The organism is Polyangium jinanense, assembly GCF_028435365.1.
Genome location: NZ_JAGTJJ010000036.1, coordinates 1 through 110,226, shown reverse-complemented (window position 1 = coordinate 110,226; position 110,226 = coordinate 1). Strand labels below are relative to the sequence as shown.

82 protein-coding genes and 1 riboswitch are annotated in these 110,226 nt (G+C 67.9%); of the genes, 34 read left to right on the top strand and 48 right to left on the bottom strand.

Going from position 1 to position 110,226, the window contains the following annotated elements; all coding sequences use genetic code 11:
- Positions 1-144 precede the first annotated feature (144 nt).
- From KEG57_RS37665 to KEG57_RS37650, 4 genes are all read right to left on the bottom strand, one after another.
- Complete coding sequence (locus KEG57_RS37665; protein WP_272425668.1) at positions 145-1,245, bottom strand: amino acid adenylation domain-containing protein; 1,101 nt, start codon at positions 1,243-1,245, stop codon at positions 145-147.
- A 99-nt stretch (positions 1,246-1,344) separates the two neighbouring features.
- Positions 1,345-2,376 carry a carboxypeptidase-like regulatory domain-containing protein gene (locus KEG57_RS37660; RefSeq protein ID WP_272425667.1) on the bottom strand — a complete coding sequence of 344 codons (1,032 nt, stop codon included), beginning with the start codon at positions 2,374-2,376 and terminating at the stop codon, positions 1,345-1,347.
- A gap of 12 nt (positions 2,377-2,388) precedes the next feature.
- Entirely contained in the window at positions 2,389-3,828 is a 1,440-nt protein-coding gene (locus KEG57_RS37655) for a serine/threonine-protein kinase (RefSeq protein WP_272425666.1), read from the bottom strand.
- A 131-nt stretch (positions 3,829-3,959) separates the two neighbouring features.
- Positions 3,960-4,607, bottom strand: coding sequence for a DUF2267 domain-containing protein (locus KEG57_RS37650; RefSeq protein WP_272425665.1), 648 nt, complete (start codon positions 4,605-4,607; stop codon positions 3,960-3,962).
- A gap of 107 nt (positions 4,608-4,714) precedes the next feature.
- On the opposite strand from KEG57_RS37650, the gene KEG57_RS37645 reads away from it, so the two are divergent.
- Positions 4,715-5,752 carry a Glu/Leu/Phe/Val dehydrogenase dimerization domain-containing protein gene (locus tag KEG57_RS37645; RefSeq protein WP_272425664.1) on the top strand — a complete coding sequence of 346 codons (1,038 nt, stop codon included), beginning with the start codon at positions 4,715-4,717 and terminating at the stop codon, positions 5,750-5,752.
- A gap of 156 nt (positions 5,753-5,908) precedes the next feature.
- Here KEG57_RS37645 and KEG57_RS37640 read toward each other — a convergent pair whose 3' ends face one another.
- From KEG57_RS37640 to KEG57_RS37625, 4 genes are read right to left on the bottom strand one after another with little or no spacing between them, the layout of a single operon-like run.
- Entirely contained in the window at positions 5,909-6,376 is a 468-nt protein-coding gene (locus KEG57_RS37640) for a DUF6968 family protein (RefSeq protein ID WP_272425663.1), read from the bottom strand.
- 34 nt (positions 6,377-6,410) lie between these two features.
- Positions 6,411-6,884, bottom strand: coding sequence for a DUF6968 family protein (locus tag KEG57_RS37635; protein WP_272425662.1), 474 nt, complete (start codon positions 6,882-6,884; stop codon positions 6,411-6,413).
- Between the two features lie 34 nt (positions 6,885-6,918).
- Positions 6,919-7,392 carry a DUF6968 family protein gene (locus KEG57_RS37630; RefSeq protein WP_272425661.1) on the bottom strand — a complete coding sequence of 158 codons (474 nt, stop codon included), beginning with the start codon at positions 7,390-7,392 and terminating at the stop codon, positions 6,919-6,921.
- A complete protein-coding gene (locus KEG57_RS37625; protein WP_272459400.1) occupies positions 7,389-8,093 on the bottom strand; it encodes a hypothetical protein in 705 nt (234 codons plus the stop codon). Before KEG57_RS37625 ends, KEG57_RS37630 begins: the two co-directional genes overlap by 4 nt.
- 634 nt (positions 8,094-8,727) lie before the next feature.
- On the opposite strand from KEG57_RS37625, the gene KEG57_RS37620 reads away from it, so the two are divergent.
- The gene (locus KEG57_RS37620) at positions 8,728-9,249 is read left to right on the top strand and encodes a hypothetical protein (RefSeq protein ID WP_272425659.1); all 522 of its coding nucleotides are present in this window, start codon (positions 8,728-8,730) and stop codon (positions 9,247-9,249) included.
- A 387-nt stretch (positions 9,250-9,636) separates the two neighbouring features.
- Here KEG57_RS37620 and KEG57_RS37615 read toward each other — a convergent pair whose 3' ends face one another.
- Positions 9,637-10,458: a hypothetical protein gene (locus KEG57_RS37615; protein WP_272425658.1), complete on the bottom strand. Its 822-nt coding sequence runs from the start codon at positions 10,456-10,458 to the stop codon at positions 9,637-9,639.
- Positions 10,459-10,870: 412 nt separating this feature from the next.
- Between KEG57_RS37615 and KEG57_RS37610 the strand changes: the two genes are divergently transcribed.
- Together KEG57_RS37610 and KEG57_RS37605 are read left to right on the top strand one after the other, a co-directional pair.
- Positions 10,871-11,629: a hypothetical protein gene (locus tag KEG57_RS37610; protein ID WP_272459399.1), complete on the top strand. Its 759-nt coding sequence runs from the start codon at positions 10,871-10,873 to the stop codon at positions 11,627-11,629.
- Positions 11,630-11,683: 54 nt separating this feature from the next.
- Positions 11,684-12,688, top strand: coding sequence for an NAD-dependent epimerase/dehydratase family protein (locus tag KEG57_RS37605; RefSeq protein ID WP_272425656.1), 1,005 nt, complete (start codon positions 11,684-11,686; stop codon positions 12,686-12,688).
- Here the strand turns inward: KEG57_RS37605 and KEG57_RS37600 are convergent.
- From KEG57_RS37600 to KEG57_RS37585, 4 genes are all read right to left on the bottom strand, one after another.
- A complete protein-coding gene (locus KEG57_RS37600) occupies positions 12,675-13,967 on the bottom strand; it encodes a pyridoxal phosphate-dependent aminotransferase (protein WP_272425655.1) in 1,293 nt (430 codons plus the stop codon). The genes KEG57_RS37605 and KEG57_RS37600 overlap by 14 nt on opposite strands.
- 312 nt (positions 13,968-14,279) lie before the next feature.
- Positions 14,280-14,657: a hypothetical protein gene (locus tag KEG57_RS37595; protein WP_272425654.1), complete on the bottom strand. Its 378-nt coding sequence runs from the start codon at positions 14,655-14,657 to the stop codon at positions 14,280-14,282.
- Positions 14,658-15,007: 350 nt separating this feature from the next.
- On the bottom strand, positions 15,008-16,441 hold the full coding sequence (locus KEG57_RS37590; protein WP_272425653.1) for a hypothetical protein: 1,434 nt from the start codon (positions 16,439-16,441) through the stop codon (positions 15,008-15,010).
- A gap of 12 nt (positions 16,442-16,453) precedes the next feature.
- Positions 16,454-16,852, bottom strand: a complete 399-nt coding sequence (locus KEG57_RS37585) for a hypothetical protein (RefSeq protein ID WP_272459398.1) — start codon at positions 16,850-16,852, stop codon at positions 16,454-16,456.
- Between the two features lie 150 nt (positions 16,853-17,002).
- Here KEG57_RS37585 and KEG57_RS56250 point away from each other — a divergent pair, with 150 nt between their 5' ends.
- A complete protein-coding gene (locus tag KEG57_RS56250) occupies positions 17,003-17,398 on the top strand; it encodes a PAAR domain-containing protein (protein ID WP_372518222.1) in 396 nt (131 codons plus the stop codon).
- On the opposite strand, the gene KEG57_RS37575 is transcribed toward KEG57_RS56250, so the two are convergent.
- The 5 genes from KEG57_RS37575 to KEG57_RS37555 all read right to left on the bottom strand — a co-directional run bounded on the left by KEG57_RS37575 (position 17,385) and on the right by KEG57_RS37555 (position 26,354).
- Complete coding sequence (locus tag KEG57_RS37575) at positions 17,385-18,959, bottom strand: hypothetical protein (protein ID WP_272459397.1); 1,575 nt, start codon at positions 18,957-18,959, stop codon at positions 17,385-17,387. The genes KEG57_RS56250 and KEG57_RS37575 overlap by 14 nt on opposite strands.
- A gap of 31 nt (positions 18,960-18,990) precedes the next feature.
- Complete coding sequence (locus KEG57_RS37570) at positions 18,991-19,635, bottom strand: peptidoglycan-binding domain-containing protein (RefSeq protein WP_272425649.1); 645 nt, start codon at positions 19,633-19,635, stop codon at positions 18,991-18,993.
- Entirely contained in the window at positions 19,635-22,445 is a 2,811-nt protein-coding gene (locus KEG57_RS37565; RefSeq protein ID WP_272459396.1) for a type VI secretion system Vgr family protein, read from the bottom strand. Before KEG57_RS37565 ends, KEG57_RS37570 begins: the two co-directional genes overlap by 1 nt.
- Before the next feature lie 391 nt (positions 22,446-22,836).
- Positions 22,837-23,859, bottom strand: coding sequence for a ribonucleotide-diphosphate reductase subunit beta (locus tag KEG57_RS37560; RefSeq protein ID WP_272459395.1), 1,023 nt, complete (start codon positions 23,857-23,859; stop codon positions 22,837-22,839).
- Entirely contained in the window at positions 23,856-26,354 is a 2,499-nt protein-coding gene (locus KEG57_RS37555) for a ribonucleoside-diphosphate reductase subunit alpha (RefSeq protein ID WP_272425646.1), read from the bottom strand. The genes KEG57_RS37560 and KEG57_RS37555 overlap by 4 nt, the downstream gene beginning before the upstream one ends.
- Before the next feature lie 255 nt (positions 26,355-26,609).
- Positions 26,610-26,820, bottom strand: a riboswitch (cobalamin riboswitch).
- Between the two features lie 535 nt (positions 26,821-27,355).
- Here KEG57_RS37555 and KEG57_RS37550 point away from each other — a divergent pair.
- Together KEG57_RS37550 and KEG57_RS37545 are read left to right on the top strand one after the other, a co-directional pair.
- Positions 27,356-28,267, top strand: coding sequence for an STAS domain-containing protein (locus KEG57_RS37550; protein WP_272459394.1), 912 nt, complete (start codon positions 27,356-27,358; stop codon positions 28,265-28,267).
- On the top strand, positions 28,264-29,451 hold the full coding sequence (locus tag KEG57_RS37545; RefSeq protein ID WP_272425644.1) for a hypothetical protein: 1,188 nt from the start codon (positions 28,264-28,266) through the stop codon (positions 29,449-29,451). Before KEG57_RS37550 ends, KEG57_RS37545 begins: the two co-directional genes overlap by 4 nt.
- A 267-nt stretch (positions 29,452-29,718) precedes the next feature.
- Here KEG57_RS37545 and ycaC read toward each other — a convergent pair whose 3' ends face one another.
- The 7 genes from ycaC to KEG57_RS37510 all read right to left on the bottom strand — a co-directional run bounded on the left by ycaC (position 29,719) and on the right by KEG57_RS37510 (position 37,243).
- Positions 29,719-30,438, bottom strand: a complete 720-nt coding sequence (gene ycaC / locus KEG57_RS37540; protein WP_272425643.1) for an isochorismate family cysteine hydrolase YcaC — start codon at positions 30,436-30,438, stop codon at positions 29,719-29,721.
- Positions 30,398-31,306 carry a pirin family protein gene (locus KEG57_RS37535; RefSeq protein ID WP_272425642.1) on the bottom strand — a complete coding sequence of 303 codons (909 nt, stop codon included), beginning with the start codon at positions 31,304-31,306 and terminating at the stop codon, positions 30,398-30,400. Before KEG57_RS37535 ends, ycaC begins: the two co-directional genes overlap by 41 nt.
- A 112-nt stretch (positions 31,307-31,418) precedes the next feature.
- Positions 31,419-32,330, bottom strand: a complete 912-nt coding sequence (locus tag KEG57_RS37530) for a LysR family transcriptional regulator (protein ID WP_272425641.1) — start codon at positions 32,328-32,330, stop codon at positions 31,419-31,421.
- 34 nt (positions 32,331-32,364) lie between these two features.
- Positions 32,365-33,891, bottom strand: coding sequence for a GMC family oxidoreductase (locus tag KEG57_RS37525; RefSeq protein WP_272425640.1), 1,527 nt, complete (start codon positions 33,889-33,891; stop codon positions 32,365-32,367).
- Between the two features lie 61 nt (positions 33,892-33,952).
- Positions 33,953-34,363: a hypothetical protein gene (locus tag KEG57_RS37520; RefSeq protein ID WP_272425639.1), complete on the bottom strand. Its 411-nt coding sequence runs from the start codon at positions 34,361-34,363 to the stop codon at positions 33,953-33,955.
- Between the two features lie 206 nt (positions 34,364-34,569).
- Complete coding sequence (locus KEG57_RS37515) at positions 34,570-35,463, bottom strand: alpha/beta hydrolase (RefSeq protein ID WP_272425638.1); 894 nt, start codon at positions 35,461-35,463, stop codon at positions 34,570-34,572.
- 142 nt (positions 35,464-35,605) lie between these two features.
- Positions 35,606-37,243: a flavin monoamine oxidase family protein gene (locus tag KEG57_RS37510; protein ID WP_272425637.1), complete on the bottom strand. Its 1,638-nt coding sequence runs from the start codon at positions 37,241-37,243 to the stop codon at positions 35,606-35,608.
- A 433-nt stretch (positions 37,244-37,676) separates the two neighbouring features.
- On the opposite strand from KEG57_RS37510, the gene KEG57_RS37505 reads away from it, so the two are divergent.
- The 4 genes from KEG57_RS37505 to KEG57_RS37490 all read left to right on the top strand — a co-directional run bounded on the left by KEG57_RS37505 (position 37,677) and on the right by KEG57_RS37490 (position 43,688).
- Entirely contained in the window at positions 37,677-38,861 is a 1,185-nt protein-coding gene (locus tag KEG57_RS37505) for an RCC1 domain-containing protein (RefSeq protein ID WP_272425636.1), read from the top strand.
- 8 nt (positions 38,862-38,869) lie between these two features.
- Positions 38,870-39,547, top strand: coding sequence for a hypothetical protein (locus KEG57_RS37500; protein ID WP_272459393.1), 678 nt, complete (start codon positions 38,870-38,872; stop codon positions 39,545-39,547).
- A 596-nt stretch (positions 39,548-40,143) separates the two neighbouring features.
- Positions 40,144-40,878 carry a hypothetical protein gene (locus KEG57_RS37495; protein WP_272425634.1) on the top strand — a complete coding sequence of 245 codons (735 nt, stop codon included), beginning with the start codon at positions 40,144-40,146 and terminating at the stop codon, positions 40,876-40,878.
- A 143-nt stretch (positions 40,879-41,021) separates the two neighbouring features.
- Positions 41,022-43,688 (top strand): protein kinase domain-containing protein, encoded by a 2,667-nt coding sequence (locus KEG57_RS37490; protein ID WP_272425633.1) that lies wholly within the window; start codon positions 41,022-41,024, stop codon positions 43,686-43,688.
- A 5-nt stretch (positions 43,689-43,693) separates the two neighbouring features.
- Here KEG57_RS37490 and KEG57_RS37485 read toward each other — a convergent pair whose 3' ends face one another.
- Entirely contained in the window at positions 43,694-43,966 is a 273-nt protein-coding gene (locus KEG57_RS37485; protein ID WP_272425632.1) for a hypothetical protein, read from the bottom strand.
- A gap of 215 nt (positions 43,967-44,181) precedes the next feature.
- Entirely contained in the window at positions 44,182-46,722 is a 2,541-nt protein-coding gene (locus tag KEG57_RS37480; protein WP_272425631.1) for a C-type lectin domain-containing protein, read from the bottom strand.
- 228 nt (positions 46,723-46,950) lie between these two features.
- On the opposite strand from KEG57_RS37480, the gene KEG57_RS37475 reads away from it, so the two are divergent.
- Complete coding sequence (locus tag KEG57_RS37475; RefSeq protein WP_272425630.1) at positions 46,951-49,575, top strand: serine/threonine-protein kinase; 2,625 nt, start codon at positions 46,951-46,953, stop codon at positions 49,573-49,575.
- Between the two features lie 16 nt (positions 49,576-49,591).
- Here KEG57_RS37475 and KEG57_RS37470 read toward each other — a convergent pair whose 3' ends face one another.
- Positions 49,592-49,789: a hypothetical protein gene (locus KEG57_RS37470; RefSeq protein ID WP_272425629.1), complete on the bottom strand. Its 198-nt coding sequence runs from the start codon at positions 49,787-49,789 to the stop codon at positions 49,592-49,594.
- 278 nt (positions 49,790-50,067) lie between these two features.
- Between KEG57_RS37470 and KEG57_RS37465 the strand changes: the two genes are divergently transcribed.
- On the top strand, positions 50,068-50,865 hold the full coding sequence (locus KEG57_RS37465) for a hypothetical protein (protein WP_272425628.1): 798 nt from the start codon (positions 50,068-50,070) through the stop codon (positions 50,863-50,865).
- A 7-nt stretch (positions 50,866-50,872) separates the two neighbouring features.
- On the opposite strand, the gene KEG57_RS37460 is transcribed toward KEG57_RS37465, so the two are convergent.
- From KEG57_RS37460 to KEG57_RS37450, 3 genes are all read right to left on the bottom strand, one after another.
- Positions 50,873-52,699, bottom strand: a complete 1,827-nt coding sequence (locus tag KEG57_RS37460; protein ID WP_272425627.1) for a sigma 54-interacting transcriptional regulator — start codon at positions 52,697-52,699, stop codon at positions 50,873-50,875.
- A 99-nt stretch (positions 52,700-52,798) separates the two neighbouring features.
- A complete protein-coding gene (locus KEG57_RS37455) occupies positions 52,799-53,185 on the bottom strand; it encodes a hypothetical protein (RefSeq protein WP_272425626.1) in 387 nt (128 codons plus the stop codon).
- 15 nt (positions 53,186-53,200) lie between these two features.
- Positions 53,201-54,193, bottom strand: a complete 993-nt coding sequence (locus KEG57_RS37450) for a LysR family transcriptional regulator (protein WP_272425625.1) — start codon at positions 54,191-54,193, stop codon at positions 53,201-53,203.
- A 218-nt stretch (positions 54,194-54,411) separates the two neighbouring features.
- Between KEG57_RS37450 and KEG57_RS37445 the strand changes: the two genes are divergently transcribed.
- Positions 54,412-55,539 (top strand): alpha/beta hydrolase, encoded by a 1,128-nt coding sequence (locus KEG57_RS37445; protein WP_272425624.1) that lies wholly within the window; start codon positions 54,412-54,414, stop codon positions 55,537-55,539.
- 57 nt (positions 55,540-55,596) lie between these two features.
- Positions 55,597-58,641 (top strand): serine/threonine-protein kinase, encoded by a 3,045-nt coding sequence (locus KEG57_RS37440; RefSeq protein WP_272425623.1) that lies wholly within the window; start codon positions 55,597-55,599, stop codon positions 58,639-58,641.
- 371 nt (positions 58,642-59,012) lie between these two features.
- Here KEG57_RS37440 and KEG57_RS37435 read toward each other — a convergent pair whose 3' ends face one another.
- The 5 genes from KEG57_RS37435 to KEG57_RS37415 all read right to left on the bottom strand — a co-directional run bounded on the left by KEG57_RS37435 (position 59,013) and on the right by KEG57_RS37415 (position 62,198).
- Positions 59,013-59,813, bottom strand: a complete 801-nt coding sequence (locus tag KEG57_RS37435) for a sigma-70 family RNA polymerase sigma factor (RefSeq protein WP_272459392.1) — start codon at positions 59,811-59,813, stop codon at positions 59,013-59,015.
- 40 nt (positions 59,814-59,853) lie between these two features.
- Positions 59,854-60,423 carry a hypothetical protein gene (locus tag KEG57_RS37430; RefSeq protein ID WP_272425621.1) on the bottom strand — a complete coding sequence of 190 codons (570 nt, stop codon included), beginning with the start codon at positions 60,421-60,423 and terminating at the stop codon, positions 59,854-59,856.
- Between the two features lie 142 nt (positions 60,424-60,565).
- Complete coding sequence (locus tag KEG57_RS37425) at positions 60,566-61,210, bottom strand: SRPBCC family protein (protein WP_272425620.1); 645 nt, start codon at positions 61,208-61,210, stop codon at positions 60,566-60,568.
- Entirely contained in the window at positions 61,207-61,596 is a 390-nt protein-coding gene (locus KEG57_RS37420; protein WP_272425619.1) for an ArsR/SmtB family transcription factor, read from the bottom strand. Before KEG57_RS37420 ends, KEG57_RS37425 begins: the two co-directional genes overlap by 4 nt.
- 32 nt (positions 61,597-61,628) lie before the next feature.
- Positions 61,629-62,198, bottom strand: coding sequence for a YkgJ family cysteine cluster protein (locus KEG57_RS37415; RefSeq protein WP_272425618.1), 570 nt, complete (start codon positions 62,196-62,198; stop codon positions 61,629-61,631).
- 96 nt (positions 62,199-62,294) lie between these two features.
- Between KEG57_RS37415 and KEG57_RS37410 the strand changes: the two genes are divergently transcribed.
- From KEG57_RS37410 to KEG57_RS37395, 4 genes are all read left to right on the top strand, one after another.
- On the top strand, positions 62,295-64,085 hold the full coding sequence (locus KEG57_RS37410) for a S53 family peptidase (RefSeq protein ID WP_272425617.1): 1,791 nt from the start codon (positions 62,295-62,297) through the stop codon (positions 64,083-64,085).
- Positions 64,086-65,000: 915 nt separating this feature from the next.
- The gene (locus tag KEG57_RS37405) at positions 65,001-65,324 is read left to right on the top strand and encodes a hypothetical protein (RefSeq protein ID WP_272459391.1); all 324 of its coding nucleotides are present in this window, start codon (positions 65,001-65,003) and stop codon (positions 65,322-65,324) included.
- The gene (locus KEG57_RS37400) at positions 65,321-65,584 is read left to right on the top strand and encodes a hypothetical protein (RefSeq protein ID WP_272459390.1); all 264 of its coding nucleotides are present in this window, start codon (positions 65,321-65,323) and stop codon (positions 65,582-65,584) included. Before KEG57_RS37405 ends, KEG57_RS37400 begins: the two co-directional genes overlap by 4 nt.
- Positions 65,581-66,174, top strand: a complete 594-nt coding sequence (locus KEG57_RS37395) for a sigma-70 family RNA polymerase sigma factor (RefSeq protein ID WP_272459389.1) — start codon at positions 65,581-65,583, stop codon at positions 66,172-66,174. Before KEG57_RS37400 ends, KEG57_RS37395 begins: the two co-directional genes overlap by 4 nt.
- A gap of 89 nt (positions 66,175-66,263) precedes the next feature.
- Here KEG57_RS37395 and KEG57_RS37390 read toward each other — a convergent pair whose 3' ends face one another.
- On the bottom strand, positions 66,264-66,509 hold the full coding sequence (locus KEG57_RS37390; protein WP_272459388.1) for a hypothetical protein: 246 nt from the start codon (positions 66,507-66,509) through the stop codon (positions 66,264-66,266).
- Positions 66,510-67,007: 498 nt separating this feature from the next.
- Between KEG57_RS37390 and KEG57_RS37385 the strand changes: the two genes are divergently transcribed.
- Positions 67,008-67,445: a hypothetical protein gene (locus tag KEG57_RS37385; protein WP_272459387.1), complete on the top strand. Its 438-nt coding sequence runs from the start codon at positions 67,008-67,010 to the stop codon at positions 67,443-67,445.
- Positions 67,446-68,098: 653 nt separating this feature from the next.
- Here the strand turns inward: KEG57_RS37385 and KEG57_RS37380 are convergent.
- Positions 68,099-68,281, bottom strand: a complete 183-nt coding sequence (locus KEG57_RS37380) for a hypothetical protein (protein ID WP_272459386.1) — start codon at positions 68,279-68,281, stop codon at positions 68,099-68,101.
- A 2,221-nt stretch (positions 68,282-70,502) separates the two neighbouring features.
- The gene (locus KEG57_RS37370) at positions 70,503-71,579 is read right to left on the bottom strand and encodes a phosphodiester glycosidase family protein (protein WP_272459385.1); all 1,077 of its coding nucleotides are present in this window, start codon (positions 71,577-71,579) and stop codon (positions 70,503-70,505) included.
- 271 nt (positions 71,580-71,850) lie between these two features.
- On the opposite strand from KEG57_RS37370, the gene KEG57_RS37365 reads away from it, so the two are divergent.
- Complete coding sequence (locus tag KEG57_RS37365; RefSeq protein WP_272425691.1) at positions 71,851-75,864, top strand: M36 family metallopeptidase; 4,014 nt, start codon at positions 71,851-71,853, stop codon at positions 75,862-75,864.
- A 4-nt stretch (positions 75,865-75,868) separates the two neighbouring features.
- On the opposite strand, the gene KEG57_RS37360 is transcribed toward KEG57_RS37365, so the two are convergent.
- Entirely contained in the window at positions 75,869-76,669 is an 801-nt protein-coding gene (locus KEG57_RS37360; protein ID WP_272425690.1) for an alpha/beta hydrolase, read from the bottom strand.
- Positions 76,666-80,121, bottom strand: a complete 3,456-nt coding sequence (locus tag KEG57_RS37355; RefSeq protein WP_272425689.1) for a hypothetical protein — start codon at positions 80,119-80,121, stop codon at positions 76,666-76,668. Before KEG57_RS37355 ends, KEG57_RS37360 begins: the two co-directional genes overlap by 4 nt.
- A gap of 233 nt (positions 80,122-80,354) precedes the next feature.
- Between KEG57_RS37355 and KEG57_RS37350 the strand changes: the two genes are divergently transcribed.
- The 8 genes from KEG57_RS37350 to KEG57_RS37315 all read left to right on the top strand — a co-directional run bounded on the left by KEG57_RS37350 (position 80,355) and on the right by KEG57_RS37315 (position 91,620).
- Complete coding sequence (locus KEG57_RS37350) at positions 80,355-80,957, top strand: DUF4142 domain-containing protein (protein WP_272425688.1); 603 nt, start codon at positions 80,355-80,357, stop codon at positions 80,955-80,957.
- 309 nt (positions 80,958-81,266) lie between these two features.
- Positions 81,267-82,115: an HAD hydrolase family protein gene (locus KEG57_RS37345; protein ID WP_272425687.1), complete on the top strand. Its 849-nt coding sequence runs from the start codon at positions 81,267-81,269 to the stop codon at positions 82,113-82,115.
- Positions 82,116-82,266: 151 nt separating this feature from the next.
- A complete protein-coding gene (locus KEG57_RS37340) occupies positions 82,267-83,841 on the top strand; it encodes a hypothetical protein (RefSeq protein WP_272425686.1) in 1,575 nt (524 codons plus the stop codon).
- Between the two features lie 18 nt (positions 83,842-83,859).
- Positions 83,860-85,422, top strand: a complete 1,563-nt coding sequence (locus KEG57_RS37335; RefSeq protein ID WP_272425685.1) for a vWA domain-containing protein — start codon at positions 83,860-83,862, stop codon at positions 85,420-85,422.
- Positions 85,423-85,644: 222 nt separating this feature from the next.
- The gene (locus KEG57_RS37330) at positions 85,645-86,331 is read left to right on the top strand and encodes a hypothetical protein (RefSeq protein ID WP_272425684.1); all 687 of its coding nucleotides are present in this window, start codon (positions 85,645-85,647) and stop codon (positions 86,329-86,331) included.
- A gap of 707 nt (positions 86,332-87,038) precedes the next feature.
- Complete coding sequence (locus KEG57_RS37325) at positions 87,039-88,334, top strand: hypothetical protein (RefSeq protein ID WP_272425683.1); 1,296 nt, start codon at positions 87,039-87,041, stop codon at positions 88,332-88,334.
- The gene (locus KEG57_RS37320; protein ID WP_272425682.1) at positions 88,331-90,526 is read left to right on the top strand and encodes a hypothetical protein; all 2,196 of its coding nucleotides are present in this window, start codon (positions 88,331-88,333) and stop codon (positions 90,524-90,526) included. Before KEG57_RS37325 ends, KEG57_RS37320 begins: the two co-directional genes overlap by 4 nt.
- A gap of 158 nt (positions 90,527-90,684) precedes the next feature.
- Positions 90,685-91,620 (top strand): hypothetical protein, encoded by a 936-nt coding sequence (locus tag KEG57_RS37315; protein ID WP_272459384.1) that lies wholly within the window; start codon positions 90,685-90,687, stop codon positions 91,618-91,620.
- Between the two features lie 211 nt (positions 91,621-91,831).
- On the opposite strand, the gene KEG57_RS37310 is transcribed toward KEG57_RS37315, so the two are convergent.
- The gene (locus KEG57_RS37310) at positions 91,832-92,422 is read right to left on the bottom strand and encodes an RNA ligase family protein (protein ID WP_272425680.1); all 591 of its coding nucleotides are present in this window, start codon (positions 92,420-92,422) and stop codon (positions 91,832-91,834) included.
- Between the two features lie 440 nt (positions 92,423-92,862).
- Here KEG57_RS37310 and KEG57_RS37305 point away from each other — a divergent pair, with 440 nt between their 5' ends.
- The 3 genes from KEG57_RS37305 (at position 92,863) to KEG57_RS37295 (ending at position 97,554) form a co-directional block, all read left to right on the top strand.
- Entirely contained in the window at positions 92,863-95,391 is a 2,529-nt protein-coding gene (locus KEG57_RS37305) for a serine/threonine-protein kinase (protein ID WP_272425679.1), read from the top strand.
- 168 nt (positions 95,392-95,559) lie between these two features.
- Positions 95,560-95,892, top strand: coding sequence for a DUF2325 domain-containing protein (locus KEG57_RS37300; protein WP_272425678.1), 333 nt, complete (start codon positions 95,560-95,562; stop codon positions 95,890-95,892).
- An 18-nt stretch (positions 95,893-95,910) separates the two neighbouring features.
- Complete coding sequence (locus KEG57_RS37295; protein WP_272425677.1) at positions 95,911-97,554, top strand: acyl-CoA synthetase; 1,644 nt, start codon at positions 95,911-95,913, stop codon at positions 97,552-97,554.
- A gap of 7 nt (positions 97,555-97,561) precedes the next feature.
- On the opposite strand, the gene KEG57_RS37290 is transcribed toward KEG57_RS37295, so the two are convergent.
- From KEG57_RS37290 to KEG57_RS37275, 4 genes are read right to left on the bottom strand one after another with little or no spacing between them, the layout of a single operon-like run.
- Positions 97,562-98,245, bottom strand: coding sequence for an STAS domain-containing protein (locus KEG57_RS37290; RefSeq protein ID WP_272425676.1), 684 nt, complete (start codon positions 98,243-98,245; stop codon positions 97,562-97,564).
- Positions 98,246-98,289: 44 nt separating this feature from the next.
- Positions 98,290-99,456, bottom strand: a complete 1,167-nt coding sequence (locus KEG57_RS37285) for an FIST signal transduction protein (RefSeq protein WP_272425675.1) — start codon at positions 99,454-99,456, stop codon at positions 98,290-98,292.
- A 58-nt stretch (positions 99,457-99,514) separates the two neighbouring features.
- Positions 99,515-100,543: a threonine ammonia-lyase gene (locus tag KEG57_RS37280; RefSeq protein WP_272425674.1), complete on the bottom strand. Its 1,029-nt coding sequence runs from the start codon at positions 100,541-100,543 to the stop codon at positions 99,515-99,517.
- A gap of 17 nt (positions 100,544-100,560) precedes the next feature.
- Entirely contained in the window at positions 100,561-102,888 is a 2,328-nt protein-coding gene (locus KEG57_RS37275; RefSeq protein WP_272425673.1) for a GH92 family glycosyl hydrolase, read from the bottom strand.
- Positions 102,889-102,978: 90 nt separating this feature from the next.
- On the opposite strand from KEG57_RS37275, the gene KEG57_RS37270 reads away from it, so the two are divergent.
- Positions 102,979-104,499, top strand: a complete 1,521-nt coding sequence (locus tag KEG57_RS37270; RefSeq protein WP_272425672.1) for a serine/threonine-protein kinase — start codon at positions 102,979-102,981, stop codon at positions 104,497-104,499.
- Positions 104,500-104,511: 12 nt separating this feature from the next.
- Complete coding sequence (locus KEG57_RS37265) at positions 104,512-107,385, top strand: TonB-dependent receptor domain-containing protein (protein WP_272425671.1); 2,874 nt, start codon at positions 104,512-104,514, stop codon at positions 107,383-107,385.
- A gap of 67 nt (positions 107,386-107,452) precedes the next feature.
- Here KEG57_RS37265 and KEG57_RS37260 read toward each other — a convergent pair whose 3' ends face one another.
- Positions 107,453-108,439: an NAD(P)H-quinone oxidoreductase gene (locus KEG57_RS37260; RefSeq protein WP_272425670.1), complete on the bottom strand. Its 987-nt coding sequence runs from the start codon at positions 108,437-108,439 to the stop codon at positions 107,453-107,455.
- A 52-nt stretch (positions 108,440-108,491) separates the two neighbouring features.
- Entirely contained in the window at positions 108,492-110,063 is a 1,572-nt protein-coding gene (locus KEG57_RS37255) for a type 1 periplasmic-binding domain-containing protein (protein ID WP_272425669.1), read from the bottom strand.
- Between the last annotated feature and the right edge of the window lie 163 nt (positions 110,064-110,226).

Genomic DNA, 110,226 nt, shown 5'->3' with positions numbered 1-110,226 from the left:
GTCTTGCCTCGGCCTGTTCGATGAACTGCGCATCGCGCAGTTCATCGACCCCGGGTCCAGCGCTTGCGCTGGTCCGGGTCCAGGGGTGGACAACCCCTGGTGGGGCCTGGGGCAACGCCCCAGCGCAGCGGCCTCAAGCCGAGACTAATGCAAAACCGCGTCCTCGCCCTCGTGGAGCTCGATGGCTGCGGCGCCGGGCAGACGGCGCAAGGCGATGATCTCGCCGGGGGCGCAGCCGAGTGCCACGTCGGGGGAGCTCGACGTCAGGATCCACTGCACGCGCGGCAAGGCGCGGCGGAGGCGCGGGACGAGGGTGCGCAGACGATGGGCGGGCTGCTCGATCTCGACGTCGTCGATGAGCACGACGCCCTCGGCCTCGCGGGGATCGCGGTCTGGGAAGGCGGCGAATAGCGAGCGCACGGCTTGCGCGCCGAAGGCGACGAGGTGGCGCAGACTGCGGGGCAGGTCGTCGAACTCGATCAGGCGATCGTCGGCGTCGCGGAACAGGGGTTCCAGGCGCACGGGATCGACGCCGACAAAGGTCACACCGTCCTCTTCGAGCAGCGCGGCGAGCACGTTGACGAGCGCCGTCTCCAGCCGGGCTGCGGCGGCCGGCGCGCTGTCCGATTTGCGGGACAGGGCGGCTGTGATGCAGGCGAACGAGAGGACCTGCTTGGTCTCGCGGGCGATGTCGGTGCGGCTTGCGTCGTCGAAGCTCGCGGAGGCGCGGACGTCGTAGCGGAGCAGGGTGCGCTCGGGCGTCGTGAGGAGCACGGGCGTGCGCGAGAACCAGCGGGCGCCCGAGAGGGAGATCAGGACGAACCCCCGCTCGCTGGCGCGGCGATCGAAGAGGGCCTGCTCGCGGCGGCGGAGGAGCGCTTCGTCGTCGCGCTCGTCGAGGCGCGCGTTCGGGCTTGCGATGCAGAGCGGATGCGGCCGGGCCGGGTCGTCGTCGCCGAGGAGCCAGTCGGCCACGACGAACGGCGGCGCCTCGGGGCGAGGTTCGCGCTGGGCTTCGGGGCGGAAGGCGCCGGTTGGCGACCCGGATGCCCGAGCGTTGACGAGCTGCGCGACGGCGTGGCCTGGGCGGGTCGTGGCGATGGCGGCGAGCACCGCCGTCTTGCCTACCCCTTCGCCGCCGAAGATGACGCAGAGACGCCGGGGGGAGCCATCCGCGTCGCAGAAGGGCAGCGTGATGTCGCCGAAGGGGCCGAGGCCGACGAGGCGGATGCGAGCAAGCAGCACGATGGCGTCGTTTGTACCACAAGGGCGCGGCCAAGGCGCGGCGCGCGCGGGCTTCCATACGGGACATCCGCACGCGTGCGCGACGGACTGCGCGCGTGGTCAGAAATGGCCGAACGCGGAAGCGCCGACGCCGGACGGACCGATCCACGGGACGAACCCCGTGGACGGCGCGGGTGCGCCCTTTTTCGGCGCTGTCACGATGCCGAAGATCGCCGCTCCAATCCCCGCGGCGCCGACGACGCTGCCTGCCACGGTGAGCCCGAGCGAGCGGTTCCACCTCGCTTGCAGGGCCTGCGCTTCCGCGGGCGTATAGTTCTCGTTGCAGGCGTTGCCCGGGCAATCGCGGCTCACGGTCTTTTGCGCGTCGCTGAAGTCGATTCCGAAGCCCACGGCCACGCCGGCCCCGACGAGCCCGACGCCGCCCGTGATCCATGCCCACACCGGGATTTGCCGCCCGCCTCCCTCGTCGGCTGGGGACTCCGGTTTGCCGAATGGATCCACGACGTCCCCGCCGCCCCCCGAGGCCGGGCTCAGCGTGACGTCGACGGCGCGGGTTTGTCCGGCTGCGACCTGCACTTTTTCTGCCCGCTGGCCGAAGCCTGCGGCCGAGACGACGACGGTGTGCTCGCCTGGGTTCACCTTGTACGGGAGCGACACGGCCGCTTGCGGGATGACCTCGGCGTCGACCTTCACGGTGATCTCGGCGCCGGAGGGCGGGCCGTTCACGTTGATCACGAGCGAGGGGATCTTTGGCTCGAGGCTTTGCGCGAGGGCCTCGGCCTCGGTCATGGCCGTGTCGAAGGCGGCGTTGCCGGCGGAGTTGTCGAAGCGCGTCACCTCGAGGGCGATCTCGCGGGCCTCGACGAGGTGGCCCATGGCCTCTTGCACGCGCGCGAGATCGAGCCCGGTCGAGGGCACGCCCATGATCGCGTGCGCGCCCTGGCAATCCTTCAGCGCCTCGGGGAGCTTCTTCGCGGCGAGTTTTTCACGACAATTGACGAGGAGCTCCCGCGCCGTCTGCTTGGCGGCGGCCGAAGGCTGTTTTCCCTGGGCTGCTGCCGCTCCAGAGAGCGAGAGGCCGAGCGCGACGATCGTCGCTGTGGCACCGAGTCGAGCTTGCGTATGGCGCATGGAAGCCGTGGTTCAGAAGCCGATGTTGTCCTTGCCACCCTTGGGCGGCTTGGGCGCGGTCTTCGTGGTCGTGGCGGGCGGGGGTGGGGCCGTCGTCGCGGGCGCGGTCGCCGTCTTGCGGGTCGTGGGGTTGTCCTCGGCCGTCTTCGCAGTCGCGGCGGACGCGGCCGGTTCGGCGAGCGCGCTCGTGGTGGGCGGGGGCGCCGGCGCGACGACGGGCGTGGGGGACGGGGAAGGCGTGGGCGCTGCGGTGAGAGCGCTGGTGGAGGCCTCGCCGGGTGCGGCGGAGACGGGCGTGGTGTCGTTGCTTCGGCCGACGGCGAGGAACAGGCCCACGGCGCCGAGGACGAGCACGGCCACGCCGGCGGCGATGATTGCGGGCTTCTTGCCGCCGCCCGCGCGCGCGGCCGTGGTCGAGGTCCCGATGAGCGTCTGCGGCGCGCTCGCGGGGCTTTGCGGCGCGCTGTACGGCGAGGAGGTGTAGCCGTGCATGGAACTCGGGGCCGGCGTCGCGGCCATCGGCCCGCCCGAGTACGGCGCGGGCGTCGGCTCGGGGTGCGTGTGCAGCGACCCGCGCGTGACGCCGCCGGTCACCGCGTAGGGCGACGGTGCGCCGAGGATGGCTTGCTCGAGCGCCTCGGCCATCTCCTTCGCCGTGCCGAACCGCTCGGCTGGATCACGCCGCAGCATGCGCTGGAACCACGCGTCGACGGCCGGCGGCACGTCGGGCCGGAGCGTGCTCGGGAGATGGAAGGCGCCCGTGTGCACGGCGACCCCGAGCGAGCCGACGGTCTCGCCGTGGAAGGGCACGCGGCCCGTGATCGCGTGGTAGGCGACGACCGCGATCGACCAGAGATCCGAGCGGTGATCGACGCGCTTGGCGCTGAGGAGCTGCTCGGGGCTCATGTAGAGCGGCGTGCCCATCATCGAGCCCGTGGTCGTGGCGCCGAGGGCGCTATCGGGGCCCATCTTGGCGATGCCGAAGTCGAGCAGCTTGACGAAGGTCTCGCCGTCGATGTTGCAGAGGAAGATGTTGTCCGGCTTGATGTCGCGATGGACGATCCCGAGCGCGTGCGCGCGGGAGAGCGCCTTCGAGGCTTGCGACACGACGAGCGCCACGTCCTTGAGCGGCAGCGGTCCTTCGCGACGGATGCGGCGCTTGAGGTCTTCGCCTTCGAGCAGCTCCATCACGATGTAGGGCGTGCCGTCGGCGGTGAAGCCGTGATCGAAGACCTGCGCGACGTGTGGGCTCTTGATCTGCGCCGCGGCCATGGCCTCCGTGCGGAACCGCTGCACGAGCGAGGCGTTCTCGACGTAGGCCGGGGACATGAACTTGACGGCGACCTGGGTCCCGAGCGCGAGATGGTCGGCGACCCACACGCTGCCCATGCCTCCCTTCCCGAGAAGGCCCTGGAGCCGAAGCGTCGGCGTGATTTGCTGGCCAGCCTGCATCCGCCCGTGCCTTTCCGCACGACCCGCCCCCGGGTCTGCATCGGCGAGGGCGGCTCGGTCGGAAGGTACACGATTTCGGATCCGGATCGTAGCTTCCTGCCAGATTCCAACGACCCGCGGAGGCCTCGCTTCTAGCGGCCTTTTTCGCTCACGGGTCTCCGCGGCCCGGGTTCGCCCTCGGCGAGGGTTTCGTGCTCGCGCTCCTGCGTGAGCCCGCAGCTCGACGAGAGTTTTGTCTCCTGGTGGGGGTTTTCGGCGCGGACGACCGATTCCGCATGAGCACGCTCGGGCCGAGCCTCGCTGAGCGGCTTCTGGCTGCCGGGGCGACCGGTGGCGAGGGTGTTTCCTTTGCCAAGCTTGGGCTCGTGCGGCCGGCGGAGGTGGACCGGAGGCGGCGGAAGGGGCTCGCGCGGTGCGAGGAGCTCGCCGAGCTCGGGCGTGAGGTGGCGGCGCAAGCGGAGGCGGGTGGTCTCGGGGAGCTTTTCGCCGAGGACGCCGAGGACGAGCCGGGTGTGCTCGATGGCGAAGCCGAGGAGCGTGCCCTCGCGGTCGGCGACGCGGCGGTAGAGCGCCTCTTCGGAGAGGTTTCCAAGGTGCGGGCCGTCGAGGAGAAAGGCCGCGAGCGGCTCCGGGAGCGCGTGCGCGAGGGCGCGGGCCTCGTCGGGGACGAGCGTCTCGGCGAACGCCCGGAGGACGGCTTCGGACATCGCTCGCACGAGCGACGTCTCTCCGAGCCCACCACGCCACGCGACCTCGTCCAGGAAGGATGATTCGTCCATGCCCGCACCTCCGCTCCGCGCGCGAGGGGCATGCGAGGCCCGCGCCACGCGCGACCGAGAGGAGCACGCGCTTGCGTCGCGGGGCGATCGGTGCGTCTTTGCGATCCATGGAGGAACTCTTCGCAACTTTGGCCGCGGCGGGCGGCCCGCGGTGCATGTTCGTCGCGGATCCTCGCTCGGGTCTGCGCGCGATCGTGGCCCTCGACGACACGACGCTCGGGCCCGCCGTGGGCGGCGTGCGCACGATGCGATATCCGTCGTCGGACGCGGCGCTCGCGGACGTGCTCGCGCTTGCGCGGGCCATGACGCGCAAGTGCTCTCTCGCCGGGCTCGACGCGGGCGGCGGGAAGGCGGTCGTGCTTCTCGCCGACGGGCTCGATCGGAAGGCCGCGTTCGCGCGGCTCGGGCAGGTGGTCGAGGAGCTCGGCGGCGTGTTCCGTACGGCCGGCGATCTCGGGACGACGGCCGCGGATCTCGCGGTGATGGCCGAGCACACGCGGCACGTGCACACGGACGAGCGAGGCCTCGCGGCGGCGGTGGCGCGGGGGCTCGTTCGGTGCATCGAGGCATGCGCGGCGGTGCGGGGCGTGCCGCTCGAAGGGCTCTCGGTGGCGGTGCAGGGCGCGGGCGCGATCGGCGCGCGCGCGGCCGAGGTGCTGGCCGAGGCGGGCCTCCGGATCGTGCTCGCGGATGTGGATGCGCGCCGCGCCGAGGAGGTCGCTCGGAAGATCCCCGGCGCGCGGGTCACCTCGGCGGATCGGATCCTCGTCGAGGATGTCGACATCGTCGCGCCGTGCGCCGTCGGGGGCGTCGTCACGGCCGAGGTCGTCCACGCGATGCGCGCCTGGGCCGTGTGCGGCGCGGCGAACAACGCGCTCGCTTCGCCCGAGATCGCGGGCCTTCTCGCCGCGCGTGGCGTCCTCCACGTGCCGGATCCGATCGCCTCGGCGGGCGCGGTGATCGATGGGATCGGCCTCTCCGTGATGGGCCTTCCGGACCGCACGCCGCTCATCGATCGGCTCGGCGAAACCGCGCGCCTCGTGCTCGACGAGGCGAAGGCGACCGGGCGGACGCCGATGGAGGTGGCCGAGGCGCGTGCGCTCGCGCGGATCGCGGCGGCGAAGGGAGAAGGACCGTCAGGTTGAGCGACATTCTTCGCCTGGCGGCTTCGGGCAATCGGATTCGGGCACGTAGATGCGCCCGTTGGTGCCGAGCCCCAAGAACGAAGTTTCGGCCCAGGTCAAGAGGTTTTCGCGCTAGCAGGCATGTTCTCCCTCGCTACGGCAGGATCCCCAGCAGGATCATTCCGTTCGCGGCTTCGCCCGCGCCTTGCGCCGAGCCTCGCGGCGCTCATGGCGCTCGCGAATGGGCCGGACGAGCTTCTCTTCTTCGTCGAGGATCATTTGTTCGATGCGTTGTTGAAACGCGAGCCCATAGCCTCTGTCCGCCTCCATGGAAAAACCAGTGTCATCTTCGTCAAGTCCCTCCCACCGAAGCGGAATACCACTCTGCACGAGCTTGCTGCGAATGCCCCGCAGGGCATTTTGGAGCGCAGCCATCGAATCGATGCTTTTGCCAAATTGAATCGAGTCATCACCCAGTCCCAGGATGACGAAGGGGCATCTCCACACCTCGTCGCCAGGGGGTAATTCAGGAGAACCGATGCGGACCACGACGATGCCCCCGACGGCGTCACGTCGCTCAAGACGGCGCTCGGCGATCCAGCGAGGTCGTTTAATTTTCGAGGTGGTTTTCGCGCTAGCAGGCATGTTCTCCCTCGCTACGTCAGGATCCCCAGCAGGATCATTCCTTTCGCGGCTTTACCCTCGCCTTGCGGCGCGCCTTTCGACGCTCGATGAGCTCGCGGAAGAGACGGGCGCGCTCCTCGATCTCTGCTTCAATCATTTTTTCAAGGTGTTGTTGAAAACCGAGGCCATATGCGAAGGGTACAGCCATCTGAAACCCAGTGTCATTTTCCTCAGCCCCCTCCAACTCCCATCGAAGCGGAATCCCGCTCTGCACGAGCATGCTGCGAATGCCACTCAAGGCATTCTGGATGGCCCCCATCGAATCTTCGCTGTAACCAAATTGAATCGATTCGTCGCCGAGCCCCAAGATGATGAACGGGCATTTCCAGGGCCCGGCGCCAGAGGGCCATACAGGAACACCGATGCGGACCACCACGATGCCCCCGACGGCATCACGCCGCTCGAGACGGCGCTCGGCGATCCAGCGAGGTCGTTTGGTTTTCGAGGTGGTTTTCGCGCTAGCAGGCATGTTCTCCCTCGCTACGGCAGGATCCCCAGCAGAATCATTCCGTTCGCGGCTTCGCCCGCGCCTTGCGCCGAGCCTCTCGACGCTCGTGGCGCTCGCTGATGGGCCGGACGAGCTCCTCGATCTCCGCTTGGATCATTTTTTCCATACGCTGTTGGAACGCGAGGCCGAATGCCGAGGGCACATAAACGAGAAAACCCGGGTCACCTTCTTCACCGCCCTCCCATCGAAGGGGAATTCCGCTCTGCACGAGCTTGCATCGAATACCTGTGAGGGCGTTTTGGAGCGCAGCCATCGAATCGATGCTTTTGCTAAATTGAATCGAGTCATCACCCAGTCCCAGGATGACGAAGGGGCATCTCCACACCTCGTCGCCAGGGGGTAATTCAGGAGAACCGATGCGGACCACGACGATGCCCCCGACGGCGTCACGTCGCTCAAGACGGCGCTCGGCGATCCAGCGAGGTCGTTTGGTTTTCGAGGTGGTCTTTCGAGGCTTGGACGTCGTCACTTTCCGAATCTCCATTTACACCAATTTCTCTTCATCTCTTCGCTTTCCAATTTTAGCTCCCAGCAATCCTGGGCATGAATTTTGTTCGTTATCGAGTTGCACAGATTGTCCCACAGCACACCGCCACCCGCGGCGGCGTCGAGGCATCGGTTCAAGTTCGGCTTGGGCCGCTTCCGAGCCGCCTCCGCAATCTCCGACTTGCCAATCTCCACCGACGCGGCGATCACGATGATGATGGCGGGCCCCGCCTCGATGACGAGGTCCGCGAGCGCGATCCCCACGGCCACGAGCACTCCGGGGTGCCCGACGAGCCCACGCTCGGCCGCCGCCTGCCCGTTCGTGGAAGCGGGCGACGCGGGCAGGCGCAGCTCGCGCAGCCTGACGAGCTCCTCCGGGACGGTCATGCCTCGCAGCGCGATCCGCATGCATATCGCGAGCTCTTCATGGGGCACGCCTTTGCTCTTGACATCCACGACCTGTCCATCTTCGTCGACCGTCAACGCGACATCGAACGTGAATTCCCCCCGGGGCAGGTCACCGCCGAACTCATCGACGCACGCTCGCAGCCGCTCCGCGGTGGCGTCCGGCACGCGCGGGCGGTCGTCCTGCTGCACGGGGTAACGAATCTTGGCCGCGCAGCCGAGCGGCACGAGCGCCATCGTCGCGCAGGCCACGAGCCCAACGGAGAGGAGGGAACGCACGCGCGGAGAGGTCATCGCCTGAAGGCGATCAGAAGTCTCGGCCTTCTGTCAACCGTCAGTGGTCCCCACGACGCATCAGCCTCCCATGAATTGGCCGCGCACGTGGAGAGGTGACAAAGATTCTTGCGGAGGGTTCGTCCGCGCTGTCCGCGGCTGGGACCACGCAATCGGAAGACGAGATGGCACTCCCCTGAGCTGCGACGTCTCCTGCGAAGGTTGGGACGTGTCCTCCCAAGAATCACAGGACGCATCTCCAGGATGAGACATGGCATCCACGAACCAAGACGTCCCATCCCGGCGGATGCGATCGCATGTGCGAAGCGCGGATGTCTCATTCGAAGAACAAGACCACACGCCCTCGGAAGGTGACCTCGCAATACACGACCGAGACATCCCATCTTCGAGGCTGCGAGATCTCCCGAGCGGGATGCGCTCCCATGCCCCCAAACCGACCCTCGCATGACGCAACATGAGACCGCGCATGACGCAGACGGGATGTCGCCTGACGCGGAGGGCGACCTCAGGGCCCCGATCTGGTACCCCGCTCGTTTTGTATCTGTCCTCTGTGTTAATTGACACTTCGTATCCAGATCGGTAACGTGCTCCATCCGCCTAGTACGGAAATGGAGGCCTCATGGCAGACGATTCGGTGGGGAAGTACACGGGGGAAGGCATCTTCGACGTGACGTCTTACAAGGACAAGCTCGTCGACGTGAAGAGCGGGGAGCTCAACAAGTTTCGCCGGTCCAAGCCTGGCCTCGCGCGCGTGCTCAACGAGCTGGCCAAGGCGATCCCCGAGCACGGCGATGAAGCCCGGATCCACGCCAAGACCTACCAGGAGATCCTCGAGATCGTCGTCATCCTCGCGCTCATCCGGAAAGACGCGCCAGGCGTCGCCAAGCTGTCCGAGATCCTGCGCGAGAGCGAGGTGTACTACGAGGACAAGCTCGAAACGCTCATCAGCCGGCTCGGCAAATCCGTGATCGACACAGCACAAGACGACAAGAAGCCAGGGCTACTCGCCATCTTCGAGGAGACGCTCGCCTATCGCTCAATGTACGCAGACAAGGCCGCCGCCACGCGAAAGAAGAACGAGGCGGCAGCGCAGGAAGGCAAGCCGACGACGTCCGACGGCCAAGAGCCAGCAGGCTCCTGAGCATGGGTCTCATCTGGAGGCGCTGAGCTGGGGCGTTGCCCCAGGCCCCACCAGGGGTTGTCCACCCCTGGACCCGGACCAGCGCAAGCGCTGGACCCGGGGTCGATGAACTGCGCGATGCGCAGTTCATCGAACAGGCCAGGTCAAGACCAACGACGACCCTGCCCACCAAGACAGCGGCGTTGAGGATTCAACGGGCAACGTGCCCGCTGCCAGCGTGCAACGCACCCTCATGGTCTTGCCACCGGCCTGTGGGAAGAACTGCGCATCGCGCAGTTCTTCCACCCCGAGTCCAGGGCTTGCCCTGGTCCGGGTCGAGGGGCGGATAGCCCCCGCGGGGTCCGGGGCAGCGCCCCGGCGCGGCGGCCCCAAGCGTGGAACACCCTCTCAGAGCCACGATCGCACGAACTCCACGATCGCGATCGCTGCCGCGGCGAACATGCTCGTGCGCGACAGCCGCTGCACCACGCCTGGTCGCGCCCAGATGGGCGGCGGCGCCGGGATCGCCTCGAAATGCTCGCCCCAGAGCACGCGCCTCACCTCCGGCGCGCTGCGGTAGTTTGCCTGCGCCGCTTGTGGCTGCGTCTCGCGCGAGGCGCGCACCGTCACGAGCAACGCGGGCGAACCGGACGCACGCTGGGCTGCTTCGAGCGACGCGCGCGCCGGACCCGAGAGCACGAGCTGGGCAACGTTCTCCTCCGGCGTGTCCTCCTCGACCAGCACGCTCGTCTCCGTCGTCGAGACGACCCGCGCGCGGACGAGCCCCTCGTCGCGTGCCCCCGACGTGAGCTCTCCGAGCGGCACCGTTTGCGGCGGAGCTTCCTCGGCCGCTGCGGGCATCCGGCGCTTCACGAGATGCGCGGCGACGAGCTGCACGCCGGCCCAGAGCAGCGCGACGAACACGCTTTGCCCCACGTTCACGTAGGCGAATGCGCGCGCGCCGAGCCCGTTCACGCCGGCGAACGTGAAGAGCCCGAGCCCGTTGATCAGCGCGATCGCAGCCGTGCCGACCGCGTTCATCCCGAGCCCGAGCAGGATGCCCACGGCGTTGATCCCGATCGCGATCGGCCCGACGGCCACGCTCGCGCCGATGGCGATGAAGCCGACCGCGACGTTGCCGATGGCGATGAAGCCGACCGCGACGTTGCCGAACGCGACGAGCCGGGGGCGTACGTCGTGCAAAGGGCCCAGCCGCGGATGCAGGACCATCGGGAGAAAGGCTAGGCGAGGAGGCGCGGCGTGGTCAACGCGTGCCTCGGTTCGGTCCACGAGGAATCTGCAAAGCTCGAAATTTTCCCGGAACGTCCGCCGTCCGCCCAAGGGGACCTGCGCATGGGCCGCGCACCCCCCTGCGGATACCCTGCCGCATGCGGAGCACGTGTCGCACGCGTGCGTACCGTCCGACGCACCTCGCGCCGGTGTCGACGCTGCTCCGATCCGCCCTCGCGTGCTCGCGACCGCCCGGTTTGGTCACCTTCTCGACCGAATCCCGACGCTCCCGCGTCACGGGCCGCGAAAAACCATTTGCGCGCGCCGCGTCATTTCGCAGCGAAATCGCGTCGTGGGCGTTTGTCCGTGCCGGGTACGCCGTTTGCCCTTGGCGCCCAGCATGCCCGCCCGCGTGATCCTCCCTCGATTCCTCGCCTTGCCGTTTCTCGCGACACTCGCCCTCGGATCTTCAGGCTGCGCCCTCTTTGATCTGTTCGAGTCCGAGACCACCCTCGCTGACCTCGACCCTACCCGCGCGCGGGTCGAGGTGGAGTTTGGCGAGTCGCCGCGCGTCTCGCTCGCGCTCGTGGCCAAGGAGGGGACGTGCGAGGCGATCACCGACAGCATCGAGGCCAAGGTGGATGAGCGGCCGATGGATCTCTTCATCCGCGGCGGCGAGACGCCCTCGAAAGACGGCTGGGTCTGCGGCGCGCCCACCTTCCGCAAGGCCCTCGCCGAGGAGAACCTCGGCAAAGACAAGACGCACTTCGTGGTCTCGGACGATACGGCCCGCATCGCGCTCGACTTCGAGGACCTGCTCGCCGAGCGCACGATCACCCCGAGCCATCCGCAGAACAAGATCGATCCCGGCATCGACCTCGCGCTCGCGTGGTCCGCGCCCGGCGATGAGCTCGCCGAGGAGGACATCGACGTCGTGTTCACGTACGACGACGAGACGCTCGAGCTGCCGGCGCCGCCGCAGGTGAGCGTCGTGGACAGGGAGATCGTCGTGCGGATCCCGGAGGGCTCGCCGGCGGGGCACGCGACGCTCCGCGTGGACGCGAAGGTCCAGGTCGCCGCCACGTCCTGCGAGGGCACGGAGAGCTGCGAGGCCACCGTAAAAGTGTCGCCGGAGGTCGCGCTCGAGGTGACGAGCGGCATCGTGCCCTGAAGCGAGCGAGCAGCGCTCCCCAGGCGCCGCGCGGGGCAGTAGACTCGCGCCCCGATGAGTGACGTGTCGTTGACGGAGGTTCCGGTCCTCGTGACCGGCGCGAGCGGGTTCATCGGAGGACGCCTGGCCGAGCGCCTCGCGGCCGAGGACAAGGCGAGCGTGGTCGGCGCCGGGCGATCCTTTTCGGAGGAGGCGCGGCTTCGAGACGCGGGCGTGACGATCCACCGGGCCGACGTACGCGACGCCGGCGCGATGGAGCGGCTCTGCGAGGGCAAACGCGTGGTCTTCCACCTCGCCGCGTGGGTCGAGCGTGGCAAGGGCGGCGAGGCGGACGCGTACGCGGTCAACGTGGACGCGACGCGCGCGCTCGTCACGGCTGCGGCGCGCGCGGGGTGCGAGCGGTTCGTCCTCGTGAGCACGATCTCTGCGTACGGGCTCCCGTCGACGGACCACATCGACGAGTCGGTGCCGATCGACGTCGCGCAGGCGGATCTCTACGGCCGCACGAAGGCGCTCGGCGAGGAGGCGGCGCGCGAGGCGGCGGCGAAGACGAACCTCGCGATCTCGATCGTGCGGCCGGCGATGGTGTACGGGCCGCGATCGGGCGGGTGGACGGTGGGCATGCTCCGGCTCGTGCAGAAGGGCGTGCCCGTGATCTTCGGGAACGGCCAGGGCTATGCGTATCCCGTCTACGTGGACGACGTCGTCGACATGGTGCGCCTCGCCGCGACGCGGCCCGAGGCGCGGGGCGAGGCGTTCAACGCGAGCGATGCGGCCATCACGTGGGAGCGCTTCTTCAGCTTCTACGGCGCGATGAGCGGCAAGCGCCCGCGCCGCGTGCCCATGCCCATCGCGTACCTCATCGCCCGCGCGAACGAGCTCCTCAAGCTCGGGATCCCGCTCACGGCGGAGCGGCTCGAACGGTACGTGCGGAAGCTCCAGTATCCGACGGAGAAGGCCGAGCGATTGCTTGGCTGGCAGGTGCGCGTGCCGCTCGACGAGGGCATGCGGCGGAGCGAGGCGTGGCTCCGCGAGACGGGGAAACTCAACCAGACATGAGTGCACGGAGGCGCGGGAACGCGGCCTGAATGTCGTCCATCGACACCGCGCCCACGCTCAGCCGGAACCAGCCGTTCTCCTCGCGTAGCCCGAACGCCTGGAACGGCACGACCGCGAGGCCCGCTTCTTCCAGCAGCACCTTGCGGATCTCGTCGTTCGTCTGGATCGTACGACCCCGGATCGTCTTGCCCATCCAGTCGAACCGCGCCGACAGGTAGATCGCCCCTTGCGGCGCGATCGCGTCCACGGGCAAACCCTCGCGCTTCATCGCCGAGAACCCGGCGAAGAGCGCGTCGAGCCGCTCCTTCACCTTCGCCTTCGCGCCCGAGAGGAACGTGTGCATCGCGTCGGGCGCGTCGAGCAGCGCCGCTGTCGCCACCTGCTCGGCCTTCGGCGCCCAGGCGCCCACGTGCCCGAGGATGTCCGCCATGCGTCGCCGCACCGCCGGCGGCATGAACCCCCAGCCGACGCGCATGCCCGTCGCGCAGAACGACTTCGACAGCGCGTCGAGCAGGATCGCGTACGGCGCGATCTCGGGCACGAGCGAGACGGGCGTTTCGTGGCGCGCCTCGCCGTGCGTGAGCATCCAGTAAACCTGGTCGTACACGAGGAACACCGGGCGCAGGTTCTCCGCCTGGCGCCGGCGGTTCTCTTCGAGGACGAGCTCGGCGATGCGGCGGAGCTCGTCCTTGGCGATGACGGTGCCGGTCGGGTTCAGCGGCGAGTTGATGAGGAGGAGGCGCGCTGTGCTGATGTGCGGCCGGAAGTCGTCGGCGGTCGGGAAGAAGTTCGACGCGGCCGAGACGGGGATCTCCACGGCCCTCGCGCCGGAGAGGTAGGCGTAGTGGTTGTTGTTCCAGGACGGCACGGGGTAGACGGCGACGTCGCCGGGATCGATGAGCGTGCGGTAAGCGCCGTAGAGGAGCGGGCGGGCGCCGCCGGCGACGAGCACGGACTCGAGCGGGTACTTGAGGCCGAGCTCGCGCTCGTAAAAGCGCACGAGCGCCTCGCGCAGGACGAGCACGCCGTCGGAGGGCGGGTAGTTCGTGTGGCCCTCGGCCAGCGCGGCGCGCGTGCCCTCGCAGAGCTCGGCAGGGATGGGGAAGTAGGCGGGATCGAAGTCGCCGACCGTGAGGTTGCAGATCTGGGCGCCCTTGGCCTTCATCGCCCGGATCTCGCTGGCAATCTTCAGGATCTCGGAGCCGATGACGCCGCGCGCGAGCGCGGAGAGGCCGGCGTCACCGACCTCGAGCGGAGGAAATTCGAGGGCCGTTACCATGGGGGACGCGGAGCATACTCTCGGATCCGAGGTCGGGGAATGGATGTCGTCGGTGCTTTTTGGGGGCGCAATCCGTCCGGGGCAGGGAATGGAAGCGGGAACGCAAGCGGGAGCGGCAATCAGGGAATCCTGCTCGGGGAGGGCGAGCGTACCGTCGTGCTCGCGCTCTTCAGGGCCAAGCCATGCTCGTCGTCCTCGCGCTTCGCGCTGCAGGCGGCTGCGCGCGGTGCTTACAGCCCGAGAATGGGTCGAGTCTCGAACAGGTGAACGGGGGACGTCTGAAAGCGGCCAGCAGCGGCAAGGCTCAGCCGCTCACCGTACTTGCACGAATCGTCCCTTCGAGAAGACGTGTCGCCCCACGTTCCTGCACGCCTTTTCCAGGAAGCGCCGGTCGGCCGCGTTGCGCTTCGCGTCTGAAGGGTCATAGTCCTCGCGCTTCGCGAGCGCTCGGGCGCAATTCGCTTCGGGACGCTCCTCCACCACGACCGCGGCGCCCTCGTCTTCTACGCGCACGTCGAACCGGAGCATGACGCCGGTGTTACGCGAGGGCGCATCCATGAGCAGCACCCCATCGATTACGTCGAAGACTTTGCGAAGATTCTTGCCAGACACCGCTAGCACGACGGTGTGTCCGACCGAGTACCAGTAGGCCGTCTCAAGATCAGGCCCCACGTGGGCCTGGTCGGCCATGCGGCACAGGAGCATGTCTGGTCGGTCGGGCGCGCTTGGAAATGGCTGTCTACAGGAATGGTTCTCGGGAATGGGTGCGGTGACGCCCCGTTGCGCGAGCCATGCTGCCGGATCGAAGGGCGGTGGAGGCGGCTCCAGGTCGACCGCGTGGGGAATGTCATCGACGTCCTCCTCGGGCGGAGGCGGAGTGGACGCAATGGGCGGAGGCACAGGAGACGGAGCAGGCGCAGACGGAGGGGGCGGGGGAATCAACTGGGATGCATGCGGCTCGCAACCCAGTAGATGTAGAGTTATAAGACATGCACCGATTCGGTTCGCCACGTGGACGGTTGTCACGACGAACGACTCCTTCAAAATCCGCTCCGCCGAAGCGCATCCGTGAGCATGGATCCACAGATGAGCTGGTGGACGATTTGCCCCTCGTCGTTCGCGCTCAGTTCCGCCACAGCACGACGCCACGATGACTCTGGCAGCACGGCGATGGTCCTCATTGGATGAGTGGACACATAGGGTGCCACCGCAGGACCAGGCTTGGAGAAGAAAGCCTGGTGGACCGGCGCATACGCCCCCGGGTTCGTACCATACATCCGGATCATCTTTCCCGTATGCTCCTTGCCAGTGCTGGCCCAGCGCAGCGCTGCGTCGGCCCATCCAGTCACCAGCGGACTCTTCGTGTCGAAGCAGTACACCTCCCGCAGAGCATCCGAGCGGAATCGGTGTGAAGCATTGCGATGCCGGCTCAAGAATCGCGGAATGTGGTTGTTGCCAGAGCTGAATGCACCGAGCGCCACACGCCCGATGTACGGATTCGGCGATCGGAAGAGCCCAGCCTCCTTGAAGAAGAACGATTGGATCTCGAGGAGAAACGCCTCCATCATGCCGGCATCGAGGGCATCGCCGAGCTCCGCGTCTTTGTCGTTCGCGTTCGGCACCGGGAGCACCAGCACGAGATTCTTTCCGGAAGCAGCGATCTGCGGTAGCAGCCCCCGGGTGTACGGCCCGTCGCTCGCAGCGTCGAGTGGGTTGCCCATGAAATTGAGGTATCGATATAATGATGTATAGAGATAATCCCAGCCGTCGGGATACTGCTTAAGGTACGGCAGCACATTGATGTTCTGGGCGAGCTGGTGCGTGAAGAACACCAGGAACGGCGTAGGATTCGCCCCCTCGTCACGCGGCAGCGCGCGCGGCCACGCCACGGCGAAGTATTTCGGAACGACCTGATCCCCCTTTCGCTCCAGGACGCGGACGTCGAACCCCGGAGCATACGCAAACTCCGCGAACGCCACGCTATCGCCGGAGACGACCTGCTCGGTCACGATGGGGACCAACCCAGGCTCCGAGGAGACCCAGGACTGCCCCCAGGTCGGCTCGGCCATGATCGGCTCCCACCGATCGGGGGGTGGATTCCGCAGCTTCTCGAGCAGCCTCTCGGACGCATCCCGGAAGATCGAGAGGTGGAAGTGCACGACGGTGACCGTGTCGCGCCCCGATCGGAGGGTGCCCATTGTGGAGAAAAACTCACGTGGGCTATCGGGACAGGCGACGGCGCCGTCCGGGAGCACCTCGAACACCGCCGACTCTGGCCAGTACCGCGGGTCGTCCGGAATGGCGTATACCGTCACGCGCGCCAGCTCATCGAGGGGTATACTGGCGTAAGCGTGCCCTGCGCTCGCCTGCTGGGCAGGTGTGAACGTTTGCCCTTCGTCGGTCGAGATCATGAACTTGCACGCAGGGGAAAACGCGCCACGACGATCGACTGCGCGGAAGACCAACGTGTTCATCGCTCGTTCCCTTCAGGGAGTCTCATCATGGGGCGGAGGCTCGATGATCTCGATGCACTCGAGCCATACCTGCCCTTCGTCCGCTTTCGCCTCTTCATGAATCTTCTGCGACGCGCGGAGCAGCTCGGCCGGGCGAAAGCGGATGCGCGGGCCGGTGAACTCCGGCTGCGGAGTCGCTCCCGCGAGCGCATACCCGATCTCGTGCCGCCCGTCCGGCTCGAGTCGGCGTAGATCGATGTCGAACATGGCGCCGGGCGTCGACACCTTGGATAGCGAGGAGCTCGTACCTTGCTCATCACGCGCGAGCACGAACATGCTCGGAGCTCCGGCTGGCAGAGCGCCAATCCAGCGGATCGTCCGCACGAGGCGGATGGTATTACGCGTGCCCCCGAAGGAGGGTGCTACGTGCACGCGATACCTCTCGACCGGGAAGCGGAAGCTCGGATCACGCATGGTGGACGGGCCGAGAGGATTTCAAGTCATGGGACGGTCGTCAAGCTCTGTGTGAAGGACACTCAGCCTTGCCATGACCAGCCTCCGGCTGTTACCTTGGCAGTCGCCATGGGTTCCCCCGGCGCAAAAGAGGGCGATTGCATCAGCGGCATCGACACGCACGTCGTCCTCGTTCCCTCCCCAGGCGGCCCTGTCCCGACGCCGACACTCATGCCTTTCGCTGGAACGCTTGCGGGAGGGCTCGCCAGCGACGTTTTCCTGGACGACAAGCCCGCGGCCACTGAGGGAAGTACGGCACGGAATCAGCCCGCGCACGTCCCCGTCGGTGGGTCGTTTCAAACGCCTCCGTCCAACGAGGCCAGGGTGCAAAAGGGGAGCGGCAGCGTTTTCATCGAGAACAAGCCGGCCGCCCGGATGGGTGATCCGGCAACGACCTGCAACGACCCGGCCGACGCGCCGAACGGCAGGGTGATCGCCTCGGGGACCGTGTTCATCGGCGGTTGAGGATTGACGCGATCCGCGCGTAATGCGCTTTGTAGGCATCGTGCCATGCTCCGCGCTTTCGCTCGTCTGCGCTCACGATCGCCTGGTAGAGCCGATCAAGCGCTTCTCGATCCGCCTGCGTGATACGGTAACGCGCGAGCACCTCCGCCGTGCGCTCCGGCGACATGGCGAGCTCCACCGTGAGCGCGGCGTGCTCCTCGAGCGTGAGCTTTGGCGGAAGCTCCGGCGGCGCGGGGGCGGAGGACGGCAGGGGCCGGCGAACGAGCTCTCGCGGTATCTCGAGGAGGAGCTGCGTCGATGCAAGCTCCTTCGAATTCTTTCTATCATCGAACGGCATGTCGGTGCCACGAGGGACATCGAGCGCAAGCGCCGTCCCCGAAATCGCCGCGCGCGGCGATTGGGAAAGCTCGATGGCCGACGTTGGCGACGGCTGGGCCGCCGGCTCTTGCGTCTCCACGAACGGCAGCGCAGGGCCTCGCGGGACATCGAGGGCAAGTGCAGTTCCCGATAGCTCGACAGGGGCGCGCACCACTGCCGGGTGACTTGCCTTCGACGTTGCATCCGTCCCGACGAATGGCATTTCCGAACTGCGCGGGACGTCGAGCGCAAGCGCCGTCCCCGAAATCGCCACGCGCGGCGATTGGGGAAGCTCGATGGCCGACGTTGGCGGTGGCTGGGCCGCCGGCTCTTGCGTCTCCACGAACGGAAGCGCGGGGCCTCGCGGGACATCCAGGGCAAGCGCGGTTCCCGACAGCTCGACAGGGACGCGCGCCGCGGTTCGTTTGTTCACGAATGACAATAGGTCCGCATCGACGAACGGCAGACCAGGGCCGCGAGGCACGTCGAGCGAAAGCGTGGTGCCTGATAGCGCGGCACGCGGCGGAGCGTCCACAGGGAGCCGGAGCGGCTCGGGCGGGCCCACGTCTGGCCCTTCCACGAATGGCAAGGCCGGACCGCGGGGCACGTCGAGCGAAAGCGCAGTACCCGAGATCGCGGGGGGCACGTCACGGACCTTGGAGCGTATGGACAATGCGGGCGCATTCGGTGACGGCGGCACGGGCTTCGGGCGAGCATGGGGAGAAGGAACGAGCTTCGCAGGCTCGATGCGCAGCACCGGCAAAGCGACCTTCCGGTCACCCGCGCGCGCGAGCTTTTCGGCGCGTCGAGCGAGCTCGCGATCGGCCTCGAAACGTTGCTTCCACGCCCGACCCAGCCGGGCAAGATCGGGCAGCGTCAGACCCAGATCCTGGAGTATCGAGCGTGGATCTTCGCTGGCCGCATACATCGCAAGAAAATGGACCCATGCGCCGAGATCCTCGTCGAGAGGCTGGACGCGACGCGTGAGGAGCTCCTCGGCCTGCTTTTGGGCCGACGCGTACGCGGCGAAGAGCCGAGGCCCGGCCTCCGGATTGCAGAGCATTTCCTTGCAGGCCACGTCGGCTGCGCGAAGCTCCTCCACCGCGAGGCCCTCGACGGCGAGGATCTCCGCGAGCGAAAACCCTTCGGCCTGCGCAGCCGCCACGTGGGCGAGCTGCGAGAGGGGGACACCAGCAAATGACATGACCGAGTCACCCACGTCGTCCCCGGGGGCCTCAAGCCCCATGCGCCTCGATGAGCGCCTTTCTCGTATCCGCGTCGAGCTTTCCCGTCACCGGCAAACCACGCGAACGCTGGAAGGCCACCAGGGCTCCGCGGAGCGCCTCCTCACGATCGACGGTGAGATCCGGGCCCGCGATCAAGAAGCCCAGGTTTTCCAGGCGCTTGCGGATGCCGCTCTCCTCGGAGCCTGGATCCATGTCCCCCACGAGGCCGGTGTATGCCACGTTTCGTCGAGGAAACAGGATCTCGATCTCCCGCACCGTGACCGGCACGTCGAAATGCACGCGCCCATCCGCGTCCGTCTGTCCATTCAATGGCTCCCCGTCCGCGCCCCGGAGTCCACGGACCTCGTAGGGCTCCTCGGCCATCGGTCCTTCCTCGTCCTCGAACACCAGGTCGACCGCTACGCGTGACACCGACGCCCGGTATCGATTCGCCGTCCCCGCCGTGAAAGGAAGTCCCTCCTTCGTCTGGACCGGGATGTGTATCACGTCTCCCGGCGCCAAGAGCTCCGGGTTCGGCCGCATTGCACGCAGCTCGTCGTTCTTCGGGTGTCCCCACACCTCGTCCGCGTCGAATCCGTGTACATGAGCGAGCTTCGTCAGGTAATCGCCCTGCTTCACCACGTAGGGTCGCATCACGCCATCTCCACCTTGGAAAGGTCCGGAAAGACGATCCTCCCTGACGCCTTCGCGCTCACCTCTGCTCTCCCGTCCTTGTCGAGGATCCCGCTCTGCTCAGAGCCGTCGTCCAGGATGATGAGATATCGCTGGTATGCGAGCGGATGGCCGTCCTGATCCACGAGCGAGAGGGTCGTCGTCGGCTCCGGCTCTCGCGGCGGGGAATCCTTGGCCTGCTCGGGCGAATTCAGGAGAATCCTCGCTCCGTCGAGCTTCACCTCGCTGCCCATGGCGATCGAGGCGCCGCCCTGCGTCTTCAGCACGACCTTGCCGCCGAGGAGCTGCGCCAGCGCATTCTCCGTGTTCATCTGGACGCCCTCGTCTGCCATCGACAGACCGCTGGTGCCGCCCTTCACCCGCAGCGACGGCGTGGAGAGCTCGATGCCGTCGGCCGTGATCCGCACCGAGCTCTTTCCGCAGCGCAAGACAAGCTCTTTATCGGTGGTTATCTCCATCGCCCCCGTGCTCCCGAACTTGGCCACTCCCTCCACGTGCAGCAGATACGAACGCTCCGCATCGTGGCGTCCCACCACCTTGGTCTCGCAGCCATGGATCTTGGTGGTCAAATCGTCGCCATACGTGAGATCCGCATTCCCGGTCACCTGCCGCCGCTCGCGCCCTTCGAGCCGCGTGGTCAGATCGCCCGACACGCGCCGATCTTCGTGCCCGCTCGTGACGTCGATACGATTTCCTCTGACCTGCGAGGCGCTGTCACCCTCCACGGTGACCTCACGACGCCCACCGATCCGCGACGTGGCGTCACCGAGAATCTCTTCGCGCCGGTCTCCATTCACTCGGGTCGATTCGTCGCCTTGCACGGCCAGCGTATGATTGCGCTCCACCACCTCGTCGAGATCCCGCTGGGCGTGCACGTAAATTTGCTCGCTGCCGACCTTGTCCTCGAAGCTCAGCTCGTTGAACCCATTTGCGCCCGGCGAAGACTGCGTCCGGATACCACTCCGCGTCTTGTCCGCGGGCAATCGGAACGACGGCGGGTGGGTGCCATTGAAGAGGCATCCCAGAACCATGGGTTTGTCTGGGTCTCCGCCCTCGAACGTGACCACCACCTCCATCCCGACCCGCGGGATGAACTGCGTCCCCCATCCTGCGCCGCCCCAGGCTTGCATCGTCCGCACCCAGCACGAGCTGTCGGCGCTCCCCTGTCCCTCGCGGTCCCAGTGGAAATGCACCTTGATCTGCCCCAGCGGATCCGTGTGAATCTCCTCGCTCGCGGGTCCGACCACCGTCGCGGTCAACGCCACGAGCACACTCCTTCGCTTCGGGCGCGGCGGGCACATCGTCACGTCCTCCGGCGCTGCGCTGAAGGTATTGCGGAAAATCTCCTTGTGCGCAGCCTGCGGAGTTGCCCATCCCTCGTGCTTCACGGATGTCACCACGTAGCCACGGTTCAGGTGGTGCGCCGGATGGTCCTCCAGCCGAAATCGGTGGCCCACGGCGAGAGCCTGGCACGTGCTCTCGCCCTCGGCGGTGTGCGCGCGGCGGCGCTTCTGGCGCAGGATGAGCGCTGGTTCGTGCTCGGCGTGGCGCCACTTCGGGAACAGAAAAGGCGCGTGGTGCTCGTAATGCTCGAGCTCGGGAGCAGCGATCAGCGACGAGATGGCTTCCGTCGGCACGTTCACCGAGGCGCTCGCGCGGAAGGCCCCGTCGGAGCCGGAGGAGGCGCTTGCAGACACCTGGAGCACGGCTCCCTCGTCACGCTCGTGGACGGCGCGCGTCGTGATCAGAGCGAGGGGCCGCTCGGGATCGTAGTCCCGGTAGACGGCCGTGTTGGTACGCACGCGGCTCACCGGCTCGAAGCGCGTCACTTTGTCGAATGCCGCGGTGCTCGTGCCCTCGATCGAGAGATAATGCAACACCGGGGCCTCGAGGCCAATACTCATGGAAACGCCGCCGACCTCGGTGGAGGCGGACGTGGGCACGCCCAGAGCGCTGACGACCGCGCCGATCCGGTCGCCGTCGTCGATCGGTGGATACGCCGATGCGTCGTCCGCGAAAACCACCGTCTCCCCGGTAAACACCTTGGCAGCCATCGCGCTCGCGGCATAGCCGAGCAGCCCTGCGGCAGCGCCACCGATCGCATCGCTCGCAGCAGCGAGGGCTTCTTCCACAATCGCCGAGGGCTGGGCGTAATGGAAGAAGATTCCCGCCTCGGCCGTGATCCTCCGGACGAACTGGTAGTCCGTCTCCTCGTATTGCGTGCAATACTCGCGTATCGGGTGCTCCCCGCGGAGCAGGAAGCGGGCATCGATGTTCGCCTCGCCGAGCACCTGCGCGAGGATCCGATCGATGCGCTGGTTCTGAAAAATCCGCGAGCGACGTCGGTGCTTGAGCAGCCATAACCTGGATACGAGGCGCATTCGAACCTGTGAAGCTCCGTGCGCCCCGCGCAGCCCCTCGTGACGCACCGAGGCTACGATCCCGTGAAAGACGCGCGGCGCCTTCCCGGCCCGCAGCACGAGGAGCGCACGTTGCCCGAGCGAGAGCCGCTCCACCGTGCCCTCACCGATATCGGGCCCCGTGACAACGACATCGAAGGAGTAGATGCCGGACAGCTCCTCTCTGCCTCGGAACGAGCGCACAGTGAAATGGTTGAAGGGGAAAGGAAAGACGAGGAGCTGGAAGGGCTCCCCGCTCGGGCGCGAGGCGCCGCCTTCGACGCCGAAGGTTGCCGACAGGCTCATGATGTCTGTTCGGACGATAACAGAGGTATGGGGGTCAAGGCCAGGGTCTTTCGCGTGTATGTTCACGCGACCATCGTTCGCGGATCCGGAGCCGTACGAACGTGCGTCCATGCCGAGGCCGGCGCCCGCATCCGCTCTCTTCGAGGTCTCGAAGGTTCACCTGTCGAGCATCGAGAACGCCGACCGTTGACCATCGCGACATGCCGAGCCCCTCCGCGGGGCTCGTTGTTCTTCTTTCGCTGGCCTGGGGCTCGCTCGGGAGCGCGCGGGTTGCGACAATGTGTCGCATCCGCGGACGCACGGAATCACCTAAACTCCGGTTTCTGAGGTGTGTCATGGATCGAATCTCGATCCGCCGGGCCGGCGGGGCCCTGAGATGAAGCAGGGGTACGCGACCCTTGACTGACCCGGATCACGTCATCGCCGTGACCACGTAGCGGCTTCGATCGTCTCGATGTCAGAACGCGGCGTCGAGCACGACCTCCCCGGATACGCCGACCTGGTAGGCCGAGACGCGCCGCTCGAAGAAATTGGTGACCTCTTGCACGTCCTGGAGGTCCATGAATGAAAACGGGTTCTGCGTCCTGAAACGCTTCGGGAGCTCGAGCGTCGCGAGGCGTTGATCCGCGCAGAACTCGAGGTAGCGGCGGACATCACGCGTCGACATGCCGGCGATGCCGTCGCCAAGCAGGTCCTCGGCGAACTGCATCTCGCAATCGATTGCCTCGTCGAGCATGTCGATGACCGCACTGGAAAGCGCGTTGTCGAAGAGCTCCGGTTCCTCGCGCCTCACCGTCTTCACCACCTCGAAGGCGAACGCCATGTGCGCGCTCTCGTCGCGGAACACCCAGTTGGTCCCCGCCGCGAGCCCGTGGAGCAACCCACGGGAGCGAAGGAAATACACGTACGCAAACGCGCCGAAGAAGAAGAGGCCCTCGATGCAAGCAGCGAAGCAGATGAGGTTCAAGAGGAAGGCTCGCCGCTGCGCACGCGAATCGAGCCGCTCGAGCGACCGCGTGGAGTCGAGCCATTTCATGCAAAACGCAGCCTTCTTCCTGATGGATGGAATGTTCTCGACCGCGGCGAACGCACGGTGGCGGTCCTCCGGGTCGGGGACGTACGTGTCGAGGAGCGTCAGATAGAATTGCACGTGGAGCGCTTCCTCGTAGAGCTGCCGCGACAGATACATCCGCGCCTCGGGTGCATTGATGTGCTTGTACAGGTTCAAGACCACGTTGTTCGCGACGATGGAATCGCCGGTCGCGAAGAAGGCGACGAGGCGCTGCACGAGGTGTCGCTCGGCGTCGCTCATCTTCTTCTTGAGGTCGCCGACGTCGGTCGAGAAATCGACCTCCTCGACGGTCCATGTGTTCTTGATGGCCGCGCGGTACATCTCGAAGAATTTCGGGTACGTCATTGGCCGGAGCGTCAAGCAAAGGCCCGGGTCGAGCAGGCGGGCGGGACGGGCGGCGGCGCTCATTGGCATGCCTCGCAGCTCTCGGGGTTTTCGAGGGAGCACGCCACCGCGGCGGCGTCCGTGGTCGCGGCGCGGGGGGGCGGCGGCGTCCATCCGGGCGTGCCGCCGGGATTGCTCTCTCCGCTCGATGTCGATTTCGGCTCCTCGACCGTGGCCTTCGCGATGCGCGTCGCAGGGCGGGACCGCAGATAGTAGGTCGTCTTCAGGCCCTTCTTCCAGGCATAGAAATACATCGACGAGAGCTGGCCGATGTTGGGGCTCTCCATGAAGAGGTTGAGCGACTGACTCTGGTCGATGAAGGCCCCACGATCGGCGGCCATGTCGATGAGCGAGCGCATCGGGATCTCCCACGCCGTGCGGTAGACGGCGCGCAGCTCCTCCGGCAGTTCATCGACCCTTTGCACGGAGCCCTCCGCGAGCTTGAGGCGCGAACGCATCGTCTCGGTCCACAGCCCGAGCGCCTTGAGCTCTCGGGCGAGGTATCGATTGACCTGGAGGAAGTCGCCGGAGAGCGTTTCCCGCTTGAAGAGGTTGCTCACCTGCGGCTCGATGCACTCGTAGCAGCCGGCGATGGAGGCGATCGTCGCGGTCGGCGCAATGGCGCAGAGCAGCGAGTTGCGCATGCCATGCTCGGCAATCCGGGCGCGAAGGTGCTCCCAACGCTCCGGGTCGTCAGGCGTCACGCCCCACGCGTCGAACTGGAGCTCTCCCCGCGCGGCGCGCGTCTCCTCGAATGCCGGATGACGCCCCTTCTCGTTCGCGAGCTCGACGGACGCCGCGAGCGCGTGATAATACACTTCCTCCGAGATTCGCTTCGAAAGAGCGCGGGCCTCGGGCGCGTCGAATGGGAGACGCATCTGAAAAAAGACATCCTGAAGCCCCATGAGACCGAGCCCGATCGGTCGCCAGCGCAGGTTCGACGCGCGCGTCGTAGCGATGGGGTAATAGTTGAGGTCGATGACGCGGTCGAGCTGCCGGACCGCGGTCCTCACGGTACGCCCAAGCTTGTCGAAATCGAACGCAACGACGTGGCCGTCGATGACCCGCGTGTGTCGAGCGAGGTTGATCGAGCCGAGGTTGCAGACTGCCGCCTCGTCCTTCGATGTCACCTCCAGGATCTCCGTGCAAAGGTTCGAGAGGTGCACGACGCGTCCCGGAAGGGCCGTCTGGTTGCAGGCGCGGTTCGACTTGTCCTTGAACGTCATCCAGCCGTTCCCCGTTTGCGCGAGCGTGCGCATCATCCGCGCATAAAGGTGACGCGCCTTGATGGTCTCGAGCGCTAAGCCCGCTCGTTCTGCCTCCTCGTATCGGCGCTCGAACGCCTCGCCGTAGAGATCGGGAAGATCCGGCACGGTCTTCGGGTCGAAGAGGCTCCAGAGCGCGTCGGCCTCGACGCGTTTCATGAACAGGTCCGGGATCCAGTTGGCGAGGTTCAAGTTGTGCGTGCGGCTCGCCTCGTCGCCGGTGTTGTCGCGCAGCTCGAGGAACTCCTCGACGTCGGCGTGCCACGGTTCGAGATACACGCAGCACGCGCCCTTGCGCTTGCCACCCTGGTTGACGGCCGCGACGGAGGCGTCGAGGGTCTTCAGCCAGGGCACGATCCCATTGGAATGGCCATTCGTGCTCTCGATGAGGGAGCCGCGCGAGCGGACGCGGTGGTAGGCGAGCCCGATTCCACCGGAGAACTTCGACAGCATCGCGACGTCCGTATAACTCCGATAGATGTTCTCGAGGTGATCCTCGGGGGAGTCGAGGAGGAAGCAGCTCGAGAGCTGCTCGTGGCGCGTCCCCGCATTGAAGAGCGTCGGCGAGCTCGGCAGGTATTCGAGGGACGAGAACAGGTGGTACAGCCCGAGCGCGTCCTGCACCGTCTCCGAGAGGGCGCACGCGATGCGCAGGAAAAACTGCTGCGGCGTCTCGATGACGAGACGCGAGGTCGGGTGCTTGAGCAGGTACCGATCGTATACCGTCCGGAGGCCGAAGTATTCGAACTCGCAATCCCGCTCCGGGACGAGCGCGTCGTTGAGCTTGCGGGCGTTTCCCGCGACGAACGTTTGCAGGCGATCGTTGACGAGGCCGAGGCGATGCCCCGCGGCGATCGACTGCGAGAAGGCGTGGATTTCCTGATTGCGAACTTCCTTCTCGATGTACGTCGAAAGAAGCCGGGCCGCGAGGCGAGCGTATTGCGGCTCCTCGACGATCAGCCCAGCCGCCGTCTGGATCGAGAGCTGGTCGAGCTCGCGGGTCGTCGCGCCATCGTAAAGGCCGCTGATGGTCTTGGTCGCGATGCGCAGAGCATCGACGTCCGAAAGTCCCGTGCAGCATCGGCCCACGGCGCGTACGATCTTGTTGACGTCGACCGGCTCACTCGACCCATTGCGTTTCTTCACGCGCATGGTCGTCTGCGTATAGATCTCACCAGCCGTCGAGCTCGTCGTCCGCGTGGTCGCGTAGAACGGCGCCGCGCCGTTGCTGTTCGGGGTCGTCTCGTTTTGCATCAGGCTGCCTCCTCTCCGGTCCCGTATCCGAGCGGGACAAGACCGCTCGGGTTGAAACCCGCGAGAGAGGAAGCCGGCCGATGCGCGCGCCCGCGCTGGACCCTTGGGGAGCCCTCGGACCGACCTTCGCCCCCGCGGGCGACTGGAACACCACAGCGAGGGACAGGTCGATACCGAGACGGGCACACGAGAGTGTGCCGCTCGGACCTTCCTGCCTTCCCACGAGGCTCCCAGGTCGAACCGACTCCGGATATCTCCCGGGGTCGGGTGCGGGCAGGTCTTCGGACTCACGAGCGCTTCGGCGATTGCCGGATTCCTACTTTCCGCCGCTTCCCAGGTCCCGAAGGTCCCAGTGCATGTGGCGAATTTCGTTCTCGCTTACCGCTGCGGGGCAGTCCCGGAGTTTCACCGGGTTCCCTTTTTAAGGCCGGGCCGAAGCCCAGCCACCAGCACGGGACGCACCCTATGGTCGTGTCGGGTACGATGTCAACCGAGATGTTCCGATGACGTGTAAAGGTTTGAATTTACATCTGTTCTTCGACCAGGTGGCCCCGATCTCGCGTGGCGAAGGATCGGCCCTAGCACCGGTGGTCGTATGTACGTTCTCATGGTCGAGCCTCTCCTTGTGGAGCCGTATCGCGCTGTCCCCGCAGCGACGAGATCGGTGCCTCGGGCAAAAGGGGCAGCAGCGCGCGCAGCCCGCGCAGGTCGATCGATGAGGGCCGCGTCCCCGATACGGTAAGAGCGGAAGTTTGCTGCAAAGTTCAAACGAGTCTTCCGCGGCGGGTGCACATGGCTCCCTTGCAGCCTTGCATCAGCGCTCATGGCCGCCAAAGCACCGTGTTGATGGCCTCACACCTCGCCTGGCCTCCAGGGATCCTTTCGCATCGTCCACAGTAATTCATCTCACGACATACCAGATTTTAGTCACGGTCTTGCTCTGGGCTGGCTTGATAACGGAACTTGTGGTCGTCCTGTCTCATGGAGGGCTCATTCGCACCATGGCCAGGTATCCCTCTCCTGTAGCAGTCCCCACTGATGCGGACGTCCACTCATTGCGGCAACGCGTCAAGGATCTGGAGAAACAGCTCGAGGTTCGGGCCGACGAGATCGCAGCGGCCCAAGAGGATGCACTTCGTTACCGCCGCTATTTCAATTTCGCTCAGATCGGAATGACGGTAACGTCGCTCGGAACCGGCTGGATAGACTTCAATCAGCAGCTGTGCGAACAGTTGGGCTACACGCCGGAGGAGTTGAGGGGTACGAATTGGGTAGACCTCACGCACCCCGACGACGTCTCGCTCGACAAAGATCTGTTCGAGAAGCTCGTCCGAGGCGAGATTCAGCGATACAGTCTCGACAAACGTTTTTTGCGCAAGGACGGCAGCATCATGTATGGAAACATTCTCATTCAGGGTGTCTACCGCCCCGACGGTTCGTTCGACCATATCTTCGGTTTCCTGCACGACGTCACCGAACGCTTGCAGAACGAAAGGGAGCGCTTGGGGCTCAAGCAGGAGATCATCGACACACAGAAGAAGGCGCTGCGCGAACTGTCGACCCCACTGATCCCCGTCGCCAAGCACGTCCTCGTGATGCCGCTCGTGGGCACGATTGACAGTGTGCGCGCGCAGGCGGTGCTCGAAACATTACTCGAAGGCGTCACGAGGTATCAGGCGAGAATGACCATCCTCGATATCACCGGCGTGCAGGTCATGGATAGTGAAGTCACCAGTGCATTGGTCAAAGCCGCCCAAGCCGTGGAGTTGCTCGGCGCACAGGCGATCCTGACGGGCATCCAGCCGGGCATCGCCAAGACGCTGGTGGAACTCGATGCCGAGCTGAGCAACGTCATGACCCTCAGCACCGTCCGAGAAGGCATCTCCTACGCACTGGGGAGGCTTCATCGATGACGAGTTTTCAGGGGCTCGATGATTGGTTCGACTATTCGACGGCAAGCTGGCGGGCGGCGGGTGGCCATGCTCCGCTCGATCCGCGCGACATCCCCAGGGACCCGACATCGTACAATCGCGAAACCTACCGATGGCTCGCCGCGCGGTATCGGCACATTTACCTTGACTTCTACGAGGCCATTCGGGCTGATGGAACGCTGATACGTCAGCAGCCCGCCCATTTTGCGCGGCAGTGGGCGGCACATTACGAGTCCATCACGATCTGGAAGCAGGTCTGCCCGCTCTTCGTATTCGGTCAGGCGCTCGGCGGGCTCGATGCGCGCCATCGAGACCTCGCCCGTGCCTACGTGCTGGGGTACGGCATTCCGGTGATGGCCATCGATCGGATGATGGACGCGCTACCGGGGACGCCGTCCTCGAAAAACACATGGCTCTTCGTCCTGGCATCCTATGCGCTTGGACTCGAGCAGCTCCGAAAGGTCGATGCGAAGGCCTCCGTCGAAAGCTGCTTCCTTCGCCATACCCAGGAGATGTATCACTTTTTCTGGGGAGAGGAACGGGAGCGGTATCGGTTGCCCGAAGCGGTCTCGGCGGCCACCCTGAACGAGTATCTCGAGGGCCATAGCCGGCTTCTGTCGTCCATCTTCTTTGCCGTGACGATCGAATGGGCTTTCGTGCTCGCCAAGGGAGCGTTACCTCCCGAGTTCGCGCCAGCGCTCGTTGCATTGCGGAAGATGCGGCAGCTCAATGACGAGTTGGTGGACGCCGACGAGGACATTCGCTACGGTATCGTCACATTCCCCTACTTGCACGGCCTCGCCTCACCCCACGGCGCCGTGCTCGCCCAGAATATCATCTCGACCTGGCAGCTCGATCGCGACGAGCCCGGCTCGCCGAAGATGGCCCTGCTCACGGCGCAGCGCCGCGCCATCTTGCAGGAAGCCGGGAGCTTGGAGGCGGCCGCACAGGCCTCGATGCGTTTCTTGCGGACGGTCATGCAGGCTGTGATGAGCCATTTCCCAGCCGAGAACGCGTTCGACGTCACGCTGCTGGTCAATCAACGCGTGTCGCACTTGTTCAGGTTGTTGCAACACGGGTGGAACGAAATACCCAACGTATATCAACCAGAGCCGTTCTCTGAAGCGAGCGAACCTGCCGCTCCCTTGCGCGTGCCATGGAAGTGATCTCACGCGAAACTCACGCTGGCGGCTGGCACGTTGCCAGTTGAATCGCCAGCGCCGCGATCGTGATGGGCGGGGTCGTCGTTGGTCTTGACCTGGCCCGTTCGATGAACTGCGCTTCCGCGCAGTTCATCGACCCCGGGTCCAGCGCTTGCGCTGGTCCGGGTCCAGGGGCGGATAGCCCCGGTGGGGTCTGGGGCAAAGCCCCAGCGAAGCGCCTCCCAAGCTGATACCAATGCTCAGGCGCGCCCGGCCGGGGCCCGAATCGTGCTACTTCCTCGCTTTGAGCGTGGTGTAGGAGGTGATCAGATTCCGGTAGTCCGGGATGTGGTTCGAGAACAGCGTTCCCAGGCCCTCCACGTCGTTGCGCCAATCGCGGTGCAACTCGCACGCAACGCCGAACCAGCTCATGAGCTGCGCGCCGGCTGCGGCCATGCGGCTCCACGCGGCATCGCGGGTCACTTCGTTGAACGTGCCCGAGGCGTCGGTCACGACGAAGACCTGATAACCTTCCTCCAGGGCCGAGAGCGCCGGGAATGCCACGCAGACCTCGGTGACGACGCCGGCGATGAGGAGCTGCTTCTTTCCGGTCGCCTTGACGGCCTTGACGAAGTCTTCGTTGTCCCAGGCGTTGATCTGCCCCGGACGCGGAATGAACGGTGCGTCGGGGAACATCTGCTTGAGCTCAGGCACGAGCGGACCGTTTGGGCCGTCCTCGAAGCTGGTGGTCAGGATCGTCGGCAGGTTGAAGTACTTCGCGAGGTCGGCCAGGGCGAGCACGTTGTTCTTGAACCTGTCGGGATCGAAGTCGCGGACCAGCGACAGGAGTCCGGCCTGGTGGTCGACGAGCAGGACGGCGGCGTTGTTCTTGTCGAGTCGGGTATAGGGCGTGCTCATGACGGTCATTTTCTCCTTGGTGGTTCTCCGGTTCGAGGAACCGGTTTCGGGTTCAATCCAGGTAGCCGAACTTTCCGCTGTCGAAATCAGCAAGAGCCTGCGCAATTTCGCGCTCGCTGTTCATGACGAACGGGCCGTATTGCACCACGGGCTCGTGGATGGGCTCGCCGTTCAGGACGAGCAGGTGCGCTTTTTCACGGGCTTCGATGACGACGCGTTCTCCGATGTTCGCGAACACGACGAAGTCGTGCGCTGTCGCTTTGGTTTCGTCGTTGATGGTGATGTCACCCTCCATCACGAGAAGGCTCGTGTTTTGATGTGCCGGAAACGTGAACTCGACGTTGCCTCTGGCGTTCAGGCGGACATCGAACACGTTGATCGGCGTGTACGTCCTCGCTGGCCCCTTCACGCCTTGGAACTCGCCCGCTACGATCCGCACGACTCCCGCGTCATTCGGCAGTGTCACGAGACCCATCTGGTCCGCGACGAGGGCCTGATACCGAGGACGGGCCATCTTGTGCGCCCTGGGTAGATTCACCCAGAGCTGCGCCATCTGAAATGGGCCGCCCTGACGTGCATAGGTCGCCTCATGGTACTCCTTGTGGAGGATCCCCGAAGCGGCCGTCATCCACTGGACGTCGCCTGGACCGATCACGCCTCCGCCCCCGGAGCTGTCGTGATGCGCGACGCGCCCCTGCCAGGCGAGCGTGACGGTCTCGAACCCGCGGTGCGGATGCACCCCAACGCCCCGCGCGTGCTTCGTGGGCGCATAGTCGTACGCGGGGTGGTAGTCCAGGAGCAGGAACGGATTCAGCTTTCGTACTGCATCTGGAATCGCCCGGAAGTAACCGGCGACGCGAAAGCCGTCGCCCACCCAGTGCAGTCCCGGCGCCCGGTAGATCCCGTCGAGCTCACGTGGCTCGCCACGTCGCCCGTGATCGGTGGTCGTGGCAGTGGTCATGGTTCTTCTCCTCGTCGTTCTCCCGACGCCGAGTAGAATGTACACCCCGGACCAATGGAACAATACTGAGCTTCGGCAAATCACTGTTCCAAAACCGAGAACAATCTTTGGTCTAGGTCCGAGCTGGTCCGTCAGCCAACACGAGGCGGTTGCGGAGCAGATCCAGGAGCGCGATCACCTTGGGGGACAGGTGGCGCGTGCTTGGATAGAGTGCGAACACGGGCACCTCGGCAGCCGCCCACGCGTCGAGGACGCGACGCAGGCGGCCTGCCTTCAGCTCCTCGGCGCACTGGTACTCGGGCAAAAGCGCGACGCCGAAGCCCGCGAGCACGACCGCACGGAGCATGTCGTAGTCGTTGACGGCGAGGCGCGGGCGCACCGTCATTTCCAATGACTTTCCACCGGACACGAGTCTCCATGTGTTCCCATCCGGCGCGAACACGAGCGACGGAATACGCTGGAGATCGGCGGGCTCCTTCAGCGGCCCGAGCCGCTCGATCGCCTCCGGTGCCGCAACAAGGAAGCGGCGCACCGTCCCGAGCCGACGAGCCACCCATGCTGAATCCCGCGGTCGACCTGCGCGAATTGCCAGATCAAAACGCTCCTCGACGAGGTCGACCCTGCGATCGGTGCAAAGCAGGTCGAGCCTGACATCGGGGTACAGCGCCATGTATTCGGCCAGGATCGGCCCCAGAACGGAGAACGTGAGGGGGGTGGTGACGCGAAGCAGCCCGCGGGGCGTGGACTGGAGCTGCGTCACCGCGAGGTGCGCTTCCTCGAGCTCTGCAACGATTCGAGAACAGTGCTCGTAGTACACGCGCCCGACGTCGGTGAGGCTCAGCTTCCGGGTCGTACGCTGAAGCAATCGCGCGCCGACGCGCGCTTCGAGATCGGAGATCCGGCGGCTCGCGGTCGATTTGGGTATCCCGAGTCTGGCAGACGCGGCGGAGAAGCTGCCCAGCTCGACGATCGTCGTGAAAACAATGATTTCGTCGAGGTCGACGTTGAGCGCTCGGTGTTCCATCGTGATGCCTGCTTTGCCTCTGGGCGGCGGGGGCTCAGGTGCTGCGACGGCTGGCGAGCACGAGATCAGCGCCCTTGGCCGCTATCATCATGGTGGCCGCGGCCGTGTTTCCGGAGACCGTGGTGGGTATGATGGAGGCGTCGACGACACGCAGGCGCTCTGTGCCTCTGACCTCGAGGTTGGGCGTCACCACGGCCATGTCATCCACGCCCATCTTGCACGTGCCCGCATAGTGGTAGCAGGTGTCGGCAGTCTGGCGAATGTAGGCTTCGATCTCGGCATCCGTTTGCACGCGGGGTCCAGGTAGGATCTCTTCGGCGAACCAGTCGGCCAGGCCTCGGTTGTGGCCAATATCGCGGGCAAGCTTGACGCCGAAGATACAGCGCTGGATATCCTCGGGTGCATTGAGATAGCGAGGATCGATGATGGGGTGCTCGGCGGGGTTGGTGCTCGCCAGCTTGATCGTGCCACGGCTCCTGAGGAGCTGGAGGTTCGGGTAGATGAAGTAGCTTTGCCGCTTGTCTGGAGGCAACTCCAACCCCTCCATGGTGCCGCTGGCCAGGGAGCATTCCACGTCGGTGAGGTAGGGGAGGGTGGAGGGATCCGTGGACGTGAAGATCACCGCACCCATGAGACCGTAAGGTTGTGGTGGCATGGGCTTTCTGCTCAGGAACATGGCCGTGACGAAGAGGTCGTCTTGGAAGTTCTCGCCAACTCCGGGGAGCGCTGATACCACGGGGATACCCAGATCCCGGAGCTGATTCTCCGGGCCCACCCCGGAGAGCAGCAGGAGATGCGGGCTGCCGATGGCACCCGCTGCGATCAGGATCTCTCGGCTGGCGTGAATCTCCACCTGGCGCTGGGTGCGCAAGTCGGTGGCCGCCACGGCCACGGCACGCCGCTCGCCGTCGAAGACGATGCGATCGAAGCGGACTCCGCTCGCGATGTGGAGGTTCTTGTGCCTCCCGGTGCCCAGGAAGTTGCTGAACGTGGTCTCCCGCTGCCCCCCTTGGCTGATCAGGAACTGGAATGGGGAGACACCGAATGCATGAGGGGATGTGTTGTAGTTGGGGGTGTAGGGGATGCCCATAGGATTGCAGGCGACCACCAGATCCTCGATGAAAGGATCCACCGCTGCCTGGGTGATGTGCATCCGCTCTTCCACCCGCTCAAAATAGGGGAGGATGTTATCGTAATTCCAGCCCACGCACCCCTCTTGGGCCCACCGATCAAAGCCGTACGCGCCACCGCGCACGTACACCATGGCATTGTGTACGCTGCAGCCGCCCAGCGCCTTGGCCCGGCGGAGTTGGATCTCGCGGCCATGGAGTCCCGTCTGGGCGACCGAGCGGTAGCCCCATTCCAGCGTTCGATCACGCGAAACCAGTACCCACCTGGTGGGGTCCCAGACGGTCTCGTGATGGGGAGGAATGTCGTCGCCGGCTTCCAGCAAGAGAATCCGGTCGTCGGGGAGAGCCTCCGCGAGCGTGGCGGCAAGGATACAGCCGGCAGAGCCGGCCCCGAGAATGATGTAGTCGAATGCTCCTTCGAATGGGCTCATGTGTGCTTCCTTTGAACGCGTCCCGAAAGGGGAAGCGGTCCCTCGGATTCGGGGCGCCCGATCAGTTCTGTGTTTTCCGAGAGGTCACGATTTGCCATTCATCGAATCGCATGCCGATCTCCGGGCCTATTCCGAAGATGATGTCGGAGAGGCTGGCCATTCCCTGGATGCCCGCATAGAACGGCCCATAGAACTTTGCGCCCACCGCTACCTGAACCCCATACCGCGTGCCTTCACCGAACATGAACTGCGGGCCGACGCGTGCGTAAAGGAGTGAACCATCGACGCGGACGGCGGGCGTCATCGCGAGGCGAAAACCTGGATGGCCCCACGCATCTTTGATCGGAATCATCCCCGAGATCGCGAGCTCGATCGCGACAGACCTCCATACCCGAATCGCAGGCGCAATGTCGATGGGTACCCAGCCGCCATGGCCCAACGTGTGAACGTCGCCGTACCCGAGCGTGACCATGCTGTATCCGACGACGGGCGTGACGCCGACTCCGATACGAAATGGGAAGGGGATGCCAGGGGGCGAAAGAGGCTCAGGTGGCGGCGTCGAAGCACGCACCGGCACGAGAGGCGTTTCCGGCGCCTGCGCCGCCGCGCGTCCTGAACTGAGGAGGACGAGCGTAGGCGTCAACATACACACGAAAAGGGTCGGTCGTATGCGCATGCTCAGAGCCTCGTCGACAGCCAGTCAATTGCACGGTTGCTCGCCTCGATGGCGTCGAGACCGTGGCCGACGTCTTCCAGGTACTCGATCGAGACGTCTTGGTCAGCCCCCTCTGCGGCAGCCATGAACCCGCGCTGCGTCTGCGGCGGGACGATCGTGTCGGCGGTTCCTTGGAGGATGAGCGATGGGATCTTCGGCCCCGTCCGCAGGTAGCTCAGCGGGTTTGCATCTGCGAACTGCGCTGCGTAGTCCGTCACGCTGGCGCCGTCCGGCAAGTCGAGCCAGCGGGTCATGTACACCCGGACCCACCACTCCTCTGTCGTGTCGTAAACAGCAGCAAGGTCGTTCGCGCCGTAGAACGACACGACCGCTCGAACAGCAACGCTTTCTTCGTGCGGACACCAGGTGGGCTCGAACTTGGGATCGGTCTGCGCATACCCCGCCATCATCGCAAGGTGCCCACCGGCAGAATCGCCCGCCGTGGCGACGCGGCCCGTGTCGATTTTGAAGGGAACAGCGTTGGCCGAAAGCCACCGAAGCGCGCAACGCACGTCTTGAATCTGGGCGGGCCAGGGTGACAACGCGTCGCCCTCGTCGTTGGATTCGTTCGCGAGTCGGTAATTGATCGTGACTCCGACGAAACCACGGTTCGCCACGTTCTGGATGGCGTCTCTGAACGTGCTCAGGTCACCGAACATCCAGCCGCCGCCGTGGATGAAGACGACGGTGGGGAACGGTCCCGGCCCTTCCGGGACGCGAATGTCGAGCGTCAATCGATGCTTGCCCTTGGGCGTCGGGGCCTCGGCGTACGTAATCGCCCCTTCCACGGGGGCTTGCGCGCAACTCATCAGCGCAATTGCCACCAGGCTCAGAGCTCCCTGAATTGCGCGTGCCATGTCGACTCTCCTTCTCCGGGACCGGTCCTGAAGGGAACGCCGACCCTTACCAAGGCTCAAGGGCCTGGGGCAAGGCAGCACGAAATCGTCGCCCCCTTCACGCGCCACCCTGGGATGGAGCCAGACGACGCCGACTCCGCCCTCACCACATGAGCCGCGCGAGCTCCTCCGCCGCGCGTGCGCCCTGGGAGGCGGCGCCCTCCATGTGCCCCTGGAAATCGAGCGAAGTGTGCTCGCCGCAGAAGAGCACCCCGCCTTGGCGAGCCGCCTCGTGGCCGCCGAACAGGACCCGCTGACCCACGCGATAATAAGAATACGACGCCTCGTAGAGCGGGTTCAAGTGCGGCATCGATTGCGTCGCTCTCCCGTTCCAATGCGCAAAACCTCCTTTCAGGACCCTCTCCAGCGAGCCGAGCCCCGCACGCGCGTCCGCGAGGACGCCCGCGTCCTTGACGATCGCGAAGGGCTTTCGTGTCGACATCGCGTCCGTCACGGCCCCGCCGGTGTACAGGACGAGGATCCCGGGCTCGCCCGGCTGGGCGCGGCTGACCTCCCAGGTGTTCTGGTAGCCGGTATCGGCATAGGTGGATCCATTGCTTCGGCCTGGCCAGGGGCCCTCCTCGCGCCAGTAGCGGCGCGAAAACTGGAGGTGAAGCTTGCCGTTGTGCGCCCGACCGAGCTCCTCGATCGCGAGGCGCTTGCGCGCGTCAAAATTGGCGTCCCGCAAGTCGATGGTGCGCAATACGGCGAACGGGATAGCGAGGACGACCCAGTCGGCCACGACGTCGATCGCGCCCGGCCCTCGCTGAAAGGTGAGGATCTGCCTCCCCGCCGGGCTCTCGCGTAGGCGGAGGAGTCGGTGCCCGCGCTTGATGGCGTCCGGACCGAGCGCCTCGGCGATGGCCATGGGGATCTGCTGGTTGCCGCCCTTGATATGATGAGCCTCGTCGGATTCGCCGAACATGGAGAAATGGTCGGGATCGGGCTGGTGGCCGAGCAGGTAAACGAGGTTCAGGGCGGATTGATCCCGCGAATCGGCGCCCCACTCGATGACGTAGGCCACGTCGAGGAGCTGCCCGAGCGGCGAGGCGTGCCCGCCCGGGACCCGCGAGGCGATCCAGTCGAATACGCTCATTTGATCGAGCGCGCGCCCCGCGGGCGTCGCGCGGTGATGGGTGGTGGTCTCGCCCGCGGCGAGCAGATCCGAAAGGAGAGCGGGGTAAACACGTGCGAAATCGCGTTCGGCCTCGGCGACGGGGTAATAACGGCCGTCGAAGAAATACGTATCCTCCAGGCCGGACGACTTTTCGCTCTCCAGGCTGTCCATGGTCAGGCCGAATCGGTGGGCGAGGGCGAACAGGGTGCGGTGATTGCTATCGATGAGCTCACCACACCACTCGCTGACTTGACCGGCAGCCCAGGAGGTGGTGTTGGAGAACATGCGCCCGCCGATGCGGCCGGAGGCTTCATACACCGTGGCCGAGAGGCCGCGATCGCGCAGTGCGAGGGCGCAGGTCAGGCCAGCGATGCCGGCGCCGACGATAGCGATGGTTGGATGGTCTGCGGCGCGGAGCGCGCGCGGGAACGCGAGGGTCAAGGCCCCCGTGGCCGCGGCGCCGAGGAAGCGGCGGCGATCGAGGGAAATTCCACGGCGGGCCTCCCGTTCGCGAGCGGCCGCGCGCTCCTCGCGCAGCGCGGCGAGGGTGAGCCCTCGCTCGCGCGCCGCGCGGTGCTCCGAGGCCAGCTTCTCCAGTGATCGCAAGAGTGGTGTCCGTGCCATGCGCGCCCTCCCAGCGGCATAGCTGGCGCCCGGGCGGGGCCATGTCACGGGCTTGCGCGCGACGGCGTGGAGGCTCTAGGAACGAGCACGCGCCGCCTATCGATACGCGTCCCAAACAGCCAATTCCAATGGGTTATAGGGGGCACCCCGGCTCACGTGTCGCGAAGGACCCTGCGCGCGTGTGGAAACTCCCTTCGCGCGGCCACTGCGTAGCCGTCTACTCCCCGAATCGGGTCGATCGACCTGCCGTCACGTTCCTCCCGGGGGCGCCATCATCCGCAGTGACGGAGATTCGACACCATAGCTCCCCAAGGGTCGCGCGCCATCTGGACCAATCCTTGCAATCTCACCGCGCTCCTTCCCCAGACCACGATACAGGATGACATTCATGCGGGAAAAACCCCACACCGTTTGGCTCGGCTTGGCTTCGTTCGTGTTCGCGACGAGCACCGTTGCCTGTTCCACCAATGGTTCCTCCACCCCGACGCTCATCGACGTGGCCCCGGCGGCGCAGCTCAGCGCGGGACGTTCGCATACCTGCGCTACACTTCGTAATGGTAACTTGGCTTGCTGGGGCAAGGGCGACCGGGGGGAGCTCGGCAAAGTCCTCGCGGACGGCGCCGATTCTTCCGCAGCGCCCCAGCCGGTGCCCATCCTCGACAAGGTGATCCACGTGGGGGCCGGGGCCGCTGGTTCGTGTGCGGTGCTCGAGGATCGGACCGTCCGTTGCTGGGGCAATAACGCCGACGGTCAGCTCGGTGTGACGGCGACCTGTAACCCAGGCCTAACGTTCTGTATGATCGAACCAGAGACGGTCGATGCGCTCGAGAACATCGTTACCGTCGTCGCGGGAAGGTCCCTCGCCGAGGAGGCGGTCGACGCCCCACGGAACCATGTTGCCTGCGCGCTGGACGATGGAGGCCTGGTGCGCTGCTGGGGGGGAGCTGACCAGCAAATGCTCGGGCGCGGGAGCATTGCAACGTTGAGCACGACACCCATGGTAGTGGTGGACGCCCAGAACTTTCCTTTGCGGGACATCACGCAAGTGGCGGCGGGAGCGTATCGGATATGCGCGCTCGACATCGAAGGCGTTGTGTGGTGCTGGGGCGCTGACGACACGTATCATCAGCCCGGTGGTCTGTCCGCCGAGCCGGTCGCGTTGCCCATTCCCGCGAAGACCATCGCGGTGGGCGAGGGGCATGCCTGCGCGGTCCTCGACGACGGAAGCGTCTCGTGCTGGGGCCGCAATCAAAACGGCGAGTGTGGTGTCTCCTCGGGCGGCAACGATTGCTGCAACGGGGAGGAGGGGTTCTGCATACCCGGTTGTCGTCACGAGCCGGTGACCGTCCCGGGGGTGGTCGGCGCCGTGGGTGTCGCCGCAGGCGGATTTCACACCTGCGCGTGGTTGGCCGACGGAGGTGCCCTCTGCTGGGGCAGCAACCAGTCTCTCCAGCTCGGAAACGACACCCGGTCCCTGGAGAGACCGCCGAGCGCCGTCACGTCGGTCCCCGGACGTATCGTCGAAATGGTGTGCGGCAACCTGCACACCTGCGCGCGGACCGACAAGGACGAGATTCATTGCTGGGGAACCAGTGAGCGCGGGGAGTCGGGGCAATGAGCAGACGCATGGGCTGGGGGCTCGCGATCTTGCTGCTCTCGGCTCCGGCCGAGGCGCAAACCGAGCCGAACGAAGCGCAAGCCGAGCCGGACGAAGCGCAAACCGAGCCGGGCGGAGCGCAAACCAAGCTGGGCTTCCGTTATTGGCACGGCGACATTGCTTTTGGCGTGCGGGGAGGCGGTGGAACGCGCACGGTGGATGCGCAGCTTTACGCCGGTGCCTTCTTGGCGCGCGCCGTGAAGGTCCCGGGCTGGGCGCCCTTCCTGGGCGCCGGCATGCACCTGAGCGGCGGAGAGGTGACCGTCGATGATCCTCGCGGCATCGATGGGGAGGTCGACGTCGCACGTTTCGCCGTCGGCCCCGAGCTTCGCCTGGGCGTCGCGCGAGGCAAGAAGGTCGAGCTCTTCTCGCGCGCTTGGCCCCATGTTCAGTTCTACGTCAGCTCGGCATTGACGATGGTCTTCGCGAGCGCCTTGACCGACAGGTTGCCGGAGGCAGGACATGGCTGGGACTACAAGTTCGGCGTTGGAGCATCCTTCCCTGCGTTCTGGTCGGTCATCAATGAAGACAAGGGGGCCTCGTGGCTCGTGTTCCTGTGTCCCAATACGTACGCTTTCGATATGGAGGTGCCGCTGGATGAACCATCCAGGCGCCGTTACGGGATACGTATAGGATACGGTTTCTAGCACCACGCGACCGGACCGCGTGTCCGCCGCCGCCGCCACCACGCGTGCTTCAAGTCGAAGGGCGGTTCTGATCGTGGTCGTGTAATGCGGCCTATCCAGTCAAATTCCTGGGGGGTGTACAACCGCGATCCACAGCGGCTTGCCGGCGCTGCGGGACGTGCGGGTGCGTCGAGGCGTCGCTGAGGAGGCTTCGCGTACGCGCGCATCGCGGGGAAACGCCGCCGCGCCGCAGGGTTGTACGGCTGGGAGCCGCACGCCGGCCGGTCACGCGTGGATCTGTACGGGCACTTGTTGCTCCTCGGCCGCCGCCGAACCGTTTTGTACGGCCCGGCGCGCCGCGGGGCGGCCGACGCGCCGTTCTGTACGGCCCGGCGCGCCACGGGGGCGGCCGATGCACCGTTTGGTACGGCCCGGCGCGCGCGGAGGCGGCTGGTGCGATGAGCTGTACGCGCGTTGGCGCTGCCGCTGCCGCTTTCGCTCCCGCTCCCGTCTCCCCTGACTCGGCGTCATCCACTGTATCCGCGTCGTGCGCAGCCCTGCGGGTCGGTCCTGCGCTCGCCGCTTGTCACGGGGGGCAGCTTCTTTAGGTTTCACGCATGTCGTATCGAGCAGCAGCACCGGTCTCGATCTGTGCCCGCATTCAGGGACGGGAGGTGGCGCGAGCGCAGGTGCTGCGCTGGGAGAATCGCCGCGTCACCGCCGCCGCCAAGAAGCTCGGTGTAGTCGTTCCGGACGGCGATGTCTTCGTGCGCCGCGCCGCGCTGCTCGACGCCAAGCTCGAGCTCGGGAGCGCGCAGATCGCCGAGCGCCTGGCACGGGACGTGCGCGGGGCCGACCTCGTGGGGCGGACAAACGCGCGGATCACCAGCCGCCGCCGGATCAGCGTGACCGAACTGTACATCTCCGCCGGTTCCGCGGCCGGATTCGTCGCGTGGTTCGCTCACCGCAAGTCCGACGAACGAGCCATGCTTGCGGCCTGCCCCGACCACTTCGTGATCCGCCCCCGCAGCGACGGCCAGCTCGAGGTGCTGGAGACCACCGGAGGGAGCCCGCTGGCGACCCGCTTTTTCATCGATTACGTCGACACCTCCACCCTGGTCACGGCCCCAGACCCGTCGTTCCCGCACCAGATTGCCGGCGTGGCCCGAGCGTCCGACGGCACCGCCATCGGCGGCGTCCGCCACCAGTTCCGTGACGTCGAAGGCGGCTTCCACGCAAACCTGACCGTCGAGTTCCCCTTCCTGACCGTCTCGCACATGATTGCCGAGCACCGCTGGCACCTCGCCTGCGAGTTCTCCAACTGGATCGAGGCCGCCCTCGCCGACCTCTGAACCCACGGCAATCTCGGGCGGTCGCCACGTCCGCGGCGCATCGAAATGCGCGCATGCATTGAGGTCCACCTTCGCCTGCCCGACGCGGAAGCAGTAGCGGAAGCGGTCGCGGTAGTGATAGCGGTAGCGGAGGGGAACATCCCATGGTGAAGCCCGAGCTCTCCGGTTTGCCCACGGCGCCCGATGCGCCGGAGGTCATTTCCGCGGCGTCCGAGGGCGTCTTGCGCGTGGGCCAGATCGTCGCCGGGCGATACGAGGTCACGGCGCGCCTCGGCGCGGGCGGCATGGGCGCGGTGTGGCGTGTGCACGATCGATCCCTCGACGAGGACGTCGCGCTCAAGGTCATCTTGCCCGATCGCGTCGGTGATCCCGCGGCGCTCGCGCGGTTCCGCGACGAGGTCAAGATCGCTCGCAAGATCACGCATCCAAACGTCTGCCGCGTCTTCGACCTCGGCGAGTCCGAGACGCTCACGTTCCTCACGATGGAGCTTGTCGAAGGAAGCACGCTCCGGCACCTGCTCGCGGCCGAGCTGCTCTCGCCCGCGCGCGCGCTCGACATGCTCCAGCAGATCGTCGACGGCGTCGCCGCGGCGCACGAGCGCGGCGTGGTGCATCGGGATCTCAAGCCTGAAAACGTGCTCGTGCGGCGGGATGGGCGTTGCCTCGTCGCCGACTTCGGCCTCGCGCGTGAGCCGGGGATCGGGGCTGTGACGACGGCGGCGGGCGCGGTGGGCACGCCTGCGTACATGTCGCCCGAGCAACTCAAGGGCGAGAAGCTCGACATTCGCAGCGACGTGTTTGCCCTGGGCATCGTGGGATACGAGCTGCTCACGGGGCGATCGCCATTCGGTCAGGGCTCGCCCGGGACGATTTCGACCGCGATTCTGCGCAGCGAGCCACCGCCGCTCGAGGTACCGGGGCTCGCGGAGCCCGTTCTCCAGGGCCTTCGCGAGGTCCTTTCGCGGGCGCTCGCCAAGGATCCGGATGGTCGATTCGCCTCCGCGGGCGAGCTCGGGGCCGCGCTCGCGCGGGCGCGGGACGCGACGCAGGCCCGGAGCACGCTGCGAGGTTTGTCCGAGCCCGAGCCGGACACATCACGCGCGCCCGCCGCATTTCAATGGTGGAAGCTCGCCCTCGTCCCGCCGCTGCTGTTCGTGAGCCTCTTTCTCCTGGCGCAGTTCCCGCGGGGCGACATCCGCCATTGGAGGCCTTTTTCCGGCGACGACGAAGAACCCGAACCACAAACCCCGCCGGGCGCATCCGCGTCGCCGTCGGACGCGGACGAACGCGCGACCCTCGTCGTCCTTCCCTTCGAAAACCTCACGGGGGACGCGGCGTGGAATGGTTTGTCCCTCAGCGCGCCCGAGGTCGTACGGACGGGGCTCCGCACGATGCCGGAGGTCCGGCTCTCCGAGGTCACGCCGGCTGATCGAGACGCGGCCATCGCGGCGGGGGTTGCCTTCTGGGTGCGTGGCAGCGTGCAACGCGTGGGCGGCACGCTCCGGCTCTCCGCGCAGCTCGATCCCGTGGGGGACGAAAAAGAAGCATTGCCGGGCGAGCCCGTCGAGGTCGACGCCGAGGGCAGCGACGTGACGCGACCGCTCGAGACCCTGCGCAGCCGTGTCCTCGACGAGGCGCGGCTCGTCGTGCGCCACTGGGGCAAGCGTCGCAGGGCCATGCTCGGCACGACGAACGAGGCCGCGAAGAAGAGCCTGCTCGATTATTACAAGATGGTGGGGCCCGGGCCCCGGAAAGAGCATTTTTCCGAAGGGCTCCGGCTTCTCGATCGGGCGATCGCGGCCGATCCGGCGTTCGTCCCGGCGCTCGTCGAGCGCGCGCATCTGCGCTCGATGGGCGCGGGGGAGGGGACGCAGGCTTCCAGAATGGCCGACGCGAATGCGGGGATCGAGCAGGCGCTCGCGACGAGGCCGCAGGATCCGATGGCGCTCGTCACGCGCTGTCGGCTGATGCAGGTCGCGCTCGAAGTGGGCGGCGACAAACCCACGGACGCCTCGATCGAGCGGGCGAAGGCCGCGTGTGACGCGGCGCTGGGGGTCGCCCCGGCGCTCGCCGACGTGTATCTCTCGCTCGCGCGCCTCCAGGATCGCGCGTGCCACGACGAGGAGGCCATGCTCTCGCTCGAACGGGTCCTCGAGCTCGATCGGAGCCTCTCGGGGCGGGTGCTCAAGTATTCCGTGAGCCTCGCGCTCGCGAATGATCGCATGCTCGTCGCCGAGAAAAAATCCGAGGCGCTGATTGCGTTTCACGAGGAGGAGCGGCGGCTCGGCGCCCGGTCGATCGCGCGGCGGGCGGGCATTCCGCCGGAGCAGATGGGCGTATATTTCCGGCGCGGCGTGGTGCTCCTCCGCGCCTCACGGCTCGACGAGGCCGAGCGCGCGTTCGAGCGGGAGATCACGGACGTCGAGGCGCTCGCCGGCAGCGCGTGGGCCGAGGCCGCGGCGATTCGTGGGCTCTTGCGGGTGGGAAAGGCCCGGGGCAAGGCCGTGTTGCCGGAGCACCGGCGGAGGCTCGCCGAGATCGAGGCGGAGATGCGCGCGAAGGCCGCGTCGGATCCGTCGGTCGCGAAGACCATGGTCGGCGCGTATCTCTGGGTCGATCCCGAGGCCGCGGTCGAATGGCTCGGGCGCCTGTCGGCGCGGGGATCGTGCGAGGACGCGATCTGGCGAGGGCTCGTCTATCGCGCGGCGGGAAAAACGAAGCTCGCGCGGGAGGCACTCGCCGCATGCAGCGCGACCGAGCAATGGGAGAAGCGCTGCGTTTCGCGGATCGAGTCGCTCTTGCCGCGGTGAGCGGATCAGTCGTCGCTGGCGCCCGATCGATCACAATCGTCGGGCGTCGTGCAGCCGAGATCCGGCGGGATCGCCTGCGTCTCGAAGGGCGCGTTCATGGCGTCGTCGCAGGGCACCTCGACGCTTTTTCCATCCTTGCCCGTGGTGAAGCAGGCATTGAACTCGTCGTCGTACCAGATGAGATCCGCGGGCTCGGTCGGCTCGGCCATGCAGCCGGTGGTGAAAAGGGCCGAGAGCGCGACGAGAACGAGACCGAGGAGCGACGTGGAGCGAAGCATGGGGAAGACCTCTCTAGGCGCCGATGGGGCGCCGCGTTCGGGGAGAGGTCTAAGCAGGCGGCGTGCCAGGGGAGGGGAGGGCGCGCGATCGTGCGGAAACCCTTGGTGGTTTTCGCGCAGGGGGAGGATCGGGGCAGGGGAGCGATCGATCGATGGATCGATCGGGTGATGCAGGTGGATCGATCACGTGATCGATCCACCTCGCGGGCCGCGTTTCACGGCGTGATCACGACGGCCATTCCGTCGAGGAGCGCCCCGATGTTTTCGAGGCTCGTGTCGAGCGCGAGGGCCGCGTTCCGGGGCGAAAGGCTCGTGTAGAACACGGTCCCATTGCGGAGGTAACGCACGGTGTTGCCCGAGACCTGGACGCGGAAGACGTCGTTCACCGTGTACGTCCCGAAGCTGCCCTTGTCGAATGCGCCCTCTTGCACCCGGACGAGCGGCGCGCCGCTCGCGTCGTGCGTGAGGTAAATCCCGTATTCGATGTCGTTGCGGTTCTCGCTCGTGTTCACCGTCCCGAGGCCGGCGGCCTTCTTCGCGTTGACCTCCGCGGCGGAGAACTCGGCGTACCCATTCTGTCCCATCGCGATCGTCTGGCGCGACACCGCTCCGCCGACGCTGCTCGTCCCGGACACGCTCTCGAGCTCGTTGCCCTCGGCGAAGACATAACGGACGTCGTCCCACAGGCCCGGATCGATGCACGTCGTATCGCCTTCCGCGCACGTCATGATCTCCATGTCCACGATGACGGCGCCGATGTTCTCCAGGCTCGTGTCGAGGCGGAGATCCGCGCTCGGCGCGGTGCGGCTCGTGTAGAAGGGCACGCCATTGCGGAGATAACGAACCTCGTTGTCCAGGACCTCGACGCGGAAGACGTCGCCCGCGGCGTACGTCCCGAAGCTGCCCTTGTCGAATGCGGCCTCCTGGACGCGGACGAGCGGCGCGCCGCTCGCGTCGTGGGTGAGGTAAATGCCGTATTCGATGTCGTTGCGAAGCTCGCTCGTGTTCCCGGCCCCGAGGCCCGCCGCTTTTTTCGTGGTGGTCTCGATCGCGGTGAACTGCATGTACCCCTCCGCGCCGAGCGGGATCGAGGCGCGCGAGATCGCTCCGCCGACGGAGCTTGTGCCCCACACGCTTTCGAGCTCGCCCTCCGTGGCGTAGACATACCGAACGTCGTCCCACATGCCCGGATCGATACACGCCACATCCCCCGGCTTGCACGTCTCGAGCGCCGCGTTCGTGATCGTGGCCCCGAGGTCCTCGACGCTCGTGTCGAGGCGGAGATCCGCGCTCGGCGCGGTGTGGCTCGTGTAGAAGGGCACGCCATTGCGGAGATAACGCACCTTGCCGTCCAGGACCTCCACACGGAACACGTCGTTCGCGGCGTACGTGCCGAAGCTGCCCTTGTCGTACGCGCCCTCCTGGACGCGAATCAGCGGGGTGCCGCTCGCGTCGTGCGTCAGGTAAATGCCATAATCGATGTCGTTGCGGTTCGCGCTCGTGTTGCCGGCGCCGAGCCCGGCGGCCTTCTTCGTGGTGATCTCGCCCGTGGAGAACTGGACGTATCCATTCGAGCCGAGCGGGATCGACTTGCGAGAGATGGCGCCCCCGACCGAGCTGCCGACCCGGCGCAGGTTGTTCTCCCGCGCCAACGCATACACGACGTCGTCCCAGAAGCCGGGCTTCACACAGCCGATCTCGCCCGCGATGCAGGCGTGCACGCGCGCGTCGGTGAGGAACGCGCCGGCCCCTTCGAGGCTCGTGTCGAGGACCATGCCCGCCGTGGGCGCCGTGGCGCTCGTGTAGAACGGCATGCCATTGCGTAGATAACGTACCTTGCCGGAGACGACCTCGACGCGGAAGACATCGTCCCAGGCATACGTCCCGAAGCTGCCCTTGTCGTACGCGCCCTCCTGGACCCGGACGAGCGGCGCGCCGCTCGCGTCGTGCGTGAAATAAATGCCGAATTCGATGTCGTTGCGGTTCGTGCTCGTGTTCCCCACGCCGAGGCCCGCGGCCTTTTTCCAGGAGACCTCGCCCGGCGAGAACTGCACGAATCCATCCCCCGCGCCTATGTTCCCCGACGAACGCGCGCCGCCCACCCCCGCCGCCGTCCTTGCGAGGCGCGTCCCCGAGGGGTTCGTCGCATTGACGAGATCGACCCAGCCGACGGGATCCAAGAGCTCGCAGAACGTCTTGTTCGTCCAGGCGCAGTTGAGGTCGTTCCACTTGCCCGTATCCCACATCATGCCGCAGTCCTCGTTGCCAGCATTGTTGGGCTCGTAGGTGGACCAGTTCAGGAGCGACGCGGAGAAACCGTTCGACCAGCGGTAGTCTCCCTCGACGACGCGGTCGTTCAGGTCGATCCAGAATCCTTGCGTGCCCACGGCGAACGGCTGGAGGAATGCGTTCTCCGTGAGGCTCTCGATCCGGGCGAGGCCGTAGCCGCGCCCCTCGCACATCGCCTGCGCGGTCGCGTGATCGAGCTGGTTCTGGCACACGCGGTATTCGTGGCCGCCGTCCACGTGCGTCTGGCAATCGCAGATCCCGTCCTCGTCGATCCGGTCGTCGCCGTCGTCGTCGACGCCATTGCAAATCTCGGTCGCCAGGGCCTGCGCATCCTCGCTGGTAAAATCCTCGTCCTCGGTGCCGGGCTCGGCGACGCAGCCGGCGAGGGGCGCGGCCGCGAGCGCAAGCGGGGCGGCGAGGAGCAGCGAGCGAAGCGAGGAGCGGAAGAGACGCGTCGTCGAAAGCATGGCGAGAGAACCTCCGGGGAGCCACGCCTTCCGCGCCGGTCATCGGGCGGGGTGGCTCGTCGTTCGCCGGCGAGCGATTGCGTGAAGCGTGCCAGCCTCGAATCGTGCCGAAATCTAGGTTTTTTGGAGGGAGGCGCCCGGTGCGGGCCCCGTGGTCGATCGCTCCGATCGATGATCGTTCGATCGACCGATCGATCGTCTGATCGATCGGGTAGACTCCGTCGATCCATGACGAGCTCCGAGAGCAACGCCACGGCCCCTGAAGCCCCGGAGGTCATCCGGGTGCCGTCCAAGGAGCTTTTGACGATCGGTCGCGTGCTCGCGGGTCGTTACGAGATCCAGGGGCGGCTCGGCGCGGGCGGAATGGGGGCCGTGTATCGCGCCCACGATCGCGAGCTCGACGAGGACGTCGCGCTCAAGATGGTGCTCCCTGAGCGGCTCGACGAACCGAAGACGCTTGCGCGGTTCCGGGCCGAGGTGAAGATCGCCCGCAAAATCACGCACCCGAACGTCTGCCGCGTCTTTGATCTCGCGGAGGACGAGGGGCTGCTTTTCCTCACGATGGAGCTCGTCGAGGGCTCGACCCTGCGCGAGCTCGTCGCGGCGGGCCCGATCGATCCGGCGCGGGCGCTCGATCTCTTCCAGCAAGTGACGGACGGCGTGGCCGCCGCGCACGAAAAGGGGATCGTCCACCGCGATCTCAAGCCGGAGAATGTACTGCTCCGGCGCGACGATCGGTGTGTCGTGGCCGATTTCGGGCTCGCGCGTGGCCCCGGGCTGGGCGCTTCGACGGCGGCCGGCGGGGCGGGGACGCCCGCATACATGTCGCCGGAGCAGATTCGAGCCGAGCCGCTCGACGTGCGCTCGGACGTATTCACGCTCGGGATCATCGGATTCGAATTGCTCACCGGAAAATCGCCGTTCGCCGCGGATTCGCCGGGCGTCGTCACCACGGCGATCCTGCGCGCGGGGCCGCCGCCGCTCGTTTTGCCGGGTTTGCCGGAAGGGACACGAAAGGCGATCGAGGCCGTGCTCGTGAAGGCGCTGGAAAGGCGGCCGGAGGACCGGTTCGCGTCCGCGGGCGAGCTCGCCGCGGCGCTCGCCAAGGCGCGCCGAGGAGGCGCCGAGACCCGCAGTACACTGCGCGGGGTATCCGATGGGGCTCCGGCGGCGCCGCCTTCCATTGGGAAAACCAATCTATTCGTAGGGCGGCGCGGTGTAATTGCGGCTGCGACCGCGGTGGTCGTGGTGGTCGTCGTGGCATTCGTTCTGCGCCGGAGCTCGTTCGAGCGGTCGGCGACGGCGCCGCCTGCGCCAAGCGGATCGGCCGCCATTCCGCAGGAGGATCGCGCGGCGATCGTCGTCCTTCCGTTCGAAAACCTCACGGGGGATCCCGCCTGGGAAGGCCTCGCGAAGAGCGCGCCCGAGGCCCTGCGCGGCGTGATGCGCGCCATGAAAGAAATGCGTCTCGTCGAGACGGCGGCCGTGGATGTCGTGGCCGCGCGCAATGCGGGCGCCACGTTCTGGATGCGCGGGAGCGTGCAGCGGGTCGGGGCGCGGATCCGGCTGGCCGCGCAGATCGAGCCGATCGATGCGGAGACGGGCGCGGCGCCGGGAGAGCCGATCGAGATTGACGAGGTCGAGGCCGATCCCCGGGCCGCCCTCGCGGAGCTGCGCCAGCGGGCGCTCGATGAGGCGAGGCTCGCGGTGCGCGCATTCGAACGGCGGCGGCGGGCCCTTCGAGGGACAAACGTCGCGGTGGCGCGGGAAAAATTCCTCGCGTACGAGGCGATGATCGGGCCGGCCCCGAAGCCCGAGCATTTCGATCGAGGCCTCACGCTGCTCGACGAAGCGCTCGCCGCGGATCCCGCGTACGTCCCCGCGATCGTGGCTCGCGCGCATCTCGCCTGGCAAGGCGCCGGGCCAGGGACGGACGCGACGCGTATGGCGCGGGCGCTCGAAGAGCTCGGCCGGGCGCTTTCCCTCGCGCCCACGGATGGCCTCGCGCACGAGACACGCTGCCGCATTGCGCGCGGGGCGACGGAGCTCGCGGAGCGCCGGACGGATCAGGCATTCGAGCAGGCGTTAGAGGCATGCACCCTCGCATTGCGCGTGTTTCCCACGTCCGCGGAGGCGCGTATCGCGCTCGCCCGGCTGGAGGATCGGCGGTGCCGGGACGAGGAGGCGATGCGCTTCTTGGAGGAAAGCCTCGAGCTCGATCGCGCCGTCTCCGGCCGCGCGCTCCGGTATCTCGTCACGCTTGCATTGCAGGGCGACAGGCTTCCGATTGCCGATCACGCGAGCGCGCGGCTCGTCGCGTTCCAGGAAGAGGAGCAACGCCTCGGGCCCCGCGCGCTCGGCCGGCGCGCTGGCATGCCGCCCGTGCGGGGCGCGCATCTGTTCCGCGGCGTGACGCTCCTCCGGCTCGGAAAAACCGACGAAGCGGCAGAGGCATTTCGCAAAGAAAGGGTCGATGCCTCGGCGAGCAAGAGCGACGCCTGGGCCGAAGCGGCGGCGATCCGGGGCCTCGTGCGGATCGCATCGCAAAGGCGCGAGGCGCCGGCCGAGGATCTCGTGCGGCGGCTCGATCGGATCGAGGCGAATTTCAAGGCCAAGCCCGGGGGCGCGCGGAGGCTCGCGAGCGCGTATTCGTTCGTGGATCCCGCGGCGGCGCTCGCGTGGATCGAGCCGCCGAGCGAAACGGACGGGTGCGAGGCCGCCTTCGACAAGACGCTCGCGTATCAGGCGGCGGGAAAGCTCGATCGAGCCCGGCAGAGCCTCGCCATGTGCAAACCGGCGTTCGCCTGGGAGCGCTCGTGCGTGGAGGCGCTCGCGCCCGAGCTCGGGCCCTGACGCGTCCGCGCGGGGCTCAATGCTCCGCGGTGTTCTTGGGGTCGCAATTGTCGACCTGACAGCCCGCGTTCGGGTCGCGCACGGCCGCGGGCTCTGCCCCCGGACCTTTCACCTCGGCCGGCGAGTCCGCGGGCTTCGTCGTGCCGGCACATCCGCTCATGAGGAGCGCTGCGAGCGTCATCGAGGGGAGGATCCAGTGCGCGCCGTGCTTCATTGCTTTTTCTCCAGTCCGAAGGGCCCTTGGCCCGGCGCCGGCTCGGAGCACGGCGCATGCCAAGATGGTCACTTTCGCTCGCCCGCGGCCGCGTGGCAATCGTCGTGACGAGGATCGATCGTTTGATCGATCGGATCGATCGACCGGATCGATCGCCCCGATCGATCGATCCACGCTTCGAGCGAAAATCCCGGCGAAAACCGCCTGAACGTGGGATGGCACGGTCCTTGGAAAGACGTCCTTCCGAACCACGACGACGCAGGAAGGCAGGTCCCCCCATGAAGAGCATCCAGAACATCGTTCGTTTCGGCCTCACGGTTCTCCTCGCCGCGCTCCCCGTGGCCTGCGTCGCCCCGGAAGCCACCGACGAGGATCTTTACGTTGTCGCCGAGGCGGACGATCTCGACGCTCTCGCGACGGAAGAGGACGATCTTGCGTCGGGCGACGAAGGCCTCCTCCTTCCGACGGCCTGCCTCACGAAGCGCGTCACGTTCGACGAGACGACCCAGGCGTTCACGAGCGGTTATACGCCCGTCACGGGGTCCCTCGCGTCGGGCCAGTTCAAGACCACGACCGACGCGACGACGTGTAATGGCGGCTTTCGCGGCAAGTCGCCGAACGGCAACAAGTTCGCTTGCTACGACGGGGCCACAACGTCCAGCGTGAATGCCGCGTGCGTGAGCGTGCCCATCGCCGCCGGCATCGCATATCGAGCCCAGGTCTACGCGCGCAGCCTATCGACGCAGACCAGCGAGGCGAACAAGCCCTCGCTCCAGTTCTTCGTGGCCGGCGCGGCGTGTGGCACGCCGAAGGCGCTCGCCTACAACAGCGTCGACACGGCCTGGGAGCTCGTCTCATGTGATTTCACGCGCCTGAGCTCGAGCATCGTCACGATTTGCGTCCAGGACCTCTCGACCTCCGGCTGGGCCAACGATTTTGGCCTCGAGGATCTGCGTATCGCCGCGAAGGCGGGCCAGCAGCTCGGCGAATGCATCGACGGCGGGGGCTACCACCGTGAATGCGACGGCAACGGGAATTGCCGCACGGTCGCTCTCGTCGACGGGGAAGGCGCCTGAACGCCGCTCAATCCTCGTCCTTGCCCGCGCCGCCCATCAGCCGATCCACGCGCCGCTTCATCATGATGCGCGTGATCCCGAGCAGCCGCGCCGCCTCGCTCACGTTGCCTTTCGCCCGCGACATCGCCTCTTCCACGAGCAGTTTTTCCGTCGGTTCGAGCTCGGCGAATTGCTCGGCCAGGCTCTTGCCGCGCGGCTGCCCCGGCTTCGGTCGCGCCGCGCCGAGCCGCGGGGAGAGGTCGTGCGCGTCCACGAGCGGCCCGTCCGCGTTGATCACGGCGCGCTCGACCTCGTTGCGGAGCTCGCGCACGTTGCCCGGCCAATCATGCCGCAAGAGCGCTGATTGCGCGGCCTCCGTAAAACCCTCGATTCGTTTGCCCATGGCGGATGCCGATTTGCGCATCAGCGCCGTGGCGATGAGCAGGACGTCGCTCTCCCGCTCGCGCAGCGGCGGCACCTCGATCTCCACGACCGCAAGCCGATAGTAGAGATCCTCGCGGAAGCGCTTCTCCGCGATCTCCTTCGTCAGATCCTTGTGCGTCGCGCTCACCACGCGCACGTCGACCTTCTGCGTCCGCTCCGCGCCGAGCGGCTGGATCTCGCCCTCCTGCAGCGCGCGCAGGAGTTTTGCTTGCGCCGGCAGCGCCAGATCGCCGATCTCGTCGAGGAACAAGGTCCCCCCGTCGGCGAGCGCGAACTTGCCGCGTTTTTTCGCGACCGCGCCCGTGAATGCGCCTTTTTCGTAGCCGAAGAGCTCGCTCTCCAGCATCGTCTCCGGGATCGCGGCGCAGTTCAGGGTGACGAACGGCCGCGCCGCGCGCGCGCTCGCCTCGTGCAGGGCCCGCGCCACGAGCTCCTTGCCCGAACCGCTCTCGCCCCGCACGAGCGCATTTGCGTGCCCCGCGGCCGCGTATTTCGTGAGCTGCGCCCGGAGTCGCGTCATCGCCGCGCTCCGGCCGATGATCTCCTCCGCGACGCCGCCGCCCGTGAGCGCCTCCGCGATGGCCTCCGCCCGCTGATAACGCTCGGCGCTCTCCAGCGCCGCGCTGACGAGGTGCCCGAGGGCCGTCAGATAAGCGAGATCGTCCGGTCCGAAGCGCTCCGCCTCTTGCCGATCGTCCACGTAGAGCAGACCCACCGGCCGCGCCGAGAGCCCGAGCGGCACGGCCATCGCCGACACGATTCGCTCGCGATGCATCGTCTTGAGGCCCGCGTCCCGCAACGCGTCGCGCACGATCACCGCCTCGCGCCGGCCGAGCGTCGCTTCGAGCACCGCGCGCGAAAGGACCACGTCCGGCGAGGAGCCACGCCGCGCACGGCAGAAGCGCCGCACGATGCCGCGCGTCGCGTCGCCGAGCCCCACGAGCGCGCGCTCGCCGCCGAGCACGTCCACGATCGCCTCGAGCATCTCGCCGAGCATCACCTCGGTGTCGCCCATCGCCCCGATGGCGCGGCTCACGTCGAAGAGCAGCGACAGGCGCCGATCGGCCTCGGCCTTGCGCGGCGGCGGCCCAGCGGCCGTGACCTGATGGTGCACGATCGTCCGCTCGTCCTCCTCGTAAAGCTCGAGCAGCACGTTGCCGATCTGGATCCGGTCGCCATCGGCGAGCGCGTGCGCCGTGACGGACTCGCCGTTCACCCGCGTGCCGTGCCGCGAGCCGAGGTCGCGCACCTCGAAGCCTTTTTCGGTGCGCGTGAGCGTCGCGTGCTGGCGGGAGACCTGGTGGTCATCGAGGACGAGCTCGTTTTGCTCGTGCCGCCCGATGCGCAGGACGTCCGGAAGCGGCACGGAGTAGGCCATCTGGCCCGGCTTGCGCACGACGAGGTGAGGCATGGAGGTTCTCGCGTGCATCGTAGAGCATCGTTCTTCTCGACTGAACGATGATCTCGTATGTGTCGCAACGGAAGTTCGTCGCGGCGAGGTGGCTTGCGATCAGGCGGGCGGCTCGGGGACGGGATACGCGGCCGGCGGCTCCGGAACGGGGTACGGGGCGGGCGGCTCGGGCGTCGCGTAGGCCGCCTCGGGCGCGGCCGGTACCGGATAGGTTTCCGGGGGAATGGGCGGCACATACGGCGCGGCAGCGGGCGCCGGGGGCGCCGCAGCGGCGGGGCGCGGCGCGAGCGGGGACTCCGGGATCACGGGCGGCGGGGGAATGGGCGGCGCCTCCGGGACGACCGGGCCTTCTCCTGCGCCGGCGGGCGGATCGAGCTTCGGCACCTCGACCTCGGGAATGGCCGGCATGGGCGGAACCTCGACGTCGGGAATCGCGGGGAGGGGGACCTCTTTTGCCTTCGTCTCCGGCGTGCTCGCGTCGCTCATGACGTGTTTACTCTGTCACGAGGCGTGCTCGGGGGCGAGCGGGGCCTTGGGGCTTTTCCCCTTTTTATCGCTCCGTGATCCTCGCGCCTGGGCGAGCGGCCGCGCGGCCCGCACGAGCGCGTCGCGCAGCCATCGCGCCCCGGGATCCTCGTGCGTCCTTTCGTGCCACACCATCGTCATCGTGACCGGCGCGAGGTCGAGCTCGGGGGGCGGCTCGAACGTCGCGAGGGGCAGGAGCGTGGTGAACGTCGCGGCCACGTGGGCGAGCATCGTCGTCACGTGATTCGAGGTCGCCACGATGTGCGGCACGACCAAGAAATGCGGGACGGTGAGGGCCACGTGCCGCACGAGGCCCTTCTTCGCGAGCGCGCCGTCCACGATCCCGCCCGGTTTCCCGCGTGGCGACACGAGCACGTGCGAGAGCTCCGCGTACGTCGCGAGATCGAGTTTTCCGCGCGCCCTCGGGTGGCCTTCGCGCGCCACGCCGACGAACGTGTCCTGGAAGAGGGACACGCGGCGCACGTCGAGCGGCATATTTTCGTGCTCGAAGCGCCCGACGGCCACGTCGATCTCGCCTTCGCAGAGCGACTCGGACGCCGGAGGAACGCCGATGGGCAGGATGTGCAGGGTGAGGTTCGGCGCCTCGCGGGAGAGGATTTCTTCGAGCGCGGGCAAAAGGACGAACTGCACGTAGTCCGTGGCCCCGAGCTTGAAGGTGCGGCGGCTCGTCTTCGGATCGAACGAGGGCAGGGGCGCGAGCAGCGCTTCGAGCTCCTCCACGACGGCGCGGGCGCGAGGCACGAGGGCCTCGGCGCGCGGCGTGAGCGTCATGGTGCGCCCCACGCGCACGAGCAGCGGATCGCCGAGCGTCTCGCGCAGCCGGGCGAGCGCGTGGCTCATCGCCGGCTGGCTGAGCCCGATCCGCTTGGCGGCCTCCGTGACGCTGCGCTCCTGGAGGAGGGCGTCGAGGGCGACGACGAGGTTCACGTCGATGCCTGCAAGGTTCATCGCCCCGAACATGGCTACACGATCCCCGCGGAGGAGGAAATGCCTTAACACTTATGGAAGTGCATCTATAAGATATGCCCGTTCCCCCCGGGCGCCTGCCATCGCAATTCGGCACCGAGCGCCCCGGGACGAATCCTGTTGACCCCCTCGGGTGGACTCTTGTAATCGTTTGAGAACGAACGTTCGTTCAGTTTATTCTATCGCATAGGAGGGACCCCATGCGTACTTACCTTGCGTGTGTGCTCGCGTTCGTTTCGCTCCTCGCGTGCGGACAGGCCCCCGACAACCCGTCGACCGGCTCCGGAGGCAGCGCCGCGGCGGGCGGCGCTCCAGGCACCGGCGGACTCGGAGGCGGCGGAGCCGGAGGTGCTGGCGGAGCCGGAGGTGCCGGAGGCGCCGGCGGAGCGGAGACGGGCCTGTACCATGTCGATCTCGACTTGCCCGAGGCCTCTACGCCGCCGATTCCCACGGACGGCGTCGACGTGACGTTTTACGCCGACGTGGCGTACGGCTCGGACCCGCTTCATCGATTCGATATTTTCCTGCCGAAGAGCGCCGCGCCCACGCCGCTCATGATCTACATCCACGGCGGGGGTTTCACCGGCGGTGACAAGGCCGAAAAGTACAACGCGAAGATCACGGGCGTGCTCGCCCAGGGCGTCGCCTTCGCGAGCCTCAATTATCGGCTGCTCGATCCCGTGGATACCGACGGCGTGGCAAAACCCCTCGGCGACTGCCGGCGTGCATTGCAGTTCATCCGGTACCACGCGAGCGCGCTGAACCTCGACCCGAGCAAGGTCGTTTTGCTGGGAAGCTCGGCAGGCGCGGGCGCAAGCATGTGGCTCGCGTTTCACGACGACATGGCCGCCGCGGGCGGCGCGGACCCCGTGGCGAAGCAGTCCACCCGGCCGATCGCCGTCGCGGCGAACGCCACGCAGGCCACGTACGATTTGATCAAATGGGAGACGGTCGTCTTCAAGGAATACGGCATCTCGATGGTCGAGGCCGCCGCCGCTCTGGGGCTCGAGCAGCGCTTCGCGTCGTTTTACGGAATGGGATCGATCGACGAGATCGACACGCCGCCCATCCAGGCTTATCGAGCCGACGTCGACATGCTCGGGCTCCTCAGCGCCGACGATCCGCCCGTGTACGTGCACAACCAGCTCGCGACGCTGGAGCCCCCCAAGAACACGAGCGAGCTCTTCCACCACGCCCACCATGCGCGCGCGGTCATGGAGGCAGCGCAGGGCGCGGGTGTCCCGGTGGTGGCCAAGATCGAGGCGCTCGGCGTGGACACCTCCATGGGGCAGGACGAATGGGCCTTCCTTCTCGCCAAGCTGAAGTGACGCCCCCGCAGACCGGCGATTGCCGCCCGAACCGGCCCTGCTAGAACATCGCTCGGTTTGGCCCAGCGAGCGGAGCGCCATCACGATCGCCCACCCACGCTGGGCCAGGTGCCTCGCAAGGCCGAGGCGCAGGAATGCCTCGACGAAAACACGATCGTGGCCCTCCTCGGGCGCGCGCTGCCGTCCGAAAGGCGCGCGGCGATCGAAGCGCACGTGGACGACTGCGAGGCGTGTCGGGTGCTGCTCGCGCAGACCACCGAGCTTTTGCTCTCGACGGTCGCGGCTTCGCGTCCCGGGGCACCCGCGCCGGCGGAGGAAGGGATCGGCCCGAGCACGAAGCTCGGGCGGTACGTGACGCTGCAGCCGATCGGGGCAGGCGCGATGGGGGTGGTGTACGCGGCGTACGATCCCGACCTCGATCGCAAGGTGGCGCTGAAGCTTTTGCGCCGGGAGTCGGGGCGATCGGCCGTGGAGATGCAAGCGCGGCTCTTGCGGGAGGCGAAGGCGCTGGCGCGCCTGTCGCATCCGAATGTGGTCGCGATCTACGACGTGGGCACGGTCGACGGTCGGGTCTTCATCGCGATGGAGTTCGTCACGGGGACGACGCTGGGCGCGTGGCTGCGCGAGGCGCCGCGGCCCTTTCGCGAGGTGCTGCAAGCGCTCCTGCACGCGGGAAGGGGGCTCGCCGCCGCGCACGCCGCCGGGCTCGTCCATCGCGATTTCAAGCCCGACAACGTGCTCGTGGGGCGTGATGGTCGGGTGCGCGTCACGGATTTCGGGCTGGCGCGCAGCGCACTCGTGGAGGAGGCGGCCAGGAAGGGTGAGGCGGGCGCGCATCTGCCCGAGCTCTCCCAGACGAGGGCCTTCGTCGGGACCCCCGCGTACATGGCCCCCGAGCAGATGCGAGGCGAGCCCATCGACGCACGGGCCGATATCTGGAGCTTCTGCGCCACGGCATACGAGGCGCTGTGCGGGGAGCGTCCCTTCGAAGGGGACACGGTGGAGGCGCTGCTCGAGGCGCGCTCTGCGGGGCGCTTTCGCGAGGCGCGGACGTCGCGGATCCCGCCGCGGCTGCGAAAGATCCTGCTTCGCGGGATGAGCGCGCGGCCGGAGGAGCGATACCCGACGATGGAGGCGTTGCTCGCGGATCTGTCGCGTGATCCGCGGGCAGCGCTGCGTCGGGGCGCCGCGGCGGCGCTCGTGCTTCTCGTCGCAGGATCCGCCGCGGCGGCCGTTTCGGCCTCGCGCGGCGCCCGTGCCCGGCCCGAGCAGCTCTGCACGGGCGGCGAGGCCCGCTTCGCGACGGTGTGGGGAGACGAGCAGAGCAGGGCGGTGCGCGAGCGGTTCGGGGTGTCGGGATTGCCCTTCGCGGAGCGCGCATCCAAGGGCGTGGACGAGGCGATGTCCGCGTATGGCCGCACATGGGCCGGGATGCACCGCGACGCCTGCGAAGCGACGCGGCTGCGGGGCGAGCAATCCGAGCATTTGCTCGACGTGCGCATGCAATGCCTGTCGAGGCGCCTGCGCGAGGTGGACGCGGCCGCAGGGCTTTTCGTGTCGGGCGACGCGAAGGTCATCGAAAACGCGCTCCAGGTGGTCTCGGGTCTCACGCCCGTGGACGTGTGCGGCGCCGCCTCGGCGCTCGACGCGGAGGAAGGACCGTCGCTGTCGGACGACGCGCGCGCCTCGCTCGACGCGGACCTCTCTCGGGCGCGATCCCTGCGCGACGCGGGCAAGTATGCCGACGCGCTCGACGCGGCGCGCGCCACCCTCGCAGGGGCGCGGGCGAAGGCGAGCCGGGGGCACGAGGCCGAGGCGCTCCTCATCGCAGGAGAGATGACCGACCGGCTCGGCCACATCGAGGACGGGGCGCGGCTACTCGAGGACGCGGCGGCCGTCGCGGTCGAGGGCCGAAAAGACGCGCTGGCCGCGAGGGCCATGGGCGCGCTGATTTACGTCGTGGGGAGCCGCAAAGCGCAGATCCAGGCCGGGCTCTCGTGGGAGCGTCTGGCCATCGCGACGGTCAAGCGAGCCGGCGCGCCCGCGCTGCTCGAGGCAGCCGTGCTGCATCGAGCCGGCGTCACGAAACACGCAGCGGGCATGCTCGCCGAAGCCGAGGCCGATCTCGCGCGGGTCATCACGCTGCGGGAGCAGGAGCTCGGCCCCGATCACTTCGAGCTGGCCGCAGCGCTCGCAGACGTGGGCAGGGTGCTGCGCGAGCGCGGCGAGCGCGGGCGCGCCCGGTCGGCCTTCGAGCGCGCGCTCGTGATCCAGGAGCGGAGCCTCGGCCCCGATCACCCCCAAGTGGCCACGACGCTGAGGTTCCTCGCGGATCTCGACGGGCGCGAGGGGCGCTTCGACGACGCGATCACCCGACTCCAGCGAACGCTCGTGATCCAGGAGAGAGCGCTTGGGTCCGCGCACCTCGACGTCGCATACACGCAGAACGCACTCGCGAACGCGCACCTCGACAGCGGCGCCCCCGAGAAGGCATTGCCGCTCTACGAGCGCGCGTGCGCCATGGGCGAGAAGACCCTCGGCGAAAACCACCCCGACGTGGGCATGTGCCGCATGAACATCGCCCTCGCGCTCATCGAGCAAGGCCGGTCAAAGGAGGCGCTTTCGACCCTCGAACGCTCGCTCACGATCGTCGAAGCGAAGCTCGGACCAACCCATCCCAACGTCGCACTCATCGAAGGCACGATGGCCCGAGCCATCGAGGAGCAAGGGCGCTGCGCCGAGGCCCTGCCGCATTCCCGGCGCTCGCTCACCATTCACGAAAAAGCCCTCGGCGAGCGCAACGCCGAGTTCGCCGACATCCTCGTGGGTCTCGGCCGCTGCCTGTCAAAGCTCGGGCGCGCACACGAGGCTCTCCCGCCGCTCGAGCGCGCCGTTTCCATCCTGTCGTCCCACCCCGGCGCCCCCCTCGAGCACGGGCGCGCATTGTTCACGCTGGCGCGCGCACTCTGGGCCGTGGGCACGAAGGAGCGCGCCCTCGCACTCGCCGAGGAGGCGCGCCAGCGCTTCGCAGAAGCGCCTCGCCGAAGGGCCGCAGCACTCGCCGACGTCGACGCATGGCTCGCCGAGCGTCGCGTGCGCTGATCCTGCGCCGGAGCGCTGCGCCGGGGCGCTGCCCCGGACCCCGCGGGGGCTGTCCGCCCCTCGACCCGGACCAGGCACGGCCTGGACCGAGGGTGGAAGAACTGCGCATCGCGCAGTTCTTCCAACGGGCCGAGTCAAGACCAGCAACGACGTTGCCCGCCAAAACCGCAGCGCTGACGTGTCTACTCGAGGCGAGCAGCGCTGCTGTCTCGCCTGGCAACGTGGTCCGTGGTCTTGCCACGGGCCCGTCGGATAAACCGCGCATCGCGCGGTTTATCCGCCTTCGGTCCAGGCCGTGCCTGGTCCGGGTCCAGGGGTGGACAACCCCTGGTTGGGGTCCGGGGTGAAACCCCGGCGCTACGCTGCTTGTGTCAACCGCTCTCGTCTTCCAGGATCCGGCGCACGCTTGCGTCGAGGTCCTGGCCTACGAGCCGGAGCACGCTCTCGAATTCGCGCGGCTCGAGGGAGAGCCGCTCGCTCAGGAGCCCGCGTGTCCGTTCGAACAGCCATGCGCGTGCGTCGGCGATCCATCGGGCCACGGTTGCGCGGTGCACGCCGTAGATGACCCCGATTCGATCGATGTTGAGCCCGTCGATGATGTGGAGGCGCAGCACGGTGCGGCCCTTTGGCTCGAGCGAGAGGAGTGCGTCCTGGAATGCGGCGCGGAATTCGGCTGCGTACCGCACGCGCAGGTAGTCGAGCTCGGGATCGTCCGAGGGCGCGAGCAGCGTGTCGGGGATCTCCTCTCGGAGAACTTCCCGCGGCTGTGCGCGTTTGCGATCGAGCGCGGCGCGCACGGCGACCACGCGCAGCCATGCGCCGAGGGGCCCTTGCCCGGTGTAATCGGCGAGCTTGGGCCTGCCTCCTGCCGAGGGCAGCAGCAGTTTTTCGCGGAGCGCCTGCAAGAGCTCGGGGATGGTGGCCTTGTCGTTCTCCACGCGCGAGAGGAATGCTGGGACCTGCGCGAGGAAATGCGCTTCGAAGAACGCGATTGCCCTTGGATCGCCGCGCAGGCAGGCGCACGCGAGGAACAGGTCGGACGCGTGCGCGACCTCTGCGCCGTCTTCTCCGGTGCGCTCGCGCAGGTACGCCATGAATGCCTCCCGATCCAGCGTGACGCCGGGCCAGGCCGCTTGCGCGGCCACGAATGCATCCTCGAACGCGGCTTTCATCGGTCTCGTCATGCGGACGCTCGGGAGGCCCGAGCTGGGCTCACTGACACGTGCCACCCGTGCAGTTCTGGGAGCTGCAGTCGGTGTCGTCTTTGCAGGGCGATCCTGCGTCGGTTCCCTGGCAGCAGCCGTTCGTGCAGTTCTGCGTATTGCAATCGGTGTCGTCCTTGCAGCTCTGGCCGGTCGGCTCGCCCACGCAGGCGCCCCCGCCGCTGCTGCTGCCGCTCCCGCACTGGGCCGACGGGTCCTCCATGCACGACGACGGATCGTTCGTCGCGTTCTCGGCTTGCATGAAGCAGTTGTCGATGCACCCGAAATCCTCGGGAGAACACGCGTTGATGCAGCCGTCGATGTCGAAGCCCACGCACTTGTCGAAGGCCGCCTTGTTCGGGCAACGATAGTTCGTGTCGTTCAGGCAGCACTTGAAGTCGCCGCTGCCCCCGCCCGAGCTGCTGCCGCCATTGCCGCTGCCGCCGGCCCCGTTGCCCCCGCTCCCCGGGTCGCTCCCCCCGTCTCCGTCACCCGACCCCGAGGAGCCGGCGCCGCTGCACGCCGCGATCACGAGGGAAAGGAGGAAGCAACCCGAGAGCGTCTTGATGGAAAGTTTCATCGTCGAACCTCGTCACGAGAAAGGACGCGGTGCTGTCTCACCGCACCCCCCTGACGGGCGGGCTCGCCGACTGTCGCGCAGAAAAATGGAGACCTCGGGGACGGACGCTTTCGCGTGGGCCGCGCTACGCCCGACGCCGTGTTCAGGTCGCCGGGGGCGGGTCTGGCGCGTAAAACTTCGTCGTGTTCTCGACGCATTTCTGGGCGTCTTCGGCGGACGTGCCGGCGGCTTGATTCGCGGCGCCCCAGGAAACGCTGCTCTCCGTGATGAATTGCCTCGCCTCCGGCGTCAGCCCCCAGGCTTCCTTGTCTTCGAGGAAGATCGAACGAAGCTCCATGCTTAGGCCGAGCAGCGTGAGATCCCAGCCGACGCCCACGGCGCCGGGCCCGTATTCGGACCACATGCCGGGCGGGACGATGGCCGCGTGCTCGAGCTCGAGGATCGTCTGGTCGCCCTCGCCAACCGACAGCCGCACCTCGACCTTGCTGCTCTCGTCGTCCTTCGGGCCCATCGACCACGTCACTTCGAGCAGACGGGGCGGGTCACAGCGCAGGATCTTGCCGCCGGCATTGCCTTTGAGCTGGTAATGACCGCCGAGGCGCAGCTCGCCCTCGAGCGGGAGAAACCAGCGGCGGATGCGCTCGGGATTCGTGATCGCATCCCAGACGTCCTCGATCTCCGCATCGTAGCTCCGCCGCAGCTTCACCGTGCGGCCTTCGCCCGCGAGCATGGCCTTGGGGCCGGTCTCCCGATGTACGGCGTAAAGCTCCTTCATGATGTCGATCATGGTTTGTCCTTCTCCCTCGTGGTCGTGTCGTCGGTCGTGGACGAACGCGCTTCGGCCTTCAAGCGGCGTTCGCGTTTGCCTCGCGCGAGCTCCGTCGCGAGCGCGTCGAGGCGCTGCTCCCAGAATTGGCGGAAGCGATCGAGCCACAGGTCGACCTCCTGCAAAGGCCGGACGTCGACGGCATACAAGCGGCGGGTCCCCTCCGCCCGCACCGTGGCAAACCCGTTGTCCCGCAGCACTTTGAGGTGCAACGATACCGCCGGCTGCGAAATCCCGAACTCCCTCTGGATGACCTCGGTGATCGCCCCCGAAGTCTGCTCACCGTCGGCGAGCAACTCGAGGATCCGGCGGCGGACCGGGTCCCCGAGGACGTCGAACGCTTCCACGACCGTCCTGTATCACCGTCCGCTTATATTAGTCAAGCCTGATGTTCGGGAGAGGGCCCGCAGAGCGTCGTCATCTCGATCCGCTGCCCGCGCGGGAGCCCGACCGCGTCCGCATACGCCGCGTCGAGCGCCGCGAGCACCGTGGAGAGCGTCGTTTGATCGAGCACGGCCCGGGGATCGAGCGACGCGAGATCCTGCCCGACGAAGTTTTTCGGGCACGCGTCGACGACCGGGAGCGACCGCCCGCCCTTTCGCTCCGTAAAACGAATCGGCAAGCCGTGCGTCCGGCAGATCGTGGGGCGCGCCTCGTACACGGCGCACCGGCCGTCCTCGCCGAGGGCGGGGCAATCCGTCCCCGCGGGATCCGCCGCCCGCGCCGCGATCGTTTGCCGCTCCTCGGCCGGCAGGCGATCGAGCGCTTCCTGCACCTCCGCCGCCTCGATCGTCGTCACCGAGAATCGCCGCCGGCAGCAGTCGTCGCAGCCCGCGGCGCACGTGATCGCCTCGCCGCACCGGCTCTTCGCGTGCGCGAAAAACGAGTCGACCTTGAGGAAGAGCTCGTGCAAGCGCTCGCGGGGGGAGGGCGTTCGGACCTCGGACATCCCGGCTCTCTAGCATCCGCCCACGCCAAACACGAGCCGACCCTTTGTGCGCAGCCCCGTTTGCCTCACACGAGCCCGCTCGGGTACGCTCGCCCCATGTCCATGACGCCGCCGCCGGGCCCGAACGAGCCGATCGACATCACCGTCATCCTCCACGATCGCTCGCGCGCGGAGCTCTTGGACTTGGTGATCGAGTGTTCCGATCCCGAAAGCCCGCGCTACGGCCGCCACCTCTCGCGCGCCGAGCTCGGGGGCCTCGTCGCGCTCGACGACACGCAGATCGAGGCCGTGCACGCTTGGCTTCGCCGTGCCGGCCTCGAACCGCTCCCGTCCGGGCCCGTCGGCCGGCAGCTCATCGTCGTGCGCGCGCCCGAGGAGCCGATCCGCCGCGCCTTCGGCCGCCACCTCGCCGATTGGCTGCGCGAGCCCGCCGGGCACCGCGCCCCGCGCGTCGACACGGCCGTCCCCCGCGAGCTCGCCGGCTACATCCAGGCCGTCCACGGCTTGCGCAACGCCCCCGAGGCCCGCAGCTCCATGGTTTCCCGCGCCCGACAAGAGGAAGTCCCGCTCGAGCTCCGCGAGGGATTTCCCTTTTCGGTCCGCAGCGAACCGGGAAAACCCCCGCCCGGCCTCGCCGGCGTCACGCCCGCGGACATCCGTCGCATTTACTCATTCCCGGACCACCTCACGGGCGAGGGTGAAACCATTGCACTCCTCATGCTCGGCGGATCCATCGATATCGGCGACCTGCACCTTTTCTGGCGCGCCCACGGCATCACGCCGCCCGCGGTGGAGATGATCGATCTCGGGCCCACGCGCGGCGGCCGGCTCGTCGATCCGCTGCACCGGCTCGAAGCCACGATGACCGTCGCCTGGGCCGGCGCGATGGCGCCCAGGGCACGCCTCGTCGTGTATTTCGTCGATCCCGAGGTCGTCGCCGATCCCTGGTCGATGTTCCTGCTCGCAGTCATCGGCGACGAGGAGCGCAACGTCACGGTCGCCTCGACGAGCTGGATCACGCCGGAGCGGCGGTATTATCGCATCTTCGGATCGAGCGTCGTCACGGGCCTGCTCGATCAGGCCGCGGCGCTCGGCATCACCGTGATCAGCGCGGCGGGCGATTGGGGCGCGCTCGACGGCATTCCGCGCCGCATGGTCGACGGTTATGCCGTGAGCGACGCGCCCTGGCCACACGGGGTTTTTCCTGCGGTCGAAGAGCGCGTGCTCAGCGTCGGCGGGACGATGATCACGTGCCTGGATCCGCTCACCGAGCTCGCCTGGAGCGGCCCGCCGCCGGTCGCCGTCGCCAAGTTGGTGCAATTCACGCAGCTCGCATCAAGCGGAGGCTTCAGCCAGGACGTCCCCATTCCGGCCTGGCAGCGCGACAGCCTGCGCAAATGGTACGCGCGTGGCGCGAACACGCCTGCGGTCGTCCCGTACGGCCGCGGTTTTCCGGACGTCGCCTTGATGGCGTCAGGCCCGTCGGTGCAGCGCGGCGAGGTGCTCTCGGCGCTCGGTTATCAGGCGGTGATCGGCCGCAACTGGATCGATTACGCGGGCGGCACGAGCATGGCCGCGCCGATCTGGGCCGCGATCATCGCGCTCGCGAACGAGGCGCGGCGCCGGGCAGGCAAGGGCCGGGTCGGATTCGCCAACCCCGCGCTGTATTCGCTCCGCAAGGCCGATCCTCCGGCCTTCCGTGACATCACGATCGGACAAACCGACGTCTGCGTGCGCGTAGCGAACAGCGTGGGCAAGGCCGTCGTGCAGCGCGTGGACGGCTACAGCGCGTGCGCCGACTGGGATCCGGTGACAGGCCTCGGCGTGCCGCACGTGATGAACCTCGTCGAGCACCTCGTCGCGCTGGGCAAGCCGCTCGAAGGCTGATGATGGGTCTCGTCGGGCAACCGTTGCGCCGGGGCGCAGCCCCGGGCCCCGCGGGGGCTATTCGCCCCTCGACCCGAACCAGGGCCTGAGCATTGGTCTCATCGCGAGGCGTCGCGCCGGGGCGCTGCCCCGGGCCCCGCGGGGGCTGTTCGCCCCTCGACCCGAACCAGGGCAAGCCCTGGACCGTTCGTGGAAGAACTGCGCATCGCGCAGTTCTTCCAACAGGCCCGTGGCAAGACCAGGAAGGTGCGTTGCACGCTGGCGGACACGTTGCCTATTGAATCGTCAGCACCGCGTCTTGATGGGCAGGGTCGTCGTTGGTCTTGACCTGGCCTGTTCGATGAACTGCGCGGGAGCGCAGTTCATCGACCCCGGGTCCAGCGCTTGCGCTGGTCCGGGTCCAGGGGCGGATAGCCCCGGTGGGGCCTGGGGCAAAGCCCCAGCGCAGCGCCTCCCAAGATGAGACCAATGCTCAGATCGGACGAGGCGGGGGACGCGGGCGCGGCTCAACGGGGCGCGGGGGCGCCGGATTGTTTCTGCTTCAGGTCCAAAGGAGGAATGCGCGAACGAAGGTAATGCGGGTGATCCGGCAGGTCCCATAACCCCTTTCGCCCCCCTTTCGCCCCCCGCTGCGCCGCTTCCCCCCGCCTCGCGCGCCGATACGCCCCCCGCTGCGCCCGTCGCTCGTCTCACGCCCTCGGCTGCGTCCGATACGGGGCTCGACGCAATGCGCGCGCGCCTCGCCGCCCGTGCGCTCGCGGCCGATGAAGCAGGGGACCACGAGGGCGCACGGCAATGGCTCGCCGCCCTCGCCGCGCTCGGTCCGGCGCCCTCGGCTGCGCCCGTCGCTGCGCCCTCCGCGCCCTCGACTGCGCCGTCGAACGTGATCCCGATGCGACGGAAGGGGGGTGCGCGATGACCCGCCCCGCTCGCATGGATCGGCCTCTCTACTCCGGAGGCTTGATCGAGATCCAACGGTCGCACCTCCGCGCCCTGCTTCGCCACCTCTTCCGCGAAAAGGGCACGTGGATCGCCGTGGCTCACGCCGTGAGCTTCCGGCGCTCGGTCGTGCTCGCATTCATGGACGGGACCGAGCCCGGGCACATGGCGCTCGCCCGGAGCATCGCCCGCGCCGTGGGGCTCTCCGTCGATGACGCCCTCGCCGGGAAGGCGCCGCCCCGCAAGGCGCCCGCCCTCGTCCTCGTGACTCCCCCGAAGCGGAAAGGGGGTGCCTCGTGACCGAGCACGACCAGGACAAGGCCCCGGAGAGCCTTCCCGCGGTCCTTACGGCGGAGCAAGCCGCGCGCGTTCGGAAGGCCCTCGCGCCCTACGTCGCCGGGCGTGGGTTGTGGAAGGCGTCCGACGCGATCGGCTACGCGCCGATGTACGTGCAGGCGTTCCTCCGCGGGCAAATCGCCTGCACGCTGCACTTCGCTACGGGCGTCGCGCACGCGCTCGACGTCGACGTGGAAATGCTCGCGCGGGGTGACGCGCCGTGATCCGGTATCGCGCCTCCCCCGGCGGGGGCGCGCCGATCGTAGAGGCGGACGCGGGGGACATCGAGGCCATGCGCCCGATGCTCCTTCGCCATGCCCGCGCGATCGGCGTGGAACGGCGGCATGTGCCCGATCTCGTGCAGGACACGATGATCACGACGTGGGAAGCCCTGAACGAAGGGCGCGTGCGCGGCGGAGAGAGGACGCCGCCCGATGCGGCCCTGCACGGGTTCGCGCGGCAGACGGCGTGGTTTCACGCCATGAACCTCTCGCGGCGCGGTTCCGGGCGCGAGGATCCCGTGTCCTCGCTCCGGTCGGTGCCGATCCTCGTGTCGCCCGATCCGACGGCGGCGATAGAAGCGGCGGACGTGCTCGCGCGGGTCATGGCGTCGAGTCCGAAGGTCGCCCACGTCGTGGAACTCGCCGCCCGCGGGCTCATCGGCGCGGACGCGGCGCGCGCCGTAGGGCAACCACGGGCGACGTACCACGCCCACGAGAAGCGGCTCCGCGCCGCCCTTCGGAAGCTCGGCGCGGCTCCCGCCCCGAAGCAGGCTCCGCGCCCCACGTGGAAGACGCGCAAGCGTAAGCGCTGAAAGGCGACGGGCGTCGTGTGCCGCACCACGACGCCCGTTGTCGGTTGAGAGCAATCAGGTTTTGCGACCGCGATTACCGCCCACTGTAGCTACGGTCGCTCGCGCAGCCGGAACTCTATGACGCTCGGAACGACGGGAGAGGGTTTCACGTCATAGCCGGGGCCGAGTTCCTTGATCGCGGCGTTCATGAACAGCGTCACCTGTTCTGGCGACGCGTTCTCAACAGCTATCGGAACAGGCGTGTTCGGAGTGTCGGATAGTCGCTTCCTCACCTCTTGCATTGCCTCGAAAAAGCGGATTCGCTCTATGGGAGCCATGTCGTCGATGTAGTCCATCCGCCGACGCTCGCACGATGGCGCGCTTCCACACAAGTTCGCGACGTGAGACTAGGTGGGAGGTGGTGGTTCCGTGGCTCCCTGGGCGCCCTGCTTCCCACTGTCCAGGCGCTCGATCCGCTCGGCGCAGCCGGTCGAGAGCCCGCTCGACGTCCTCTTCAAGCTCGTGCTCGGCGCAGCCGGCGGAGCCGGTCGAGAGCCCGCTCGATCCGCACGGCGGAGCCGTCCGACGTCGTCTTCCAACAGACGAATTGTTTGCGAGTTCACCATTGTGCCCTAATGCGAACCAAGTCACCGCGAATTGTGTTGACAATCGGATCGCCATGTGCGTCAAGCGCCCGCGCACCTGAGAGCCGGGACCTTGCTACGGCCTGCTTTGGCTTGTTTTCTCGGGCCAAAGAGCATCGTTGCACCAATAAAGTTGTTGACATTGTTGTGTGTCTCGGGTAGGCTTCGCGCCGGCTAGCGCGAGGTGTTTCTTTCGTTCAGTTTCGGGCGATGCGCTCTTCCGATGCTCGCCCACCGCTCGCCGCACCTGCCCTCTCGCTCGTGATCCCCTCTGGCGCGATCACTTTGATCGCCCCGCGTCCTGCGTTCGTATCGCAGGAAACATCGCTCGCCATCCTTGGGATCCCGCGGGATCGCTTCCTCGCCATGGTCCGCGCGCCGGGATTCCCGCTGCCCGTCCTCGTCCAGGGGAAGGCACGCATGGTCGACACGGAGGCGCTGATCGCCTACTTGCGCGGGCTCGGCGCCTCGCCTGCGAACCTCGACAGGAACGAGCAGCCTGTCGAGAGCGGCCCGGACCTCGCCGCCGAGCCGAGCCCGGAGAGTGAGGACTCCGCCGCGCGGAAGATGGGGGCGGGGCTCGGCTTTGCCTTCCCGGATGCGCCTGCGTCGGATGCGCCTGCGTCGCGGCGTCGGAGCAAGAGGTGATCGCCGTGGACGAGACATCGAAGCCGGGCTCCGTGGCGCTTACGTTCGTCGCTATCGATCGCGTGCACATGGGCGAAGTTCGCCTTGACCCGCATCCGAGTGCGTCCGATTCCGTGCAGGCGAGGGTGCTGGAAACGCTCGTCCGAAAGGCCAATAGGGATGGCACCATCGAGCGTAAGCACAAGGTGACCCTTGCCAAGGCCGCAGGCGCCTACATGTCGACGGAGACTGTACGAAAGGCCATATACGTATTGAATGCACGAGGCGTGACGAACATACGTCTAGTGGACGATTACCTCATTGGTACGGTTGCCTGGTTCGTCTACGACGCTTCATTGCCTCCCCCAGCGCCCGTAAGCCCACCGCGGAGGGCGAAGGTGGCAGGCCGCACACAGAAGGAACCGACCTCGGATAGTCAACCACGTGCGCGCCGCACACCCCCGGCGGACTCGGAAGAGCCCCCACCGGAGTGCGCGCCGCGCACCTCGCCGGAGTGCGTGCCGCACACCTCGCCGGAGTGCGTGCCGCACACCTCGCCGGAGTGCGTGCCGCACACCTCGCCGGAGTGCGTGCCGCGCACCTCGCCGGAGTGCGTGCCGCGCACATACTCTCCTAATAGATCTCTCTCTATGGGAGATCCGGAAGGGAGGCTATTAGGGAGGGAGAGATCCGGAGAGGAGATAGAGATCCCAGCGCGTCACGATCCGGGCGTCGATGAGGTCATCGCAGCGATCCATCGCTTCTACGGCGATGGCCCGGACCGGGCCGACCACGAGGCCATCGTCCGCGTGCTCTGCCGGATGACTCCGGAGACGATCGCCAAGGTCCCGTCGCATTACAAGGATCGGCTGCAAGAGGCGATATGGCAGCGCACTCCGTTTCCAAGAGAGCTTTGGTATCGGCCGCGATATTGGTCTCCGCCGTCAACCGCTGCGTCGTGAATGTGCGCGAGTGTGTAGACAAACAACCTACATCCGCACACCGACGCCTCGACGCGGGCTCGCTCCCTCGCCGCGCAGCCCTGGCACGATGGCCCCTAGAATGGCCGGAACGGGGGCAAGGACGCGCCGAGAGGCGGCGCCGCTCCCCCAGCACGCCCGCTCGCATCACGGGCCCTTCTCGCGCGAGTAAACGGGAAGTGCCCATGTGCGCCCGAACCGAACGAAAGTCGAGCCCCGGGCGTGCGTGTCGCTACTGTCTGGATCGCCTGCACGGACACGCAATGTCCGCGCTTTCCAAACTTCGCTTGCAGCCAAGCGGGCTCTGCCCGATGATCGGGGCTCACGGCAATGCAAGCGGCGCCTCCCCCCGCTGGAACCGGAGAGAGGCGCCTACCCCCAAACCCACGATAGATGGGCCGGAGGCTCACCTTGACTAGCACCACGACAAACGACGGGACAACTTCTCGCGGCGGGCGGCCGATCACCGGCGAAGCCTGCTTCCGCGCGAACGGGTACGAAATCCGGATCACCCTCGCCGGAAAGCGCACGACGATCCGCCTCGCCGGGCTCGGCCGAGTCGAGACACCGGAGGCGACCGCGCGCGCCGGGCGCTACCGCGAGGTGATCGCGACGCTCGCCCGCGAGGGCCGAGCCTTGCCGCTCGCGGCCCTCGAATCCCTCGCGCGGAGCCTCGCCGCCCTGCCCGAGACGCGGCTCGACGCCGCGCGGGAAGCCCTGGCGATCCTGCTCGGCGCGGGGCGCCCCGCGGGTGAGCTTGCCGCGGTCCTCTCGGGGATCGTCGCTGCGCCGACCGACGACGCCGCGCGAGCCGCAATCGCCCTCGCTCGCCTCGCCGCGGAGGGGCGCGCCATCCTGCCCGAAGGCGAGCGCTCCGCGCTGGACTGGATCCCGCCGGGGCTCACTCACGAGCGCGCCGCCCTGCTCGCGCCGAGCCCTGGCACGCTGCCCGGAAGCTTCGGGCACTTGGCCGAGCTTTTCCTCTCGGGCCGCCTCGCTGCCGTATTCCCGGGCAGGGTGCATAAGAAGACGAGCTACGCCGCAGATCGCTCGGGGCTCCGTCACGTTTTGCCCGCGCTCGGCCGCATCCCGTGCCGCGCGTTGACGCTGGATCATGGAGAGGCGGCTCTCTCGGGCATCCCCGATCGGCTCGGCCCGGGGTACGTCCGGTCAATCGCGTCGAGCGTCCGTCACCTCCTGTCTCTTGCCGTCTACCCGCTCCGGTGGACCGAGACGCTCCCCCTTCCGGCCAAATGGGTGCCACGCGCAAAGGTGAACCTCGAACGGCAGATCCTCATGCCCGCGGAGGAGCACACCCTGCTCGCCTGCACGGCGATCCCCTTGTGCCTACGCGTTTTCGTCGCCTGGCAAGCCCGGCAGGGGACGCGCCTCATCGACGCGGAGCGGCTCACCCTTTCGTCTCTCACCTTTCAAGGCGACCGCGCGACCGTCCGCCTCGCCAAGACGAAAGACAACGATCCCCGGTCATGGGCTTTGGATCCCGCCGATACCATGATGATCCGAGCCTGGATCGAATGGCGAAGGAAGCGCGGCGAAAACCTCACCCCGACGACGCCGCTTTTTCCGGGGCCGCGATGCGCGGTCATCCAACGTTCGGGGCTCGCGCAATGGCTCCGCTCGGCGCTATGGGATGCCGGGATCCGTCGTGCGGCGCTCTTCACGCGCTCGGCGGAGTCGTGGCCTCATGAAGAGCACGATCTTCGGGCGCTCTTCTGCACGTATTCCCTCGCCAAGGGGCGCGCCTTGTCGTGGATCACGGACCGGACCGGGCATTCCCTGCAATCGCTCGAAACGTACCGGCGCCATGAGCGGCGCTGGTCCGAGATGGAACTCGGGGACCTTGCGCCGAGCGTCCAGGCGATCCCCGAGCTTGCCGCCCTCGCCGGGCTCGACCCTCTCCCCCCGCCTCCCTTGCCCGGGCAGCCGGGGGACTTGGATGTACGACCGATCACCGCCGAGCGTAGCCCGGGCAAGGTTTTGGCGCGAGTTTCGGCGCAAGGTCGGGATCGGCGCGGCGCGAACGGAGAGCGAAAAGGCGCGGCATTCCCCGTGAAAAGTGGGCATCCCGCGCCGTCCGTCATGGCGGAGTCTGTTTCTTCTTCAGGTAGAAAAAGTCCCGAGGTGCAGGCTTCGATACATATCCGCTCTTCGTGTATTCGACCTTTTCGATCAGCGTCGACACGACGGCGGGTGGGGTGGAATGGTCGTACAGGAGGAACCGCGTATACGACCAGTTGATGTCGAGCTCCGCGGCGGACGCAGCACCGGCCGATTTCATTGCGGCGGCGAGGTCACGCGCCCATACCCACTCACCGATCGCGAAGAGGAGCGTCGTTCCGTCCTCGTGCAATCCGATCGCCGTGCGGCGAATCTCGCGATCACCTCCCTCGGCCGCGCCCCAGAGCCGCGCCGTGTCCTCGTTTGGCAGGCGCGGGTGGAGCGCGCCGCCCTCGATGAGGCACGGCGGCGTCTGCCGGTAGGACCGGATTTGCGCAGTGATGGGCGCGAGCGCCGGGAAGCTCGCGATACGCACGGACCCGTCGCCGAGAAGCGCCACCGTGCAGGCGTCCTCCCGCGGCGGAAGAAAGACGTCGCCGTCGACCATCATTCCCCATTGGCCGTGCTTCGCCATGAAGCCGCCATTGAACACCGCAATCAGCGAGGACAGATCCGCCGCCGGGACGAGGCCGGGGCGTCGATCCTTTGACACCACGGTCGACGTGGGCTCTTCCGTGCCCGCGACGAGGCGTAGATCGACCCGGCGCAGATCGATCGCCACGAGGACGACGTACGGGTGGGGTTTGATCGGGTGTGGATGGACCGTGGTGCGCGCGAGCGCGCCGGTGCCGCGTGCGGCGCCCTCCTCGAGGAGCGTGAAGACACCGTCGCCGGGTTTGGCGGTGCGGGCGTGGGGCGGCGTGAACGTGGGCGGCGGAAAAGGAGGACCCGAATTCGTGGGAGCAGCAACCGCTCGTGCAGGAGCGGTCTCCGGAGGGCTTGGTTCCGCAGGCTTCGGCGGCGGCGTCACGACAGGCGGCGCCGCGGGACTCGTGGTGATCCGCGGCGGCGGCGCCGAATGGTCGAGGGGAGGGGGCGTCCCGCCGCACCCGGAGGCGAGGATCGAAAGGAACCACGGGAAGAACCGACGGACCATGCCGCGCCGCCATTAGCACAAGTCGCGCGCCTGGCACCTCGGATTGCGAAAGAAAAGCAGCGCGGAGGGAAATTCCAAGCCGTGGTCGACGGAATCTTGCATCATCGTCCGAATACGTGCGGAAGCGCGCGCCAGTCCGCGGTGAGACCATAACGTTCCTCGTAAATTCGCTTCCCTCTCACGCGATAAGCGAGTACGCCTCCCTCCTTGGCCCGGCACCCGCCCGCTTCACATCGAGGCGGCGGGCGCGTCCACGTTGGTGGAGGATTCGATGAAGCGCTCCGTTCGTTGTCTCACCATGCTCACAGCGCTGGTCGGGGCTTCCTTCGCTCATGCGAAGGAGCTGCCGAACTTCGATGCTTATTATCGCGCGCAGCCGACTCCCGCCGGGGGTCCGCGCGTCTTGCGGTCCCCCCTCGGCGGACACGTCACGTCGGTGCACCCGCACACCGGCGCTCCCACTTTTTTCTGGGCCTCGCGGGATCAGAGCGGCACGAAGGCGCTCGTCGCGAGCACGAAGCCCGACGTCGCCGCGCGCAAGGCGCTCGTCTCCGCGGCCGAGATGTTGAAGCTCCCGGAAGCCGCCATCCAGGCCACGGTCGTGCGTGAAATTCACGATCGCGGCGCAGGCGGCGTCGTCGTGCGTCTCGGCCAGGAGATCGAGGGCATCGAGGTCTTCCGCGGCGGCGCGAACGTCATGCTCGATCGCAGCCATCGCCTCGTGGCTGCCTCGAACAACCTCCATCCGGCCGGGTTTGCCGGGAACAAGCGCGTCCCGCGCACATTCGTCGTGACACCTCAGGGCGCCCTCGCCAGTGCGTTCCGGGATTTCCACGGCACCGATCTTCCGGTGGCGAACCTCCTGCCGCGCGGCGAAAAAGGTCGTTACCAGACCTTCGATCTGGTGCCCACGCAGGCTCACGAGTTTGCCGGCCCCGCGCGCGTGAAGAAGGTGTTCTTCCCGCTGCCGGATCGCCTCGTTCCCGCTTACTACCTCGAAATCCGTCCGCGCGAGGTCGGCCAGAAGGACGCGGGGCTCTACGCCTACGTGATCGCGGCAGACGACGGGCGCGTCCTCTATCGGCAGAACCTCTCGCACGACGCGGTTTTCAATTACCGGGTCTGGGCCGATGCGAACGGCGACAAACGCCCCCTCGACGGCCCGCAGGCCGATTTCACGCCGCACCCGACGGGCCAGCCCGACAACTCCCAGCCCGACTTCATCGCGCCCGTGCTGGTCTCGATGGACGGCTTCAACAAGAACCCCCAGGGCACGTTCGATCCGTGGCTGGCCTCGGGCGCGACCTCGACGTCCGGCAACAACGTCGACGCGTATGCCGACCACGCCCAGCCGGACGGCTTCGGCAATGGCGACACGCGCCCGAGCGTCACGGCCCCCGGCACGTTCGATCGGGTCTACGACGTGAACCTCGCGCCGACGGCGAACCAGAACCAGATCATGGCCGCCGCCACGCAGCTGTTCTACGTGACGAACTGGCTGCACGATTACTGGTACGACTCGGGCTTCGACGAGAAAGCGGGCAACGCGCAGAAGAGCAACTACGGCCGCGGCGGCGAGGAAGGCGATGCGCTCCGCGCCGAGGCGCAGGACGACGCGCTCAACAACCAGAGCCGTAACAACGCGAACATGCAGACGCCTGCGGACGGCGAATCGCCGATCATGCAGATGTACCTCTGGTCGGGCGCGAGCACGCGGAGCCTCACGACGAACCCCGGCGGCACGGGCTACGGCACCGACGTGGCCGAATTCGGGCTGCAGGTCTTCAACACGACCGGCTCCCTCGCGCTCGTCGACGACCAGTCCACGACCACGACAAACGAGACGCCCGGTACGTTCGGCGACGGCTGCCAGTCCATCAAGAACAATGTGACCGGCAAGATCGTCGTCATCGATCGCGGCGCCTGCACGTTCAAGCAGAAGGCCGTGAATGCGCAGGCCGCGGGCGCGATCGGCATGATCCTCGCGAACCACCTGAACGAGGCCGCCCCGCCGTACATGCCGAACGGGCAGCCGAACCAGGCCCTGAACATCCCCGTCCTGTCCGTCACGCTGGCTTCTGGCAACGCCATCAAGCAGGCCATGATGGGCGGCGATGTGACGGCCACGATGGTCCGCTCGGCGGCGGGCGTCGAGCGCGACGGCACGATCGACAACCACATCGTCGCGCACGAGTGGGGTCACTACCTGCACAACCGGCTCGCATACTGCGGCTCCAACATGTGCGGCGGCATGGGCGAGGGCTGGGGCGACACGGTCGCGATCCACATGGCCCTGCGCGAGGGCGACGATCTCGACGGCGTCTTCGGCATGAGCGTCTACGCCACGGCGACGCTCGGCGACAGCGGCTACTACGGCATCCGGCGCGTCCCGTACTCGACCGACATGACGAAGAACGGCCTGACCTACCGGCACATCGCCGACGATCAGGCGCTGCCGGATCACCCGATGGCCGTCATCCCCGCGCCGAACTCCGAGGTGCACAACGCCGGCGAGGTGTGGGCGACGATGATGTTCGAGGCGACGGTCGCGCTGCTCAAGCGCAGCCAGCAGCCGGGCGCGCCCTACGACTTCGAAGGGGCTCGCCGCCGCATGGCCGACTACATCGTCGCGTCGCTCAAGACGGTCCCGCCGGACGCGACGTACCTCGAGCAGCGTGACGCGATCCTCATGGCCGCGTCCACGGTCGACCTGAAGGACATGGAGATCCTCGCCCAGGCCTTCGCCAAGCGCGGCGCGGGCTCGTGCGCGGTCTCGCCGCCGCGCGACTCGGGCGACAACATCGGCGTGGTCGAGAGCTTCGAGGTCAAGGCCTCGGTCTCGGACCTCGCGGGCGGGCTCGACGACACCGTCCAGTCCTGCGACTCCGACGGGCGCCTCGACGCCCAGGAGTCGGGCCGCGTGACGATCGAGCTCAAGAACACGGGCGTCGCGCCCCTCACGGACGCGGTCGCGAGCGTGACGGCGCAGCAGGCGGGCATTTCGTTCCCGAACGGCACGCAGGTGCAGTTCGGCACGGTCCCGCCCTTCGGGACGGCCAAGGCCACGATCGACGTCGCGCTCGACGGCTCGGTCGCCGGCATCAGCTCGGTCAAGCTCGACATCGCCGTGACGAGCGCCGAGACGTGCGAGCCCAAGTCGACGCTCGTCGAGGTGCCGTACATCAACTACGACAACGTGCCGGAGTCGGCCGCGATCGAGAGCGCCGAGAGCGACATCGAGACGTGGACGAGGTCGGGCGATGGCGCGGATCGGGTCTGGAACCGCATCCAGAACGGCCCGCCGAACCACGTCTTCCACGGCGTGGACTCGGGCAGCCTGAGCGACACCGCGTACGAGTCGCCGGCGATCGTCGCGGGCCCCGGGCCGCTCACGGTCACGCTGAAGCACCGCCACGAGTTCGAGGTCGGTCCGCCGCCGCAGGGCGGTGGCACCGTCAACTACGACGGCGCCGTCATCGAGATCTCGACGGACGGCGGGCAGAGCTGGCAGGACGCGGCCCAGTTCGCGATGGTGCCCTACACCGGCACGATCACGAACATCTCCGACAACCCGCTCGGGAATCGCCAAGGGTTCACGAACCGGAACGCGGCGTGGCCGGGCTTCAACACGATGACGTTGAACTTCGGCAGCTCGCTCTCCGGCAAGACGTTCAAGCTGCGCTTCCGGATCGGCACCGATCCGGCGGCCGGCGCGTACGGCTGGGAGATCGACGACATCGACGTGCAGGGCGCGGTGAACAAGCCGTTCGCGTCGATCGTGGAGGACAGCACGAACTGCGTGGGCCTGCCCGTGGCGAACGCCGGCGCGGATCTCGTGGTGTCGGGCGGTGACGAGGTCACGCTCGATGGTTCGAAGAGCAACGATCCGGACGGCGACACGCTCACGTACAAGTGGACGCAGACGGAAGGGCCCGAGGTCGCGCTCACGCCGAACAATGGGCCGAAGCCTACGTTCGTCGCGCCGAACACGCAGGTCGATGTGACCCTCACGTTCCAGCTCACCATCTCCGACGGCAAGGGCCTGGCGAGCGACCTCGTGAAGGTGACCGTTCAGCCTGGCTCGGGCAACGGCGAGGGCGGCGGCGCGGGCGTCGGTACCAGTGGCAGTGGCGCCGGCGGCGGCCCGATCATCGTCGAGGACGAAGGTGGCTGCGGCTGCGCCGTGGTCGGTGACGAGCAGAAGAGCCCGGTCGTGCCCGCGGCGGCCGCGCTCGGCTTGATCGGCGCCGTGTTCGCGCGGCTGCGCCGTCGCAGCCGCAAGTAATCCGTCACGGATGGGAGGCGGCGGCCCGCGCGGCCGCTGCCTCCAGCGCCTTCTGCCAATCCCCCCGCATCGAAGCGCTCACTGTGTGCCCCACGCCGGGGTAGGTGGTGAGCTCCGCCGAAAAGCCCACCGCGACGAGCGTGCGTACGGTCTCGGTCGCGCCGGCGAGCGGCACCATCGTGTCCGCGTCGCCGTGGAATGCGTGGACCTTTGGGGCGAATTTTCCCATCGGCCACGAGCTCGGGTAGAGCGGCGGCGCGAGCAGGCCGGCGAGGGGAAGCGCCTCGCCGATACGCTCGGGGTGTTTGACCGCGAGCGTGAAGCTCAGCATTCCTCCCTGGGAAAACCCTGTCACGATCGGCCGACCGCGTGTGGGCCGCGATCGTTCGAGCTCCTCCAGCATCGCCGCGAGCCCGTCGGCCGCGAGTGCCGTGCCTTCCGCCAGTTTTGCCGGATCTCGACGCGCGAGCGGGAACCACGAGAAGCCGTCGCTGTACGGCGTCGTCCCGTACGGCACGACGACCCGCATGCGACCTTCGATCGGATCGAACAGCCGAACGAACGACTCCGGACGATCCCCGAGCCCGTGAATCGCCACCACGAGCGGCAGCCGTTCGGTCGCGGCGGCGCCGCCCGTCACGCGTTCGAGGTACCGGATCCCCGCGGCCTCGGGCGGCCCGGATGCGGCCTTCGCCTCGGTCCTCGGGGCAGCGCTCCCCGGCGGAGGCTCGGGCAGCGTGTCACGCCCGCACGCGGGCGCGAACAGCACGAGCGCGAGGAGGACGGCGCCCTTTGCGTGGTTCATGCCGAGGCCAGGCGCGCGACCCGCTCCCGCTCGCGCTGCGGCGGCGGAAGGATCGACGCGCCGAAGAGCACCCGCCGCGGCGCCTCGCCCGCGACCTCCTCGCGCCACGACAGGGCCCACTCGGCCCAGGGGATGTGCTGATCGCGGAACAGGATCTTCCGTAAATCGAGCGGCTTGGGCTCGATCGCCGGGCGCTCGCCGCGCACCACGGGCGGCACGAGCGGGCCGCTGAAGCCGGCGTCGAGGGTGTAGATCACCTCGGTCCGATAGCCCTCGCCCGGCCAGAGCACGAGGCCCTCGTCGGCGATGTCGTACGGCACGTCTTCGCCGAGCGCCGCGCGGATTTGCTCGCGCACGAGATCCACGCCGGCCATGCGGTAAAATCCGGCGATCGCGTTCTCGAAGAGGATCCGATCCGAGCCGTCGAGCGCATCGACGAACCCTGGCTCGGTCACGCTCGCCACGACGAGCCCGCTCTGCTCCTCGAACGCGATCACGGTCTTTGCCTTGGAGATCGCGTCGCAAGCGAGCTCCAGGCGCAGCCGGTTCGAGCCGAGCTCGACGCTCTGCACGGTGATGACGCCCGCGCGGAAGCGGGGGCAGGCCGCGAGCAGACCGCTCACCTCGCGATCGACGGCGCGCCGCACGGTCTCGCGCAGGTCGTCGAGCTGCTCCTGCAGGCCGCGCAGCGAGCCGTGCCCGTGCTCGATGCCACGCGACTCGTCGAGATCCGCACGCCGCGCCGCACGCCGCAGTTTTCCGTACAGCTTGGGCAACGTGCCCGAGTGAAAGCCTGGGCGCATGAGCGTGCCCACGGTCTCGCCTTGATGCCCGATCGGTACGGGGCCCAAGTTTTTCGCGCGGTTCTCGCGGTAAAGGCGGAAGTTTTCCTTGAACTCCCACACGAGGAAGCCGAACACGCTCGGGAAGAGGAAGACCGTCGTCGCCGCGATCGTTCCGCCGATCACCGGGCCGAGCGGGGCGAGCGCGTGGTTCATGACCGTCAGCATCTCCGCGAGCTGCTGGATCAGCATCTTCTGCGCGACCGTGACCACCGGGAAGTGCTTCACCGGGTTGATCTCGGGCTCGATGAGCAGCGTGATGTAGAGCCGGATCACGTACGCCACGAAGAACCACACGAGCCCGAGCGCGGCCTTGAGCGGGATCGTGGCGCGCTTGTCGCCCTCACGGAACCGCAGGAACTCGTCGACCCGATAGAGCGTGCGCTCCGAGACCTCCAGCATCGCGCGGAAGATGCTCATCACGAGGCGCAGGAGCCCCGGCAGCGCGCGCCCCTTGAGCGCCTCCCAGCCGAGCGCGATCTGGTCGAACACGACCTCCTGCGCGACGAGGCCCGCCCGCGTGTTGAGCAGCACGCTCGCCGCCACGAACACGCCTGCCGCGCCGAGCGGCCCGATCACGCCGGGAACGTCGCGCAGAGGCGTGGCCAGGTAGAGGATCGTCGCGACCACGAGCGGCATGAGCACGTAGCGCGCGAGCGCCCGTGCAAGCCCGCTCTCCAGCACGCGCCGGATCGGCCCGAGCGAGAAGACCCACCGCGGCAGGCGCACGAAGACGGCCGCGAGCGCGTGGCCGAGCATCGACAGGAGCCGCATCGCGCCGGCGCGGAGGGCTTCGCTGTGGATGAGCCCGAAGAGCACGGCGGTCGTCACGAGCAACGACGGCGTGCTCACGAGGTGCGGCGGCACGAAGCCGAGCGCCTTCGCGGCCGGCCCGACCATGTGCTGCAAGCCCTCCAGCACCACGAACGCGCCACCGGCCGGCAGGATCACGAAGAGCGTGACGAGCCGACCGAGCTTCGTGCCGAAGAACACGCTCGACACTTTTTGCAAGGCGCGCAGGTACACCTCGCCGCGGCGGTAGACGCCGTCGAGCGAAACATCGAGCGCCTTGTCGGCGAGCAGCAGCGGATCGCCGCGCACGAGCTCACCCGGGAGCCCGACGTCGCCCATCTTGAGCTGGCTTCTGGAGAGCGCGTCGCGGAGCTGCCCGATGCTCAAGAACCCGCGCACCACCACCTGATCGCAGAGCTCCTCGACGAGCTTCTTCCGCGCCACGCGCTCGGGCACGCTCGCGGGCCGGAGGCCCACGCCGTCGAGCGTCCCCTCGATGACCGGCCGCAGCGTTTTCCGTACGTTCTCCTCGGCCCGCCGCACCGCCATGCGCAGGAGCCGCGCGATGAGCCGTCGATCCGCGGACGGCATCTCCACGTGCCTTAGCTTTTGCAACGCGTTCCGCAGGTGCCGCGCGATCTTGAGCGGCCGCGTCGCTGGCAGCTTCCGCACGATCGGGCGATCGCCGAGCGAGAGCGCCCATGTCACGAGATCGACCGCCGACGCCCCGCGCTCGTGCGCCACGCAAGCCCGCTGGAGATCGTAGAGCAGCCGTGCCTCGACCGGGTACCTGAGCGCTTGCCTCTCGCTCGCCGTCACCGCGAGCGGCATCAGCGACGAGGTCCACGGCACCCGCGGCGCGCCCTCCGCGCTCTCGCCCGGGCCCACGAGCGCCGCGTCGAGCCGCGCGCCGAGCGCGTCGAGATCCCGCTGCACCTGGGCGCGCAGCTTCACCTGCTGATCCTCGCCCGCCGCCGGCATCGCCGCGAGGAGCGAGAGCGCGGCCCGCACGTGGTTCCCCTCGGCGCGCGCCTTCTCGGCCTGGGCCACGAGCTTCTGCGCGCCCGCGACCGTCGTCGCCCGCCGCGACAGGAACGCGGGGAGCACGTCGAGCGCGGGGAGCGCCGAGTACGTCGGCGTCGTCGACTCCTTGCCGAACGGCGTCTCCGAAGGCTCCGCCGCGCCCCCGGGCCGGCACGCGGCGAGCAGCGCGCGCGCGTCCACGTCCCCGCCGATCACCGCGAGCGCGCGCGACGTGTCTCGCAGCGTGGGGAACGTCCTCGCCACGAGGCGCGGGGCGAAGTGGTGCAGCTCCAGCAAGAGCGCGGCGAACTCCGTGTACACCTCGGCGTCGTCGGCCGGGGGCAGGAGCAGATCGTCGGCCCGGAGCACGCGCCGGATCTCGTCGAACTCCGTCTGCCCGATCCGATCGATCCGCGCCCGGATCGCCGCTTCATCGAGCGCACCGCGGCGCCGCGCGGCTTCGAGAGCGAGGTGCACACGCCCGTGGAACGCCCCGCGCCAGAGCCGCGTCAGCACCTCGGCCGGCGACGCGTCGAGGATCTCCGATCCCTTCGGCCGGGGCAGGAGCACCACCTGCTCCGGCAGCTTCTTTCCCGCCTCGCCGAGCTCCGCGGCTGGCACGAGCGCGAGGAGCTCGTCCCTCCCGAGCGCGTAACACGACGCGTGCGGCACCAGGAGCCCGATGCCCACGATGCGCCGGTGCCGCTTGATCACGCGGGCGACGAGGCGGCTGTCCACCACGAGCGTCCCGGTCTCCGCGCTTCGCAGGCTTCGCTCGATGGGGGTCGTATCCATGCGGAAGAGCGGTGCGGCGGGAGCGCCGCGCTCGGCCCCACTTACACCACGCAGCGCGGAGGCACAACGACCCGGGCGGAAAGCATGTTGCCGTCCGGTGCCCCCCGACCTCGGGAGACGGTGCCACCGGCTCTCGCCGCGCGCCGCGGGGCTTCATGGCCATGGGGGCGCTGACGCGTGGATCTCGGCTTTGGCCGAAGCGAGCGGGCGGCGCCTTTGAGAGGAGACGACGCATGGCTCACGCATTCCATCGATCCTTCGGCCGCGCCTTCCTGCTCTTCGCGCTCGCGTCCGTGGGCGTGTGGGGCTGCGGCACGGAGGCGGGGAACAACCGCCCGGGTCAGGCCACGGAGGAGCCCTCGGAGCCGATCTCGGACGGACAGATTTTGGCCGTCGTGTCGACCATCGATCAAGGCGAGATCAAGAACGCGAAGACCGCGGAGCAGCGGACCGCGAACGACGCGGTCCGCACCTACGCGCAGCGCATCGGCGACGAGCACGAGGAGGCCGAGACGCGCATTCAGGCGCTCCAGGAGAAGCTCCGGGTGAAGCAGGAGGGGAGCGAGATGCAGTCGAACCTCCGCCGCGAGGCCGATCGCATGGCCGAGCAGTTGCGGACCGTGCCGCAGAACCAGTTCGACGTCACCTTCCTCGACGCGCAGATCGCCATGCACCAGCGCGCGATCACGCTCCTCGACGCGCAGCTCATCCCGAACGCCGATTCGGCTGAGCTCGAGACCTTCTTGCACGAGATGCGCAGCTCGATGGTCACACACCTCACCCAGGCGCGGCGCCTGCGCAGCCGCTTCCCGACGCCCCCGGGCGGCGGGCTCTGATCCGCGTAGAGCCGATAAATACGGAAAATATCTCGGGCGCCCAGATCGGACTGGATACGTCCGATCTGGGCGTCGATTTCCGTCGGCCTCATGCCATTGCATGATAATCTCGGTTACGGCTGGCGTCATGGACGGGGAGCCGGCGGCCGAGGGCCTCGCCGCGGCCGATCGTGGCCTCCCTCGTCCCGCGCCTCGGGGGCCACGTCTTTCTTTACGGCTTTGGCCTCGTTCGCGAAGGAATGGATCCCATGCTTGTCTTGAAAAACCCGAACCCCGGCCATTTCATGCGGGCCGTGCGATGGACGCGCCATGCCGCCGCTCGGTGATCGCCGCATGTATCTGCCGCGCATCGCGGCCCCGCGCTGGGTCGTCTTCGCCGATTTCGACGAGACCTACCTCGCGCACGACGGCTCGCCCGAGCGCCGCCGCGATCGGCGCTCGCTCGAGCAGCTCCTCCTCGAAGAGGCCTCCGCGCTCGGCCTCGTCTTCGGCTGGGTCGCCGACGGGCCCATCGACGTCGTCGCCGCCACGGTCGGCACCCACGGCCTGCGCGTCGTGCCCCATTTCATCGCGAGCTCCTGGGGCGCCGAGCTCGATTTCTTCACCCGCGAGGAAGGCCGCCGCCCGGTCGCCGAATGGGACGCCCGCGTGGCGCAGAGCGGCTTTTCGAGGGCCCGCGTCGCCGCCGCGCTCGACGATCTCCTCCGCCGCGGCGTCCACCTGATCCGCCGCGAGCAAGCGGGCAGACGCATCGACAGTTACATGTTTCAACCGAGCGGTCGCGGCCGGCACCTCGAGATCGCCTCGATCCTCCACAAGGTCGCCGAGCGCCACGGGATTGGCGTCCACGTCTATCCCTGCCACCCCGCGCTCGGCGAACCCGAGGGCGCCTACGACGTGGATTTCGTGCCGCGGGGCGTCGGAAAACGCCAGGTCGCCGATTTCGTCCTCGATCGCCTCGGCATCCCGCGCTCCCGAGCCTTGGGCTTCGGCGACGACGTGGGCGACGTCGACATGCTCTCCACTGTCGAGCACGGCTACCTGGTCGACAACGCGACCGACGACGCTCGCCGCCGCTTCTCCCGCACCGCCGGGGCCAGTTATGCCCGCGGGATCCTCGACGTGATCGAGCGACGCATCGAACGCGTCCGCCTCTGATTCTCGCCCTCCGCCGCGACACCGCTGTCAGGGCCGCGCGCCGGCCCTGGCAGCACGATCCCTTCTCGAATCCCGGGAATACGTGTATGGCACATGGTTTGCTGGCCGTGCCCAGCCTTCGTCTTTCCCTCATGCAGGAGATGAAATGCCGATGGAACGACCTTATGCGGCGCGTCGCGCGTTGCTCCACCCGTTGTGGCTCGGATCTCTCGCCGTCCTCGCCCTGAACGACCACGTCCTCAAGGGCGCGGGCATTCTCCCCGGCGCGATCACGGGCAAACTGAGTGATTTCGCCGGGCTCGTGGTGGCGCCGGTGCTCCTCGCGGCGCTCCTCCGTCTCGGAAGCCGCCGGAGCCTTTTCCTCGCGCACCTCGCCACGGGCGCCGTCTTCGCCGCCATCAAGCTCTCGCCCGCGGCGGCGCGCGCCTTCGAGGCGTTCACCGCGCTCACGCCATTCCCCTGGCAGATCACCGTCGATCCCACCGATCTGATGGCGCTGCCCGCGCTCGCCCTCGCGTGGCGTGTCCTCGTCCCGGCGATGCAGCGTCCGCTTCCGGAGCGCCCTCTGGCCCAGCGCACGGCCGTCGTCTTCGGATCGCTCGCATGTGCCGCGACCAGCGAGCCCCAGGAACCGCCGCCGACCTGCGACCCCGAGTTCTGCGGCGTCACGCCCACCGAGGCCGGCGCGCTCTCCCTCGGCAATACCACGACCGGCGAGCGCCTCGTGCGCCTGCGGCCGCTCAAGGACTCGGTCCAGGTCGATTGCGAGACCCTGCTCGCCGATCCCGAATCCGCGCTCTCGCGCGAGCTCTTCGCGCCCGCCGAGGCGTGGCTCCTCCAGCCGGGCCGGGGTTTGCCCCTCCAGAACAATGACACGGCGGGCTGCGTCGCCTACCTCGTCGACGCCGACGGCCTCTCGCCCACGCTCCTCGCCTGGTCCTCCTCGAGGTTCCCGACCCAGTTCGTCTCCACGGCGACGAACGCGGACGACGGCCTCATGATCCCGCTCTCGCTCGATTCGAACGGAAAACTCTCGCTCGGCCCGCACGAGGCCGTCTTCAAGGCGCCCGCGCTCGAAGAGCCGCCCGTCGCCCCCGGCTGCGGCTCGCCCGACGAGACCGTCGGCATCGAGTGGTCCACGCCGGTCCCCATCGGCGGGCCTTGGATCGTGGAAACCATCATCTCCTCGCCCGACGATTGCCACGCCCTCGTGCTCCAGAACAAATCGACGATGTACGTCTGCCTGCCCAAAGCGGCCATGCCGTTCAAGGCCGGGGACAGCCTCATGATCGACGAGCATGATGGCATCGCCGGCTCTGCCCCCGAGACGAACGGCGAGCCGCCCGAGGGCAAGGTCCTCATCCTCCACAGCGACACGCACACCGTGGTCGCGACGCGCGGCAATGTCCTCGCGCGGTACGGGTTTACGGGCACGGACGCGCCGCTCGGCGAGCCCACCGTCGAATCCGATCTCGTCGAGGGCTGTACCGGCGCGCACGACGAATGCGGCAGCCTGCTCGTCCCGCTCGAGCTCAGCCTCCTCGGCGCTCACGTCCCGTCAATCTCCTTCCTGCGCGCAGGCAAGAGCATCGATCTCGCGGACGGCTACGGCACGCTGCACGTCGTGCGCGCCGAAGCCATGCCCATTCGCGACACGGAATGCCCGCCCTTCGCTCGCTCCAGCCGTCATTACGAATCCGTCCTCGTCATCCCCGCGGGGCCTTGATTTCGGGAGGAAACCACCATGGACCATCGAATCGGTACAGCGCTCCTTTCGACCTTGCTCGCCTCGCTCGTGCTCACGGGCTGCGCGGCCGACAGCGCGGAGTCGGGCGGCGCCAGCGCCGCTCCGGAGCCCGGACCCGGCGCCACCGGCGTCTCGCAGGGCGGCGCCCAGGACTTCGGCCTCTTCCGCCAGATCCTCGAGGACGGGAAGATCCCGGGCCCCGGCGCGCTCGACGATCTCGGCTTCTTCGCCGAGCACAAGCTCGATTACGCCCCGCCGACCTGCGGCAACGACGTGTGCATGCACGGTCTGCTCGGCGTGATGGGCAACATGATCACGGGCTCGAATTGCACGCTCGTCCAGATCGGCATGAACTCGCCAATCGACGTCGGCAACATCACGCGCCCGCCCTTGCATCTCGTCGTCGCCGTCGACGTGAGCGGTTCCATGGCCGGCCAGCCCATGGATTACGTGAAGGCGGGCCTCGTCGAGATGATTCCGGCCCTGAAGCCCACGGATCGGATCTCCCTCGTGACGTACTCGACGAGCGCCAAGCTCGTCCTCGATCATGTGAACGCGTCCGATACCCAGGCGCTCCAGAGTGCATTCCAGGGCCTCTTCGCCGCGGGCTCGACAAACCTCTACGACGGCCTCTTCACGGCGTTCTCCGTCGCCGATCAGCATTTCGACCCGACGTACCAGAACCGCGTGCTTTACCTTTCGGACGGCGTGGCCACGGCGGGCCTGCAAAACTCGAGCAAGCTCACCTCGCTCGCCGAGGCGTACGCGAAGAAGGGCATCGGCGTGACCACGATCGGCGTCGGCAAGGATTTCGACGTCGAGGCCATGCGTGACGTCAGCGAGGTCGGCGCGGGGAATTTCTACTTCCTCGAAGATCCAAAGGCCGTCGTGGAGGTCTTCACCGACGAGGTGAATACCTTCCTCGTGCCCGTCGCGCTCGACGTGAACATCGACGTGACCGTCGGCGGCGGCTACGTCGTGCGGGGGATCTACGGGACAAACGGCTGGCAGACGGCCGAGGGCGGTGGGACCATCTCGATCCCGAGCCTCTTCCTCGCCGGCCGCACGAGCTCCGAGGATCCCATCTCGGAGGGCCGGCGCGGCGGCGGCGGCGCGATGATCCTCGAGCTCGTGCCGCGTTCCGGCGCGATCAGCGTGCCCGATCCGTACGAGGTCGGTTCGCTCGTCCTCTCGTACAAGGACCCGCTCACGGGCTTCACGAAGTCCCAGGTCACGGACATCAAGGCCCCGCACGTGTACGAGGATCCGCAAGAGTTCTTCACGGACGAGACCGTCGAGAAGGGGTTCGTCATGCTGAACATCTACGCCGGCTTCAAGCTCGCCGCCGAGCTCACGGCCGACAGCGATCCGCGCACGGCGCGCCGCACGCTCGAGGCGCTGCGGCCAAACGTCGACACGTGGCTCGCGGAGCATCCCGACCCGGACATCCAGGACGATCTCAAGTACATCGACCTCTTCATCGAGAACCTGAAGGTCGTCGAGGCGAGCACCACGCCCTACGAGCCGGCCGATCCGCCGCCACCCTGGCCCGCCGACTGACGCGTCGTCATCGACGGGGACCGCTTCGCCGGGGCGCTGCCCCGGACCCCGCGGGGGCTACGCGCCCCTCGACCCGCGCCAGGGCCAGCCCTGGACCTCTAGTGGAAAAACTGCGCATAGCGCAGTTTTTCCAAGGGGCCGGCGGTGAAGCGACAACGGTGTCGCATGCTTGGTCATCTTCCCCCTTGACACGTCCCCCGCCGCCCCGGTTACCTTCCCCACATGGTAACCCATTTACGCACGAGCACCTCACCCCAGCTCGCCGCGGACATCTGCGCCGCCATTGCCGACGGCCTCACCAGCGACGACACCACGAAGCACCTCGCGCCCCTGTGGGAATCTCTCGCGGCCAAGGGCGACGCGCTCTCGGCGGAGCGCCGCAAGCTGGAGCGCGCGCTCGGCCGCGCGCGGGCGCGCCTCGCGGTCGCGGATGCACAATGGGATCCGGAGGTCGCAGCGTTTGGCAGGGACGTCGTCGACAAGACGGGCGGCCGCCGGGATGTGCCGCCCTATACGCGGTTCTTCAAGGTCGTCTCCCCGTCGGCGGCGCAGGATTTCGGGGTCGAGCGCGAGGTGAAGCAGGGCCGCGAATGGCTCGACGAGCTCGGCCGGAACCCGGACGAGCCGCTCGCATTGAAATGGACGCCGCGGCTCGGAGCGGTCACGGACAAGCTCGACGGGGCCTCGAAGGAACGCGCGAATGGCCTGCGCGCGCTCGCCTTGCAAGGCACGTCGGAGGAGCTTTACGTGGAGGACATCAACCTGGAGCTCGACCGGCTCGAAGGCGACCTGAAGAAGCTCTTCCCGGGGCAGCCGAAACGCGTCGCCGCCTTCCTGGAGCCGACGCGGCCGAAGCGGAAGCGTGAGGCGGACTCCGCAGACGAGGGGCAAGACGGCGAGGGTTCGTGAGGTAGATCGCGCGACAGGGTCGATCCGAACCTGGATCAGGGTGGTTGCGCGGCGCGCGGAGGTGACTCCCGGGGGGGAGCGCGCTGGTTGCGCGGGGCGCGAAGGGCGATCCTGGTCGGGAGGGAGGCGGTCGCGGGAGGCGCGAGGGGCGATCCAGGGCGGGAGTGCGCCGGTTGCGCGGAGCGACGGGGTGGATCGAGGCGTGGATCGCAGCGGTCGCGCGGGGCGCGAGGGGCGATCCAGGTGGGGAAGGAGGTTGGCGTGTCGGGGAAGGCGGATCGTCTGGCTGACATGTCAACTTCCGCCTCCGCTCGCGCGCCAGCACACACCTTCCGCCTTGACAAGCTGCGTCGTCCGTGCGCCTGTTGGGTCCGGGGATGCTGACATCGTATGGAGGGACCCAGCGCACCGCGAACCGGGCGTAGCGTTTGCCGCGTAGAAACAGACGCGGCCACCCCGGAGGCACGCTCCATCGGCGGCGGGGCAAAAGAGGGGTAAATCGCGAGCGTGATGCGCGTGGCGACGGCGCGCATCGAGCGATTGTCACGAATAACCCCGCGGCTCGGCCATAGGCGGCAGGAGATGTCAAGGCCGCATATCGTGCGCGCTTCTATCCGGCGAAGAATACAATGGAATCAGCTCATGCCGTCGACGTACGCCGAAATGCGTGGTTGGCTCTTCGCTGGTCCTTCGGTTATCCGATAGGCATGAAGTCAAAACCTTTCTTCCGCGCGGCGCTCCTCGCCGCGACGGGGGCTTTGTCCTCGTGCTTCCCGGGCGACGATCCCTCCCTGGGGCAATTCTGCGCGTCGCCGAGCGAAGGGGGCGAGTATTGTACGAGCACGAAACGCGGGCCGAGCAGCGCGTGGGCGGAGGCGAAGGCCCACGGAACATTGCCCATCCAGATGTGGGCCGAATGGCCGGAGGACGTGACGCGCGAGGAGGTCATCCGCAGCAGGAGCAAGCTCGACGCGTGGTTCGCGGATATCGACGAGGTGCTCTTCTATTTGCGCGTCAACGCGCAGAGCGCGGAATCGTATCGAGCGAGTATGGACGGCCGACTGGGAGACCTCCTCCGGCAAGCGAAGAGCAGGCAGCGGCAGATCCTATCGGAGGAGCCGGTCGACGCGATCGGGAATTTCAAGGCGGCGCTCGCGGAGAAAGCGAACGCCGAGAAAGACCCGCTCGTCGCCGAGATCGCGATCGACAAGCAAGCGATGAGCGCGGCGCGGTCGGTCCTCGACGGCGCGAAGGAGGACGCCTCGCCGCTCGGCGCCGCATACAAAAACCTCGTCGCGGAGTATTCGAGCTATCGCGCGACCGAGGCGGTCGAGACAGCGGCGTACGAGAAGCTCGCGGGCGATGCGTCAACGACGACGCTCGATACGATCGACGACGTCGAGAAGGCGATCCTGAACGCCGCGAAGGCCGCGAGCGCGAAGCCGAACGACCTCGTGCTCCATGCGCTCGAGCTGTCCGCGGAGATCCAGCAATTCGAGCTCACGTCGGAGGAGGCGATCGCGCCGCACACGGAATTCATGGCCGCGCACGCCGCATCGATGCCGGACATGACGTCGGGCGCAGAGCGGTCGATCAACGCGATGCTCGGATACGTGGAGCAGCGGGTCAAGCGCAGCGACAAGACGGCGACGTCGCTCGTGACGGGGCTCGTCTTGCGACGGCACGCGCTCGCCTTGCTCGGCGCTGGCCCGGACGCGGGCGAAGATGCGATGGCGTCGCGCAGCGCGCAGGCCTCCGCCGCATTTCAGGCGGACACCGGCGCGCTCCTCGCGCAGCTCGACGAGGCCGGCGCGACGGAGAACGCGCTCGGGTCGCCCGATGCGGCGAAGCGCCGTCGAACGTTGAAGACGCTGCTCCAGTTGAAGCCGCTCTGCACGGAGGGATCGTCCTCGTTCCGCGAGGCTGCGTGCAAGCCGCTGCGGCAGCGGTTCGCGGCGATGGCGGCGGAGCTCGATACGCTCGAAAGCACGGAGGGGTTATGAAGAGGTTTCTTTGCCTGGCGGTCCTGCTCCTTGCATGTGTCCTTCCGATGACGGCGCTCGCGGGGACGCCGTATACCGTGCATTGGGAGATGCACCAGGAGAGCAACTCCTGCGAGGACGCCAGGCTCGGCATGGAAGGGGGCGCCTATTTCCACGGGAATGGGATGCCGCTGGCCACCTTCGAGGTGCCCGGGGCCTACTTCGCGAGCCCCGACGGTTCGCGGAGGAACGTGGCGGAGGCCCCATTCGATTCCGTGCTGCTGCGCATGGGCGCGAATGAGTTCTCGTTCGGGGTCAGTGCCTCCACCGGCAACAACACCTGCGTCCATTCGCAGAATATCGTGACGCTCGTCGCGCCGACGCTCGGAATTCAGAAGCCGCTGTTCAACGTCCGCCGCGATGGGACGGCCTTCAGCGGCAGCACGCAGGTCGGCCTCGCGCTTGCCGAGATCAACCCACCGCTCGCGCAGGCCATCACGAACCTGGAAGTGGCCATCGCGCACGAGCGAGAGGCGCTCCTCGCGAACGCGTCGGCGATCGCGGATCTCGACGAGCGGCTGAGCTTCTTGCGGGAGCTCGATCTGGAGCTGCACGATCTGGTGCAGAGGCCGCTCGATGAGATTTCGCAGGTGGATCTCGACGCGATCCTCGATCGATACACGGGCGTCGTCGACGAGGCGACGCGGGCGGCGCTGAAAGAGTTGATCGACGATTTGAAGCAGAGCGTCGTCGACCTGCAAAACGAGCTCGCGAGCCTGGCCGCGGAGTTCGGCGCGCAGGCGGACGCGGTGGCGGACTTCCTGACGGCGGACGCGCGCGCCGATGGGTTCGATCCGGACGATCCGTTCCATTACGGGCTCGGCCCGAGCGGGACGCCCTCGGTCGACATCCCGGATCTTTCGGGTGTGCCGGGCGCGTTCGAGCCGGGGAACGATCCTTATGCGGCCTACGCGGACGCGGTGATCGCGGCGCTTGAGGAGGACGTCTCGGGGGGCAAAGTCGTCGATCGCGGCTCGTTCGTCGCGACGGTACGCGCGTGGCGGGCGAACCAGGCAGCGATCGAAAAGGCGCTGCTGTCGGGCTCGGGCGTGACGCAGGCCGAGATGAGCGCGTTCTTGAACGCGCAGAACAAGGTGACGAACCACCTCAAGCATTACATGGACGCCGCGGATTGGTTCCTGGATTCGCAGGTGCCGGCGGACGTGCGCGCGCAGGTGGACGGGGTCTTGAAGAACCTGTACGGCGCGCACGCGGAGCAGTTGAAGGACGCGCTCAATGCAATGGGGGGCGGTGACGGGGGCACGATCGATCTGGAGAAGACGCACCTCTTCCAGATGATCCGGGGGTTTTCCGCGGGGGTGTCGGAGCTCGGCGACGTCGCGGCGCCCTACGTCGACGTGATGGTGACGATGACGCACGCGGCGACGCGGATCGGGATCGGGTTCGTGCCGTACGTGGGGGCGGCGCTCGATTTGTGCGAGGCGGTGACGGGGAAGGAGTTGTGTTTGCCCGACGGGAGGGAGCTATCGCTCGGCGAGCGGATCTTCTCGGCGGTCGGGACGGGCGTGGGGGCGGGCGTCGCGTTCCACAAGGGCATGAAGAATGCGCCGATCGGCGCGGTCGGGAAGGCGACGGCGCAGGGCGTCGTGGAGTTCGGACCGGAGCTCGTCGAGGCGCTGAGCAAGAGTCGGATCAAAGAGTGGAGAGGGATCAAACGCGGGGCCTTCAAGCTCAGCGAGAAACTCGAGCACGTGTTCGAGCGAGACGTGGCGCTCCACTTGATCAAGAAGGAGGGACACAAGATGCTCGCGCTGGGGGACGGCGAAGTGCGCCAAGTGGTAGGTATCCTCCCGAGCGCCCAGGTTCGGGGCGTCTCCAGGGCCTGCGATTTCCTCACGGTCTCGCCGAACGGCGGGTTCGTCCTCAGCGACTCGAAGTTCGTCGGCCCGAAGAGCACCGTCAACGTGCCGAAGGCGCTCGAGCAGTTCAACAACGTGATGGCCGCGCTGGGCAAGAAAAACGTTGCCGGCTTCGTGGAGCGGGCGCAGATTGTCATTCCGGCTGGCGGGAGGCTCAAGGAGGGTTTTAAGATCGGAGAAGGTGGGAAGTTGACCAGCACAGCCACAGGAGAGCTCGTGAAGGTAACCGGAGCGAAGAACGTCGAGCTCGTCGTCCACGTGGTGGAGTTATGAGAAGAAAGTGGAACCGCAAGCCAGCGGGCGAGGGCCCCAGGCCTTGGCCGACGTTCCTGGCGTGGTGCCCCGAGGGCAAACGTTTCGAGGCCTTCGCGTCGGCCTTGTCGACCTTGGTGGGCGCGTCTGGGCATTGGCTCGTATCGCGTTTCATGGTCATGGGCGACGATGACACGGAGTATCTCCTGCCCCCGGAGCAAGCGGCCGAGTTGAAGCGCCCAGGGTACGAGAAATACGGGTGCAACAGCGCGCAGCTCGACGATTTTCGGGCGGCGTCCGGCCGTGAGCTTGCATTCCGTGTCAACGTGCAACTGGATTGGAAGGCAGATAAATTCTTCCTGGGCGGATGCGGAGGCAGCGCGCTCGACATCGGTTTCTGGTACAAGGGGTTCGAGGAGGGCTTCCTCCTGCCGGCGGAGCTGCCGCGGCTGAAACACGGAGGTCCCTCGTCCCTGGCCATGGAGGCCGGGGTCGCTTGGAAAATCGCGCTGATCGACAGCTACGACCTGCTCGTTCGGTTTTGCACGGCGAGCCCAGCCATCACGACAGGCGGCTGTGGCGAAGGGCCGGACTGGGGCGCTCCCATGACCATGGCGGGGACCTACCACGCGGATGGATATCCCGGCCGCGATCTCGCGCTGACGTGGATGCGCCTCCACGACAAGGAGCGGATCGATCTCGCCGTGAACTCTCCCCTCGACGTGCTCCGGGCGCGCGTCGAAGCGTCGCCGCGCGGGAGCAGCGTCTGGATCATCGATGAAGAACGATTGGCGCGCGAACAAGTGCTCGCAGCGCTCGACCTGCCTCCCAAGGTCTTGATCGAGGCCCTCGAGGCGGCCCAAGAGAAGCTACATCCCACATGGGAAGCCATGCAATGGGAGCTCTCTCGCCTGATCGATGAAATCGGACGATCCCCCGCCGACGAGCGGGAAATGATCCCCGTGACCGAGGAGCACATCCGCTTCATCGAGGAGCACACGCCGGCGTACGTCCGGCGCCTCGACAATGGCGCGATCGTGCTGATGGCCCACCCCGACCGCACGCTCTGGCCCCTCTGGTCGGATGCGCTCTCGCTGCTCGGGATTCGGCCGTAGGGGGCTCGGCCTACCGTCTCGATGGGCAGGAACGTCGCCGTCTTGCCTCGGCCTGTTCGATGAGCTGCGCATCGCGCAGGTCATCGAACACGGGTCCAGCGCTTGCGCTGGTCCGGGGTGAAGGGGGCGGAGAGCCCCCTTCTGGGGCCTGGGGCGACGCCCCAGCGCGGCGGCGGCCTCACCTCGAAGGCCGTCGCTCTCTTGTTCATGGCTACTCCTTGCCCCGCCCCTTCGGGGCCTCGTCCTTCTCCAGCGTGACCTTGAACAACCCGCCCGAGGCCGAGTGGAGGATGACCACGCCCTCGGGCTGCATGAAGCCGGGCGCGGCGCGCGAACCCTCCTTGCGGAGAATGGCCAGCGCCTCCTCGGTGACGGTGCGGATGTCCATACCCTGCGCCAGCACTGGGACGACGCCGCAGCACGCCGGACGCACCGCGTCGTCCTCCCAGCGGTGGGTGTCGAAGAGGCTGAAGCGCCTCTCCTTCAAGCCGTAGCGCCGCTGAATGCCCGCTCCCCACCACTCGCCGTAATGCAGGCCCGGCCCGAGGCCGGTGATGAGTTTTTCGCGATGCTCCTCGACCCAGCGCGCGAAGCCGAAGTTGTCGTCCTGCGACGTGATCCACTTGCTCCTGGACCCCGCGAGGATGATCGTCGGGGTCGGCCCACCGGCGCGATGGGGGACGGGCTCGCCGATGTAGATGCACCCATTGGTCCCGTCGATCTTCTCCGTTGCGACGCACAGCCGGTTGAGGCGCGGGATCTTGGGGAACTGCTCGAACGTCGGTCTGACAATCTCGTTCATGGAGAAACCTCCACGGTTCTCGTTCCTGGTCGCGGACCCGTATGAAGCCGCCCTTCCTCCGCGAAGCTCGTGGGCACGAAACCCTCGCTCAGGTAGAGTTTCTTCGCAACCTCGTTGCTCTTTCGGACCGTGAGCATCATCGGGCCGGAGAGCTTGTCGATGGCCTCTGCCTCTCCGTCCCGAGGGCCGGAGCGGCAGGAACGTCGCCGCTCTTGCCACGGCCTGTTCGATGAACTGCGCATCGCGCAGTTCATCGACCCCGGGTCCAGCGCTTGCGCTGGTTCGGGGTGAAGGGGGTGGATAGCCCCCTTCTGGGGCCTGGGGCGACGCCCCAGCGCGGCGGCGTCCCCAGAACGAGCCTGACCCCGCTTCCCCTACCGCTCGCGCCTGGGTATAACGGCGCCGCGCGTTTCGCAGGGAAAACCGAGAGGAGCACGTCCGTGGGCGACGATCGGAACGAGCAGGGCGAAAGGGCCCCGGGCATGCGCCCCGACGACGCGCTGCCCGACCTCGATCCCGAGCCGCGATCCATCGCGCCGCCGAGCACCATCCCCCTCTCGCCGGGCACCGTCGTCGCCGACAAGTTTGCCCTCCAACGGGTCATCGCCTCGGGCGGCATGGGCACGGTGTTCGAGGCGTGGGACACGCTCATCGAGCGCAAGGTCGCGCTCAAGCTCATGCACCCGCACTACGCCACCGACCCCTCGATGGTGGCCCGCTTCCGCCGCGAGGCGCAGGCCGCGGCGCGTGTGCAGCACCCGAACATCGTGAACGTGCTCGAGGTCGGCCGCCGCCGCGACGGCGCGTTTTACCTCGTGCAGGAGCTGCTCGTCGGGCAGACCTTGCGCGAGCACCTCGACGCGCGCGGGCCGCTCGAACCCGACGAGGCCCTCGCGATCCTCGTGCCCGTGATGAGCGGCATCGCGGCCGCGCACGCCTCCGGCATCATCCACCGCGATCTCAAGCCCGAGAACGTGATCCTCTCGCGTTCGCCCTCGGGCGAGATCATCCCGAAGATCATCGACTTCGGCCTCGCCAAGCTCCACGAACCGGGCAAGCAGAGCCTCACGCGCCTCGGCATGCTGCTCGGCACGCCGCAGTACATGGCCCCCGAGCAGGTCCTCGCCGAGAAGGTCGACACGCGCGCGGACGTCTGGGCGATGGGCGTCGTCACGTTCGAGATGCTCTCGGGCGTGCAGCCCTTCGGCGCCGAGGGCCTCGCCAGGCTGCTCGCGAAGATCGTCTCGTCCGAACCGCCGCCTTCGCTCGACTTCGTCGCGCCCAAAGCCGCGTGGCCCTTCGCGCCCGTGGTCGCGCGCGCGCTCGCCCGCGACCTCAAAGAGCGCTTCGCCACGATCCTCGATTTTCGTGACGCCCTCTGCGAGGCCCACGGCGGCGCGCGCCTGCTCGTCGGGCACGCGGCGCCGCACGCGGGGCAGCTCGCGGTGCCGGGGCTCGTGGACGTCGTCCCGATCGAGGATCCGGTCCTCGACGCGCCGGTGCACGACCTCGCCGAGGGGTTTGCCGCGCACCATGCCGACGATGGCGGTGGGTACGTCCGGGTCAACCGCCCGCCGCCCCCCATGCCGCCACGCCCCGCCGCAACGCCGCAGCGGCCGCGCGTGCCCGTCTTGACCCCGCTCCCGGCGTCTCGGACCGAATGGGGCGGCCCGGAGAGCCGAAGCCAGACGGACGAGGATCCCGTCAAGCTCGCCGAGGAGGCGCTCGACGTGAACGCCCTCGGCGACGCGATTCGCTGGGCCGAGATTGCGCTCGAAGTGCCAGGCGAGAGCGAGGACGTCCGCGGCAAGGCCTGGCTCGTGCTCGCCATCGCGCATCGCTGGCTCGGCCATTACAGCGAGGCCGCGCGCGCGGCGCAGGAGGCCATGGCCCGCATGGCGCGTGGCTCGAACGGCTGGCATGCCGCGTTCGGGCACCTCGTCATCGCGTACGGCTACCTCGGACGAAAGGATCGCCTGCTCGCGCGCGTCGACGAGCTCGTCCAGCTCGAAGAGGAGGAGGGCGTCACGACCGAGGCGCACCTCGTGAGCGCCTGCCGGCTCGCCATTTTCGTCATCCGCGCGGGCGTCCCGCCGCTCGGCCGCAAGCTCGCGCGGGACGCCCACAGCCGCGTCGCGCGGGCGGGCGCCGTGGGCCCATTCCTGCGGGCCTGGCTCGCCGCGGCCCGGGCCGAGATCGCCATCTTCGAAGGGGACCCGGCGGCGTATCTGCGCCGCGTCGAGGCCGCCGTGGACGGTTTCACGGAAGCGAGCGACGTCCGCAACGCCTGTGTGCAGCGCACGAACGTCGGGCTCGCGTACATGCACCTCGGCGCTTACGATCGGGCCTGTTTCGGCTTGCGGCGGGCCGTCGCCGTGGCCGAGCCCATGCAGCTCGATTTCGTCCCGTTCGCCCAGGGCGCGCTCGGGTATTGCCTCGCGCACCTCGGCCGCGACGCCGAGGGGCTGCCGATCATCGAGGCGGCCCTCGAGACGTCGCGCCAGCGCAAGGATCGGCGCCGCGAGGCGGGCCTGCTCGTGCACGCGGCGCGGATCCGGGCGATGCAGGGCGATCACGTCGGGGCGGTGACGCTCGCGCGCACGGCCGCGGAGGAGGCCGAGGACATCCCGGCCCAGCGCGCGTATGCGCTCGCGGTGCTGGCGAGCTCGCTGCTCGCGGAGGGCCACACGGTCGCCGCATTGGCGCCTGCGAGCGAGGCGGCGAGCCACCTCGACCGGATTGGCGGCATCGAGGATGGCGAGGCATTGACGCGGCTCGTGCAGGCCCTCGCGCTGCATGGCACCGGCCAGGAGGCCGATGCCAAGCGCCGCCTCGGCGAGGCGCGGCGGCGCCTTCTGGAGAAGGCCGACAAGATCGGCGACCGGCGCTTCCGGCGAAGTTTTCTGGAGCAGGTGCCGGATCACCGGCGGCTCATCGAAACCGCGGCGCAATGGCTCGGGCCGGCGTGACGTCACGCTGAGCGTATCGTTCGCCACGGAGACCCCCTCCTTGCCAGCTTGTCAGAGCGCGCTTCGGGCGGGTCGACATTTTGACCGGGAATAAAACGCGTCACCCTGCGAAATGCGGGGAAATCGCGATCGTCCTTGCTGGCCCGGGGCTTGCGATGGACGCCTGGCATGAGCCGAGAAGCCCTTGCCAGAGAGGTCGAGAAGGATTCGCGTGGTGGTCGGACCGTGCTCGTGATCGGCGGCAGCGGCGGAATGTCGGACAGGTACCGTGACGTCGCCGAGAAGCACGGCTTGACCCTCAAGCACTACGAGACGCGCGTGCCGAAAGGGGTGCGTCGCGACGTGGGGAAGGTCGCGCTCGTCATCATCATGGTGACCATGGTCTCGCACGCGCTCCGGGATCAGGTGCAAAACCTTGGGATCGACGACGCGCCGGTCGTGTATCTGCGGAGCGCGTCCGTCTCGGCGCTACGAGGCGCGCTCGAACAGTGGGAGGCGTGATACGCTCCCGCGCCGAGCATGAGCACGAACCGGAACCCTTACGAAGAATTGCCTCGAACGAAGGCGAACTACGCGCCGCTGACGCCGATCACGTTCCTCGAGCGCGCGGCGGCGGTGTACCCGGAGCGCGTTGCCATCGTGCATGGCCGCATCCGTTTGACCTGGTCCGAGGCGTACGAGCGCGCGCGGCGGCTCGCCTCGGCGCTCACGCGGCGCGGGATCGGCGTGGGGGACACGGTGGCCGTGCTCCTGCCAAACATCCCGGCCATGCTCGATACGCATTTTGGCGTCCCGATGACCGGCGCGGTGCTGAACACGCTGAACACGCGCCTCGACGCGGCTACGATCGCGTTCATGCTGGATCACGCGGAGGCGAAGGTCCTCCTCGTCGATCGTGAGCTTTCGGGGATGGCGAAGCAGGCGCTCGCGCTCGCGCAATCGAAGCCGCTCGTCGTCGACGTGGACGATCCGATGTACGAGGGGCCGGGCGAGCGCATCGGCGCGCTCGAATACGAGGCCTTCCTCGCGGAGGGCGATCCCTCCTTTTCGCCGCGCATGCCCGAGGACGAGTGGGAGGCGATCTCGCTCAACTACACCTCGGGGACGACGGGCGATCCCAAGGGCGTCGTCTATCACCACCGCGGCGCGTATCTGAATGCCATTGGCAACATCGTCACCTGGAGCATGCCGAAGCACGCCACGTACCTGTGGACGTTGCCCATGTTCCACTGCAATGGCTGGTGTTTCACCTGGACGGTGGCGGCGAACGCCGGGACGAACGTTTGCCTTCGAAAGGTCGACGCGCGCCACGTCTTCGAGGCGATCCGCGAGTACCGGGTGACGCATTATTGTGGCGCGCCGATCGTGCACGCGATGCTGGTGAACGCCGATCCCGCGCTCCGGGAGGGGATCGGGCACCGTGTCCATGCCATGGTAGCCGCGGCGGCGCCGCCGGCGGCGATGATCGAGGGCATGGAGCGGATGGGCTTCGATCTCACGCACGTCTATGGTTTGACCGAGACCTACGGGCCCGCCGCCGTCTGCGAGAAGCACGAGGACTGGGCGGCGCTCGACATCAGCCATCGCACGGAGCGCATGGGCCGCCAGGGCGTGCGTTACCTCGTCGAGGAGGGGCTCACCGTGATGGATCCCGAGACCATGGAGCGCGTGCCCGAAAATGGGGACGTCATGGGCGAGGTCGTGTTCCGCGGGAACATCGTCATGAAGGGATACCTGAAGAACCCGCGCGCCACCGAGGAGGCTTTCCGGGGCGGCTGGTTCCATTCGGGCGATCTCGCCGTCCTCCAGCCGGACGGGTACGTGAAGATCAAGGATCGCTCGAAGGACATCATCATCTCGGGCGGGGAAAACATCTCCTCGCTGGAGGTGGAGGACACGCTCTATCGGCACCCCGCCGTGCTCGCCGCGGCCGTCGTCGCCGCGCCGGATCCGAAATGGGGCGAGACCCCGCTCGCGTTCGTCGAGACGAAGGAGGGCGCCGCCATCACGGAGGCGGATCTCATCGCGTTTTGCCGGACACACCTCGCCCATTTCAAGGCGCCGCGGAAGGTCGTCTTCGGCCCGCTCCCCAAGACCTCGACCGGCAAGATCCAGAAGTTCTTGCTGCGCGAGCGCGCGCGGTCGACGGACGCGATCGAATAAAAAGGTTTTACGTGCGGGCCGCGCGCGGGGTGCGTGAGGCGTGCGCGATGGCCTGCTTCAGGCTCGATCGCGTCCGGATCCGCGAAAGATCCACGCCGAGCTCGATCACCGTGCGGGCCACGTCCGCGCGCAGGCCCGAGAGCTCGACCTCGGCGCCGAGCAGGCGCGCTGCGTGCGCGACCCGAAGCAGGTGCTCCGCGGTCTCGGCCGTCATCGCGTGAATGCCTGTCAAATCGACGACCACGTGCCGCGCCGACGAACGCGCGACCTCGTCGAGCAGCGCGTTCGTCATCATCTCGGCGCGGCGCGCGTCGAGCTCGCCGATGAGCGGCAGCACCACGACGCCGTCGAGCACGTGGAGGATCGGCGTGGAGAGGGCGAGGATCGCCGCTTCTTTCTGGGCGACGAGATCCATCTCGGCTTGAAGCGCGGCCTCGGCCTCCTCGGCGCTCGCTTTTTGCAGATGCGCGAGCGTGGCGAGCCGCTCCTCGTTCCGCTCGGCAGTCGCCTCCAGATCCCGCACCGCGGCCTCCGCCGCGCGCGCCCTTTGCCCGAGTTTTCGGTGTGCCCGCGCGGCCTCGTGGTGGCGCGTCACGAGCAGACGCACGATCGGCGAGGCGCCCTCGCCGCATTGCAGCGGGCATTCGTCGCAGCCCCCGAGCTGCTCCCAAAAATCGTCGAGGGAGTGCATCGCGTCTTCCCGTTCGAGAACGCAGGACTTGCAACGCATGGCCTCTAGCCCTCGAGCAGCGCAAGGGTGAAGGTCTCGTTGTGGCACATGCTGACGCCGTCGACCGGGGACAGCTCGCCGTGCGTGTAAAACCCGGCCTTCGGGATCGACCCGAGCCGTTCGAGCGGCTTGTGGAGCTCGTCGCGGTACCTCGTGCCCAGCACGAGCTTGCGCGCCACGCAATCGAAGAGGAGCGCGCACGAGGGGTTTGGCATGGCACGCAGGGCTCGCTCCGTCGCCACCTCGGCCGCTCGGATCACGTCGTCCCGCGTCCCGGTCGTCATGCGCACGAGCGTGCCCTCGGGCACATCCCCGCCGAGGATGAGCGCTTTGCGCTGGATATCGATCCCGGCGACGGCCCGGAGCACGGCGATTTCGCCTTCGGCCGGTCGGTATGTGCCTTCGAGGCCGCCCACGACCGCGAGCGGGAATTCGACGGCGAGCGAGGCCACGGCGACCGCGCGGGCGCCGAGGTACTCCTGATAAAGCTCGAGCGCCGGGCGATCGTCGATCGTCCGCACGACGTTGCCCTTCTCGACCCCGGTGATCCGGTGCTCCCCGCCGACGGGAATCCAGCCGCTGCGCGCCGCCGTCGCGATCCGAATGGGCCCCGAGAACACCACGACGGACGCGCCGCCCGAGACCACCCCTCCATCGGCTATCTGGTAGGCTCGGTCGAACTGCCCGAGATTCCCGGCGCCTCCGCCGACCATGGGGAACGTCGCGCCGAGCACGTCCTGCAGGCCGCGGAGGACGTACGGCCCGTTGACACGCAGGCTATCGTAGAACATGAGGAGCAGGCTTGGTGCGAGGGCCCGCGCGCGCTCGCCGAGGCGCCGCCCGAGCGCGCGATCGTCCCCGTCGTTCGATACGTCGAGGAGCGGCGTCACGCGCAATGCGCTGCCGAGCCTGAGCCCCATGGCCGTGACGGACTCCGTGAGGCCGCCGCGACCGTCGATCTCGGCGAGGCTCGAACACCCCGCAATCCGCGCGTCGCTGCCGAGGCGGCCGCGCAGGCCGTCGAGCATGGCGCGGCCGTCGTATTTCGCGGACGCGAAGAGCAAGACGAAATCGGGCCGGCCGCCCATCACGTCGATGAGCTCGTCCGCGGCGTCGCGGCCCGCGCGGCGGGCGTCGTCGTGGACGATGGATATCGTGGACGCCTCGAGCATGGTTCCCCCCCCTCGATGACATCCGATGGTGGGCGAATGTTCGCGGGCTTGTCAAGGCTCAGGCTTCGTTTCGTCCTGCCTCCGGAGGCGAAAGAATGGCGCGGAGCGTTGCTTCCGATACGTTGCGCCCGGTAACGACATTCACCACCCGCGGCCGCGCCACGCCGGTCCGGGCGAGATCGATCTTTCCCGCGAGCAACGCCGCGGCGCCCACGGCGGCCGAGCCCTCCACGACGAGGCGCTCCTCGCGCAGGAAATGGCGCATCGCCTCGGCGATCTCGGCCTCCGTGACGAGGACGAGATCGTCGAGAAAGCGCCGGCAGAGGTCGAACGTGATCGAGCCCTGCTCGACGTTCCCGGCCAAACCGTCCGCAAGGCTCGGCAGCTCCTCGGCCTCGGTGACGTGGCCCGCGGCGAGGCTTTTGTGCATGGCGGGCGAGGCCTCGCTTTGCACGCCGACGACGCGGGTGCGGGGCGCGATCGATTTCACGTAGAGCGCGATGCCCGCGGCGAGGCCGCCACCGCCGACGGGGACGAGGACGAGATCCACGTCGGGGAGGTCGGCCAGGATCTCGAGGCCGACCGTGCCCGCGCCGGCGATGACGTCGGCGTCGTTATAGGGCGAGACGAACGTGAGCCCGCGCTCGGCCTCGATACGCCGGCCGTCGGCCTCGGCGACGTCGTAATTGCCCACGGAGACGATGAGCTCGACGGGGTAACGCCAGAGCGATTCGAGCTTGGCGGGAGAAACCGTGCGGGGCACGACGAGCGTCGCGCGCGCGGAGAGCTTGGCGGCGGCGTGGGCGAGGCCGAGGCCGTGGTTGCCGGCCGAGGCGGCCACGAACCCGCGCCGAAAGACCTCTTGCTCCTCGTCGCGCAACCGCAGGAGCTTGTTCGCCGCGCCGCGCACCTTGAACGAGCCCGTGGGCTGGAAGAGCTCGAGCTTGTGGAAGACGTCCGCCGGGATCATGGCCGAGAGCGGCAGGCTCGGATCGAGCGGGGTGGTTCGAATGAGGCCGCTCGGCGCGAGCCTCTTCGCCGCGGCGAGCACGTGCCGCGGTGAGACGGAGGGGAGGGGGGCGTTCATGTCGTTGAAATGGTTTGTCAGGGCGTGGTGACGCCAAAGGGACCGGGGGCGGGGCCCATCTCGAAGTGGAGCGTGCCGCCCTGGGCGAGATCGCCGTGGAGGATTTCGGGTTTGTCGAGCGCGACACCGTTCCAGGTGACGGATTGCACGTAGATGTTCTGGGCCGAGACCGCGGGGGCTTCGACGACGATCGTGCCTCCCTTCACGGCGATCTCCAGGCGGGGGAAGAAGGGCGTGCCGAGGATGTACCGATCGGTGCCGGGGATCGGATAGAAGCCGGCAGCCGTGAAGAGGTACCAGCAGGAGAGGGTGCCGCCGTCGTCGTTGCCGGCGAGGCCGCTGGGTTTGTCCGTGTAATGAGCGTTCGCCACCCAGCGGACGTATTTCTGCGTGAGGTCCGCGCGGCCGACCTGCGCGAATCCATAGGCCGCGTGGATGTCCGGCTCGTTGCCGTGCCAGTAGGCATTCCGCGGCGCCGCCGACGCAAAATTGTCCTCGATGGGGCGCTCTTCGAGGTCGGCGATGGATTCCTCGAGGAAGCGCTGGAGCTTCTCGACGAACGGCGCTTGCCCGCCGAGGAGCTCGGCGATCCCGGGGATGTCGTGCTGCGCCCAGAGGCTGTGCCAGCCGTTCGCCTCGGCGTAATGGTCCGAGATGGAGTACGGGTTGTAAGGGCTCTCGACGAAGCTGCCGGCCTCGTCCTTGGCGCGGATGAAGCCCGTCGCGGGATCGAAGAGATTTCGGTGGTTTTTCGCGCGTTCGGTGAACATGGTCGCGTCGTCCGTCAAGCCCAGCGCCTTCGCGAAGAGGCCAAGCGCGAGGTCGTCGTGCGCGTATTCGAGCGTGTGCGAGGCCGAGCGGCCGACGCTCGACGGCACGTAACCATACTCCATGTACGGCACGACGTGGCCACGCCCGCCGCGCCCGCCGGGCGGATCGACCGGATCGACCGCGGCCCGGCGCGCGATGGCGTAGGCGCCCTCGGCGTCGAAATCGGTCACGCCCTTGATGTAGCTGTCGGCGAGCACCACGTCGGCGCTGGCCCCGATCATCGTGCCCGCTTCGCCCGTGGCAATGGGCCATTTCGGGAAGAAGCCGGAGATCTCGGCCATGGCATGCAGCGATCGGACCGTGTCGCGTGCGGCCTCGGGCGCGACGAGCGAATAAAACGGGGTCACCGTGCGGTAGGTGTCCCAGAGCGATTGATCGGTCAGGAAGGAAAAACCGTCCGCGGTGCGCTGCTCTCCGCCGTAGAGGTAACTCCCGTCGACGTCGCTCGACGCGGTGGGCATGAGGAACGCGCGGTAGAGCGACGAATAAAAGATGCGCCGCTCGGTCTCGGTGCCGCCCCAGAGCTTCATGCGGCCGAGCAGATCGCTCCAGGCCGTGGCCGTCTTTGCCCGCGTGCCCTCGAAATCCCAGTCCGGGATCTCGGTTTCGAGGTTTTCCGTGGCGTTCTCCAGCGAGACGAACGAGAGCCCGATCTTCAATTCGATCACCGCGTCCGCGCCGAGATCAAAGGAGAGCGCGAAGCCGACCTTCGTGCCGCTGCCGCTCGTCCCCTCCGCGGGCGCGTCGCCGTTCGACCAGACCTGCGCCGCTTTCCACGCCGCGCGCGTCCGGGCCTCGAAGAAGACATCGTAGCCCCCGAAGCCGCCCGACATCCCGCCCACGTGATGGAGTTTGCCCCGGATACGTTGCGCCTCGGGCTCCAGCGTGAACTCGGCCTGCGTGACCTCGCCTCCGCCCAGGTGATGATCGAGATCGAAGACGACGTGCCCCTCCTTCGTGCCGGCCGGATACCCGTGGCGATGCTGCGCCGCGTGCCGCGTCGCCGTGAGCTCGCTGTGGATCGAGCCCCGATCCAGGGTGACCTCGTAATACCCGGGCGAGGCCCTCTCCGTCGCCTTGTCGAAGTGCGATTCGTAGCCGGGCGCCGAGAAGCGGGACGCCTCGAACGCGTCGATCGGCATCACCCCGAGGATGCCGTAATCGGTCGCGCCCGTGCCGTGCAGGTGCAGGTGCGAAAAGGCCCGGACCTGGTCGTCGCCGGCCCAGTAGCCCGAGTAATGCAAAAAATTGATGGTATCGTAGGGGCCGCGGGTGTCCGGGCCGACCTTCGCGAGCCCGAACGGCGCCGCCGCGCCGGGGAAGGCGCTGCCATTCGCGAAGCCGAAGCCGCCGCTGCCGACACGCGGATCGGCGTAGACGAGCGGATCCTCGACCATCGTCGGCCTCTCCGTGGGCACGTCCTGCGGCTCGAGCGTGCAGCCGGTTCCGCCGAGGACGTTCGTCAGACCGAGCACGAGGAGGGGCGCGAGGGATCGATCGAGGCGAGGCGGCATACGCGCGATGCGAACACGAAGGCGACGCGGGCGTCAACCCGAGCCTTGCGACGACGCGCGAGATCCCTTAGCGTGGATTTCGCGCTTGGCATGAATGACCTCATCGGCGGCCGATACCGGATCGAACGCAGGCTCGGTGCAGGCGGAATGGGGGCCGTCTACGAGGCCACCGATACGCAGAGCGGCGCGCGTGTCGCCGTGAAGGTCGTGACCGCGGAGGTCGCGCGGAACGAGGTGCTGCTCGGGCGCTTCGAACGCGAGGCGCGCGCGGCGCGGGGCCTCGACACGCCGCACGTGGTGCGCGCGCTCGACGCGGGCCGCGACGGCCACTCGGGCCTGCCGTTCCTCGTGATGGAGGTGCTCCAAGGCGAGGACGTGCGCGCGCTCTTCAAGCGGCTCGGCCCGATCCGCCCCGATCTCGCGGTGCGTATCGTGGTCCAGGCCTGCCGCGGGCTCGACGTGGCCCACGCGCAGCGCATCGTGCACCGCGACGTGAAGCCGGCGAACCTGTTCCTCACGCGTGGCCCGAGGCCCGGCGAGTGCACGGTCAAGATCCTGGATTTCGGCATCGCAAAGCTCGCCCCCGATCCCGAGAGCATGGCCGAGGCCGGCGAGCTGACGAGCTTGACGCAGACCGGCAGCATGCTCGGATCGCCGCTCTACATGGCGCCGGAGCAGGCGCGCGGGCACAAGCAGATCGACGGGCGCGCCGATCTCTGGTCGCTCGGCGTGGTGCTCTACCAGGCCCTCACGGGCGTGACGCCGCACCGGGACAGCGGCGCGCTCGGGGAGCTCATCATCGCGATTTGCACCGAGCCGGCCGAGCGCGTGGAGCGGCTCGCGCCGTGGGTGCCGCCCGAGGTGGCGGCGGTCGTGCATCGCGCCCTCGATCTCGATCCCACGCAGCGTTTCCAGAGCGCCGCAGAGATGCACGCGGCGCTCATCGCGCTGCTCCCGCCCGGCGAGGCGAACGCCGCGATCCACGAGCGCATGCTGGTGCCGCTGCCCGAGCCGGAGCGCGCGCGGGTCTCGGTCCTGCCGCCGCGCCCGCCGACGCTCTCGCAGCCGCCTCCGGCTCCTCCGCGGGGGCTGGCGGAGGCGGGTTCGCACATGATGGCGGAACCTCCGACGATGCGCTGGTCGGGCGCGGCGCTCGGGATCTCGGCCGAGACGCCGGCCGCCATGCAGATCGGCGCGCCTTCGTCGGCGCCCGCGGCGATCACGCAGGCGACGCCGCCGAAGCGACGCTCGAGCGCGCTGGCCTTCGTGGCCATGGCGGCCCTCGCGCTCGTGGTGGGCGGGAGCGTCGCGTTCGTGGGGCTGCGGTTGCCCGAAGGGTCCGGACAAACAACGGTGGAACAAACCCCGGCAGGACAAACCAATCCGGGGCAGGCGTCGCCCGGCATTTCGCCCACGAATACGCCGGTCGCGGAGCCCGCGGTCACGACGGGGCAGGCCGAGACGGAGGACGTGCCTGCGCCGAGCGCCGCGCCGGCGGCCCCGAGCGCGAGCGGTTCTTCCCGAGGCCTCGCGCCCTGGCCCCGCGCGACGACGCGTGCATCCGCCGCGCCGAAGCCCCCGGGCAAGAGCGACATTTACCTGGGCCGGTGACGTGTGTCTTTGATGAGGCCTCCTCGTGTCCTCGGACCGATTTTCGCCGCCGCGCTCGTGCTCTTCGGCGCGGCGCGCGCCTCCGCCGACGGGCTCGCCGACGAGGCCGAGCTCCATTTCCAGCTCGGCGCCGCCGATTACCAGAAGGGCGATTACACCAGCGCGCTCGAGCATTTTTTGCTGTCGAACCGGCTCGTCCCGAACCGGCGCGTCGTGTTCAACATCGCGCGCTCGTTCGAGCAGCTCCGGCAATGGCCCGACGCGCACCGCTATTACGTCGACGCCCTCGCCGGGGAGACGGATCCCACGGCGATCGAGGCCTCGAAATCGGCGATCACGCGCCTCGCGCCGAACGTGGCGATCCTCGACGTCGTCACGGATCCGCCCGGCGCCACCATTTACATCGATCGAAAGGATCTCGGCTCGCGCGGCCACGCGCCGCGGCCGCTCGCCGTCAACGAGGGGAAATACCGCATCATCGCCGAGCTCCCAGGGTATGAGGTCGCGACGAGCGAGGAGGTCGTGGCCAAGCGGGGGAGCGAGGCGCGCGTTTCGCTCTCGCTCGTCCGGATCGTCGGCAAAGTGAAGGTGGCCGTGACGGGTGCGCCGCGCGCGGCGGTGCGGGTCGACGAGGAGTCGGGCCCGCCCGCGTGTGTCGCGCCGTGTGAGCTCGCGCTGCCGCCGGGCAAGCACGAGCTTTATGTGACCGCGGAGGGCGCCTCGGCGCCGGCGCGACCGGTGAATGTGGTGGCGGGCCAGACGACCGAGGTGAGCCTCACGTTGCGGCCGCCGGTGGGCATCGTCGTCGTGGGGACGACGGAGGCGGGCGCGCTCGTGACCATCGACGGGCGCGCGGCCGGTTTTTCGCCCGCGGTGATTCGCGAGGTGCCCGCGGGCGCGCGGCAGGTGCGCGTGAGTTTGCCCGGGCACGCGCCCGTGGTGCGCGACATCGTGGTGCGACAGGGCGAGCAGGTGGATCTCGGCACGCTCGACCTCGTGCCGCTGCGCGAAGTGACGGCGGCGTCGCGGTTCGCCGAGCGGATCGAGGACGCGCCGAGTTCGGTCACGGTGATCGATCGGCGCGAGCTCTCGGCGTTCGGGTATCCGACGATCGCGGAGGCGCTTCGCGGCGTGCGCGGCGTGGCCATCGCGAACGACCGGGGGTACGCGTCGGCCTCGATCCGCGCGATTGGCCAGCCAAACGATTATGGAAGCCGCGTGCTCGTGCTCTCGGACGGGCAGGCGCTCAACGACAACCTCCTGAACAGCTCGTACATCGGCTCGGACGGCCGGGGCGATCTGCACGACGTGGACCGCATCGAGATCGTGCGCGGCCCGGGATCGCTGCTCTACGGCGCCGGCGCATTCTCGGGCATCGTGAACCTCGTGACGCGCTCGCGCGAGGAGCCCACGGGCGTGCACGTGGGCGTCGGGAGCTACGACGGCGCGGTCTTGCGTGGGCGCGGCGGGTTTCACCTGCGGAAGGGGCAAGACAAGGGGATCTGGGCGAGCGGGTGGGGCGCGCAATCGGACGGCTTCGATCTGGAGGTGCCGATCACGGGCCAAACCGAGCCGTACCGGGCGCGCGGGGTCGAGGCCTTCCAGGCGGGCGGCACGGCCGGGCGCGCGTACTGGGGCCCGGCGACGATGCAATGGCTCGTCCATCATCGGACGCAGTCGATCCCGGTCGGCGCGTACGCGACGGCGGTCGGCAATCCGCGGACCTCGTTCGGTGATACACGCATGATGCTGGAGGCGCGCTTCGAGCCGCGCCTGACGCAATCGCTGCAATTGCTCGTCCGCGCGCACGCGAATCGCTACGTCTATCACGCGACGTACGCGTTCGACGACGAGGTCGACAACATCGAGGATTTCGCGGGCACGTGGCTCGGCGGCGAGGCGCGGCTCGTGTATTCGCCGGGGCAGCGGCTGCGCGTCACGGTGGGCGGCGAGGGGCAATGGCACCCGGAGGCGACGCTCCAGGGCCGCGAAGATGTCAATCGCGTGACCACGGAGCGATACCTGGACGAGCGGCAGCCTTATCGGTTCGCCGCGGGGTATGCGCTCGCGGAGGGCGCGCCGCTTCCGTGGCTCCGGCTCTCCGGCGGCTTGCGTATCGACGTGTACAGCACGTTCGGCGCGGTGTTCGTGCCGCGCGCGGCGATCATCACGCGGCCCGTGAAAGACGGCACCCTCAAGCTGATGGGCGGCCGCGCATTCCGGGCGCCGAGCATTTACGAGCAGCTCTACAACGACAACGGCCAGTCCCACGAAAAACCCACGCAGCAGCTCGACGCCGAGAAGATCTGGTCCGGCGAGATCGAGTACACGCAACGTTTCCTCGAAGACTGGGCGGCGCTCGTGGCCGTGCACGGGAGCCACATCGACGGGCTCATCTTCACGAAGCCGATTCCCGGGCGGCCCACGGTGGCATACGCGAACAGCGACACGGGCATGCTCGTGCTCGGCGCGGACGCCGAGATCCGGCGCGAATGGCGCAAAGGGTGGATGCTCGCCGCGACGTACGGATATCAGCGCGCAACGTACCTCGACGAGACGCTCGCCGATCCGCGGGTGCTCAATGTACCGGAGCACCTCGCCGGCTTTCGTGGCGTGATTCCGGTCGTGCCCTCGATCGCGTCGCTTGGACTCCGCATGACGCTGGAGGCGCCGCGCCTGCTCGTGGGCGGCGGCGCGACGGGGACCCAGGTGGTCGGCGATGTGACGGTGTCGGGCGAGGTGAAATCGTACGGAATTCGGTACGTCGTGGGCGTGTACAACATCGCCGACCGCCGCGTGCTCGTGCCCGTGACGGATACGTTCCAGAGCCGGACGATGCCCCAGAATGGGCGGACGTTTCTGGTGGATCTCGTCGGGACCTACTGAGGAGGGCGCCGAACGGTCGGCGCCCTGCGAGATCGCGCAGCGAGCTCGCCTCGCGTCCCCCTCGAGACTAGACCCGAGCGTCGAGCAAGACCTTGCCGAACGACACGTTCGACGCGACGTACCGGTGGGCCTCGACCGCCTCCGAAAGCGGAAACACGCGATCGACCACGGGCCGCACGATTCCCCGCGAGAGCCACGGGCCAATCGTGCGCTCGAGCAATTTCGCCGCCTCGATCTTCTCCTCGATCGGCCGCGACCGGAGCACCGTGCCGATGACCTCCAGCCGCTTTTGCAAAAGCACGCCGAGCGGGACGGGCGCGCTCGCTCCCGCCGTCAAGCCCACGATGACAATGCGGGCCTTCTTCGCGGCCGCGGCAAGGGTCTCCGGGACGTAGGCGCCGCCCACGAGGTCGAGGACGACGTCCACGCCGGCCCCGCCCGTGCGGGCGAGGACCTCGGCCGCGAAGACGCCGCCCGGGACGACGATGCCCTCGTCGAGGCCGAGCTCGCGGCATCGATCGAGTTTGTCCGCGGTGCGGCTCGTGCCGATCACGAAGCAGCCGAGCGCGCGGGCGATCTGGACGCCCGCGGTGCCGACGCCGCTGCCCGCCGCATGCACGAGGACCCGTTCGCCGGGCGCGAGGCGGCCACGCACGAGGAGCGCGTCGAGCGCCGTCAGAAATGCCTCGGGAACGGCCGCGGCGTCCTCGTCGGAGAGGCCCGCGGGCGCGGGGACGACCTCGCGCTCGTGCGCGACGAGCCGCTCGGCATAAGCGCCGCCCGCGATGATGCCGTAGACGCGCTCGCCGCCCGAATACCGGGTGACGCCGGGGCCGACGGCGTCGACCGTGCCGACGTATTCGAGGCCAGGAATGTCGGCGGGGACGCCGGGCGGGGCAGGGTAGAAGCCGGCGCGCTGGAGGAGGTCGGCGCGGTTGACGCCCGTGAGGTGGACGCGGACACGGACGTGGCCGTAGGGCGGGTCGGGATCGGGCAGGTCGCGGAGCTCGAGGACCTCGGGTCCCCCGGGAGAACGAATGACGACGGCGCGCATGGGCCGCGTGTAAGCGGGGCGCGGCGGGAACGCAAGCCGCGCGGGCGTCCGATCACGGGGGGTCTTTGACCGTGACCGTCACGAACTGGTCGTTCGAGACGGCCCAGATCTCGATGCGGCCCGGGGCCTCGCCGGTCGCGGGCTCGAAATTGAGCGGGCCCGAGGTGCCGGAGATGTTGATGTTGCCGCCCGCGGCGAGCGTGCTCTTCCCCTTGGGCCAGGCGGTCGAGGTGATATCGATGATATCCCCCGAGGCCAGGCGCCCCATGCCCTCGGCCACCTGCCGGCCGTCGTAATCCGTCCCCTGGCGCGAGGCCCAGATGACCCCGTACGCGCCGACGTACGTGGCGTCGTAGGCATGCGCGGTGAACGAGAAATCGGCCGGATCCGTGTCGAACTGCGACTGCATGTTCGCGCGGAAGGTCTCGTAGATCTGCCCCGAGGGGCTCGCGGGCGCGGTGCCCTGGGAGCCCGCGATCATCTGCTTCACCTCGGAGGAGAGGTTCGGATCGAGCAGCTTCGTCGCGTCCTTGGCGCCGTCCGTGAAGAAGAACTTACGCCCCGCGACCGGCTTGCCCACCATCGCCTTCAAGATCTCGACGGTTTGTCCCGCCTGAACCGTGATCACGAGGACGCCGGCGGGGTTGTACATGTCGACATCGGAGGCGAGCTTGGCGAGCGCCGCGGGATCGGAGAGCTTGGCCTCCTCGATCGGGAAGAGCTGGGACTTGTCGAGCCCGTACCTCTCCCGGAAGACGGTGGCGAGGCCCTGGCCGTACGCGTCGCTGACGTAGGCGACGGCGACGTTGCCGCCCGCGACGACAGGGTCGGGTGAGATCACGTCGTTCGCCATGACGAGGCCCTGGTGCGTGTCGCTCGGACAGGTGCGCCAGAAGAGCCCCGGCTCGTTCGTCGCGAGGCGATCGTCGGCGTCCGTGAGCGCCGGGCTCGTCGCCGAGGGCGAGATGATCACCGTGGGATACTGCTTCTCCTTGAGGCGCGCGATGAGCCGGAGCGAGTCCGAGGAGGAGAGGGGGCCGACGATGTACGGGACGCCAAGCGTGCCCGCAAGGTAGTCGAGTGCAGCCTGGTTGAGCTCGTCGCGCGCGGCGCCGGTCGCGGTGTTGTTCTCGCCGCCGTTGTCGCAGACGACAACAGCCATGCGCTGACCGCGGTTGAGTTTGTCGCTGCCATTGATCTCGCGCACGGCGACGCGGACCGACTGCGTGAGGACCTCGTCTTTCGCCTCGCCGATCGAGAAGATGCTGCCGATGACGAGCGGCGCGTCAGGGCCGGCGAGGGGCCGGTCAGCGAGGTCCGCCGGCTCGAGGATCGTGCTGCACTGCGGGTGCTTGGGGAACGCCGAGACGCAGACGCCGTCGACGCACGCGCCGCCGCCGCCGAGCTTGCGGCAATCGTGGCCCGTGGAGCACGCGGGCGGATCGGTGCAGTACCCCGCGACACACGTGCTGTTCGGGCCGATCGCGAGGACGCACTCGTCGTCGCTCTTGCAGTCGTCCTGCGTGACGTTGCCAAGCGAGCATGCGCCAGAGGCGACGAGGGTCCCGCCGGCCACGAGCAAACCAAAAAGGATTCCAGTTCCCCGGAGAAGTCGTGCAAGCATGAGAGAGCCCAAGCGTACCATTGAAGGTCGCAGAGAAGTCCGGCGAAGAACGACTCTCTGGAGCCGCCGCGCCGGGGCGCTGCCCCGGGCCCCGCGGGGGCTATTCGCCCCTCGACCCGAACCAGGGCAAGCCCTGGACTCGAGTTGGAAGAACTGCGCGATG

Excerpts from the sequence above, each read along its gene's own strand:
- KEG57_RS37615 (WP_272425658.1), bottom strand. The coding sequence starts at position 10,458 with ATGGTCCTGCATCCGCGGCTGGGCCCTTTGCACGACGTACGCCCCCGG.
- KEG57_RS37295 (WP_272425677.1), top strand. The coding sequence starts at position 95,911 with ATGAGCACGAACCGGAACCCTTACGAAGAATTGCCTCGAACGAAGGCG.
- KEG57_RS37285 (WP_272425675.1), bottom strand. The coding sequence starts at position 99,456 with ATGCTCGAGGCGTCCACGATATCCATCGTCCACGACGACGCCCGCCGC.
- KEG57_RS37640 (WP_272425663.1), bottom strand. The coding sequence starts at position 6,376 with ATGCCTGCTAGCGCGAAAACCACCTCGAAAATTAAACGACCTCGCTGG.
- KEG57_RS37315 (WP_272459384.1), top strand. The coding sequence starts at position 90,685 with ATGGGCGACGATGACACGGAGTATCTCCTGCCCCCGGAGCAAGCGGCC.
- KEG57_RS37325 (WP_272425683.1), top strand. The coding sequence starts at position 87,039 with ATGAAGTCAAAACCTTTCTTCCGCGCGGCGCTCCTCGCCGCGACGGGG.
- KEG57_RS37500 (WP_272459393.1), top strand. The coding sequence starts at position 38,870 with ATGGGCTGGGGGCTCGCGATCTTGCTGCTCTCGGCTCCGGCCGAGGCG.
- KEG57_RS37355 (WP_272425689.1), bottom strand. The coding sequence starts at position 80,121 with ATGGATACGACCCCCATCGAGCGAAGCCTGCGAAGCGCGGAGACCGGG.
- KEG57_RS37270 (WP_272425672.1), top strand. The coding sequence starts at position 102,979 with ATGAATGACCTCATCGGCGGCCGATACCGGATCGAACGCAGGCTCGGT.
- KEG57_RS37600 (WP_272425655.1), bottom strand. The coding sequence starts at position 13,967 with ATGGTAACGGCCCTCGAATTTCCTCCGCTCGAGGTCGGTGACGCCGGC.
- KEG57_RS37570 (WP_272425649.1), bottom strand. The coding sequence starts at position 19,635 with ATGCGACCCTACGTGGTGAAGCAGGGCGATTACCTGACGAAGCTCGCT.
- KEG57_RS37575 (WP_272459397.1), bottom strand. The coding sequence starts at position 18,959 with ATGTCATTTGCTGGTGTCCCCCTCTCGCAGCTCGCCCACGTGGCGGCT.
- KEG57_RS37635 (WP_272425662.1), bottom strand. The coding sequence starts at position 6,884 with ATGCCTGCTAGCGCGAAAACCACCTCGAAAACCAAACGACCTCGCTGG.
- KEG57_RS37425 (WP_272425620.1), bottom strand. The coding sequence starts at position 61,210 with ATGATCGACATCATGAAGGAGCTTTACGCCGTACATCGGGAGACCGGC.
- KEG57_RS37605 (WP_272425656.1), top strand. The coding sequence starts at position 11,684 with ATGAGTGACGTGTCGTTGACGGAGGTTCCGGTCCTCGTGACCGGCGCG.
- KEG57_RS37515 (WP_272425638.1), bottom strand. The coding sequence starts at position 35,463 with ATGGCACGCGCAATTCAGGGAGCTCTGAGCCTGGTGGCAATTGCGCTG.
- KEG57_RS37405 (WP_272459391.1), top strand. The coding sequence starts at position 65,001 with ATGACCCGCCCCGCTCGCATGGATCGGCCTCTCTACTCCGGAGGCTTG.
- KEG57_RS37435 (WP_272459392.1), bottom strand. The coding sequence starts at position 59,813 with ATGAAAGCCGCGTTCGAGGATGCATTCGTGGCCGCGCAAGCGGCCTGG.
- KEG57_RS37560 (WP_272459395.1), bottom strand. The coding sequence starts at position 23,859 with ATGAGCGCCGCCGCCCGTCCCGCCCGCCTGCTCGACCCGGGCCTTTGC.
- KEG57_RS37525 (WP_272425640.1), bottom strand. The coding sequence starts at position 33,891 with ATGAGCCCATTCGAAGGAGCATTCGACTACATCATTCTCGGGGCCGGC.
- KEG57_RS37300 (WP_272425678.1), top strand. The coding sequence starts at position 95,560 with ATGAGCCGAGAAGCCCTTGCCAGAGAGGTCGAGAAGGATTCGCGTGGT.
- KEG57_RS37470 (WP_272425629.1), bottom strand. The coding sequence starts at position 49,789 with ATGAAGCACGGCGCGCACTGGATCCTCCCCTCGATGACGCTCGCAGCG.
- KEG57_RS37650 (WP_272425665.1), bottom strand. The coding sequence starts at position 4,607 with ATGGACGAATCATCCTTCCTGGACGAGGTCGCGTGGCGTGGTGGGCTC.
- KEG57_RS37465 (WP_272425628.1), top strand. The coding sequence starts at position 50,068 with ATGAAGAGCATCCAGAACATCGTTCGTTTCGGCCTCACGGTTCTCCTC.
- KEG57_RS37385 (WP_272459387.1), top strand. The coding sequence starts at position 67,008 with ATGCGCTCTTCCGATGCTCGCCCACCGCTCGCCGCACCTGCCCTCTCG.
- KEG57_RS37450 (WP_272425625.1), bottom strand. The coding sequence starts at position 54,193 with ATGAACCTTGCAGGCATCGACGTGAACCTCGTCGTCGCCCTCGACGCC.
- KEG57_RS37350 (WP_272425688.1), top strand. The coding sequence starts at position 80,355 with ATGGCTCACGCATTCCATCGATCCTTCGGCCGCGCCTTCCTGCTCTTC.
- KEG57_RS37275 (WP_272425673.1), bottom strand. The coding sequence starts at position 102,888 with ATGCCGCCTCGCCTCGATCGATCCCTCGCGCCCCTCCTCGTGCTCGGT.
- KEG57_RS37510 (WP_272425637.1), bottom strand. The coding sequence starts at position 37,243 with ATGGCACGGACACCACTCTTGCGATCACTGGAGAAGCTGGCCTCGGAG.
- KEG57_RS37280 (WP_272425674.1), bottom strand. The coding sequence starts at position 100,543 with ATGAACGCCCCCCTCCCCTCCGTCTCACCGCGGCACGTGCTCGCCGCG.
- KEG57_RS37660 (WP_272425667.1), bottom strand. The coding sequence starts at position 2,376 with ATGCGCCATACGCAAGCTCGACTCGGTGCCACAGCGACGATCGTCGCG.
- KEG57_RS37475 (WP_272425630.1), top strand. The coding sequence starts at position 46,951 with ATGACGAGCTCCGAGAGCAACGCCACGGCCCCTGAAGCCCCGGAGGTC.
- KEG57_RS37330 (WP_272425684.1), top strand. The coding sequence starts at position 85,645 with ATGGTAACCCATTTACGCACGAGCACCTCACCCCAGCTCGCCGCGGAC.
- KEG57_RS37535 (WP_272425642.1), bottom strand. The coding sequence starts at position 31,306 with ATGACCACTGCCACGACCACCGATCACGGGCGACGTGGCGAGCCACGT.
- KEG57_RS37415 (WP_272425618.1), bottom strand. The coding sequence starts at position 62,198 with ATGTCCGAGGTCCGAACGCCCTCCCCCCGCGAGCGCTTGCACGAGCTC.
- KEG57_RS37445 (WP_272425624.1), top strand. The coding sequence starts at position 54,412 with ATGCGTACTTACCTTGCGTGTGTGCTCGCGTTCGTTTCGCTCCTCGCG.
- KEG57_RS37410 (WP_272425617.1), top strand. The coding sequence starts at position 62,295 with ATGTCCATGACGCCGCCGCCGGGCCCGAACGAGCCGATCGACATCACC.
- KEG57_RS37455 (WP_272425626.1), bottom strand. The coding sequence starts at position 53,185 with ATGAGCGACGCGAGCACGCCGGAGACGAAGGCAAAAGAGGTCCCCCTC.
- KEG57_RS37590 (WP_272425653.1), bottom strand. The coding sequence starts at position 16,441 with ATGAACACGTTGGTCTTCCGCGCAGTCGATCGTCGTGGCGCGTTTTCC.
- KEG57_RS37335 (WP_272425685.1), top strand. The coding sequence starts at position 83,860 with ATGGACCATCGAATCGGTACAGCGCTCCTTTCGACCTTGCTCGCCTCG.
- KEG57_RS37430 (WP_272425621.1), bottom strand. The coding sequence starts at position 60,423 with ATGAAACTTTCCATCAAGACGCTCTCGGGTTGCTTCCTCCTTTCCCTC.
- KEG57_RS37545 (WP_272425644.1), top strand. The coding sequence starts at position 28,264 with ATGACGAGTTTTCAGGGGCTCGATGATTGGTTCGACTATTCGACGGCA.
- KEG57_RS37345 (WP_272425687.1), top strand. The coding sequence starts at position 81,267 with ATGCCGCCGCTCGGTGATCGCCGCATGTATCTGCCGCGCATCGCGGCC.
- KEG57_RS37645 (WP_272425664.1), top strand. The coding sequence starts at position 4,715 with ATGGAGGAACTCTTCGCAACTTTGGCCGCGGCGGGCGGCCCGCGGTGC.
- KEG57_RS37495 (WP_272425634.1), top strand. The coding sequence starts at position 40,144 with ATGTCGTATCGAGCAGCAGCACCGGTCTCGATCTGTGCCCGCATTCAG.
- KEG57_RS37365 (WP_272425691.1), top strand. The coding sequence starts at position 71,851 with ATGAAGCGCTCCGTTCGTTGTCTCACCATGCTCACAGCGCTGGTCGGG.
- KEG57_RS37595 (WP_272425654.1), bottom strand. The coding sequence starts at position 14,657 with ATGGCCGACCAGGCCCACGTGGGGCCTGATCTTGAGACGGCCTACTGG.
- KEG57_RS37260 (WP_272425670.1), bottom strand. The coding sequence starts at position 108,439 with ATGCGCGCCGTCGTCATTCGTTCTCCCGGGGGACCCGAGGTCCTCGAG.
- KEG57_RS37485 (WP_272425632.1), bottom strand. The coding sequence starts at position 43,966 with ATGCTTCGCTCCACGTCGCTCCTCGGTCTCGTTCTCGTCGCGCTCTCG.
- KEG57_RS37370 (WP_272459385.1), bottom strand. The coding sequence starts at position 71,579 with ATGGTCCGTCGGTTCTTCCCGTGGTTCCTTTCGATCCTCGCCTCCGGG.
- KEG57_RS37620 (WP_272425659.1), top strand. The coding sequence starts at position 8,728 with ATGGCAGACGATTCGGTGGGGAAGTACACGGGGGAAGGCATCTTCGAC.
- KEG57_RS37265 (WP_272425671.1), top strand. The coding sequence starts at position 104,512 with ATGAGGCCTCCTCGTGTCCTCGGACCGATTTTCGCCGCCGCGCTCGTG.
- KEG57_RS37290 (WP_272425676.1), bottom strand. The coding sequence starts at position 98,245 with ATGCACTCCCTCGACGATTTTTGGGAGCAGCTCGGGGGCTGCGACGAA.
- KEG57_RS37360 (WP_272425690.1), bottom strand. The coding sequence starts at position 76,669 with ATGAACCACGCAAAGGGCGCCGTCCTCCTCGCGCTCGTGCTGTTCGCG.
- KEG57_RS37255 (WP_272425669.1), bottom strand. The coding sequence starts at position 110,063 with ATGCTTGCACGACTTCTCCGGGGAACTGGAATCCTTTTTGGTTTGCTC.
- KEG57_RS37380 (WP_272459386.1), bottom strand. The coding sequence starts at position 68,281 with ATGCGACGGGACCTTGGCGATCGTCTCCGGAGTCATCCGGCAGAGCAC.
- KEG57_RS37480 (WP_272425631.1), bottom strand. The coding sequence starts at position 46,722 with ATGCTTTCGACGACGCGTCTCTTCCGCTCCTCGCTTCGCTCGCTGCTC.
- KEG57_RS56250 (WP_372518222.1), top strand. The coding sequence starts at position 17,003 with ATGGGTTCCCCCGGCGCAAAAGAGGGCGATTGCATCAGCGGCATCGAC.
- KEG57_RS37550 (WP_272459394.1), top strand. The coding sequence starts at position 27,356 with ATGGCCAGGTATCCCTCTCCTGTAGCAGTCCCCACTGATGCGGACGTC.
- KEG57_RS37310 (WP_272425680.1), bottom strand. The coding sequence starts at position 92,422 with ATGAACGAGATTGTCAGACCGACGTTCGAGCAGTTCCCCAAGATCCCG.
- KEG57_RS37520 (WP_272425639.1), bottom strand. The coding sequence starts at position 34,363 with ATGGTCACGCTCGGGTACGGCGACGTTCACACGTTGGGCCATGGCGGC.
- KEG57_RS37490 (WP_272425633.1), top strand. The coding sequence starts at position 41,022 with ATGGTGAAGCCCGAGCTCTCCGGTTTGCCCACGGCGCCCGATGCGCCG.
- KEG57_RS37320 (WP_272425682.1), top strand. The coding sequence starts at position 88,331 with ATGAAGAGGTTTCTTTGCCTGGCGGTCCTGCTCCTTGCATGTGTCCTT.
- KEG57_RS37390 (WP_272459388.1), bottom strand. The coding sequence starts at position 66,509 with ATGGACTACATCGACGACATGGCTCCCATAGAGCGAATCCGCTTTTTC.
- KEG57_RS37530 (WP_272425641.1), bottom strand. The coding sequence starts at position 32,330 with ATGGAACACCGAGCGCTCAACGTCGACCTCGACGAAATCATTGTTTTC.
- KEG57_RS37460 (WP_272425627.1), bottom strand. The coding sequence starts at position 52,699 with ATGCCTCACCTCGTCGTGCGCAAGCCGGGCCAGATGGCCTACTCCGTG.
- KEG57_RS37340 (WP_272425686.1), top strand. The coding sequence starts at position 82,267 with ATGGAACGACCTTATGCGGCGCGTCGCGCGTTGCTCCACCCGTTGTGG.
- KEG57_RS37555 (WP_272425646.1), bottom strand. The coding sequence starts at position 26,354 with ATGCAAAACGAGACGACCCCGAACAGCAACGGCGCGGCGCCGTTCTAC.
- KEG57_RS37655 (WP_272425666.1), bottom strand. The coding sequence starts at position 3,828 with ATGCAGGCTGGCCAGCAAATCACGCCGACGCTTCGGCTCCAGGGCCTT.